This is a genomic window from Paludisphaera borealis, from assembly GCF_001956985.1.
GTDB lineage: Bacteria > Planctomycetota > Planctomycetia > Isosphaerales > Isosphaeraceae > Paludisphaera > Paludisphaera borealis.
In genome coordinates this window covers 2,533,883-2,649,225 of record NZ_CP019082.1, presented here as the reverse complement: position 1 = coordinate 2,649,225, position 115,343 = coordinate 2,533,883, and the positions used below count along the sequence as shown (strand labels likewise).

General features: G+C 65.6%; 79 protein-coding genes, 1 tRNA gene and 7 pseudogenes (2 of these 87 running past the window's edge). 49 read left to right on the top strand and 38 right to left on the bottom strand.

Going from position 1 to position 115,343, the window contains the following annotated elements; translation table 11 throughout:
• A protein-coding gene (locus BSF38_RS10315; RefSeq protein ID WP_076350737.1) for an SRPBCC family protein crosses the window boundary here: on the bottom strand, positions 1-348 show its 5' portion. Its footprint begins 129 nt before the window's first position; 348 of the gene's 477 nt are visible here — the first part of the coding sequence; its start codon is at positions 346-348; the stop codon falls past the left edge of the window.
• A 421-nt stretch (positions 349-769) separates the two neighbouring features.
• Between BSF38_RS10315 and BSF38_RS10310 the strand changes: the two genes are divergently transcribed.
• Entirely contained in the window at positions 770-2,284 is a 1,515-nt protein-coding gene (locus BSF38_RS10310; RefSeq protein WP_076345337.1) for a Gfo/Idh/MocA family protein, read from the top strand.
• Positions 2,285-2,491: 207 nt separating this feature from the next.
• On the opposite strand, the gene BSF38_RS10305 is transcribed toward BSF38_RS10310, so the two are convergent.
• Positions 2,492-3,640: an N-acetylglucosamine-6-phosphate deacetylase gene (locus BSF38_RS10305; RefSeq protein WP_076345335.1), complete on the bottom strand. Its 1,149-nt coding sequence runs from the start codon at positions 3,638-3,640 to the stop codon at positions 2,492-2,494.
• A gap of 11 nt (positions 3,641-3,651) precedes the next feature.
• Positions 3,652-5,307, bottom strand: a complete 1,656-nt coding sequence (locus tag BSF38_RS10300; RefSeq protein WP_076345333.1) for a CTP synthase — start codon at positions 5,305-5,307, stop codon at positions 3,652-3,654.
• A 764-nt stretch (positions 5,308-6,071) separates the two neighbouring features.
• On the opposite strand from BSF38_RS10300, the gene BSF38_RS10295 reads away from it, so the two are divergent.
• The 3 genes from BSF38_RS10295 to BSF38_RS10285 all read left to right on the top strand — a co-directional run bounded on the left by BSF38_RS10295 (position 6,072) and on the right by BSF38_RS10285 (position 12,497).
• On the top strand, positions 6,072-10,181 hold the full coding sequence (locus tag BSF38_RS10295) for a DUF1592 domain-containing protein (protein ID WP_076350736.1): 4,110 nt from the start codon (positions 6,072-6,074) through the stop codon (positions 10,179-10,181).
• A gap of 61 nt (positions 10,182-10,242) precedes the next feature.
• Complete coding sequence (locus BSF38_RS10290) at positions 10,243-11,547, top strand: DUF1552 domain-containing protein (RefSeq protein ID WP_076345331.1); 1,305 nt, start codon at positions 10,243-10,245, stop codon at positions 11,545-11,547.
• 149 nt (positions 11,548-11,696) lie between these two features.
• Complete coding sequence (locus BSF38_RS10285) at positions 11,697-12,497, top strand: hypothetical protein (protein WP_076345329.1); 801 nt, start codon at positions 11,697-11,699, stop codon at positions 12,495-12,497.
• A gap of 140 nt (positions 12,498-12,637) precedes the next feature.
• Here the strand turns inward: BSF38_RS10285 and BSF38_RS10280 are convergent, their stop codons facing one another.
• The 8 genes from BSF38_RS10280 to BSF38_RS10245 form a co-directional block, all read right to left on the bottom strand.
• Complete coding sequence (locus tag BSF38_RS10280; RefSeq protein WP_076350735.1) at positions 12,638-13,420, bottom strand: succinate dehydrogenase/fumarate reductase iron-sulfur subunit; 783 nt, start codon at positions 13,418-13,420, stop codon at positions 12,638-12,640.
• A 97-nt stretch (positions 13,421-13,517) separates the two neighbouring features.
• The gene (locus BSF38_RS10275) at positions 13,518-15,431 is read right to left on the bottom strand and encodes a fumarate reductase/succinate dehydrogenase flavoprotein subunit (protein WP_076345327.1); all 1,914 of its coding nucleotides are present in this window, start codon (positions 15,429-15,431) and stop codon (positions 13,518-13,520) included.
• 13 nt (positions 15,432-15,444) lie between these two features.
• Entirely contained in the window at positions 15,445-16,077 is a 633-nt protein-coding gene (locus tag BSF38_RS10270; protein ID WP_076345325.1) for a succinate dehydrogenase cytochrome b subunit, read from the bottom strand.
• Between the two features lie 229 nt (positions 16,078-16,306).
• Positions 16,307-16,726: a methylmalonyl-CoA epimerase gene (gene mce, locus BSF38_RS10265; RefSeq protein WP_076345323.1), complete on the bottom strand. Its 420-nt coding sequence runs from the start codon at positions 16,724-16,726 to the stop codon at positions 16,307-16,309.
• Between the two features lie 28 nt (positions 16,727-16,754).
• Positions 16,755-17,141 (bottom strand): biotin/lipoyl-containing protein, encoded by a 387-nt coding sequence (locus BSF38_RS10260; RefSeq protein WP_076345321.1) that lies wholly within the window; start codon positions 17,139-17,141, stop codon positions 16,755-16,757.
• A gap of 2 nt (positions 17,142-17,143) precedes the next feature.
• A complete protein-coding gene (locus BSF38_RS10255) occupies positions 17,144-17,479 on the bottom strand; it encodes a hypothetical protein (protein WP_076345319.1) in 336 nt (111 codons plus the stop codon).
• Positions 17,480-17,493: 14 nt separating this feature from the next.
• The gene (locus BSF38_RS10250) at positions 17,494-19,053 is read right to left on the bottom strand and encodes an acyl-CoA carboxylase subunit beta (RefSeq protein WP_076345317.1); all 1,560 of its coding nucleotides are present in this window, start codon (positions 19,051-19,053) and stop codon (positions 17,494-17,496) included.
• A 22-nt stretch (positions 19,054-19,075) separates the two neighbouring features.
• Complete coding sequence (locus BSF38_RS10245; protein ID WP_076350734.1) at positions 19,076-20,587, bottom strand: methylmalonyl-CoA carboxytransferase subunit 5S; 1,512 nt, start codon at positions 20,585-20,587, stop codon at positions 19,076-19,078.
• 322 nt (positions 20,588-20,909) lie between these two features.
• Between BSF38_RS10245 and BSF38_RS10240 the strand changes: the two genes are divergently transcribed.
• Positions 20,910-21,308 carry an acyl-CoA thioesterase gene (locus BSF38_RS10240; protein WP_076345315.1) on the top strand — a complete coding sequence of 133 codons (399 nt, stop codon included), beginning with the start codon at positions 20,910-20,912 and terminating at the stop codon, positions 21,306-21,308.
• Positions 21,309-21,335: 27 nt separating this feature from the next.
• Here the strand turns inward: BSF38_RS10240 and glpX are convergent, their stop codons facing one another.
• Both glpX and BSF38_RS10230 read right to left on the bottom strand, forming a co-directional pair.
• Entirely contained in the window at positions 21,336-22,409 is a 1,074-nt protein-coding gene (gene glpX / locus BSF38_RS10235) for a class II fructose-bisphosphatase (RefSeq protein WP_083712850.1), read from the bottom strand.
• A 26-nt stretch (positions 22,410-22,435) separates the two neighbouring features.
• Positions 22,436-23,251 (bottom strand): SDR family oxidoreductase, encoded by an 816-nt coding sequence (locus BSF38_RS10230; RefSeq protein WP_076345311.1) that lies wholly within the window; start codon positions 23,249-23,251, stop codon positions 22,436-22,438.
• A gap of 562 nt (positions 23,252-23,813) precedes the next feature.
• Between BSF38_RS10230 and scpA the strand changes: the two genes are divergently transcribed.
• Positions 23,814-25,970 (top strand): methylmalonyl-CoA mutase, encoded by a 2,157-nt coding sequence (scpA, locus tag BSF38_RS10225; RefSeq protein ID WP_237170826.1) that lies wholly within the window; start codon positions 23,814-23,816, stop codon positions 25,968-25,970.
• A gap of 484 nt (positions 25,971-26,454) precedes the next feature.
• Here scpA and BSF38_RS10220 read toward each other — a convergent pair whose 3' ends face one another.
• The gene (locus BSF38_RS10220; protein ID WP_076345307.1) at positions 26,455-31,662 is read right to left on the bottom strand and encodes a N,N-dimethylformamidase beta subunit family domain-containing protein; all 5,208 of its coding nucleotides are present in this window, start codon (positions 31,660-31,662) and stop codon (positions 26,455-26,457) included.
• 559 nt (positions 31,663-32,221) lie between these two features.
• Here BSF38_RS10220 and meaB point away from each other — a divergent pair.
• From meaB to BSF38_RS10205, 3 genes are read left to right on the top strand one after another with little or no spacing between them, the layout of a single operon-like run.
• Positions 32,222-33,238, top strand: coding sequence for a methylmalonyl Co-A mutase-associated GTPase MeaB (gene meaB, locus BSF38_RS10215; protein WP_076345305.1), 1,017 nt, complete (start codon positions 32,222-32,224; stop codon positions 33,236-33,238).
• A 14-nt stretch (positions 33,239-33,252) separates the two neighbouring features.
• Entirely contained in the window at positions 33,253-34,785 is a 1,533-nt protein-coding gene (locus tag BSF38_RS10210; protein WP_076345303.1) for an acyl-CoA carboxylase subunit beta, read from the top strand.
• Positions 34,786-34,799: 14 nt separating this feature from the next.
• Positions 34,800-36,788: an acetyl-CoA carboxylase biotin carboxylase subunit gene (locus BSF38_RS10205; protein WP_076350733.1), complete on the top strand. Its 1,989-nt coding sequence runs from the start codon at positions 34,800-34,802 to the stop codon at positions 36,786-36,788.
• A 29-nt stretch (positions 36,789-36,817) separates the two neighbouring features.
• Here BSF38_RS10205 and BSF38_RS10200 read toward each other — a convergent pair whose 3' ends face one another.
• A complete protein-coding gene (locus tag BSF38_RS10200; RefSeq protein ID WP_076350732.1) occupies positions 36,818-38,002 on the bottom strand; it encodes a thiolase family protein in 1,185 nt (394 codons plus the stop codon).
• 899 nt (positions 38,003-38,901) lie between these two features.
• Between BSF38_RS10200 and BSF38_RS31315 the strand changes: the two genes are divergently transcribed.
• The 3 genes from BSF38_RS31315 to BSF38_RS10185 all read left to right on the top strand — a co-directional run bounded on the left by BSF38_RS31315 (position 38,902) and on the right by BSF38_RS10185 (position 40,437).
• Entirely contained in the window at positions 38,902-39,045 is a 144-nt protein-coding gene (locus tag BSF38_RS31315) for a hypothetical protein (RefSeq protein ID WP_168189359.1), read from the top strand.
• Between the two features lie 141 nt (positions 39,046-39,186).
• Positions 39,187-39,474 (top strand): hypothetical protein, encoded by a 288-nt coding sequence (locus tag BSF38_RS10190; protein WP_076345299.1) that lies wholly within the window; start codon positions 39,187-39,189, stop codon positions 39,472-39,474.
• Positions 39,475-39,498: 24 nt separating this feature from the next.
• The gene (locus tag BSF38_RS10185; RefSeq protein WP_076345297.1) at positions 39,499-40,437 is read left to right on the top strand and encodes a hypothetical protein; all 939 of its coding nucleotides are present in this window, start codon (positions 39,499-39,501) and stop codon (positions 40,435-40,437) included.
• 33 nt (positions 40,438-40,470) lie between these two features.
• Here BSF38_RS10185 and BSF38_RS10180 read toward each other — a convergent pair whose 3' ends face one another.
• A complete protein-coding gene (locus BSF38_RS10180; RefSeq protein ID WP_076345295.1) occupies positions 40,471-42,165 on the bottom strand; it encodes a hypothetical protein in 1,695 nt (564 codons plus the stop codon).
• A gap of 1,086 nt (positions 42,166-43,251) precedes the next feature.
• On the opposite strand from BSF38_RS10180, the gene BSF38_RS10175 reads away from it, so the two are divergent.
• On the top strand, positions 43,252-43,617 hold the full coding sequence (locus BSF38_RS10175; RefSeq protein WP_076345293.1) for a DnaJ domain-containing protein: 366 nt from the start codon (positions 43,252-43,254) through the stop codon (positions 43,615-43,617).
• A gap of 1,290 nt (positions 43,618-44,907) precedes the next feature.
• On the opposite strand, the gene BSF38_RS10170 is transcribed toward BSF38_RS10175, so the two are convergent.
• From BSF38_RS10170 to BSF38_RS10160, 3 genes are all read right to left on the bottom strand, one after another.
• Complete coding sequence (locus BSF38_RS10170; RefSeq protein ID WP_168189358.1) at positions 44,908-46,275, bottom strand: universal stress protein; 1,368 nt, start codon at positions 46,273-46,275, stop codon at positions 44,908-44,910.
• Positions 46,276-46,436: 161 nt separating this feature from the next.
• Positions 46,437-46,643 (bottom strand): hypothetical protein, encoded by a 207-nt coding sequence (locus BSF38_RS10165; RefSeq protein ID WP_076345289.1) that lies wholly within the window; start codon positions 46,641-46,643, stop codon positions 46,437-46,439.
• Positions 46,644-46,647: 4 nt separating this feature from the next.
• Positions 46,648-46,962: a BON domain-containing protein gene (locus BSF38_RS10160; protein ID WP_076345287.1), complete on the bottom strand. Its 315-nt coding sequence runs from the start codon at positions 46,960-46,962 to the stop codon at positions 46,648-46,650.
• 1,020 nt (positions 46,963-47,982) lie between these two features.
• Between BSF38_RS10160 and BSF38_RS29925 the strand changes: the two genes are divergently transcribed.
• The 20 genes and pseudogenes from BSF38_RS29925 to BSF38_RS10065 all read left to right on the top strand — a co-directional run bounded on the left by BSF38_RS29925 (position 47,983) and on the right by BSF38_RS10065 (position 70,237).
• A complete protein-coding gene (locus BSF38_RS29925; protein WP_099091967.1) occupies positions 47,983-48,729 on the top strand; it encodes an RNA polymerase sigma factor in 747 nt (248 codons plus the stop codon).
• Positions 48,730-48,946: 217 nt separating this feature from the next.
• Positions 48,947-49,192, top strand: a complete 246-nt coding sequence (locus BSF38_RS10150; RefSeq protein WP_076345285.1) for a hypothetical protein — start codon at positions 48,947-48,949, stop codon at positions 49,190-49,192.
• Positions 49,193-49,194: 2 nt separating this feature from the next.
• Entirely contained in the window at positions 49,195-50,223 is a 1,029-nt protein-coding gene (locus BSF38_RS10145; protein WP_076345283.1) for a zinc-dependent alcohol dehydrogenase family protein, read from the top strand.
• A gap of 367 nt (positions 50,224-50,590) precedes the next feature.
• Positions 50,591-53,107 (top strand): magnesium-translocating P-type ATPase, encoded by a 2,517-nt coding sequence (gene mgtA / locus BSF38_RS10140; RefSeq protein ID WP_076350730.1) that lies wholly within the window; start codon positions 50,591-50,593, stop codon positions 53,105-53,107.
• 233 nt (positions 53,108-53,340) lie between these two features.
• A pseudogene (locus BSF38_RS32645) lies at positions 53,341-53,540 on the top strand (2Fe-2S iron-sulfur cluster-binding protein); the annotation flags it as partial.
• A 96-nt stretch (positions 53,541-53,636) separates the two neighbouring features.
• On the top strand, positions 53,637-54,053 hold the full coding sequence (locus BSF38_RS31685) for a 4Fe-4S binding protein (protein WP_210405738.1): 417 nt from the start codon (positions 53,637-53,639) through the stop codon (positions 54,051-54,053).
• Between the two features lie 19 nt (positions 54,054-54,072).
• Positions 54,073-54,604, top strand: a pseudogene (locus BSF38_RS10130) (NADH-quinone oxidoreductase subunit B family protein).
• Positions 54,605-54,713: 109 nt separating this feature from the next.
• Positions 54,714-55,757: pseudogene (locus tag BSF38_RS32640) on the top strand (Ni/Fe hydrogenase subunit alpha).
• Positions 55,758-55,781: 24 nt separating this feature from the next.
• The gene (locus BSF38_RS10120; protein WP_076345281.1) at positions 55,782-56,198 is read left to right on the top strand and encodes a hydrogenase maturation protease; all 417 of its coding nucleotides are present in this window, start codon (positions 55,782-55,784) and stop codon (positions 56,196-56,198) included.
• Between the two features lie 370 nt (positions 56,199-56,568).
• Positions 56,569-59,316: pseudogene (locus BSF38_RS32635) on the top strand (bifunctional acetate--CoA ligase family protein/GNAT family N-acetyltransferase).
• Positions 59,317-59,371: 55 nt separating this feature from the next.
• Positions 59,372-60,961, top strand: coding sequence for a bifunctional aminoglycoside phosphotransferase/ATP-binding protein (locus BSF38_RS10110; RefSeq protein ID WP_076345279.1), 1,590 nt, complete (start codon positions 59,372-59,374; stop codon positions 60,959-60,961).
• Positions 60,962-61,159: 198 nt separating this feature from the next.
• Positions 61,160-61,765, top strand: a complete 606-nt coding sequence (locus BSF38_RS31655) for a P-type ATPase actuator domain-containing protein (protein ID WP_210405701.1) — start codon at positions 61,160-61,162, stop codon at positions 61,763-61,765.
• A 341-nt stretch (positions 61,766-62,106) separates the two neighbouring features.
• Positions 62,107-62,733 carry an Hsp20/alpha crystallin family protein gene (locus BSF38_RS10100; RefSeq protein ID WP_168189357.1) on the top strand — a complete coding sequence of 209 codons (627 nt, stop codon included), beginning with the start codon at positions 62,107-62,109 and terminating at the stop codon, positions 62,731-62,733.
• A 99-nt stretch (positions 62,734-62,832) separates the two neighbouring features.
• A complete protein-coding gene (locus tag BSF38_RS10095) occupies positions 62,833-63,486 on the top strand; it encodes a BON domain-containing protein (protein ID WP_076345274.1) in 654 nt (217 codons plus the stop codon).
• A gap of 138 nt (positions 63,487-63,624) precedes the next feature.
• Positions 63,625-64,602, top strand: a complete 978-nt coding sequence (locus BSF38_RS10090; protein ID WP_076345272.1) for a ribose-phosphate diphosphokinase — start codon at positions 63,625-63,627, stop codon at positions 64,600-64,602.
• Between the two features lie 17 nt (positions 64,603-64,619).
• The gene (locus BSF38_RS10085; RefSeq protein ID WP_076345270.1) at positions 64,620-65,306 is read left to right on the top strand and encodes a phosphoribosyltransferase; all 687 of its coding nucleotides are present in this window, start codon (positions 64,620-64,622) and stop codon (positions 65,304-65,306) included.
• A complete protein-coding gene (locus tag BSF38_RS10080) occupies positions 65,303-66,661 on the top strand; it encodes an erythromycin esterase family protein (RefSeq protein WP_076345268.1) in 1,359 nt (452 codons plus the stop codon). The genes BSF38_RS10085 and BSF38_RS10080 overlap by 4 nt, the downstream gene beginning before the upstream one ends.
• 71 nt (positions 66,662-66,732) lie before the next feature.
• Positions 66,733-67,434, top strand: coding sequence for a dienelactone hydrolase family protein (locus BSF38_RS10075; protein ID WP_237170824.1), 702 nt, complete (start codon positions 66,733-66,735; stop codon positions 67,432-67,434).
• A gap of 58 nt (positions 67,435-67,492) precedes the next feature.
• Positions 67,493-69,913, top strand: a complete 2,421-nt coding sequence (gene ppsA, locus BSF38_RS10070) for a phosphoenolpyruvate synthase (protein ID WP_076345264.1) — start codon at positions 67,493-67,495, stop codon at positions 69,911-69,913.
• A gap of 93 nt (positions 69,914-70,006) precedes the next feature.
• Positions 70,007-70,237, top strand: coding sequence for a hypothetical protein (locus BSF38_RS10065; protein ID WP_076345262.1), 231 nt, complete (start codon positions 70,007-70,009; stop codon positions 70,235-70,237).
• A gap of 45 nt (positions 70,238-70,282) precedes the next feature.
• Here the strand turns inward: BSF38_RS10065 and BSF38_RS10060 are convergent, their stop codons facing one another.
• On the bottom strand, positions 70,283-70,546 hold the full coding sequence (locus tag BSF38_RS10060; RefSeq protein ID WP_076345260.1) for an IS4 family transposase: 264 nt from the start codon (positions 70,544-70,546) through the stop codon (positions 70,283-70,285).
• Between the two features lie 351 nt (positions 70,547-70,897).
• On the opposite strand from BSF38_RS10060, the gene BSF38_RS32630 reads away from it, so the two are divergent.
• Positions 70,898-71,452, top strand: a complete 555-nt coding sequence (locus BSF38_RS32630) for an ISAzo13-like element transposase-related protein (RefSeq protein WP_420819237.1) — start codon at positions 70,898-70,900, stop codon at positions 71,450-71,452.
• Positions 71,407-71,568, top strand: a pseudogene (locus BSF38_RS32625) (hypothetical protein); the annotation flags it as partial. The gene BSF38_RS32630 and the pseudogene BSF38_RS32625, both read left to right, overlap by 46 nt.
• Before the next feature lie 15 nt (positions 71,569-71,583).
• Here the strand turns inward: BSF38_RS32625 and BSF38_RS31305 are convergent.
• Positions 71,584-72,069 carry a hypothetical protein gene (locus BSF38_RS31305; protein ID WP_168189274.1) on the bottom strand — a complete coding sequence of 162 codons (486 nt, stop codon included), beginning with the start codon at positions 72,067-72,069 and terminating at the stop codon, positions 71,584-71,586.
• Here BSF38_RS31305 and BSF38_RS31300 point away from each other — a divergent pair.
• A complete protein-coding gene (locus BSF38_RS31300) occupies positions 71,974-72,918 on the top strand; it encodes an IS1380 family transposase (RefSeq protein ID WP_168189356.1) in 945 nt (314 codons plus the stop codon). The genes BSF38_RS31305 and BSF38_RS31300 overlap by 96 nt on opposite strands.
• 1,549 nt (positions 72,919-74,467) lie before the next feature.
• Here BSF38_RS31300 and BSF38_RS10040 read toward each other — a convergent pair.
• Positions 74,468-75,085, bottom strand: a pseudogene (locus tag BSF38_RS10040) (hypothetical protein); the annotation flags it as partial.
• Here BSF38_RS10040 and BSF38_RS30660 point away from each other — a divergent pair.
• Both BSF38_RS30660 and BSF38_RS10035 read left to right on the top strand, forming a co-directional pair.
• Entirely contained in the window at positions 75,074-75,412 is a 339-nt protein-coding gene (locus tag BSF38_RS30660; RefSeq protein ID WP_145952055.1) for a hypothetical protein, read from the top strand. The pseudogene BSF38_RS10040 and the gene BSF38_RS30660 sit on opposite strands and share 12 nt — an antisense overlap.
• Before the next feature lie 1,023 nt (positions 75,413-76,435).
• Complete coding sequence (locus BSF38_RS10035; protein WP_076345252.1) at positions 76,436-77,281, top strand: IS5 family transposase; 846 nt, start codon at positions 76,436-76,438, stop codon at positions 77,279-77,281.
• 87 nt (positions 77,282-77,368) lie between these two features.
• Here the strand turns inward: BSF38_RS10035 and BSF38_RS30655 are convergent, their stop codons facing one another.
• A complete protein-coding gene (locus BSF38_RS30655) occupies positions 77,369-77,641 on the bottom strand; it encodes a hypothetical protein (RefSeq protein WP_145952054.1) in 273 nt (90 codons plus the stop codon).
• 2,003 nt (positions 77,642-79,644) lie between these two features.
• On the opposite strand from BSF38_RS30655, the gene BSF38_RS10020 reads away from it, so the two are divergent.
• From BSF38_RS10020 to BSF38_RS32620, 9 genes and pseudogenes are all read left to right on the top strand, one after another.
• A complete protein-coding gene (locus BSF38_RS10020) occupies positions 79,645-80,145 on the top strand; it encodes an RAD52 family DNA repair protein (RefSeq protein WP_145952053.1) in 501 nt (166 codons plus the stop codon).
• Positions 80,146-80,469: 324 nt separating this feature from the next.
• A complete protein-coding gene (locus BSF38_RS10010) occupies positions 80,470-81,675 on the top strand; it encodes a ParB N-terminal domain-containing protein (RefSeq protein ID WP_083712842.1) in 1,206 nt (401 codons plus the stop codon).
• A gap of 457 nt (positions 81,676-82,132) precedes the next feature.
• Positions 82,133-85,621 (top strand): helicase-related protein, encoded by a 3,489-nt coding sequence (locus tag BSF38_RS10005; protein WP_076345240.1) that lies wholly within the window; start codon positions 82,133-82,135, stop codon positions 85,619-85,621.
• Positions 85,618-88,602 (top strand): DUF1156 domain-containing protein, encoded by a 2,985-nt coding sequence (locus tag BSF38_RS10000; RefSeq protein WP_083712841.1) that lies wholly within the window; start codon positions 85,618-85,620, stop codon positions 88,600-88,602. Before BSF38_RS10005 ends, BSF38_RS10000 begins: the two co-directional genes overlap by 4 nt.
• The gene (locus tag BSF38_RS09995) at positions 88,602-89,651 is read left to right on the top strand and encodes an AAA family ATPase (RefSeq protein ID WP_076345238.1); all 1,050 of its coding nucleotides are present in this window, start codon (positions 88,602-88,604) and stop codon (positions 89,649-89,651) included. Before BSF38_RS10000 ends, BSF38_RS09995 begins: the two co-directional genes overlap by 1 nt.
• Positions 89,651-90,157, top strand: a complete 507-nt coding sequence (locus BSF38_RS09990; protein WP_076345236.1) for a cysteine--tRNA ligase — start codon at positions 89,651-89,653, stop codon at positions 90,155-90,157. Before BSF38_RS09995 ends, BSF38_RS09990 begins: the two co-directional genes overlap by 1 nt.
• 16 nt (positions 90,158-90,173) lie before the next feature.
• Positions 90,174-92,999, top strand: coding sequence for an ATP-binding protein (locus tag BSF38_RS09985; protein WP_076345234.1), 2,826 nt, complete (start codon positions 90,174-90,176; stop codon positions 92,997-92,999).
• A gap of 1,446 nt (positions 93,000-94,445) precedes the next feature.
• Positions 94,446-94,691 (top strand): helix-turn-helix transcriptional regulator, encoded by a 246-nt coding sequence (locus BSF38_RS09980; RefSeq protein ID WP_076345232.1) that lies wholly within the window; start codon positions 94,446-94,448, stop codon positions 94,689-94,691.
• A gap of 636 nt (positions 94,692-95,327) precedes the next feature.
• Positions 95,328-96,443, top strand: a pseudogene (locus BSF38_RS32620) (tyrosine-type recombinase/integrase); the annotation flags it as partial.
• Between the two features lie 294 nt (positions 96,444-96,737).
• Here BSF38_RS32620 and BSF38_RS31115 read toward each other — a convergent pair.
• From BSF38_RS31115 to BSF38_RS09915, 13 genes are all read right to left on the bottom strand, one after another.
• Positions 96,738-96,832 (bottom strand) — tRNA-Ser (locus tag BSF38_RS31115).
• Between the two features lie 96 nt (positions 96,833-96,928).
• Positions 96,929-99,154 carry a xanthine dehydrogenase family protein molybdopterin-binding subunit gene (locus BSF38_RS09970; protein WP_076345228.1) on the bottom strand — a complete coding sequence of 742 codons (2,226 nt, stop codon included), beginning with the start codon at positions 99,152-99,154 and terminating at the stop codon, positions 96,929-96,931.
• Positions 99,151-100,134, bottom strand: a complete 984-nt coding sequence (locus BSF38_RS09965) for an FAD binding domain-containing protein (RefSeq protein WP_076345226.1) — start codon at positions 100,132-100,134, stop codon at positions 99,151-99,153. The genes BSF38_RS09970 and BSF38_RS09965 overlap by 4 nt, the downstream gene beginning before the upstream one ends.
• Entirely contained in the window at positions 100,131-100,652 is a 522-nt protein-coding gene (locus tag BSF38_RS09960) for a (2Fe-2S)-binding protein (RefSeq protein WP_076345224.1), read from the bottom strand. The genes BSF38_RS09965 and BSF38_RS09960 overlap by 4 nt, the downstream gene beginning before the upstream one ends.
• 63 nt (positions 100,653-100,715) lie before the next feature.
• Positions 100,716-101,465 carry a glucose 1-dehydrogenase gene (locus tag BSF38_RS09955; protein ID WP_076345222.1) on the bottom strand — a complete coding sequence of 250 codons (750 nt, stop codon included), beginning with the start codon at positions 101,463-101,465 and terminating at the stop codon, positions 100,716-100,718.
• A 44-nt stretch (positions 101,466-101,509) separates the two neighbouring features.
• On the bottom strand, positions 101,510-102,457 hold the full coding sequence (locus BSF38_RS09950) for a ring-cleaving dioxygenase (RefSeq protein ID WP_076345220.1): 948 nt from the start codon (positions 102,455-102,457) through the stop codon (positions 101,510-101,512).
• The gene (locus BSF38_RS09945; protein WP_076345218.1) at positions 102,454-102,849 is read right to left on the bottom strand and encodes a cupin domain-containing protein; all 396 of its coding nucleotides are present in this window, start codon (positions 102,847-102,849) and stop codon (positions 102,454-102,456) included. Before BSF38_RS09945 ends, BSF38_RS09950 begins: the two co-directional genes overlap by 4 nt.
• Positions 102,846-103,526 carry an alpha/beta hydrolase gene (locus tag BSF38_RS09940; protein WP_076345216.1) on the bottom strand — a complete coding sequence of 227 codons (681 nt, stop codon included), beginning with the start codon at positions 103,524-103,526 and terminating at the stop codon, positions 102,846-102,848. Before BSF38_RS09940 ends, BSF38_RS09945 begins: the two co-directional genes overlap by 4 nt.
• A 55-nt stretch (positions 103,527-103,581) precedes the next feature.
• Positions 103,582-104,322: a M17 family peptidase N-terminal domain-containing protein gene (locus BSF38_RS09935; protein WP_237170823.1), complete on the bottom strand. Its 741-nt coding sequence runs from the start codon at positions 104,320-104,322 to the stop codon at positions 103,582-103,584.
• 23 nt (positions 104,323-104,345) lie between these two features.
• Positions 104,346-105,947 (bottom strand): alginate export family protein, encoded by a 1,602-nt coding sequence (locus BSF38_RS09930; RefSeq protein WP_237170822.1) that lies wholly within the window; start codon positions 105,945-105,947, stop codon positions 104,346-104,348.
• Positions 105,932-107,788: an amidohydrolase gene (locus tag BSF38_RS09925; protein WP_076345214.1), complete on the bottom strand. Its 1,857-nt coding sequence runs from the start codon at positions 107,786-107,788 to the stop codon at positions 105,932-105,934. Before BSF38_RS09925 ends, BSF38_RS09930 begins: the two co-directional genes overlap by 16 nt.
• Positions 107,788-108,393 (bottom strand): antibiotic biosynthesis monooxygenase, encoded by a 606-nt coding sequence (locus BSF38_RS09920; protein ID WP_076345212.1) that lies wholly within the window; start codon positions 108,391-108,393, stop codon positions 107,788-107,790. Before BSF38_RS09920 ends, BSF38_RS09925 begins: the two co-directional genes overlap by 1 nt.
• Positions 108,390-109,055 (bottom strand): hydrolase, encoded by a 666-nt coding sequence (locus BSF38_RS09915; RefSeq protein WP_076345210.1) that lies wholly within the window; start codon positions 109,053-109,055, stop codon positions 108,390-108,392. The genes BSF38_RS09920 and BSF38_RS09915 overlap by 4 nt, the downstream gene beginning before the upstream one ends.
• Before the next feature lie 114 nt (positions 109,056-109,169).
• Here BSF38_RS09915 and BSF38_RS09910 point away from each other — a divergent pair, with 114 nt between their 5' ends.
• A complete protein-coding gene (locus tag BSF38_RS09910) occupies positions 109,170-109,832 on the top strand; it encodes a sigma-70 family RNA polymerase sigma factor (protein ID WP_338044261.1) in 663 nt (220 codons plus the stop codon).
• 32 nt (positions 109,833-109,864) lie between these two features.
• Positions 109,865-112,768 carry a protein kinase domain-containing protein gene (locus tag BSF38_RS09905; protein ID WP_076350725.1) on the top strand — a complete coding sequence of 968 codons (2,904 nt, stop codon included), beginning with the start codon at positions 109,865-109,867 and terminating at the stop codon, positions 112,766-112,768.
• A gap of 1,050 nt (positions 112,769-113,818) precedes the next feature.
• Here BSF38_RS09905 and BSF38_RS09895 read toward each other — a convergent pair.
• Positions 113,819-114,979, bottom strand: a complete 1,161-nt coding sequence (locus BSF38_RS09895) for an acetyl-CoA C-acyltransferase (RefSeq protein ID WP_076345204.1) — start codon at positions 114,977-114,979, stop codon at positions 113,819-113,821.
• A gap of 25 nt (positions 114,980-115,004) precedes the next feature.
• Positions 115,005-115,343 carry the 3' portion of a 3-hydroxyacyl-CoA dehydrogenase NAD-binding domain-containing protein gene (locus BSF38_RS09890; RefSeq protein WP_076345202.1) on the bottom strand. The gene runs 1,827 nt beyond the window's last position, so only the last 339 of its 2,166 coding nucleotides appear in the window; its start codon lies off the right edge, out of view — the gene reads right to left on this strand; the stop codon is at positions 115,005-115,007.

The following is a 115,343-nucleotide window of genomic DNA, read 5'->3' as shown; positions in this document are numbered from 1 at the left end:
GAACGGGAGGCGGTACTCGACCTCGTCGCGGAGGATGGTTCGGCCCTCGCCGTCGTCCTCGAAACAATGGCGGTGGCGCCAGAACGAAAACGGCCCCTTCACCTGGCGATCGACGAACAGGCGGTCACGCGCGTACTCGGTATGTTCGGCGATCCAGTCGAGGCGGAACGGGCCGAGCTTCGTGCGCAGCACCGCCCGCGCGCCCGGACGGAGCGACCGCGGGGCCTCGACGACCTCCACCTGCTCCCAGGGGGGGATCAGGCGTTCGAGCGCGCCGGGGCTTTCGTGGAACTCGAACACAGTGGACGGCGGCGATGCGATCCGCGACTCCTTGATGAAGTGCTGCATCCGACCCTCACCTTCGTCCCCGTCGTCGTAGGCGGTATCGACGTCGGTTGATTTGCGATATGCGTGTCGAGTGTAAAGAGGTCGATCCATCGTTTTTGTTGAATCGTAGTTTGTCCGGCTCCATTGTGACGTCGCCTTGCGGGCGCGTCAAACGGTTGCGGCGAGTCGGAGGGTCGCCGGGAAACCGCCGGCGCGTCGTCGCGCCAGCGAGCGGCGGAGTGTGGCGACTCCTTGACTGACCCGCGCCGTCAGGGGTAGCTTTAGAGTCGGAACCACTGGCCGAGAGGCTCGAATTCTTGCCGAGCCGTCGCCGTCTCTCCTGACGGCCTCGTTCCGCCGCTTCGACTCCGCCCGCTCGCGACGGCCGCCGTCTCGCGGTCGTCGACTCCGATCTCTGTTCCATGGCCCGGAGATTTCCAAAATGCAGAACAAACCCGTCGTGAACCGTCGCACATTCCTCGAGACAGCGGGTGCTGCGACCGGGGCCGCGATGGCCGCCGGCGCGATCGCCCACCCCGCCATCGGCGCGGTCAAGGGAGCGAACGAGAAGCTCAGGGTCGGCATTCTCGGCCCCGGCGGCCGCGCCCAGGAACACATCCGCATCCTCAACCACCTCAAGGACGAGACCAAGGGCGCGGTCGAGATCGTCGGCCTCTGCGACGTCTGGGACGGCAACGACGCGATCAAGCGCGGGCTCTACTACTCGGCCAAGAAGTGCGGGCTCGACGCCGAGGGCAAGGACAAAGAGCGGATCACCAAGGACTACCGCCGCCTGCTCGACAACAAGGACATCGACCTCTTCCTGATCGCGACGCCCGACCACTGGCACGCCAAGATGTCCATCGACGCGATGGAAGCCGGTAAGGACGTCTACTGCGAAAAGCCGATGACCCACACCATCGACGAGGCCCGCAGGGTCTCGGAGACGGCGAAGCGGACCAAGCAGGTCTTCACGGTCGGCGTCCAGTCCACCGCCGACCCCCGCTGGCGGCTGGCCAACCAGATGATCACCGACGGCAAGATCGGCCACGTGATGCAGGGCCAGACGTCGTACTACCGCAACAGCAACCAGGGCCAGTGGCGGTACTACGGCCTGACCAAGGACATGACCCCCAAGACGGTCGACTGGAAGATGTTCCTGGGGACCGAGTTCGGCCTCGCCCCGGACCAGCCCTTCGACCGCGCCCGGTACGCCCAGTGGCGTTGTTACTGGGACTTCGGCGGCGGCATGTACACCGACCTGTTCGTCCACCAGCTCACCCACCTGATCCTCGCGATGGGCGTCCGCCTGCCCCGGCGGGTCGTGGGCGGCGGCGGTCTCTACCTCGAATACGACGGCCGTGACGTGCCCGACGTCGCCACCGTGGTCGCCGACTACGACGAGGGCTGCCAGGTCCTGATCTCGGCCACCATGTGCAACGACGTCCAGCTTCCCGAGGTCATCCGCGGCCACACCGCGACCATCAAGTTTGACCCCCGTCCCAACGAGGGCTTCTCGGTCGTCCAGCAGAAGCTCGAAGGCCGTCCGGCCCCTCCGGGAACCAACCAGGGCGAAGGCGGCAACAGCTTCCGACCCGACCAGCCCCGCGAAGACACCCGGGCTCTCTGGGAGCACTACCTTGAGTGCGTCCGCTCGCGCAACCCGGAAACCCTCTGCCCGGCCGACCTCGGCTACGCGGCCATCGCCACGGTCAACCTCGGCGTCAAGTCGTACCGCGAAGGCAAGGCCTTCTACCTGAACAAGGAAGACGGCTCGGTCTCCGACGCCGACACCGGCTGGGCGGCTCGTTGGGAAGAGCGGAGCAAGCTCCGCGGCAAGCCCAATCAGGTCGCTGGCTGGAAGGCCGGTGACACCGGTTCGCTCCTCGAATCCCCCGACTACCAGAAGCTCGAAGGCCCCTGGATCAACGGGAAGGACCCGGCCGAAAACGCCTGACCCTGACCCCGTGCGAGGCGCCACCCGCCTCGCACCCTCCAGGTGCCGCTTGAATCTCAACAGCGAGCCGTCCCGCGAACCGCGCCCCAGGCCGGTCCGCGAGGCGGCTCGCCTTTTTGTTCCACGGTCGCAACTCCCGCCTGAGGTCATGATCGCGGTCCGGGAGGGGATGGGAGAGGAATCGCCCGCCTGTGGACAGATCAATCGTTATGGATTCGATGAGTTCTCGACCCACACCCCGTCGACGCAGGTCCGTTCGAGTGTGAAGGCGCCGGGCTCGGGGCGGCGGACGACCACCAGGTTCGCGGGTTCGCCGGGGGCGATCCGGGGCGCGGGGCGGTTCAGCAGCGCGGCCGGGTTGGTCGTAACCGTGTCGAGCAGCGGCCGGGGGAAGCACGGAACGACCCGGTCGAGGTTCCTCAGGCCGGTTTCGAGCCCCTGGTTCGAGCCGGCGAGGTACGGCGTGCCGGCGACGACGATCTTGCCCGAGGGGTCGACGGCCCAGTCGCCGTAGGTCCCGACTGGCAAGCCTGAAAGCCAGCCGGCGTCGCTGACCAGGACGACGCGGTCCAGTCCCTTGGCCCGGACCAGGACGCGGAGGACGTCGGGGTCGAGGTGCCAGCCGTCGGCGATCAGCGAGGCCCAGAGCCGGTCCTCGGCCGCCTGCCGCCAGATCGGGTTGGGGTGACGAGGGAGTTCGGCGACGATGCCATTGCCGAGATGGGTGCTCAGCCTCGCCCCGGCGTCGACCGCCGCCCGCAGGGTCGGCCCGTCGGCGGCCGTATGGCCGAGTGCGATGGTCAGGCCGGCTCGCGCGGCTCTGTCGATGAACGCGATCGCACCGGTTCGTTCGGGGGCGAGGGTCATGAGGATCACCCGGTCGCCTGACGCTTGCTGAAGCCGCTCGAACTCGTTCCAATCGGGGTCGTGCATGGCCTCCGGGGGATGGGCCCCCCGGTATCCCGGCAGGTCCGAGAGGTACGGCCCTTCCAGATGAATTCCGACGACCATGCGGGCGACGTCGGGGTGGGTTTCGCAGGCCGAGGCGATCGTCCGGAGCCCGTGGATCATGTGGTCGATCGGGGCCGTCACGAGGGTCGGGCAGAGCCGGGCCGTTCCCAGTTCGCGCTGAGCCCGGACGATGGCAACCACCTGATCGGCCGTCAGCTCGGGACTCGAGAACGAATGGCCCCATCGCCCGTTGGTCTGCACGTCCCAGAACGCCGGCGCGACGAACGGGTCGTCAGCACCGACTGGCGCCGGGTCGTCGAGACGGTCGACCGACTCGACGACCCCGTCGCGAACCGCGATCTCGATCCAGCTCGACGTCTCCCAGTCTCGGGCGATGAGGTTCATGGGTTCCTTTGTTAAGACGCCGTGACCTTCGCTTCGCGGTCGGCGCCGGCGGCGGTCCGGCCGGCCTCGCGGCGCTTCAGGGCGGCGGCGACGAATTCGCGGAACAGCGGGTGGGCCTCGGTCGGCTTCGACTTGAACTCCGGATGGAACTGGACTGCCAGGAACCACGGGTGGTCGGCCAGCTCGACGATCTCGACGATCTGACCGTCGGGACTCTTCCCCGAGGCGATCAAGCCGGCTTGCTCGAAGGCGTCGCGGTACTTGTTGTTGAACTCGTAGCGGTGGCGGTGGCGTTCCGAGATCTGGTCGACCCCATAGGCCGCGCGGGCCAAGCTGCCCGGTTCCAGGGAGCAAGGCCATGCGCCGAGGCGCATCGTACCGCCTCGCTCGGTGACTCCTTGCTGCTCCTCCATCAAGGCGATGACCGGGTGCTCGCAGTCTTTCTCGAACTCGGTGCTGTTGGCGTCTTCGAGCCCGAGCACGCTGCGGGCGAATTCGACCACGGCGGTCTGCATCCCCAGGCAGATTCCGAAATACGGGATCCCGTTGGTCCTGGCGTACCGGATCGCCTCGATCTTCCCTTCGATCCCTCGCATGCCGAAGCCGCCGGGGACGAGAATGCCGTCGACTCCGCCGAGGAGCGCGTCGGCCCCCCGGGTGCTGACTTCCTCGGCCTCGACCCGGACCACAGACACCCGCGCCCGGTGCGCGATCCCCGCGTGGTCGAGGGCCTCGTAGACCGATTTGTAGGAGTCGCGATGCTTCATGTACTTGCCGACTACAGCGATCCGAACCTCTTGCTTGGGGTTCACGATCCGGTCGACCATCTCGGTCCAGGCCGTGAGGTCGAGCGGGCCGGCCTTCAAGCCCAGCCGTTTCACCAGCAGGTTGTCGAGCCCGTTCTTGACGAGGCTGACGGGGACTTCATAGATGCTGTACTGGCGGTCGCGCTCCTCGATGACGGCCTTCTTCTCAAGGTTGCAGAAGAGGGCGATCTTGTCCTTGTCGTCCTCGGAGATCGAGTGCTCGGTCCGGCAGATCAGGACGTCGGGCTGGATGCCGATCTGTCGCAGTGCGCCGACCGAGTGCTGCGTCGGCTTGGTCTTCAACTCGCCCGCCGCCTTCAGGTAAGGCACGAGGGTCAGGTGGATGTAGAGGCAGTTCTCGCGGCCGACGTCGAGGGCGAACTGGCGGATCGCCTCCAAGAACGGCAGGCTCTCGATGTCGCCGACCGTGCCGCCGATCTCGGTGATGACGACGTCGACGTCGTCGGTCGCAAGCCGGTGAATGGCGCTCTTGATCTCGTCGGTGACATGGGGGATCACCTGGACGGTCTTGCCCTCGTAGAACCGTCCCTCGCGCTCTTTCTGGATGACCGACAGGTAGATCTTGCCCGTCGTGAAGTTGCAATCCTTGGTGAGCGGCGCGTGGGTGAACCGCTCATAGTGGCCGAGGTCGAGGTCGGTTTCCGAGCCGTCGTCGAGGACGTAGACCTCGCCGTGCTGGTACGGGCTCATCGTCCCCGGGTCGACGTTGATGTACGGGTCGAACTTCTGGAGCCGGACCCGCAGACCGCGCTGTTCGAGGATCATGCCGATTGAAGCGCAGGTGAGACCTTTGCCGAGCGAACTGACCACGCCGCCCGTAACGAAGATATGCTTGGCCATCGCCTAACCTTTAGGTGAGCTGTTAGCCGTTGGTAAAAGCCAAGTATACAAGAATCCCCCCGCCCCCGCGAGAGCGGCCGGCGCGTTGGGTTCGTTCGCGCCGAAATCAACGGGTTTCGCCGCGTCATCGCCCTCGTCCCTATCCGCGGCGGATTGGGTCCGTTCGTCCAGAAATCACTCTCGCCGACGATGCCTGCGACCTGCTTCGCCACGCGGGTCGATTGGGTTCGTTCGCGCCGGACGAAGGAAGCCATTGTGCTTCATAAGTCCTTTATTTAAAGCGGGTAACAGCGTTCAGCGAAGTGGCTTCGTTCGCGCGGAAAAGACGGAGTGTTCTCGCTTCTCCCCCTGCGGGGCACCTTCTCCCGCGAGGGGAGAAGGCACGTTCGCGAAGGCTTCGTTCGCGCCTCCTCGGCCGATCCGGCCGGGAAGATTTGGCTTCGTTCGCGCCGATTTCACGTAGGGCGGGGCCGGTTTTCCCGTTTCAGGCGTATTGTCAAGGAGCCGGCGGTGGGACCACCTATCCTTAATATGTGTCGAGACGCCGACTTCCGAAGGAGATTCCTGGGGTTTTAGCGGGTCGACAGAGGGGATGTGAGGGGGTATGTTGGTGGCGTCCCGCAATCCATGACGTTTCGCCGCTCCGTCGAAGGGGTCGGCGTCCCTCCTTCCGTCGTACGGGCCATCGCGAGCAATCGATTTTCGAGGCGCAGCCCGAAATGCGAACCCACCGACTCTCCTCGAAACGCATCGGAGACGACGCCATGAGCCAGTCCGCAGGCCGCCGTCGCAAAAGCTTCCGCCTCTTGCTGGTCTTGATCCCGACGGCCCTGGTCCTGGCGCAGGTCGGCGCGAGCGCGGCGGTCGATTCGTTCGAGACGCTGACGACCGAGTACGGGCGCGACGTCCAGCCGTTGATGAAGCAATTTTGCATCAAATGCCATTCGACCGAGGAGCAGCAGGGGGACCTCGACCTCGAACGGTTCGCGAAATTCGACGACGTCCGCCGGAACGAGCGCGTCTGGAAGAAAGTCGTGGAGATGCTCGACGAGGGGGAGATGCCCCCGAAGAAGGCGAAGCCGCAGCCGACGGCCGATGAGCGAGCGAAGCTGCGCGGTTGGGCCGCTCGCTATCTGAAGGCAGAGGCCTACGCGATCGCCGGTGATCCGGGCCCGGTCGTCCTGCGCCGCCTGAATAACGTGCAATACACGTACACCCTGCGCGACCTGACCGGCTTCGACTTCCAGCCGGCCCGCGAGTTCCCCATCGACTCCGCCGCCGGCGAGGGGTTCACGAACACCGGGAACGCGCTGGTGATGTCGCCGTCGCTGCTCGGCAAGTACCTGGAATCGGCCAAGCGGATCGCCTCCCACGCCGTGCTGCTGCCCGACGGAATGCGGTTTGCTGCCGGCGCGACCCGGCGCGACTGGACCGACGAACTGCTGACCGAGATCCGAGGTCTCTACGCGCGGCACGCCGACGCCGAGGGCCACATCGCGCTCGAGAAATACTTCGCCGCCGCCATCGAGGATCGCGAGTCGCTCGCCAAGGGGACCGAGACGCCCGCCTCGGTCGCAGCGCGTCGCGGCTTGAACGCTCGCTATTTCAACGCGCTCTGGATGCTGTTGAACGCCGACGACCACTCGCTCGTGCTCGATGAAGTTCGAGCCCGCTGGCGCGCCGCCAAGCCGGCCGACGCCCCGGCGATCGCCGCCGACGTCCGCCAGTGGCAGAACGCGCTCGCGAGGTTCCAGACCGTCGGCCACATGAAGCCCTGGGTCGTGCCGGTCAACCCGGCGTCGACGCGGAGCGACCTGCGGTTCAAGTTCCCGGCAGCGCCCACCGGCCGGGATTTCGTCGTTTACCTCGCGGCCCAAGGCGCTGGGGCTGAGACGTCGGTCGTCTGGGAACGCCTGCGGCTGGTGAAGCCCGGCCGTCCCGAGCTTCCCCTCCGCGACCTCCGCGCCGTTTGCGATGACCTGTTCGCCCGCCGCGCCCTCGTCGTCGCGACCGCGGCGAACTGCCTGAAGGCCGCCGCCGAAGCCGCCGCGGCCGGCGACAAAGCCGACCGCGTCGCCCTGGCCAGGAAGCACGACGTCGATCCCGAGATCCTCGGCCTTTGGCTGGAATACCTGGGGCTGACGCCGAGGACGACGATTCTCCTCGACCATTTCACGGAACGGATGGAGAGGGTCGGCGGCTATGACTTCGTGAAGGGCTGGGGCACGGGTGAGACCCCGCTGGCCATCGCCAACTCGTCCGACGGCCAGGTCCGCGTGCCGGGCGTGATGAAGCCGCACGGCGTCGCGGTCCATCCCTCGCCGACCCTCCGCGCGGGGGCGGGCTGGCTGAGCCCGATCACGGGCGCCGTTCAGATCGAGGGGGTCGTCCAGCCCGCTCATCCGGAATGCGGCAACGGCGTGACCTGGCTGCTGGAGCTGCGCCGGGGGGCGATCCGCCAGCGACTCGGGGGCGGGGCCACTGCGGGGCCGGCGGCCGTCAAGGTTGGGCCGGTCGGCCCCGTCGACGTTCGCGAGGGGGACCTCGTCTCGCTCCTGATCGGTCCCCGAGACGGAAATCACTCGTGCGACCTGACGGCCGTCGACTTGACCATCAAGGAGCCAGGGAACGAGAAAGGCGTCTGGGATCTCGCCCGCGACGTTTCCGGCGACATCCACGCGGGCAACCCGCACGCCGACGGTTTCGGCCACGCCGGGGTCTGGCATCTCTATAAGGAAGCCGAGCAGGGGGACGACGGCGGGCAGGGCGTCCCGGCCGGTTCGCTGCTCGCCCGCTGGATCGCCTCGCGCGACCCGGCTGAGAAGCAGACGCTCGCCGATCAAATCCAGCGGCTGGTGGCCGGCGGCCCTCCCGACGCCAAGGACGAAGGCCCCGACGCCGTGCTCCAGCGCCGGCTGACCTCGCTGGGCGGACCGCTGCTCTCGGCCGGATTGATGAGCGTGAAGGCCGATCGGCCCGTTTCGCCGTCGTCGACGTGGGGGCTTGATCCGGCTGCGTTCGGTCCTCGTCCGTCCGGCGGTCCGATCGCCGCCGACAGCCTGGCCGTGAAGACGCCGACGGTCGTCGAGGTCCGCCTGCCGGCCGAACTGGTCGCCGGGGCCGAACTGGTGGGCTCGGGTGTGCTCGGGGCCGGCGCGGGGGCGGAGGGGCTCGCGCAGCTCCGGATCGTCGCCGCGAAGCCGAACCCCGGTGTGGGGTTGCAAGCCGACGCGCCGCTGCTGGTGGCCGAAGGGAGCGACGCGACGGCCAGGGCCGCGCGGGCGTTCGACGACTTCCGCCGCTGGTTCCCGCCCGCGTTGTGCTACACGAAAATCGTGCCGGTCGACGAGGTGGTGACGCTCACACTGTTCCACCGCGAAGACGAGCCGTTGAGTCGGCTGATGCTCGACCCCGCCGAGTCGGCCCGGCTCGACCGGATGTGGCAAGAGCTTCGGTTCATCAGCCAGGAAGCCTTGATCCAGGTGGACGCTTTCAACCAACTGATGGAGTACGCCACCCAGGACAGCGACCCGCGGCTGTTCGAGCCGTACCGCAAACCGATTCACGAGCATGCCGCGCAGTTTCGCAAGGCGCTCGTCGACGCCGAGCCCGCCCAGGTCGACGGCCTGATCCGGTTCGCGGCCCAGGCCTATCGCCGGCCGCTGTCGGCTGAGGAAGCGCAGGGCCTTCGCGACCTTTACGCCAAGCTGCGGAAGGAAGAGATCCCCCACGACGAGGCGCTTCGGCTGGCGCTCGCCCGCGTGCTGGTGTCGCCGTCGTTCCTCTATCGTCTGGAGAAGGCCGCCGCCGGGGCGAAGTCGGCGACGGTCTCCGACTGGGAGCTTGCCAGCCGGCTGAGCTACTTCCTGCGGTCGTCGGCGCCCGACGCCGAGCTGCGCGAGGCCGCCGCCAGCGGTCGCCTGAGCGACCCGAACGTGATCGCGGCCCAGGCGCGCCGGCTGTTGCAGGCGCCCGAAGCGCGCCGGCTGGCGGCGGAGTTCGCCTGCCAGTGGCTCGACGTCTACGGGTTCGACGCCCTCGATGAGAAGAGCGAGCGGCACTTTCCGACGTTCAACGCTCTTCGCGGGGCGATGTACGAGGAGACGATCCTGTTCTTCACCGACGTGTTCCGGTCCGACGCGTCGGTGCTCTCGATCTTCGACGCCGACCACGCGTTCCTGAACGAGGCGCTCGCCAAGCACTACGGAATCCCCGGCGTGAGCGGTCCCGAATGGCGGCGCGTGGACGGGGTGCGAAAGTTCGGCCGGGGCGGGATTCTCGGTCTGTCGACGACTCTCGCGAAGCACTCGGGGGCGTCGCGGACCAGTCCGATTTTGCGAGGGACCTGGGTGACGGAGTCGTTGCTCGGCGAGGGGACGCCCAAGCCGCCGCCGGACGTGCCGATCCTGGCCGACGAGGACGCCTCGGCCGGCGGATTGTCGGTCCGGCAGATCGTCGAGAAGCACACCAGCGACGTCCGTTGCATGGGGTGCCACGCGCGGATCGACCCGTTCGGCTTCTCGCTGGAAGCGTACGATGCGATCGGCCGGTTCCGCGAGCGCGACGCCTCGGGCCAGCCGGTCGACGCGCACGCCAAGCTCCGCGACGGCGTCGAGTTCGACGGCTACGACGGGCTTCGCCATTACCTCTCGACCACGAGGCGCGACACGGTCGTCCGCCAGTTCTCCAAGAAGCTGCTCGGCTTCGCCCTCGGCCGCGAGGTGCTGCTCTCGGACGAGCCGCTGCTCGACGAGATCCTCCAGAAGCTTCGAGCGAACGATTACCGCATCTCGGCGGCCGTCGAGGCGATCGTCCGCAGCCGCCAGTTCCGAGAGATCCGGGGCGACGCCCCGGCCGTCGCCCAGACTCCGTGATCCGTCCATCCGGTCCGAATGACGTCGATCCTTCAACCGTTTTTCCGTCGCGAGGCAGCCGATGCAGAATTCCGAGCTTTCCCGGCGTACGTTCCTCCGAGGCGTCGGCGTCACGATGGCCCTGCCGTGGCTCGAATCGCGCAACGTCTGGGGGGCCGAGTCGCCCTCGACCCGACCGGCCAGCGAGCCTCCGGTGCGGCTCGGCGTGCTGTTCGCCGGCAACGGGTTCCATGGCAAGGAGTGGTGGGCGCGCGGCGAAGGCAAGTCGATGGAGCTGGGCAAGGTGCTCGCCCCGCTGCACGACTTCCGCGAGAAGATGCTGTTCATCCGCGGCCTCTACAATGAAGAGGCGCTGAAGGGGAACATCCACAGCTCGCAGACCGGCAACCTGCTCTCGGGCGCGCCCCTGGCCTCGGGCGGCGACATCCGGTCGGGCACGAGCTTCGACCAGCTTCTCGCCCAGAGCTACGGCGGCTCGACCAAGGTGCCCAGCCTGGTGCTCGGCTGCGAGCAGGCCAACCCGGCGGTCCACAAGAATTACTCGATGCTTTATAGCTCGCACATCTCGTGGACGTCGCCGACGAGCCCGACGCCGCTGGAGCTGTACCCGTCGCTCGCCTTCGACCGGCTGTTCAAGGACGAGGTCCTCAAGGGCGATCAGAGCGTGCTCGACGCCGTCATCGCCGACGCCCGCGACTTCCGCCGCGACGTCAGCCTCGCCGACCAGCGCAAGCTCGACGAGTACCTCGAATCGGTCCGCGAGGTCGAGCAGCGGATCGACCGCGCCGGCAAGCGCGGCGAGCTTCAGGGCTGGAAGCCGACGATCGACAAGCCGAACCTGCCGCGCCCCGCCGACGGCATCCCCCAGGACATCGCCGAGCACATGCGGCTGATGTGCGACATCGTCGTCCTCGGCTTCCAGACCGACGCCACCCGCGTGACGACCCTGAAGCTGAACAACGACCACAGCTCGCTGCGGTTCCCCCAGCTCGGCGTCGACTACATGATCCACCACCTGCTTTCGCACTCCGACACCGCCGACTGGCTGAAGGTCAACCAGCTGTTCACCAGCCAGCTGGCCTACATCGCGCGGAAGCTCGACGCGATCCAGGAAGGCGAACGTACGGCCCTCGACAACTCGATGCTCATGTTCTGCTCGAGCATGATGAGTGGCGCGCACGACGCCACCCAGCTTCCCGTGGTGGTCGTCGGCGGCGGCGGCGGCAAGATCCGCGGTGGGCGCGTGCTCGACTACTTGAAGTCGCCCAACCGCAGGATGTGCAGCCTGTACCTCTCGATGCTCGACAAGGCGGGCCTCCACCGCGACGAGTTCGGCGACTCCAAGGAGCCGCTCTCGGACGTCTGAGTCCGGGATTTCGAGGGAGGCCGATCTGGGCGAGAGCCTCGGGAGGTCGTACGCTGGGGTCGTCCTGGAACCGTTCAGGACTGCGGAGCCGCGCGGGCTCCGCTCGCCCTTGTACGTCCCGATGCCACGTTGATCCGGGAGATATCATCATGTCGTCTCTTGACGATGCTCCGTCCTCCGATCTGACTCAGCCCGACCCCGCCGCCGCCCCCTTCGCAGTCGAACTGGCGAGCGAGGGCGACCCCGTCCGGCGGCCGGCCGCGTTCTGGTTCTGGTCGCTGACTCTGGCGGCGGGCCTGGTCGCGGGGATCTTCTCCTGGTTCCTGACCGAACCGTTGTACGGCCGCTTCCGGCCGACGCCCGTGGCGGCGGCTGGTCTCCCGACGATCGAGGAATCGAATGCGAACGAGCTGAAGTCGAGGAAAGGGGCGATGATCGAGACGAGCCTCACCTTCGGGATGCTGGGGGCGATTCTCGGCTTGACGCTCGGTCTGATCGGGGGCGTCGTCCGGGGCTCGATCCGGGCGGGCCTGGCCGCCGGGGCGCTCGGATTGGTCCTCGGCGCGATCGGCGGTTGTCTGGCGAACAGGATTATCATGCCGCTTCACCATGGGCTCTACAGGCCCGACGGCAGTGATCTCGGCCTGGCGATCCTGGTCCAGGGGAGCATCTGCGCCGTTGTGGGCGCCATTGCGGGGGGGGCGTTCGGCCTCGGTCTGGGAGACCGCGGCCGGCGTCTGGATTTCCGGTTCATCACGGGCGGCCTGCTCGGGGCCCTCGTGGGCGTGGTGGTCTTTCAGATGGCCGGCGCGATCGCGTTTCCGTTCGACGACGTCACCCTGCCGCTTTCGGCCACGCGGGCCACGCGGTTCTTCGCCCAGGAATCGGTCGCGATCTTTGTCGCTCTCGGCGTCGTGCTCGCGCGAGGGCCCGAAGCGCGGGGGAAATAGCGAAGCGAAAAGGTTATCAATCGCCGTAGCAAGCATGCCTTCTCCCGTTGCGGGAGAAGGGAGCTTGGCACCGACTTGTGCGTAAAGCCGACTGTAAGCCGCGACAGCAGCCCCATCGGCGTTGCGCGCCGTTTCGCCTCTCAGCCGGATCCTCCGGAGGCGCCGACGGTACGGGGGCGTTTGACGAGGGCGCGGCGGTAGTCGCCGTTGAGCCGGGCGATGAAGCCCAGGCTGATTTCCTTGGGGCAGGCGGCCTCGCACTCGCCGTGGTTGGAGCAGTTGCCGAAGCCCTCGGCGTCGGCCTGATCGATCATGGCCACGACCCGGCGGTCTTTCTCGGGGTGGCCCTGGGGGAGCAGGTTGAGGTGCTCGGCCTTGGCGGCCACGAACAGCATGGCCGACGCGTTGGGGCAGGCGGCGACGCAGGCGCCACAGCCGATGCAGGCGGCGGCGTCCATCGCCAGGTCGGCGTCTTGCTTGGGGACGGCGACGTCGTTCGCCTCGGGCGCGTTGCCGGTCCGCACCGAGATGAAACCGCCGGCGGCGATCACCCGGTCGAAGGCGCTGCGGTCGACCATCAGGTCCTTGACCACGGGGAACGCCCCCGCGCGCCAGGGTTCGATGGTCAGCACGTCGCCGTCGCGGAAGCTCCGCATGTGGAGCTGGCAAGTGGTGGTCGCCCGGCGGGGGCCGTGAGTTTCGCCGTTGACGACGACGCCGCACTGGCCGCAGATCCCCTCGCGACAGTCGTGGTCGAAGGCGATCGGCTCTTGCCCCTTGTGGATCAGCCGCTCGTTGACGACGTCGAGCATCTCCAGGAACGACATGTCGGTGCTGATGCCGCGCGCTTCCTCGGTATAGGATACGAACGCGCCCGGGGCCGTTCGATTCTTCTGCCGCCAGACGTGAAGGGTTAGATTCAGGAGCTGTTCTTCCGCGTGTCCGGACATCTCGGATCCTCTCGGATTGATCAATAGATCGATCGCTTGTTGGGTTGGAAACCGCCGGGGAACGGGGCTCCTACTTGTAGCTTCGCGTCTGAAGGTGGACGTTCTCGAAGTCGAGGTTTTCGACGTGGCGGACCGGCGGGGCGTCGTCGCCCTTGTACTCCCAGGCGGCGACGTGGCAGAAATGCTCGTCGTCGCGGAGCGCCTCGCCGTCGGGCGTCTGATACTCTTCGCGGAAGTGGCCGCCGCACGACTCGCGGCGTTCGAGGGCGTCGCGGCACATCAGCTCGCCGAGTTCGATCAGGTCGGCGACGCGGCCGGCCTTTTCGAGCGACTGGTTGACCTGCTCTTCACCGCCGAGGACCCGGACCTTTTTCCAGAACCGTTCGCGGAGCGCCGGCAGCTCGGCGAGGGCCGTTTGCAGGCTTTGCTCGGTGCGGGCCATGCCGCAGTGGGTCCACATGATCGTGCCCAGCTCTCGATGGAACTCGTCGGGCGTCGTGTCGCCCTTGATCCCCAGCAGCCGCTTGGAGCGGTCGGCGACTTCGGCTTCGGCTTGCTTGAAGGCCGGGTGGTCGACGCCGACCTTCTCGAACTTGTTCGAGCCGAAGTAGTTGCCGACGGTGTACGGCGCGACGAAGTAGCCGTCGGCCAGCCCTTGCATGAGCGCGCTCGCGCCCAGGCGGTTGGCGCCGTGGTCGGAGAAGTTGGCTTCGCCCAGCACGAACATGCCGTTGATGGTGCTCATCAGGTTATAGTCGACCCAGAGCCCCCCCATCGTGTAGTGCGAGGCGGGATAGATCCGCATCGGCGACTTGTAGGGGTTCTCGTCGGTGATCCGCTCGTACATGTCGAACAGATTGCCGTAGCGCTCGCGGATCGTGTCGACGCCCAGGCGGCCGATGGCCTCGGCGAAGTCGAGGTAGACCCCCTTGCCGGTCTTGCCCACGCCGCGGCCTTCGTCGCAAACCTGCTTGGCGGCGCGCGACGCGATGTCGCGGGGCGAGAGGTTGCCGAAGCTCGGGTATTTGCGTTCGAGGTAGTAGTCGCGTTCGCCCTCGGGGATTTCGGAGGCCGGGCGGTGGTCGCCTTGCGCCTTGGGCACCCAGATGCGGCCGTCGTTGCGGAGCGACTCCGACATCAACGTCAGCTTGCTCTGGTGGTCGCCGGTGACGGGGATGCAGGTCGGGTGGATCTGGGTGTAGCAGGGGTTGGCGAACGCCGCGCCCTTCTTGTAGGCCCGCCAGATCGCCGTGGCGTTGCAGCCCTTCGCGTAGGTCGCCAGGTAGAAGACCGTGCCGTAGCCCCCCGTGGCCAGGATGACGGCGTCGGCCGAGTGCGATTCCACCTCGCCGGTGATCAGGTCGCGGGTCACGATGCCGCGCGCCTTGCCGTCGATCACGACGAGCTGCTGCATCTCGTGGCGGGTGTGCATCTTGACCGCGCCCAGCCCGACCTGCCGCTCCAGCGCCTGGTAGGCGCCCAGGAGAAGCTGCTGGCCGGTCTGACCCCGCGCGTAGAACGTCCGCGACACCTGGGCGCCGCCGAACGATCGGTTGGCGAGCAGGCCGCTGTACTCGCGGGCGAACGGGACGCCCTGCGCGACGCACTGGTCGATGATGTTGACCGACACCTCGGCGAGCCGGTGGACGTTGGCCTCGCGGGAGCGGAAGTCGCCCCCCTTGATCGTGTCGTAGAAGAGTCGGTGGACGCTGTCGCCGTCGTTCTGATAGTTCTTGGCGGCGTTGATGCCCCCCTGAGCGGCGATCGAGTGCGCGCGGCGGGGACTGTCTTGAAAGCAGAAGCACGAGACCTGGTAGCCCAGCTCGGCGAGCGACGCGGCGGCCGATCCGCCGGCCAGGCCGGTCCCCACGACGATCACGGAGTACTTCCGCTTGTTCGCCGGGTTCACCAGCTTCATGTTGAACTTGTGCTCGGTCCACTTCTGGTCGAGCGGGCCGGGAGGGACGTTCGATTTCAGTTCCACGGAAGGCTCCTGATCACTTGATGACGCCGGTCAACACGGCCAGAGGGATGGACACGAACCCCAGCGTGACCAGGACGGTGAAAATCGTTGCAAAGCGGCGTCCCAGCGAGCCGTATCGGCCTTCGGGAAGCCCGAGGGTCAAGAGCAAGCTCCAGACGCCGTGCCAGAGATGGAACGACAGCATCACCATGGCGATGATGTAGATCAAGCCGACCAGGCCCGTCAGGCCCGTCACCAGGTTGTGGTGGACCGCGCCTTCCTCGAACGACGAATGCACGGTGCCGGTCGTCATGTGAAGGATGTGGAAGATGATGAACGCGAGGATCAGCGGCCCGGTGATCGTCATCGACCGCGACGCGAACGACGCCTCGCGAAGCTTCTTCTCCCGATATCCCTGGGGTCGGGCCTGGGCGTTCTTCTTCATCAAGGCGATATACGCGTAGATGTGGAGGCCTACGGCCCCGAGCAGCCCCAGTCGGGCCGTCCAGAGCAGGGCGGGCTCCTTGCGGAGCAGCGCGCCGTATTCGTCGATCGCCTTGGCGCCCTGGAAGACCTGGAGGTTGCCGAGCATGTGGCCCAGCACGAAAAGGGAGAGGATCACCCCGGTCAGGGCCATGACCAGCTTGAGACCGATCGACGAGGTCATGAACCTCTGGAGGCGGGATCGGGACGCCGGCCTCGTTCCGACCGGAGGACTCGAAGCAACCGCGCTCATGTCGTTTTCCTGTTCAAACAAGGAAGTGGGCCGACGGCCCTTGGAAACCAGGCCGCGGGGCTCCGGAAACGAAGCCGTCGCTTGCGATGCGACGACTTCCACGATGCCATTCTAGTCGGATGGGTCGAATGGGGGGAGACGGACGTCGATTTCGTCGCGTTCAAGAGTCGCCTCGCGCGGGCTCGCAAAGCTCGGTGAGCACGCCGAAGGTGCTCTTGGGATGCACGAAGGCGATCTGCATGTGGTGCGCCCCGGCGCGGGGGGCCTCGTCGATCATACGCAAGCCTGCCTGCTTGATTTCGTCGATTCGCGATGCGATGTCGGCGACCTCGAAGGCGACGTGGTGCAGGCCCTCGCCCTTCTTCTCGATGAAGGCGGCGACGGTGCTCGACGGGTCGGACGGTTCGAGCAGCTCCAGGCGGACGGCGCCGATCCTGAAGAAGCCGACGTTCACCTTCTGGTCGGCGACGTGCTCGACGCCTTCGAACACCGCGCCGAGGACGTTCTGGTAGTAGTCTTTCTGGGCGTCGATCGATCGGACGGCGATCCCGATGTGATTGACGGCTTTGACGGGCGTCATCGCTGGGCTCCTTGGGAGGTTGCGAAGGTCATTCGAATTCGATCAAGACCCGCCCCTGCTGGACGGCGTCGCCCACGCCGACGTTGACCTTGGCGATCTTGCCGGCGACGGGGGCCGTGATGATCGTTTCCATCTTCATCGCTTCGAGGACGATCAGGACCTCGTTGGGCGCGATCTGCCGCCCGACCTCGACCTCGACCCGCGACACGGTGCCGGAGAATGGGCTGCGGCAGACTTTGGATTCGTCGGCGACCGTCTCGCCGCCGGTCGGAGGTGCGGCGGGCGCGGCGATGGGCGCCGCGGGGACGCGGACATGGCCGATCGGGGCCACGAAGCCGGGACGGGCGCGTTCCGGCTCGGAGACCTCGACGTCGACCTCGTAGAGTTTGCCGTCAACAGTGATCTTGAGTTTCAAGGCTAGCTCCTCGCCGTGTTCAGGGCGTGCGACGCCTGGATGGTGACCCGGCCTTGCTGGGCCCAGGCGGTGGAGCCGAGCACTTGAATCCGCCGGATGTGGGCTTTCTTGCCGAGGAACGCCGCGACCGCCGCGCCGAGGATCAGCACCAACTCGTCGCTCAGCGACTCGTCGGCGTAGGCCTTCGTCGTCGTCATCACTGCGGCTGGAGCATTTGCGGTCTTGGCGTGGGCGGAGGATTCGAGCGCGGCGACCCGTTCCCCCAGCTTCACCAGCTCGCTCTGGATCGAGGCCAGGGCCTTCAGGACGTCGGCCAGGCCGTTCGTCTCCGGTTTCATGGGTTTCGTCACCGTTAAAGGGGGATGAGGCCGTGCTTCTTGGGGGGCCGCTGCTCGCGCTTGGCGTGCAGGTATTCGAGCGCCTGCGCCAGGTGCTTGCGGGTGTCGGCCGGCTCGATGACGTCGTCGACCAGACGTCGGCCGGCGGCCGCGTACGGAGTTGAGAACGTCGACTTGTATTCTTGGATCAACTCGGCGCGTTTGGCGGCCTTGTCCGTCGCGGTCTCGACTTCCTTGCGGAAGACGATCTCGACGGCACCTTCGGCCCCCATCACGGCGACCTCGGCGGTCGGCCAGGCGAAGACGCGGTCGGCGCCCAGGTCTTTCGAGCCCATCGCCAGGTGCGCTCCGCCGTACGACTTGCGGAGGATCACCTGGATCTTGGGGACGGTGGTCGCCGAGTAGGCGAACAGCATCTTGGCCCCGTGGCGGATGATGCCGCCGTACTCCTGCTGGACGCCAGGAAGGAACCCGGGGACGTCCACGAAGGTGACGAGCGGGATGTTGAAGGCGTTGCAGAACCGGATGAACCGGCTCGCCTTGGTCGCGGCGTTGATGTCGATCGCGCCGGAGAGCACCTGGGGCTGGTTGGCGACGAACCCGACCGAGCGTCCCAGGATGCGTCCGAAGCCGACGACCATGTTCATGGCGTAGCCGGACTGGACTTCGAGGAAGTCGCCCTGGTCGACGACGGCGGCGATCACGTCGCGGACGTCGTAGCCCCGCTTGGGCTCGACCGGCACGATCGTGTTCAATTCGGGGTTGGGGTCGACGTCGCCGTCATTCTCGATCCGGGGCGCGTCTTCGAGGTTGTTCGACGGCAGGAAGCTGAGCAGGCGGCGGCAGGTGTGGACGGCGTCCTGATCGTCCTCGGCGATGAAGTGGGCGACGCCCGAGTGCGCCATGTGGGTCTCGGCCCCGCCGAGCGCCTCGGCGGTGATCTGCTCGCCGGTGACCTGCTTGATGACTTGCGGGCCGGTGATGAACATCTGGGCCTTGCGGGTCATGATCACGAAGTCGGTCAGGGCCGGCGAGTACGCGGCGCCCCCGGCGCACGGGCCGCAGATCAGCGAGATTTGCGGCACGGCCCCGGACAGCGAGACGTTCGTGAAAAACACCTTGCCGTAGCCCGAGAGCGAGTCGATCCCTTCCTGCACGCGGGCGCCGCCGGAGTCGTTGATGAAGACGAACGGCGTGCCGGTGTGCAGCGACAGCTCCATCGCCTCGGCGACCTTGAGCGAGTGAACCTCGCCGGCCGATCCTCCGAGCACGGTGAAATCCTGGCTGGCCAGGTGGACGAGCCGGCCGTCGACCGTCGCCGCGCCGGTGACGACGCCGTCGGCGGGGACCTCCTTGCCGAGCATGCCGAACTCGGTCTGGCGGTGGCGGGCGAACAAGCCGATCTCCTCGAAGCTGTCGGGGTCGACGAGGTCGTCGACTCGTTCGCGGGCGGTCCGCTTGCCGTCCTTCGTCTGCTTGGCGAGGCGGTCGGCGCCGCCCCCCGCCTTGAGCTGCTCGCGGCGGGCGCGAAGCTCGGCGACGAGTTGCTCCATCGTTTTGACTTCCGCGCTCATGATCTCATCATCCTCTCTTGGTTCAGGCCGGTTGGACGGTCACCTTGTGCGTCTTGTCTCCGAGTCGCACGTCGTAGGTGACGGGCCCCGTGATCGGACCTTTGCCGTCGTCGGCCGGCTTCGAGCCCGGGTTCTCCGGCGCGGTCGAGGCCGGCGCCGCGCCCTTGCAGGGGTCCTTGGGCCCCTCGGCCCGTTGCGCGAAGAACTTGGGGGCCACGTTAGGGAACATGGCGTACGTGAGCGTGTCTTCGTCCGCCCCCTCGTTGCCGGGGAGCGCCTTGGCCGCCTTGTCGAGCGCTTCCCATTCCGGCTTCAGCAGGTCTGCGGGCCGGATGGTGATCGACGGTTTCTTGGCGTGGTTCTCGGCGGCTGCGATGACGTCTGGGTTCCGTTCGGCGATCGTCTCGCCGTAGTAGCCGAGCATCAGGTCGGCGAACTCGCCGGTGAGGGTCTTGTACCGGCCCATCAAGACGTTGAACACGGCCTGGGTGCCGACGATCTGGCTCGACGGGGTCACGAGCGGCGGATAGCCGGCGTCCTTGCGGACCTTGGGAACCTCGGCGAGAACCTCCTTGAGCCGGTCGGCGGCTCCTTGCTGCTTGAGCTGGCTCTCCATGTTCGAGATCATTCCGCCGGGAATCTGGCTGTCGAAGATCTCGGTCTCGACGCCGACGATCTTCGACTCGAAATCCGCGTACCGAGGGCGGACCTGGGCGAAGTGGTCCTTGATCTTGAGCAGGCGGCTCTTGTCGAGCTTCGTGGTGTAGCCGGTCCCTTCGAGCATCTCGACGAGGGCCTCGGTGGGGTTCTGGCCGGGGCCCAGGCTGAGGGACGAGATCGACGTATCCACGATGTCGGCGCCGGCTTCGATGGCCTTCATCAGGCTCACGAGAGTCACGCCGGTGGTCGAGTGAACGTGGACGTGGACGATCGTATCTTCACCGCATTTCTCCTTGATGCCGCGGACGATGTCGAACGCGGGCTGGGGACGGAGCAGGGCGGCCATGTCCTTGATGCAGATCGAGGCCGAGCCCATCTCCTTGAGCCGCTGCGCCAGCTCGACGAACTTGTCGACGGTGTGCAGCGGCGAGGTCGTGTAGCAGATCGTCCCCTCGGCCCACTTGCCGGTGCGGCGGACGGCTTCCATGGCCCGCTTGAGGTTGCGCGGGTCGTTGAGCGCGTCGAAGACGCGGAAGACGTCCATGCCGTTCTCGGCCGACTTGTCGACGAAGCGGTCGACCACCGTGTCTTCATAATGGCGGTAGCCGAGCAGGTTCTGGCCCCGCAGCAGCATCTGGAGCCGCGAGTTGGGCATCAGCTTGCGAAACGTCCGCAGCCGTTCCCATGGGTCTTCGTTGAGGAACCGGATGCACGAATCATACGTGGCGCCCCCCCAGCACTCGACGCTCCAGTAGCCGGCCTGGTCGATGTCCTCGCAGGCGGGAATCATGTCTTCCATCGTCATGCGGGTCGCGAGCAGACTTTGATGGGCGTCGCGAAGGGCGAGCTCCGTGACTTCAACCAGGCGTGACATCGTGAGAAACTCCTTCGCGGGTGGATCGGTCGGCTCGGGGAAAGCCCTGGAATCCGTTTCGGGCCGAAGATTCGACGCGCCGGCGACGAACAGACCCTCCGCAAGCGTTCGGGCCTCGAACGTGACGCAACGTGTTGTCGAACGGCTGAAAGCTCGGTGAGAGGTGCGAGAGGCCGAGCCCAGGGCGACCATCATAGTCGAACGGTTCGATCTTGGCCAATCGCCCTTTCCCGCCGACTTTCGGGAAACTCGTGGTAGACTGCGACGGTCCGCTTCTCCCATCGGTTTTCTTCATCGTTTCGACCCGGAGCAACGGCCTATCATGGAGACGGTTCTCGAGGTCATCGTGCGTCCCACCGAGATCGACGTCAACGGACACGTGAACAACGCGAAGTTCGTTGAATATCTCGAATGGGGACGCGAGGAATGGTACGAGCGCAACGGCCTTCCTTACGACCGCCTGCAAGCGATGGGGGCGGCGACCGTGACGGTCAACGTCAACCTGAACTACCGCCGCGAGTGTCGCCAGGGCGAGCGACTGACGATCGTCACCCGTCCTGTGCGCCTGGGCCGGACGAGCTTCACGCTCGCTCAAGAAATCCGCAAGCCCGACGGCGCGGTCGCGGCCGACGCGACGGTCGTCCTGGTAACGATCGACCCGACGACCCGCAAGCCATGCGTCGTGCCCCCCGAGCTGGCCCGGGCGGTCGAGGCGTCGTGATGTCGGTTGATGAGCATTCATCGTGGTTCAGGTGTTCGACGCCTCGTTCAGGTCTTCGTCCAGGCGGAGGAGCGGCGGGACGAGGTGCGCGGGGCGGTCGCCCGACCAGCGGCCGCCGGTTGCTTCGGACGGAGCTTCCCAGCGGTGCTGGGCGGCGATCGTCCGGATCGTGCCCGACCGGGACCGCATGACGATCGATTCGGTCGTCGCCCCCTCGGCGCTGTAGCGGACGCCGCGAAGCAGCGAGCCGTCGGTGATCCCCGTGGCGGCGAAGAAGACGTTGTCCCCCTTGACCAGGTCGTCGGTGTGGAGGACCCGGTCGAGGTCGTAGCCGGCGTCGATCGCCGCTTGCCGCTCGGCCGCGTTGCGGGGATGGAGCCGGCCCTGGATCACCCCTCCCAGGCACTTGAGGGCCGCCGCGGCGATCACCCCCTCGGGGGTGCCGCCGATTCCGTACAGTAGGTCGACGCCGGTGCCGCGGCGGGCGGCCGTGATCGCGCCGGCGACGTCGCCGTCGGTGATGAGGTGGACGCGAGCGCCCATGCCGCGCACCCGTTCAATGAACTCGTGATGACGTTCGCGATCGAGGATCATGACGGTCATGTCCCCGACATGCATGTTCCGCGCTTTCGCGAGGTTGCGGACGTTGTCCTCGATCGGCGCGGTGACGTCGAGGACGTGGCCGCCGTCGTGGCCGGCGATGAGCTTCTCCATGTAGAAGCACGGGCCGGGGTTGAACATGCTCCCCCGCTCGGCGACGGCGACGACCGCCACGGCGTTGGCCTCGCCGCGCGCGACGAGCCGGGTGCCGTCGATCGGATCGACGGCGACGTCGGTGCGGGGCTCGACTCCCGTGCCGAGGCGTTCGCCGTTGAACAGCATCGGCGCTTCGTCCTTCTCGCCCTCGCCGATCACCACGATCCCGTCGAACGGCATGCTGTTGAACAGCAGCCTCATGGCGTCGACGGCCGCCTTGTCGGCGGCGTTCTTATCGCCCCGGCCGACCCATCGGGCCGCCGCCAGCGCGGCGGCTTCGGTCGTCCGCACGAGGTCGAGCGCGAGGTTGTGGTCGGGGGTCACCTGGAGTCGTGGTCGCGACATCGTCGTTGTCCTTGATGGCTCGAAAGTCAAGCGGTCGGGTGCCAGCCGGCGTCGGCCCAGAGCTGGCCGCTGACAGCCGAGTTGCAGATCAGGAAGTAGATCGCGTCGGCGATCTCTTCCGGAGCGATCAGGCGTCGAAGCTGCGTGTAGGGAAGGATGTTCTTCTTGATGTACTCGTCGCCCAGGGCGCGAACCATCGGGGTGTCGGTGTAGCCGGGGTGGATCACCGCGCACCGGACGCCGTAGTAGATGGCTTCCTTGGCGAGCGTGGCCGCGACCCCTTCAAGCCCCGCCTTGGCGCCGGAGTAGGCGACCTGCCCGGTGTTGCCGTGCGACGAGACCGATCCGAGGAAGATGATCGTCCCCTGGATTCCTTCGTCCGGATTCCAGCTCGTCAGGCCGCGGCGGTGGCGGTCCTCGGCGATCCGGGCGATGGTCTCGAGCGCCCAGTACGACGGGGCGATCAGGTTGACCTCGGCGACCTCGCGGAACTTCTCGATCGGGTAGACGAGCGCCTTTCCGGTCGGCTTGTCCACCTTGACCGCGAGCTGGTCGCGACTGATCCCGGCGGCGGGGATGCAGATGCTCGGCACGCCGAACTTGTTGGCGATCAAATCGAAGGCGTGGGTGCGGAACGCCGCGTCGGTCACGTCGCCGATGACGGCCTCAGCGATCGGCCGCCCGAGGCGGTCGTTGATCGCCCGAGCCACGTTGATGACGCTGTCGCTGCTGTCGATCAATCCCAGGCCGCCGACGCCGCGCTGGGCCAGTTCGATCGCCACCGCCTGCCCGATGCCGCTGCCGGCGCCCGTGAGGACCGCCGTCTTATCCTTGATGATCATGACGAAACTCCCAATGGTCGCGAAGACCTCGGAACTCGATCCATGCAGTATCGCTGGACCGGGCGCGGGCCGAAAGAGGCTGGATTCCCCTCGCCTCGTGAAGGGCTCCGCCGCGCGTCCCGCTTGTGAAAATCCCTGGAAGAGTCTTTGAAGATCCGGCGCGGATTCCCCCGCGCCGTTCCACGCTCCGTCTCCTCAAACAGGATGAGGACGCCGCCTTGACGGCGGGCCGCGACATTCGACGTCGCTCGGAGGGCGCCGTCGGTCGGGCGACGGCGCGTCAGGGGAGAGTCGAAGACGGGCCGGCCGAAAATCGCCTGACCCAACGTCGTTTCCCTTCACTCATAGTGCCACACTCCCGGCCGGCGTCAAGAGCGCTGTGATTCAAATAATAATTGCATTATTTGATTCAAAAACTCGGGTGCCGGCCGGCCCCGCAAGGCGGCTTTCCTCGATGGTCGGCGGCCGGCGACTTAGGTATCGTGGGACTGGTGCAGGGGGATGATTCGGACGCACGACGCGTGTGACGCTCCGACGTCGACGCTAGGATGGGAGGATGACCATGAGCGAGTCATTGCCGAATTCTTCGAACCTGAGCGGCTGGGACAAGGCCGCGTCGAAGTTCGCGCCCGGAGGCAAGGTCGAGGGGCTGAACTGGAAGACGCCCGAGGGCGTCGACGTCAAGCCGCTGTACACGAAACGCGACCTGGAGGGGCTTGAATACGCCGACACGCTGCCGGGTTTCGAGCCTTTCCTTCGCGGGCCGCAGGCCACCATGTACGCGGTCCGCCCCTGGACGATCCGCCAGTACGCCGGGTTTTCGACCGCTGAGGAGTCGAACGCCTTCTACAAGCGGGCGCTGGCCGGCGGGGGGCAGGGCATCTCGGTGGCCTTCGACCTGGCCACGCACCGCGGCTACGATTCCGACCACCCCCGCGTTCAGGGCGACGTCGGCAAGGCGGGCGTGGCGATCGATTCGGTTGAGGATATGAAGATCCTCTTCGACGGCATCCCGCTCGACCGAGTGTCGGTGTCGATGACCATGAACGGCGCGGTGCTGCCGATCCTCGCCGGTTACATCGTCGCCGCCGAGGAGCAAGGGGTGACTCTGGACCAACTCTCCGGGACGATCCAGAACGACATCCTCAAGGAATTCATGGTCCGCAACACGTACATCTATCCGCCCGGGCCGTCGATGCGGATCGTCGCCGACATCATCGAGTACACGGCCCATCATATGCCGAAGTTCAACTCGATCTCGATCTCGGGCTACCACATGCAGGAGGCCGGCGCGACCCAGGCGCTGGAGCTGGCTCTGACCCTCGGCGACGGCAAGGAGTACGTGAAGACGGCGATCGAGAAGGGCCTCGACGTCGATGCGTTCGCCGGCCGCCTGAGCTTCTTCTTCGCCGTCGGCATGAACTTCTACCTCGAAGTCGCCAAGCTTCGCGCGGCGCGGCTGCTCTGGTGGCGGATCATGAAGGGATTCAACCCCAAGAATCCCAAGTCGATGATGCTGCGAACCCACTGCCAGACGTCTGGATGGTCGCTCACCGAGCAGGACCCGTACAACAACATCGTGCGGACGACCATCGAGGCGATGGCGGCGGTCTTCGGCGGCACGCAGTCGCTGCACACCAACGCCTTCGACGAGGCCATCGCGCTGCCGACCGACTTTTCGGCCCGGATCGCTCGCAATACCCAGATCCTCATTCAAGAAGAGACGCATATTTGCAACGTCGTCGACCCCTGGGCCGGCTCGTACATGATGGAGAAGCTCACTCAGGACCTCGCCGACAAGGCCTGGACAATCATCGAGGAAGTCGAGCAGCTCGGCGGCATGACTCGGGCCGTCGAATCGGGCTGGGCCAAGCTCAAGATCGAGGAGTGCGCCGCCGAGAAGCAGGCGCGGATCGACTCGAACCTGGACGTCATCGTCGGCGTCAACAAGTACCGGCTCGACCACGAGGACCCGATCGAGTTCCGCGACATCGACAACTCGGCGGTTCGCGACTCGCAGATCGCGCGGCTCAAGCAAGTACGCGAAAGCCGCGACGCCGGAGCGGTGCGGAAGGCTCTCGACGACCTGGCCGAAGTCGCCCACAAGGGGGAGGGCAACCTGCTCGACGCGGCGATCAAGGCGGTCCGGCTGCGGGCCACCGTGGGCGAGGTCTCCGACGCACTCGAAACGATGTGGGGGCGGTTTCGGGCGACCAACCAGGTGATCTCGGGCGTGTACGGAGCGGCGTTCGGCAAGGACCAGGAATGGCACGACTTGAAGCACGAGGTCGAGACGTTCGCCGAGGAGGAGGGCCGCCGCCCGCGCGTGATGATCGCCAAGCTCGGCCAGGACGGCCACGATCGCGGCGCGAAGGTCGTCGCGTCGGCCCTCGCAGATCTGGGCTTCGACATCGACGTCGGGCCGCTCTTTCAGACGCCCGAGGAGGCCGCCCGCCAGGCGATCGAGAACGACTGCCACGCGGTCGGCGTCTCGACCCTCGCCGCCGGCCACAAGACTCTGGTCCCCGCGCTCGTCAAGGCGCTCCGCGATCAGGGGGCCGACGACGTCGTCGTCTTCGTCGGCGGCGTGATCCCGGCCCAGGATTACGACTTCCTCTACGACGCTGGCGCCGTGGGGATCTTCGGGCCGGGCACGCCGATCCCCACGTGCGCCCACAAGATTCTCGAAGCCATCCGCAAGCACCGCGATTCCGCGTGATCAAGCGTCTTCCGTGAAACCGGTGGAATCCGGAAAAACCTCTCCGATCCTCCTTTCGAGCTCTCGATCCGCTGGTCGAGCAATTGGGTCCGTTCGCCCCAAGAACTACTCGGTCCACCGTTCGAGAGCGCTTCGCCCCGTTCCCCCCTGAACGACCGGACTCCTGCCCTCATTCCCCTTGGACCAAGAAATGGGGAGCAGGTCAATTCGCCGTATTTTGCATTACAATGTTAGGAGTGACCCTTCCCCCTGTCTTGTAAGGGGACAAGGGGATCTTCGCTGCCAGGGCGATCAGGACCGTCGCCATGCTCGTACTGACCTTGGAGGAACGGCCTGGAGCGAGAACGAAACTGGAACTCCCCGCCGAGGTGCCGATTGACACAGGTCCCGGAGCCACGATGAGGGTGGGGATGGGAGCCTGGGCTGCGAGGTTCCCTGGGCTTTGCTCCACCACCGGCACACGTCGTACCCCGACCGGCAGGGCCTAGGCCATCACATCCTCGCCTTCGTCGTCCTCCAATCCGAGTTTGTGCTCCAGCTCCTGGGCGACGACCGACAGGAGATCGACGCGATCGCGGGCGGGGCCTTGCGCGACGGTCCTAAATTCCGAGTCGTCGGCCGGGGCGGTATCGATGAACCAGCCGTAACCGGCCGCATCTTGATCGATTGTGACGACGCCCTGGCCGGCCATCCCCAGGAGGGGCCCGGCGAGGTCGGCGATCCGAACGTCGGCATGGAGCAGAGCGGCGAGGCTCTGGGGGGCGATGCCAGCCTCCCGCCATTGCGCAATGGCTTCGTCGACGATGGGGGCCAGTAACGGCTGTGTCAGCGGATCAGGACTCTGAACGGCACCGGCCGGGCCGCCGGCGACCACGAGGGCCTTGTTGCTGACTGCCGTGGCGATCGGGGCTGACATCGGCTGTGTGAGCGGTGCGGAACTCTGAACGATACTGGCCGAATCGTTGGCGGCCACGACGGCCGTGCTGACCTTCTGTTTCAGGACCGCGGAGGTGCTCGTCTTGAACGAGGCGTCGCCGCTGTAGACGGCCTTGATCGAGTGGGAGCCGACGGCGAGCGCGGCGGTTGCGAAGGTCGCCACCCCGCTGGCGTTGAGCGCGCCGACGCCCAGCGTCGTCGTGCCGTCCTTAAACGTCACGGTGCCGGTTGGCGAGCCGGCCCCCGGGGCATCGACCGCCACCGTCGCCGTGAACGTCACCGACTGGCCGGAAGTCGACGGGTTGGCCGAGGAGGCGAGCGTGGTCGTGGTCGCCGCCTTATTGACCACCTGCTTCAAGGCCGCGGAGGTGCTCGTCTTGAACGAGGCGTCGCCGCCGTAGACGGCCTTGATCGAGTGGGAGCCGACGGCGAGCGCGGCGGTTGCGAAGGTCGCCACCCCGCTGGCGTTGAGCGCGCCGACGCCCAGCGTCGTCGCGCCGTCCAGGAAGGTGACCTGGCCGGTGGGGACGCCGCCCCCCGACGTCGGTGCCACCGTCGCCGTGAGCATCACCGACTGGCCGAACGTCGACGGGGTGACCGAGGAGGCGAGCGTGGTCTTGGTCGCCGCCGTCGCCGCCTGGTTGACCACCTGGCTGAGGGCGGCCGAAGTGCTCGTCTGGAACGAGGCGTCGCCGCCGTAGACGGCGGTGATCGAGTGGGAGCCGGCGGCGAGCGCGGCGCTCGCGAAGGTCGCCACTCCGCTGGCGTTGAGCGTGCCGGCGCCCAGCGTCGTCGTGCCGTCCTTGAACGTCACGGTGCCGGTTGGCGAGCCGGCCCCCGGGGCGTTGACCGCCACCGTCGCCGTGAACGTCACCGACTGGCCGGAAGTCGACGGGTTGGCCGAGGAGGCGAGCGTGGTCGTGGTCGCCGCCTGGTTGACCACCTGGCTGAGGGCGGCCGAAGTGCTCGTCTGGAACGAGGCGTCGCCGCCGTAGACGGCGGTGATCGAGTGGGAGCCGGCGGCGAGCGCGGCGCTCGCGAAGGTCGCCACTCCGCTGGCGTTGAGCGTGCCGGCGCCCAGCGTCGTCGCGCCGTCCATGAAGGTGACCTGGCCGGTGGGGACGCCGCCCCCCGACGCGGGCGCCACCGTCGCCGTGAACGTCACCGACTGGCCGAACGTCGACGGGTTGGCCGAGGTGGCGAGCGTGGTCGTGGTCGCTGTCGTCGCCGCCTGGTTGACCACCTGGCTAAGTACGGTGGAAGTGCTCGTCAGGAACGAGGCGTCGCCGCCGTAGACCGCGGTGATCGAGTGGGAGCCGACAGCGAGCGCGGCAGTTGCGAAGGTCGCCACTCCGCTGGCGTTGAGCGTGCCGGCGCCCAACGTCGTCGCGCCGTCCATGAAGGTGACCTGGCCGGTGGGGACGCCGCCCCCCGACGTCGGCGCCACCGTCGCCGTGAACGTCACCGACTGGCCGGAAGTCGACGGGTTGGCCGAGGAGGCGAGCGTGGTCGTGGTCGCCGTCTGGGGCAGCGTCTGGCTGAAGACGACGTCGACCCAGTAGTTGTTCGAATTGAAGCTGCTCGTCGGGAAGGCGGCGGCTCCCGGAGAATAGACGCCATTGCCGCCGGCGACCCCGTTGGCGAGCGCGACGAGCGGCCCGTTGCTTACGCCGGCGCTGGCGAAGTAGTTGACGTCGACGGCATAGTCACCGGCGTCGGTGTGATACGACGCCACATAGGTGGTGTTGGCGGTGATCGCCACCGGCGAGCTGAAGTTGACCTGCTGCCAGCCCGTGGCCGTCTCGTTAACGAAGGTGGCCGTGGCCAGCAGCGTGCCAGTGCTGCTCCAGAGGTGGCCGACGTGCGTGCCGGTGTTGCCGCTCCCCTTATAGTACCGAATCCCGGTGATGTAGCCGCTGACGTTCGATTGGAACTTGACCCCCAGCTCGTAGGGGTTGGGGTCGGGGTACGACGCTACGGCGGGGGTCGTCGAGCTATTCCAGATGGAAACGTTGTTATACGACGTGGTGCCCGTGGACGTGGTGAACGACCAGGAGACCGGGGTCATGACGTCGCTGGAGGCGTCCGTGGCGCCGCTGACGGCCGCCGTGTAGGTGGTCGAGGCGGACAATGGACTACTGGGGGTCAGCGTGGCCGTCAGCGAGGCCGAGTTGTAGGAGAGGCTGGCCGGCACGGCGCCCCCCGGCCCGGTCAGCGTGAACACGATCGAACCGGCCGTCACCGGCTCGCTGAAGGTCGCCGTCACCGCGGATGCCAGGTCCACCCCGGTGGCGCCCGACGCGGGTGTTTGGCTCGTGACCGTGGGCGCGGCGCCGTTCACGATGCTGGTGGCGAAGACGACGTCGACGTAGTAGTTTTCCGAACGGTAGGAGTTCACGGGAAAAGTGCTCGTCGAGCTGTATTCATACAGTCCGTTGCCGCCGTCGGTCCCATCGGCGAGCGCATGAAGCGGGCCGTTCGAGGTTCCACCCTTGGCGAAGTAGAGGTCGTCCGAGGAATACTCGCCGACATTAGCGTGGTAGGACGCGACGTAGGTCGTATTGGCGGAGATACTCACCGGAGTGGAGAAGAGAACCTGCTGCCAGCCCGTTGACGACTCGTTGGTGAACGTGGCCTGGGCCAGCAGCGTCCCGGTCGACGTCCAAAGGCTGCCGACGTGCGTTCCGGTGTTGCCAGCTCCCTTGTAGAACCGCAACCCCTCAATGTAACCGTTGACGTCCGAGCGGAACTTGACTCCAAGTTCGACTGAGTTGGTGTCGGCTGTCGTGATGATGCCGGGGACGATCGAGTTGCTCCAGAGGGAAATCGGCCCCTGGACCGAGACGGTCGTCCCCGGCGCCGGCGTCTCGATGTTACCGCTGTCGTCGACCGCGCGGCTCTCGATCGTCGCATTGCCGTTCTGGTCCGGCGACCACGTGTAGGTCCAGCTCGATCGGCCGACGGCCGGGTGCCAGGTGGCTCCGCCATCGACCGAGACCTCGACCCCGGCCACCACCCCCCCTCCCGCGTCGGTCGCCGTACCCGTGATCGTCACGGTCGTCCCGCTCACGATGTTCGCGCCGCCGACCGGCGAAGTGATGATCGAGGTCGGGGGAGTGGCGTCGGTCGATTTCGACGCCGGGACCAGCCCGGGCTGGAGGGTCCCCGGCTGTACTCCCATGTCGGCCAGCAGGTTGACCGTCGCCTGTCGCATGCTCGGGTCGGGCGCGACGTCGCCAATGTTGTTATCGCCGTCGAGGCCCCACGACCACTGGATCGTCCCCGCGCTGAAGACCAGCGCCCCGCTCGGGGCGCGGTAGAGCGTGATGCTGTGGGTCGCGTCGCCAGGGCTGACCACGGTCCCCCAGGGAACCGAGACGTGGTATTGAGTGCTGAAGGACGTCGAGGACATGTCGATCAGACCTGCCGGGCGGAAGCCGTTGTCCACGTCCTCATCGACCTCGTAGCCCACCACGTACTGGCCCAGCGTGGCGACCTGACCCGGCGCGAGATTGGCGACGCTCGTGTTCCGCCAGAATCTCAGATTCCCGTCCGCCGCCGGGACGTTCAGGCTGACGCCGAGGTCGTTGGACGTGCGATCGTCCATATAGATCGTTCCGCTCATCGCGTTCTCGGGCTGGCCGCCGTCAGCCGGGGGACTGAAGCGATTGTCCCGCCACGTCCCGGTCCAGGTCCATGTGGGTGAGCTGTCCAGCGGGTCGAGCGGCGCGTTGTTTTGGGATTCCTTGTAGGTGACGAGCGTGCGGTACGGCGTCCCCGAGCCATCGATGCTGGTTTCCCACCGCGTCTTCCAGAAGGACTCGTTGCCGCTGAAAAAGGCCAGGTTGACCCCCGCGTCCCTCGCCGCTTCCACGTTGTCCCGCTGCGCGGCCGACCAGTACTCGTCATGGCCCACTGACATAAACACCTTGTGGGTCTGAATCAGGCTGCCGTAGCGGTCGCTGTCGACGTCGGTGAAGTAGCTGACGTCGTAGCCGTTGGCCTCCAGCCAGCGCACCATCGGGTACTCGGCATGGAGCGGCGAATTGTAATTGCCGTATCCGCCGGTGGTCGCGTCGATGGTCAAGGGACGGTTGTAACTGACCTTCACGGCGCGGTCGCTGGCCACCCCCGAACTCCCCTGGTACAGGCTGTTCCCTCCCCAGGTGTTGTAGGCCTGCCATGTGCTGTCGGACGTTTGGAACAGGATGTCCGAGCCCCCGGTATCGTCGCGGACGACGAAATAAATCATGCTCCCGTCACCCGTGTCGTCACGAGTCAACCGCGCCATGTAGATCCCCGAAGTCGCGTTCGCCGGGACCGCCCACGAGGCCGAAACGCTCCAGTTTCCGGCGTCGACGAGTCCAGTCGTGGGATCCGAGAGAGGCGCGGGTTGGACTTGCTCCACGATCTGCGACGCGGGGATGGTCGTCACCAATCGGGCGCCGTCCCCGGCGTAGTACCCCATCCGGTAGACGTCGATGTGATACGACGCCCCGGAGGAGTCGTTGATCTTGAAGGACTCCGTCTGGCCGTGATTGACGCTGATGTCGGTGGCGAAACCCTGCAACGACGTATCACCGGCGCCTTGGATCATCCAGACGCTCTCGGGGGTCCCGGGCAACTGGTTCTCGGCGACGATCGGGTTGACGGCCAGAAGGATCCGATCTTCCAGGAACTCCAGCCGAGGGTGGTTGGCACGGCCCTTGGGCCGAGACCGGGAATGCTTTCCAGGGGATCTGTCGAAGCGAGTCATGCCAGTATGTCCTTTGCGAAAAGATTGGCCCGAGGTCGGCCCCGACATGGAAGTCTGGGAAGTGGAGCCGACGTTTTCTCGCGAAGCGGATTCCCGAGTGGCAGAGTCCGCGAACCGTCCGGAGAGAGGTGCGTTCGTTCGTACGTCGGGGACGAGCCCGGACGCTCTCGACTCAGGTCGTCTTCCAGTCGTCGAATCCAGACAGGATTGGCTGCTTCGTCCCTCCGCATGATTGAGGGGAGAGCGATCGGTTTAGCTATCGCATCAGTGGATGCAAAGCATGATGATTGACTTGTTGGCCCCATAGTGACGCGCGAGTCGTCCAAAAAGCAAGGTGATTTTCTCAACAAAGCGGGGTTAATCTGAATGGACGAAATGACGAGAGAGGAAAGGGGGACGTGGGAAATGGGGAAAGGGGAATATAGGGGGACGGTGCTGACTGAAGTCGTGCTGACTGAGACACAAGGATTTTCTTCGACACGTCTCGAAAGTTTCCCGGGGGCGGGCTTTGTGACGCCCCCTGGCGTTTCCTCGCCTCACTGACCGATAATCCTTGACCATGGATCACGAACCCAAGACAAGCACAGTCGCCCTGGACCCGATTGACCAGGCGCTGGTGGACGGCGTACTGGACCGTCGGCCGCGCGCGTTGGCCAAGGCAATCACGCTGGTCGAGTCGACGCGGGCCGATCACGCGCGGCGGGCGTCGGGCGTGCTCGACGCGCTCTTACCGCACACGGGGCGATCGATCCGGCTGGGGATCAGCGGATCGCCGGGGGCGGGCAAGTCGACGTTCATCGAGGCGCTCGGCCTGGAGCTGATCCGCCAGGGAAGGCGCGTCGCCGTGCTGGCCGTCGATCCGTCCAGCACGATCTCGGGAGGCTCGATCCTGGGGGACAAGACCCGTATGGAGCGGCTGTCGGTCAGTCCCGACGCCTTCATCCGCCCCTCGCCGTCGCGCGGCTCGCTCGGGGGCGTCGGCGACAAGACGCGCGAGGCGATGCTGATCTGCGAGGCGTCGGGCTTCGACGTGGTGATCGTCGAGACGGTCGGCGTGGGGCAGTCGGAAACGACCGTCGCCGGCATGGTCGACGCCTTCGTGCTGATCCAGCTTCCCAACGCCGGCGATGACCTTCAGGCGATGAAGAAGGGGATCGTCGAGCTGGCCGATGTGATCGTCGTCAACAAGGCCGACATCGACCCGGCCGCCGCCGAGATCGGCCGCCGCCAGCTCGCCGGCGCGCTGTCGCTGCTTCACTCGTCGTCATCTCCCTGGAAGCCCGTCGTCGTGACGGCGAGCGCCTCCAAGGGCGACGGGATCGCCAAGTTCTGGACCGAGATTGAGCGGCACCACAAGCTGTTGACCGACACGGGCGAGCTGGCCGAGAAGCGACGTCGGCAGGCGGTCGAGTGGATGTGGAGCCTGATCGACGCCGGCCTTCGGTCGCGGTTCCGCAGCAACCCGCGCGTCCGCCGCGATCTCGATGCGCTCAGCCGGTCGGTCGCCCAGGGCGAGACCACGCCGAGCGCGGCGGCCTATCGACTTCTTGACCACGTCGAGTCGGCGAACCTCTGAGGGGTTTTGTTTCCATGCACGAGATCATTCGCCGGCTCGACGAGAAACGAGCGGCCGCGCGACTGGGCGGAGGACCGAGACGGATCGCCGCCCAGCACGCCAAGGGCAAGCTGACGGCTCGCGAGCGGCTTGAACTGCTGCTCGATCCCGGCTCGTTCGAAGAGTGGGATATGTTCAAGGAGCACCGCTGCGTCGACTTCGGGATGGGGGAACAGCTCATACCGGGCGATGGCGTGGTAACGGGCTACGGGACCATCAACGGCCGCTTGACGTTCGTCTTCAGCCAGGACTTCACCGTCTTCGGCGGGTCGCTCTCCGAGTCGCACGCCGAGAAGATCTGCAAGGTCATGGACCAGGCGATGAAGGTCGGTGCTCCGATCATCGGGCTCAACGATTCGGGAGGCGCGCGGATCCAGGAAGGGGTCGCGTCGCTGGGGGGCTATGCCGACGTCTTTCAGCGCAACGTAATCGCCTCGGGCGTGGTGCCGCAGATCTCGGTCGTGATGGGGCCGTGCGCGGGGGGCGCGGTGTACTCGCCGGCGATGACCGACTTCATCTTCATGGTCAAAGACTCGTCGTACATGTTCGTGACCGGCCCGGAGGTCGTGAAGACGGTCACGCACGAGGAGGTGACCGCCGAGGAGCTTGGCGGCGCTTCGACGCATACGATCCGCTCGGGCGTGGCCGACTTGGCGTTCGAGAACGACGTCGAGGCGCTGTTGATGACGCGCCGGCTTTTTATGTTCATCCCTTCGAGCAACCGGGAGAAGCCTCCCGTCGTGCCGACGGAAGACCCGGTCGACCGCGTCGAACCCTCGCTCGACTCGCTCGCGCCCAACGATCCGAATACGCCGTACGACGTCAAGGAGCTGCTCGTCAAGGTCGTCGACGAGTCGGACTTCTTCGAGCTGATGCCCGACCACGCCCGCAACATCGTGATCGGCTTCGGCCGGATCGGCGGCCGGAGCGTGGGGTTCGTGGCCAATCAACCGCTCGTGCTGGCCGGCTGCCTCGACATCAAGAGCGCGATCAAGGCCGCGCGGTTCGTCCGCTTCTGCGACGCCTTCGGCATCCCCGTCGTCACGTTCGTCGACGTCCCCGGGTTCCTGCCGGGAGTCGCCCAGGAGTACGGGGGGATCATCAAGCACGGGGCCAAGCTGCTTTATGCGTACGCGGAATGCACCGTCCCCAAGGTCACGGTCATCACCCGCAAGGCGTACGGCGGCGCGTACGACGTGATGGCGTCGAAGCACCTGCGCGGCGACGTAAACTTCGCCTGGCCCTCGGCCGAGATCGCCGTGATGGGGCCGAAGGGCGCCGTCGAGATCATCTTCCGCGACGAGAAGGGGGACCCGGCCAAGCTCATCGAGCGCGAGCGCGCGTATCGCGAGAAGTTCGCCAACCCGTTCATTGCAGGGCATCGCGGCTTCATCGACGATGTGATCATGCCGAGCGAGACTCGCAGGAGGATTGCGCGGTCGCTGGAGATGCTTCGCAATAAGAAGCTGGAGAATCCCTGGCGCAAGCACGGCAACATCCCCTTATGAGCGCCGAGACCCGCTTGTTTCAGAAAATCCTGATCGCGAATCGCGGCGAGATCGCCTGCCGGATCGTGCGGACCGTGCGCGCGATGGGCATCAAGACCGTCGCCGTGTACTCCGAGGCCGACAAGGACGCGCTCCACGTCGATCTTGCCGACGAGGCCGTTGCGATCGGTCCCGCACCGGCCCGGCAGTCGTATCTGAACATCGACGCCGTGATCGCCGCCTGCAAGCTTACCGGGGCCGAGGCCGTCCACCCCGGCTACGGCTTCCTGTCGGAGAACGAGGCGTTCGCCCGGCGGCTCGCGGCCGAGGGGATCGTCTTCATCGGCCCGCAGCCCGACGCGATCGCGGCGATGGGCGACAAGATCGCCTCGAAGCGACTGGCGCGCGAGGCCGGCGTCAACGTGATTCCCGGTCATGACGAGCCGATCGCCTCGGCCCGCCAGGCGGTCGACATTGCGCGCGAAGTCGGCTATCCGGTGATGATCAAGGCGTCGGCCGGCGGCGGCGGCAAGGGGCTGCGCGTGGCGCATAACGACGCCGAGGCCGCCGAGGGGTTCGACTCCTGCCGGGCCGAAGCCGCTTCCGCCTTCGGCGACGATCGCGTTTTCCTCGAAAAGTACATCGCGAGCCCGCGCCATATCGAGATCCAGGTCCTTGGCGACGCGCACGGCCACGTCGTCTCGCTCTGGGAGCGCGAGTGCTCGTTGCAGCGGAGGCATCAAAAGGTCGTCGAGGAATCCCCCTCGCCGTTCCTCGACGAACCCACGCGGCAGGCGATGAGCGAGCAGGCCGTCGCGCTGGCGAAAGCCGTCGCGTACCAGTCGGCCGGGACCGTCGAGTTCGTCGTCGGCGCGGATCGGAGCTTCTATTTTCTGGAGATGAACACGAGGCTTCAGGTCGAACATCCGGTCACCGAGATGATCACCGGGCTCGACCTGGTCGAGCAGATGATCCGCGTCGCGGCGGGCGAGAAGCTCGGGTTTACGCAGGAACAAGTGCGCCGCGATGGATGGGCGATCGAGTGCCGGATCAACGCCGAGAACCCGTTCCGCAACTTCCTGCCGTCGACCGGCCGGCTGGTGCGGTATCGTCCGCCTGACGCCGAGCCCGGCGCGGTGCGTATCGACACGGGCGTGGTGGAGGGGGACGAGATCTCGATCCACTACGACTCGATGATCGCCAAGCTGATCACCCACGGCCGGACCCGGAACGAGGCGATCGGCCGGATGCACGAGGCTCTCGACGCGTTCGTGATCCGGGGCGTCGTCTCGAACCTCGCGTTCCAGGCGGCCCTGACGCGCAACCCTCGGTTCGTCGCCGGCGAGATCGACACCGGGCTGATCGCCGAGGACTACTCTGACGGCTTCCGACCGTCGAGCCTTATCCATGACGATCCGCTTTTGCTGGCGGCCGTCGCCGCCTACGCCCGGCGACGTTATATCGAGCGTGCCTCGGCCGTGAGCGGTCAGCTCGAAGGCCACTCGCGAAAGGTCGACGATGACTGGGTCGTCCTCACGGACGACGCTCGATACAAACTTGTCGTCGTCCTCGAAGCCGGCGGCTGCGCGATCGTCCACGGCGGCTCGCGTCATCAGTTGCGAACCGACTGGAAGCTCGGCGACTTGCTCCTTCGCGGCGTCTGGAACGGCCGCGAGATCTGCGTGCAGGTCGAGCGGATCGGTCTGAAGTACCGCGTCCTCCACCGGGGAACGCAGTTCGACGCGTTCGTCATGACGACCCGAGCGGCCGAGCTGCTGGCCCTGATGCCCCGGAAGCCCGCGCCGGATCTCTCCAAATTCCTTCTTTCCCCTATGCCTGGCCTGCTGGCCGAACTGAGCGTCCAGGTCGGCAAGGAAGTCCACACCGGCGAAACGCTCGCGGTCATTGAGGCCATGAAGATGCGGAACATCCTCAAAGCCGACCACGACCGCATCGTCGCCGAACTCCTCGCCGAGCCCGGCGCCAGCCTCGCCGTCGACCAGCCGATCCTGCGGTTCGAGTGAAGGAGCTTGCAGTCAATGGGTAGTTCGGCTTAAACGATCCGCTCGACGGCCATAGCGATTCCCTCGCCGCCGCCGACGCACAGGGCGGCGACGCCGCGACGGCCGCCGGTTCGTTCGAGGCCGTGGATCAAGGTGACGAGCAGCCGCGCGCCGCTGCTGCCGATCGGGTGGCCCAGCGCGATGGCGCCGCCGAAGACGTTCGTCCGGTCGGAGGGCAGGCCGGTCTGGTCGGCCACGGCTAGGGCGACGACGGCGAACGCCTCATTGACTTCAAAGAGGTCGACGTCATCGACCTTCCAGCCGATCCTTTCGAGCAGCTTTTTGAGGGCGCCGACGGGCGCGGTGGTGAACCGCTCGGGCTCCTGGCTGTGGATCGCCGCGCCGACGATCCGGGCGACGGGTTTCAGGCCGAACGCGTTACAGGTCTCCATCGTCGAGACCATGAGCGCCGCGGCGCCGTCGTTGAGGCTTGATGCGTTGCCGGCCGTGACCGTGCCGTCGTCGCCGAACGCGGGACGGAGGCTGAGCAGCTTGGCCTCGTTGAACTTGCCCGGTCCTTCGTCCTCGCCGACGATCGTCGTCTTGCCCCGGACGGTGACCGACACGGGGACGATTTCGTTGGCGAACGCCTTCTCGGCGAGAGCCTTGCGGGCGCGAGTGTGGCTCAGGACGGCGTAAGCGTCTTGCCGCTCGCGGTCGAGGCCGCATTCGCGGGCGCATGCGTCGGCGAAATGGCCCATCGGCTTGTTGGCGTAGGCGTCGGTCAGGCCGTCGAACATCATCGAGTCGACGATCTCGCCGTTCCCCAGTCGGAAGCCTTCGCGAGCCTTGGGCAGAAGGTAGGGCGCCCGGCTCATGCTCTCCATCCCGCCGGCGATGATCAGCCGGGCGTCGCCCGCCCGGAGGATCTGGTCGGCCAGCATCACCGCGCGCATCCCCGAGGCGCAGGCTTCGTTGATCGTCGCCGCGTGGACGCTCGTCGGCAAGCCGCTGAGGATCGCCGCCTGCCGCGCGGGGTTCATCCCCTGGCCGGCCGCGATGCAGCTTCCCATGAGCACCTCGTCGATCCGTTCCGGCGGCGCTCCCGTCCGCTCGACCAGCGCCCGCACGCAGGCGGCCCCCAGTTGCGGCGCGGGGACGGCCGACAGCCCTCCCAGAAAAGCACCGATCGGCGTCCGGACGCCCGCCACGATCACCGACTGATCGTTCGCCATCATCGTGATCCTCAATCCCATCGCGATCGTCCCGCGCGGCGTCGACCGTCGCACGATCGACCGACGCATCATCTCAATTATACTCGGGTTGAGACGATGATCCGCATTCTCACGGCGCGCGGGCCAGCCGGGATTCACGGAATCTTAGCCCGATCTACTCGATCGAAGGCCCGTTCTTCGTTAACTAAGATTCCATTTGAAAGATTGGTGAACCCTGTGCATTCCGGTCCACTATGTCGTATATTACTCGGAGATCGGCCAGGGGGGTGGATGAGATGCTTAATTAGGATATGGACGTCGAGCGTTCGCACGGCACGGGAGCCCGTCATGATTCTCTATAAGGTGGGATTGCACTCAGGCGGTGCCGCGGTGACGAGCAAGGTTGACAACGTCCGAACATTTCTCAATTGCGAGCCGGCGGGTCGTTACGAGATTGAGGCCTTGACCCGTCGATCGCTGTGGTTGGCCTCTCGGTCCTCGCGGCAGTGGGGATTCGCGATCAAGAACGACGACGGCAGCGTCGAGCTTCAGCTCGCCGACGGGTCGAGGCACCCCGGCTCCCGCTTGCCGAACTGAGCCGAGGATTCCTCGCCGCGCAGGGTAGGGAATCGAGTCTCCGCATTGACACGCACACCGACTCACTTCGTCCGCTGGTTGGGTGCTTGCGATCGACCTCGCTCTCGATTAAGTTCGGCTCATTAACGCTTCCGCGCTGGTTGGCCTTGAATCGCGACGATTCCAGGCGCAATTCCCGCTGGAGGATGAGCACATGACGCCGGACGATTCGAATCGGCGAGTCCATCCCTGTCAGGTCGAAAGCACTGCCCGACCTGCCGGCGGCCGTCCGCGCGAAGCTCGGCGGCCGGTCGATGAACCAGGGACGATCGAAGCGATGACCGATGCGGGGCAAGGCGGGCGTCGACGCGGGCGAGCCGTCCTGGGGCGTCCTGACCCATCTGGCCCGCGAAGCCCGCTTCATCCATGTCTGGCGAAGGTTGCTCTTCATGGCCTACAAATGGGCTGTGGCCGTCGATGAATCCTGAGAGCAGGCCCAACCCTGGGTCGCTCATCATCGCTTTCGCCCGTATCTCGACAGCGTCGCCGAGCCGCGAAACGGACTCCAACTGTTCGTCGGGTTCGCCGAGCATCTCGACCTTAACGATATCGAACTCAGCCAGCGCGCCATGACCGACGCTGTCAGGGCGCTCGGGTGCCCGCGCGCGGACGCCGGCAGGCATGCAAGCGTCCAGCACACCACCAAAACCGTCCGCGACTTCAGCGCGATCCTCTCGGGGGTGGGCTCCAACCATCTGAAGTACGCCCGCGTCCTTCACCAAATCAGCCCGAGCTCGCCGTTCGCGATGGCGGGCCTCTTGGAGTATGATTGGGACAGGTCGAAGGGGGACGCCGCGTCGTGGCGAGAGAAGTCCAAGGATGCTCCCGCCGTCCTCGGCGCGCTGGGGAAGAGGTAAAGTGAGATTAAGCAGTACAAGAAAGTGGAAGACTGCCTGACCCGCTACATCGCGGCTTCCCCCGACCGCTGGGCGTACCAATGGCTCGCCGGCTGCTACCACGCGGAAGGGGACGAAGTCCGCTGGAAGTCGACGCTCGACGAATTCCTCACCAAGACTGAGGACGCCGGTCTCGACCACGCCAGGGTCCGTGTCCAACTCGCGAATGCGTTCATCGCGAAGGAACAATGGGCCGAAGCGAAGGCGTACGCCGAAGCCGCCGCCCAAACCTGGGCGGGCTGGTCGATGCTCTGCGCCGCGAAGGCCAACGAGGGGCTTCACGACTGGGACCGGGCCGAGTACTGGTACACTCAGGCCGCCGAACGCTATCCCTCCTCCGCGTGGCAGGATCTGTTCCTGTTCCGCCAGAGGATTCAGTGCGTCAGGCCCGGTTCGGAGCCTGACGACGCCAAGGCCCGGCTCAACGCCCTCGCCGCTGCGCCGGCGTCGATCCAGTCCGGGGAATCCGGCTACATCTACTGGCTGAACGACTCGCCGCGGAAGGCGCTTGAGGCCCTGGAAGCCGCGTACCAGGCCGCCCCTCGGGTGAATCTCGCGACGGCTATCATGCTCGTCGCCGACGAACTGGGCGACGCCGCGCGTCGGGATTCGGCCCGGGAGGACCTCTGCTCCAAACTCAAGGATCAGGCCCCCAAGACCTGCGCTATTTGCCAGTTGATCTGCGACTCGCTCGCCGCCGAAACGAGGACGCCGCTCGACCTCGCGCCCGTGGACAAGATCCTGGATACGATCCAAGCGGACGCCCGGGGGAACGCCGAGTTCATCGTCGGCAGGTTCCTGCTCAACCGCGGCCGGACCGACGACGCGCGGAAATACCTTCAGCGCTGCGCCGACTCGGCGAATGGGTCTCGATGGACCCGAACTATGGCCGCGAAGCTGGTCCGCGCGCCCGACAAAAGGTGAAACCGTCGGCTTACGAACCGTCCGGTCGCCGATTCACTTCGCGTCGCCGCGCGGCTCCAGCAGGCCGGAGAGCCAGTGCATGATGTTGAGGGCCAGTTGGCGATTGTCCAGGCCCTTCACGTTCATCCCGAACCGCTCGTTTCCGATGAGCTGCGCCGACATCTCGGCCGCCTCGCCCAGGACGACGACTCGGCCCTTGCCGAAGGCGAACGCCACGCCTTGCGCCCGGCCGGCCGCGGATTTCGGCTTCTCATCGACGCCTTCGTCGACCGCAGTATCGGCGAGCTTGAGGATGGCGACGCTCCCAACCGGTCCCTTCAGCGACTGACCGGTGAACGTCTGGACGCGGTTGATCCGCTCGGAATCGTCCCGTCCCCTCGTGATCGGGTGATCGCCCAGGAGGTTGTTCTTGCGGGTGAAGACCAGACTCGTCTCGCCCCCTTCCGAGTTCTCGGGGTCGGATGTGAAACCCTTGCTCATATCGACCTCGAAGCGCTTGGCGAGCGACTCGGCCGCCGAGCCGAACGGAGCGTGATCGGTGATCAAGAGCAACGAGCCGCCGGCCTGGACCCAATCGTGGACGACGTCGATTTCGGCCTTGGTAAAAGCCGAGTCCGACGCGCCGGGACTTCCCATGCCGGCAGCCCCCAGGGCGTTGGCGATGATCAGAACGTTCCCCGTCGAGAGCCGCTCCGCAGTGAACTTGTCCTTGCTGGGTGTAATCTTGTAACCGTCGTTGGCGACGAGCTCCGCGAACGGCTTGTATCGTCCGCCGGCTGCATGGAAATTGTTGTGGGCCTCGTCGAACAGAACGCGAGGATGCTTCGACGTGTAAGCCGGCCGGGCGACCTTGGTGTCGAAGTCCGGGTCGGCGCGCTGGCCGCCGCCGCTATTGCCATCGTCGCCGCCGCCGACGTTCAGGGTGCTGACCACGATCTCGGCGTCCTCCGCCGTTGCGTCCTCATGTGAACGCAGCTTGGACAGGTCGAACGGCGCGCCGACCATCTCGTGGTAGGCCTTGCGCTGGGATTCGGTCAGAACGTCCTCGATCCGCCGCACGACGTTGGTCCAGGCATTTCGGGCGGCTTCGCGCGTCGTGCGTTTGGTCGCCTTGAATTCCGGGCTCTCGACGAACCGACGGATCGACTCGCGCGTCGGCGCGCTCGCCTTGGAATCGATGAGGATGGGGACGGCGGCCGCCTTCTTGATCTCCCTGGTCCCCTCTTCGGCGATCGTTTGCGTCCGACGGATCTGGTCGTCGGTCAGCTTGAGGCGCTTCGCCAGATCGGGGTCGACCAGAGCCATCTGAGCAGACCCGGCCCCGTTGAAGGCCAGCGGACCCTGCGCTTGGAGCTGAATTTGATCCAGGCGCTCGCGCTGGCTCGGCTCCAAGTTTTCGCGGAGCGCCGCCTCGAGCTCCTTCATGAGCGCCTCGCGAAACTCCATGCTCTTTCGCCGCGACGTGAGCTCGCGTCTTGCCGTTTGCATCTTCTTGAGACGCTGATTCACCGTGGTTTCCACCTCCTTCTTCTGGGAGTCGGTCAGCTTCAACTCTTCCTGGACGGCCGGTAGGGTGAGGAGGACCTGGCGGAACGCAGGCCTCGGCATGACCCCGAAGTCTGTCAACTGATACGAGGAGGGTGGGGGAGCGTCTGGTGGCTTCTGAGCCCGAACCGCCGGAGCGACGACCGAACCGACGACGAATGTGATCGCGATCAAGATTCTCATGTGACGCCCCTTCGAACCAGGGATCGGACGACCTTCGAGTAACCGTTGACACGCTCCCGTCTATGACGAGTGTCTGAATTGTGTTCTCGCTTCGCAAGAGGTGACTTGTGAGACGAGGAACCGGGCCGATCGTCGACGGTCGATCAGGCGGCCTTCTGCCAGAAAGGACGACGTGACGCGAAGAGCACTGTTACGATGTCGAATTGCATGCTGTGAATTTGATGTGGGTTGCGCACAAGTACGGACGACATGTCATTACGACAAGGGCTTCCGCTCCCGCCGGGAATCCCGCGAGGGGCCGCCATCGATCGTGTCATCGCATGTGCCGCCCGCCCAGTCGACCGTAGGGGTTCCGAGCTCGTCTTCGCGCCTCTTCCTCGATCCGCTTCGGAGCTCGTCCGCCCGTATCTCCGCGCCGTCGCGGCCAGGGAGAGGCAGATCTGGATGATCGATTGGATTCGCACTCATGTGTTCAACGAGGCGGAATCTCTCGCTGAGCGGGGGACCGAATCCAATTTGGAGCCGGGGTCTGTGACCCCGTGGCTCTAGACTTGGGACCTCCCTCACTGAGGCCGGGCGCAAGCCTCTTGCAGCTGGGGGCCCCATCCCAGCACTCCGAAACCCATCCTGAGCGTAGCAAAATAGGCCCCGCGGAAGATCGTCGCGGAACTCGTTGACGAGACATCGCGTCGACCGCCGATGCATGACGTCGGATGGGCTGGACCACCTTTCGTGACGGCTTTCTTGGTCGGCTCGGCATGAGTTTTCTCACCGTCCACGAGGTCGCCGGGCGACTGAGCGTGTCGAACGACGACATCTATCGGCTATGCTCTCTAAATAGAGGGCGGCCTTGCCGTTCCACAAGTTCGGCGTCGGACGAGGGACCATCCGGCTCCCCGAAGAAGCCCTCGACGAGTCTCGCGGCAGGTCGGTGGTCGAGTCGTTCGTGTTAGCCTAGAAGGTCGACGGGAAGCCGCCGTCCATGCAAGCTTTGAAGTACCGCAAGAAGACGTGGTGACGGTCGGGCCGCCGGGGGGCGTTTCGCCGGCGGGGCGGCCTGTCGTGTCAAGGTGGGAGGGGGCAGGGATGTTCCTGCGGTTCAGGAAGATGCGGGGAAAGACCTACTGGCAGGTGATCGAGTCGTATCGCGACGGGAAGCGACTTCGGCATCGGACCGTCTTCCGTCTCGGCGCGTATGAGACCCGCGAAGCGGCCCAGCTCGCCTGGGATGAAGCAGTGGCGAAGCAGGAAGAGTCTCGCTCGGGGGCTGAAGGAGATCGCGAGGCCTGCCTCGCCGCGCTCGGCCTGACCTTTCCGACGACGCTGGAGCAAGTCCGGGCCGCCTATCGCCGCAAGGCCGTGGAGATCCACCCGGACCGAGGCGGAACCCATGAGGCGATGGTCGAGTTGAACCAAGCCTACCAAGCGGCACGGGAGATGGTGGAAGCCTGACCGCCGCCACGAGACGCCGACCACAAAACTCCTGACTCAAACAGGGCGCGTTTGTAGGGAGGGCGCTGCCCCCCCCCAAGATGCAAACGTGCGTTGCCACCAATGGGCTCCATGAGCCGAGCCAAGTTTGGTGCTGTACGGGCCGATGTGCACGTCCTGGTCGATCGGCTTGAGGTGCCGATATGACCGTGGGGAGGTGAGTAAGCTCGAATTTGAGCTTTCGGGGAGAGGTACGGAGTGGGCAGCGGGAGAGCGATGACGTTGCCCCTCGCCAAGGATCTCGTCGCCGACCTGCGTGTCGATCTGGACCCAAGCCTCTTCCGTGACCGTCCTCCTAACTCAACTGTAACGGATAATCCGTGTCTGCGGCGTCGCGCACGTATATCCTGAAGGGGCCGGGGGATGCGAGCTCGGCGAAAGGGGGGGCCATGTCGATCCTGGATCATCCGAAGTCGCGGACTCTGCTGGCCGACGCGTCGTGACGACCGAGGCCGTCGGCGAGCGGCTCGGGCGGTTGGAAGAGTTCCTGCGGTGCTATATGCCGCGGTTTTTTCCGCGTCGAGCAGCGGCGGACCGCCGCGCTGGTCCTCCGCGGCCGGCTGGGGGGGGGAACGCAAGACCTGCGAGCTGATCGCAATCCGCAGCGTCGGCGAAACCCGGGTCGACTTAGGCCCTGACCAACGCCGGCCCCGACGTCCCACTGGACCAGGCGGCTCGAGCCCAGCGGAAACGCCATCGCTCGAGGAGGTGTTCGAGGCGGCCAAGGGGGAGGTCGGACTGGCCCACCACGAGGTCCGGAGCTGGGTAGGCTGGCATTCCCATATGACCCTGTCGTTCGTCGCGTTGTGGTTCCTCCTCCTGGAGCGGCGGAGGATCGGGGGAGAACCCCGGCGGCGATCTCGCCCAGAGTGCGCCAGATCATGACGCGACTGCTGCGGCTCGACGGGCGGCGACGGCCGAGGAAACGATCCGCGTCGTCAACCGAGTCCTGCGGCGCAACAAGGAGGCGCGCATCTACCACTGGCGCAAATCCGCCAACCGACTCCCTCCCCGCCGCTCCCCGCCAGCCGCGCGATTCGACCCGGGGTGAGCAATCAAGCATCCGCTTGAACGGTTACAGTAGAGCTCTGGGGCATAGCGGCTATCCGGAAATCCCAGCCGCCTGAGCCCTGGGAAGCTTAAGTAGGAATGTCCTTGATAACTGGAAGGAAGAGATGGTTTGCTGCGTCAGGCGATGCGACGGCTTCTTTCGGAATGATGGAATCTCGGGTTGCAAACCGGTGCGGTCGTTCATGGGACGTCTCTTCGGGGTAGGACGGCGACCCTCCCGTGCGCATCGCCCTCCATGGACGCTTCGTCCTCGAACGCCAGGAACTTGTGGAAGTCTGGGTCGGGCGGGAGTGACCTGCCGAATTCCGCCGCATCCTCGACGGCCCGATCGATCGCATCCCTCCGCCAGTCGCCGCCGGCGTTGTCGCGGGCCCGGCCGAGCAGGAGCGTCAGGTGATTCACGCCTTCGGCGTCCGTGTCACCCTCGCCGACGACCTCGGGGAACTCGTGATGGTGGACGTAGGAGACGGGGTGCCCCGTGCAGGGGCAGAGGCCGTGCAGGACGACGATCTTGTCAGCGTCGGCCTTCGGGGGGGTGGTGTGCTGTTCAATCGTCGGGACGAGGCTCGACTCTTTCTCGCTACGGGGCGGCCCCACCTTGGTGAAGGCCGGGTCCATCGGGTCGTGCGAGGCGACGGTGCGGACCGGAGTCTTCACGACGAGGAGCGGGCACTTCGTCCGCCGCAGCACCTCCTCGGCGACGCTGCCGAACAGCAGCCGATCCAGCCCTCTGGATCCGTGTGTGCTCATGATGATGAGGTCGCAATGGGACTCGTCCGCGACGCGGAGGATCTCTTCGGCCGGGCGGCCCGAGGTCGATCTCCACTCCACGGCGACGCCCGTCACCGCATCGCAGCAGGTTCTCAGCCGCTTGCGTGCGTGCTTCCTTAATACCACCTCGGCGTCGTACGCCGCGGGCAGCTCGCCCGACCATATCGGCTCTTCCAATTCCTCGACGTGAAGCAAGATGACCCGCGCGCCGGAATCGCGAGCCAAGGAGATGGCCGTGTCGAAGGCGTAGTTCGCGTTCTTGGAGAAATCCATCGGGACCAAGATAGTGCGGACCGGAGACCCCCCCGCCTCTTGGAGCGTCTCCGCCTCGTCGCCGGATTCGGACTCGGCGTCATCGGCAGGTACGCGGATGGCGAGCATGGAGACCTTCGCACGGCGCATAACCTGCTCGGTTACGCTGCCAAGTAGCAAGCGGCCCAGGCCCGTGCGTCCGTGGGTGCCCATGACGATGAGGTCGCAATCGGAAGCCTCGGCGACGCGGAGGATTTCCTCGGCGGGCGCGCCGCGCGTCAGCCTCTTTTCGAGAGTCACTCCTCGCGCAGGCTTGCAAAAGCGATCGAGCCGTTCCTCGCACGCCCGTCGGAAGGACTCCTCGGCGTGCGAACTCGGGGGCGGGTCGTCGGAACACAGCAGCTCGACGTTCACCACCACCAGGCGCGCCCCATGCTCGCGGGCCAGGGCGGCGGCGGTGCTGAGGGCGTGATTCGACTGCGGCGAGAAATCGGTTGGAACCAGGATGGTGCGGATCGGGGTCATCTGTCGGCTCCTCAGGAATGCCGGACGGTCCGTGCGGGCAAGCGCTTCCGGCGGGGGCATCGATTCAGAGTGGGCGATGAATTTGTCGGGACGGCCCTCTATTTTCAAGGGTCCGGGAGAGCGGTCGTTCGGCACCTTCCATGAAATCCGCTGCACAGTTTTCATCTGCCTGGCGGTGCTGCCGCCAATCGGAGATCGGCGGAAACGCCGGCGGAGGACGGCAGCAGCTCGGCGCGGTGAACCCGGCCGCCGCGGATCTCGAGAAGCGGGATGCCGATCGTCCAGCCGACGGCCAGCGACTCGTTCGTGCCGGGCTTGGGGCCTGCAGGGTTCGGGCTCCTTAATTGCGTGCGACGGATCGCCTTCATCAGATCAGTCGATGAGCCGAACACTTGAGGATCCGGCTCGTGCGTTGCTTGATGTGACGACGTCGATCCTGTTGACGACCGAATGAACGCCCGCAGCGTCCATGGCTGCCATCTGGGCGACCTGTTTCAGGTAGTATGAGGGCACGCGTCCTCGGAGCAGCGCCACGCCATCCGTCACGTCGCACGCCACATCCTTTAGCGCCGAGTAGCCACAGCGTCCGAGGGCGGACCTGATCGCCTCGGCGAGTTTGGCGGGGCCGTCTGCGACGGTCGGGTCTTGCGGAGAGAGCGTTGAAGATGGATGTCGGGGCGTCAGCACGGTGCCGTCTCCTTTGGGCCGGCGACGAAAACACGTCGCCGAGGCCGAAGAAGCGGCAGCCATTACCGCGAAATCAAGTCAAACCCAGCGTGCGACCGCCCGGGTAGGGTCGTCCGGTCGTGGGACGGGAAGCAAGGCGCAAGAAAAGAGCCCCGTCCTTGCGCTATTCCGCATGGAGGGGCCGCCATAGCCGAGCGTCGAATACCCATCTTGAGCCTCGACACCCTGAGCATAATCCGCGTATTGGGTCTGTCAAGATGCAGCTGGGGAAAAATCGACATATCCCGGAGCGGACGACGCAGGCCGCGTCGCATCGGCTTCCCCGGAACATTCGGTGGCCGCATTCGAGCGAGAGATGCTTGCGAAGAACGGATCATGATGTGGTCGTTTTCATGGCGTAAGAGCCTTTTGCCAGGCCCCACTGCAACAGTTTTCTAAAGTTTGCAGATTGTCATGAATACGCAACAAGCTACATTAAGCATGCCGTTGGGATTTCGTCTCAACGTGGACTGAGGCGAGGCTGACGCACCACGGCTTCTATAGGCGGATAGAGGCTGTGGAAAACAACCTGCCCGACGGTCCCGACATCGGTGCCGGCCAGAAGCCCGAAGCGGGGCATCTCCGGGTTGATCATCATTGAAGCCCGAGGCGGAGGAACGAGGAACCTATTACCGGTTCGCCCGACACTCCACATTCGGAGCCGCTCGCTCGGTCGCCCTCGGCCCGGCGTGAGCCAAGGGCGCGGCCGGGGTCGACCGGATCGGTCCGGCGAGAATGCAGGTTGACTCCGGACGGCCCGCGTTCTAGAATCCTCACAATCATCGCTCGTGACGGGCGATGCAACTCGGCCATGGCGGCCCCCCTGTGCGATCCATCACAGAGGCGGGCTTTTATTGTGCGCCCTCCGACTCGACGATCGGATTCAAGGGCCGCCTCCCGCTCTCGCCCTCCGGCTACGATGGCCTCCGCAGTCTTTATGCGGTCCCGGGCCCACCGCCCAGGACCCCGGGAGGTGGACCCATGTCCTTGTCCGCGACGCTTTATTCACCAACCCGGAGCGATCGGCTCCGTGTTGGATCCGGACGTCGATCGCCTCGCCGGCCCACCGCGCCAGGAGGGGAAGCGACATCCCAAACTCGCCGACCGAGCCCCGCGGCAGAGGCGACGGACGACCTCGAGTCGTCGAGCGACGAGGACCTGCTCGGCCACTATCGGGAAGACCGAGAGCCCGAGAGCCTGGCCGAACTCTTACGCCGCTACTCCGGTGAGCTGCACCGTTACCTCGCACGATACCTCGGCGACGCGATCCTGGCCGAGGACGTGCTCCAGGACGTATTCCTCCTGGTTCACGCCAAGTGCAGCCTGTACAGGGACGGGTGGCCGGCCCGGCCGTGGCTGTACGCAGTCGCTCGCCATCGCGCGATCGACGTCCTGCGGCGGGCCCGGCATCGGCCTGCGCTCCGGCTCGACTCGCCGCAAGTGGGGGATGATCCCGGTCCCCTCGCCGAACTGTTGGCCAGCACTGAGCCGGGGCCGCTCGAGGAGTTGCAAGAACGGGAGCGTCAGCGGTGGGTCTGCGAGAGCTTGGCCCGGCTGCCGGAGTTGCAGCGCCAGACGCTGGAGCTGTCCTACTACCAGGGTCTTCCGGACGCCGAGATCGCCTGCCTTTTGGGGATTCCCCTCGGCACGGTCAAGTCGCGGCTGCATTGCGCAATCGCCCGACTGCGCGTTCTGGCCGAGCGGTACAATCGGGCGGGGGAGCCATGAGGCCATGAAGCCCACGAACCTGCTGGATTACGCCCTCGGCCGGCTCGAAGGCATCGACTCGCCAGGCCTCGGCCCCACAAGCACAATCCGAGGATCACAGCGATCACCCGGACGCGGATCCGTAGTGCGCGTGTAACGGACCGAGGCCGACGTCCAAGTCCTTAGCGATTCCCCTTGCCTGTTCCGAGTCTTCCATCTCACTGAGGAGAGATGCGCGATGTTGATCCCGATGGCGAGGACGGGCCCGGACCTGGGGAGCGAACCCGGTGCGAGTTCGGTGGCTTTGATCTGGCTCATCCGGGCCCATGTCCGGGTCTGCTTCGACATGCTGCTGACACTCGAAATCCGGATCCGCGGCTGGGCCGGCATTCCCCTTTGCTCGGCACGTGGGGGTCGGAAACCCGGCGAGGGTGAGGTTATGCCGGTCAAGGTTGAGGCCGGCAACGATTCGGGGGTGTTCTGACGATGCGGGCAATGCTGCTGAAGGCCGTAGGCCCCCTATGGGCCAACCCGACGCCGCTCGAGTCGGTCGACTGGCCCGATCCGGTGCCGGGGCCGGGCGAGATCCTGATCCGGGTGAACGCCTGCGGGGTCTGCCACACCGAGCTCGACGAGATCGAGGGGCGGTCGCCGCCGCCACGACTACCGATCATCCCGGGCCATCAGGTCGTGGGCCGGGTCGAAGACCTGGGCCCAAGCGCGGAGGGCTTCCGGGTCGGCGATCGAGTCGGAGTCGCCTGGATTTTCTCTGCTTGCGGGCGATGCGCCTATTGCCGCCGGGGCCTGGAGAACCTATGCAGCCAGTTCCGTGCGACCGGCCGCGATGCGAGCGGCGGATACGCTGAGCGGATGACTGCGCCTGCGGCCTTCGCCCACGCGATCCCGGACGTGTTCGACGACGAGGAGGCCGCGCCCCTCCTTTGCGCCGGGGCCATCGGCTTCCGATCGCTCCGTCTGACCGGCATGGAAGACGGCCAAAGCCTGGGCCTGACCGGCTTTGGCGCGTCGGCGCATCTCGTGCTGAAGCTGGTCCGCCACAGGTTTCCCGGCACCCGGGTCTTCGTCTTCGCCCGCACCGAGTCGGAGCGAGTCTTCGCTCGGGAGCTCGGCGCCACCTGGGCGGGCGACACCGCCGAGCGTTCCCCGGAGGCGCTACACGCCATCATCGACACGACCCCCGCCTGGACGACGGTCGTCGAGGCACTCGGGAATCTCGAGCGTGGCGGGCGGCTGGTCGTCAACGCGATCCGCAAGGAGGAAGCCGACAAGGAGGCGCTGCTGGGGCTCGACTACCCGAAGCACCTCTGGCTCGAGAAGGAGATCAAGAGCGTCGCCAACGTCACCCGCGCCGACGTGCGCGAGTTCCTCCGGCTGGCGGCCGAGATCCCACTCAAGGCCGAGGTGCAGGAGTATCCCCTGGAGGAGGCGAACCGCGCCCTGACCGAGATGAAGGCGGGGATCGTTCGCGGGGCCAAGGTCCTGCGGGTGGCCTGAAACTTTGCAAAGCTGCGATCGCCGCTGGTGAATCCCAAAGGTCGACGAAAAACACCCGCCCGTCGGGAATCCCGTGAACTTCTCAGCCACGAGTCGCGTTCTGGGCTCTTGAGGCTGACGGCCGCTCATGCCGCGCGATCAAGACCCGGCTGAAGCGGCCACGCCATGCGAGACCTCGGTTGGTCGTTTTTTTGGCAATTGGCCTTCGCTCGACGAACAAACCCGTGGAGTGATCGCGATGGGCGCGAGCCGAGGTCGACATCCCGAGGTTTCCTTTCCGGGGAAGCCGGTCCGCGCGGCTCGGCGTGCGAGGAGCATCTCGGGCACCGAGTCCGCTAAGTCCTCTATGGTCGTCGACGAACGAGGGATGGCGGACTTCTGGAGCCTCGACGCCGCGGATGTGCTCCGACGAACCGGTTCCGACCGGCGGGGGCTGACGGGTGAAGAGGCGAGACGGAGGCTCGCGCTCCGGGGCGGACGGGCGATCCGGCGGAGCGGGCAAGGCCGGCTGGGCCTGCTTTTCTCCCAGTTCAAGAGCCCGATCATCCTGATCCTGGCCGTAGCGGCCTGCATGTCGGCCTCGCTCGGGCAGCTCACCGACGCCCTCATCATCCTGACGATCGTCCTGGGGAGCGGCTTGCTCGGCTTCTGGCAGGAGCGCGGGGCCGCCGACGCCGTCGAGACGCTGCTGGCCCGAGTCAGGATCAAGGCCGCGGTCTTACGGGACGGCTCGGAGGCCGAGATCCCGGCCGAGGAGGTCGTGACGGGGGATCTCGTCGTGCTCAACGCCGGCGACGTCGTCCCGGCCGATTGCCTCGTCCTTGAGTCCACCGACCTCCATCTCGACGAGGCGACCTTGACGGGGGAAACCTTCCCGGTGGAAAAGGCCACGGGGCGGCTCCCCGAGGGGACGGCGCTCGGACGGCGGAGCAACTGCCTCTTCATGGGCACCCACGTGGTCAGCGGCTGTGCCAAGGCCCTTGCCGTCCACATCGGCGCGGAGACTGAGTTCGGCCGCGTCTCTGGCCGGATGGGTCGGGAGCGGCCCGAGGCCGAATTCGAGCGCGGTGTCCGACGGTTCGGCTACTTCCTCATGCAACTAACGCTCATCCTGGTCCTGGTCATCTTCGCCGTCAACGTCGCCCTGGGGCGCCCGGCCCTCGACGCCCTCCTGTTCTCTACGGCGCTGGCCGTCGGGCTGACCCCCCAACTACTGCCGGCGATCGTCGGCGTCAACCTTGCGCACGGTGCTCGCGAGATGGCGAAGCAGAAGGTGATCGTCAAGCGGCTCGCCTCGATCGAGAGCTTCGGCAGCATGAACGTCCTCTGCTCCGACAAGACGGGCACGCTGACCGAGGGGGTCGTCCGGCTGCAGGGGGCCCTGGACTTCGCGGGCCGCCCCAGCCAGAAGGTCCTGTTACACGCCTTCATCAACGCCTCGTTCGAGGCCGGGTTCTCCAACCCGATCGATGAAGCCGTCCGCGCCCACCGATCCTTCGACCTCACCGGCTTCCGCAAACTCGGCGAGGTCCCCTACGACTTCGTCCGCAAGCGACTCAGCGTGGCGGTAGAGCGGGACGGCCGCCGCTTCCTGGTCACTAAGGGGGCCCTTGCGAACGTTCTGGAGGCTTGCACGCGGGCCGAGGGGGTCGGGGGCGAAGTCGTCGAGCTCGCCTCCGTGCGTCCCGAGGTCGAGCGGCGTTACGCGGAGCTGGGCGGCGGCGGGTTTCGCGCACTGGGGGTGGCGTACCGTGACTTCGGGACCGAATCGCGCCCTACGAGGAGCCACGAGGCGGACATGACGTTCCTAGGGTTCCTAGTGCTCCACGATCCCCCGAAGACCGGGATCGACGCGACCATACGGGAGTTGGGGCGGCTCGGTATCGCCCTGAAGGTCATCACGGGTGATAACCGGCTCGTCGCCGCGACGGTGAGCAAGCTCGTGGGGCTCACCGGCCCAGGCATCCTCACAGGGCCAGAGATCGCCCGGATGAGCGACGCCGCCCTGACCCGGAGGGTCAGCGAGGTCGAGATCTTCGCTGAGATCGAGCCCAACCAGAAGGAGCGGATCCTCCTCGCCCTCAAAAAGGCCGGAAACGTGGTGGGTTATCTGGGCGATGGGATCAACGACGCCTCGGCCCTGCACGCCGCCGACGTCGGCATCTCGGTCGACTCGGCCGTGGACGTCGCCAAGGAAGCGGCCGACATCGTCCTCCTGGAGAAGGACCTTGGCGTCCTGGTCGAGGGCGTCCGGGAGGGGCGCGTCGCCTTCGCCAACACGCTGAAGTACGTCTACATGGCCACGAGCGCGAATTTCGGCAACATGCTCAGCATGGCGGGGCTCTCCCCACTCATCTCGTTCCTGCCACTTCTCCCCAAGCAGATCCTCTTCATGAACCTCCTGACCGACCTGCCCGAGATGGCCATTGCCACCGATGGCGTCGACCCCGAACTGACCGAACAGCCGCGGCGGTGGGATGTCGGCGACATCCGTGACTTCATGGTTGTCTTCGGGGCCTTGAGTTCGCTCTTCGATTTCGCCACATTCGGCGTTCTGCTTCTCGCCCTCCGCGCCGCGCCTGGGGAATTCCGGACGGGATGGTTCGTGGAGTCGGTGATCTCGGCTTCGTTGATCGTACTCGTGATCCGCACGCGGCGGCCGTTCTTTGCAAGCCGGCCCGGCCGGACACTCCTCGCAAGCACGGCCGTGGTCGGCCTCGTGACTCTGGCTCTTCCCTACACCTCGCCGGGGCGGGCACTGGGATTCCAGGCGCTGCCGGTTGGATTCCTGCTCGCAATGGGGGCGATTGTCGCCTCCTACGTTGCCGCGACGGAACTCGCCAAGAGGGCCTTCTACGGGCGGAGGAGGCCGCATGCGCCTTAAGCGATCGCCACTCGGCGCCGTACGCTATGATGACCGCAACTCGGGCGAGACCGAGGGCGTTGTCCGAGTACCTCAAGAATCCCCGCCGGTGCTCGAAACCGTGGCAGGGATTCTTCGTGCAGGCGCTACACCACGCCGTCCCGTATCGCGTCGCAGGTGGCGCGGTTCACGTCGCCACCTCGCCGTAAAGAAGGCTTCCCGATTGCTCCGAGGCAGAGTTCCGTTCCACCGAGATCCCCACAAGGAGAATTTACGACACGGCGTCGAAGACCCTCACCATCGACGGCAAAGCTGTCCGCGTCCCTGAGGACGCGACAGTCCTGGAAGCGGCCCGTGAGCCGGGATCGCGGCGCCGACGCTCTGTCACCTGGACGGGGTCGCCGATGTCGGCACTTGCCGGCTCTGCGTGGTCGAACTCGGGGACGACGGCGGGCCGGTCCCCCCGGCCTGCATGATGGAGGCCGCCGAGGGGATGCAGGTTCGGACCGAGTCCGATCGGCTTCGTGGCTATCGGCGGATTGTCATCGAGATGATGCTGACCGCACGGAACCAAGCCTGCGCGGTCTGTGGCGCCAACGGCCATTGCGAGCTTCAGGACCAGGCCGCGGCGCAGGGCGTCGACCACGTTCGCTTTGATTACTTCAATCCGGTCTGCGAGGTGGACCTCAGCCACGAGCGTTTCGGCATCGACCACAACCGCTGCATCCTCTGCACGCGCTGGGTGCGGGCATGCGCCGAGATCGAGGGGGCGCATGCCTGGCATCTCTCGGGCCGAGACACACTCGCCCGAATCGTCATCGACTCGGACCGGCCCTGGGGCGAGTCATCCACTTGCACCTCGTGCGGCAAGTGCGTCATGGCCTGCCCGACGGGCGCGTTGTTCCATCAAGGGGACACGGTGGGGGAGCTGGCGCCCGCGGCCGCGACCGCCTCCTTGGCCTGGTGAGTATGCGGGAGAAGGCGTCGTGAGACTGATGAGGCTGGCCACCGTCTCGCTCAGCGGCTGCTCCGGCTGCCACATGTCGTTCCTCGATATGGACGAGTTCCTCATCGACCTCGCCGGGCGTGCGGATCTCGTCTATTTCCCGTTCCTCGACGTGAAGGTGTACCCCGAGGGCCCTGGTCGAGGGGGCGGGTGCCAACGAGGACCATCTCGATCTGATCCGCCGGGTCCGAAAGCAGACCCGAACACTCGTTTCTTTCGGCGACTGCGTCGTGACGGGGAACGTGACCGTTTTACGCAACCCGTTTGGCGACGCCGGGGCCGTCCTGAGCCGCGTCTACCTCGACAACGGCGGCCTCGGCCCGCGGGTCCCCGAGGATCAAGGGATCATCCCGAGGTTGCTCGACCTCGTGACCCCGGTCCATGCGATCGTGCCGGTGGGCGTGTGTTTACCGGGCTGCCCGCCGCCCGCGACCCGGATACGCGATGTGCTAGAACAGCTCCTGGCAGGTAAATCGGTCCACCTGCCGGCGAGCGAGATCAGGTTCGGTTGAGTTGAATCGAATAGATGTCCATGGAATTGAATTGGATTATGCAAGTCGCAACCCCGGTCGATAGACGTCCGATTCGCCCCCCCAGGACGCTTAGGAAAGGGGACAGCCGATGGGTCAGAGGATTACTATCGACCCAGTCATGCGGATCGAAGGCCACGCCAAGATCACCGTCCAGCTCGACGTGGGGCAGGTCACGAATGCTCGATTCCACGTGACGGAATTCCGCTGTTTCGAGAAGTTCTGCGAGGGTCGGCCACTCTGGGAAATGCCGGGGATCATGGCGCGGGTCAGCGGGATCTGCCCCATCAGCCACCAGCTCGCCTCGTCCAAGGCCGGCGATGCGACCCTGGGGGTGGCTCAACCCGCCGGCCGCCGAGAAGCTCCGGAGGATGTTGAGTCTGGCGCAGATCGTTCAGTCGCACGCCCTGAGCGTCTTCCACCTGAGCGGGCCGGACCTTTTGCTCGGCCTGGACAGCGATACGGCCCGGCGCAATATTTTCGGCCTGATCGCGGCCGAGCCCGAAATCACTCGCAGCGGCATCCTCCTTCGCCAATTCGGCCAGCAGGTCATCGAGCACGTGGCCCGCAGGAAGATCCATCCGCCGTGGTCGGTGCCGGGAGGGGGCCGCGAGCCGCTCTCCTCGGCCCGTCGAGACGCCATTCGCACCGGCATTCCCGAGGCGGCTCAACTCGCGCGGGCGGCGCTCGACCTTCGGCGACTTCCCCTCCCTCGTTCTCGGCCTGGCGGCGATCGAGCGGATCGGACGCCTGCTCGACGACCCCGAGATCCTCTCCGACCATGTCCGCTCCCGCAGCGGAATCAATCGGACTGAGGGGTCGGGGTCAGCGAGGCACCCCGCGGAACACTGTCTCATCATGATCGCGTGGATGATCGATGGTGATGACTTATATCAATCTCATCATCGCCACAGGCCAGAACAATCTGGCGATGAACCAGGCGATGGGTTAGATAGCCCGGCACTTCATCTGCCGCCCCCAGATCTCGGAGGGCGTTTTGAACCGGCTGGAGGCGGGCGTCCGCGCCCTCGACCCGTGCCTGAGCTGCTCGACCCATGCGATGGGCATGATGCCGCTGCACGTCCAACTCCTCGGCCCGTACGGATCCATTTATGACGCTGTTTTGCGGAGCTGACCTCATGAATAGCCCCCCGAATCTGTGATCATCGGCTACGGCAATCTCCTGCGGGGCGAGGACGGCGTGGGCCCGCGGGTGGCCGAGGTCGTGTCGGGATGGAGGTTGCCGGCCGTGAGCATGCTGATCGTGCATCAATTGGCCCCCGAGCAGGCCGAGCCACTGGCGGCCGCCAACCTGGCCATCTTCGTCGATGCGGGCGTGGCTCGCTCTTGTGGAACGACCCGGGAGCGACCGTTGGAGCCAGCCGGTGTCGGGACCGCGATCGGCCACACCGGCGATCCACCGTCTTTGTTGACCTTGGCTCGAATCGCCTTCGGACGTCACCCTCGCGCCTGGTCGATCACGATACCGGCCATGAACTTCGCCATGAGCGAGGGGCTTTCGCCCACTGCCGAGTGCGGCATGGACGAGGCATCCAGCACATCGCGCTTCTGGTGAACCGAGAGGTGGAGAAGGAGCGATGGACTCGGTCGGAGTGACGCAATACAGCGGTGGAGATCACCTGGGATCCGGCCGCTCGGCAGGTGGTCGGCGGGATCCAACGTGCCGCCTCGAACGTATCGCGGCGTGCTCGGGCCGGCTGCTTCTGCGCGGACGGCCAGACCGTGCGGCTGGCCTTCGGATTTGAGTCACGATTTCCCTGGAACGGCACCCGCCTGTCGATCCGGAAGAAAACGGTCGGCCAGGGCAACGGACTAGCGGATCCTCATCCGCTGGCCAATCCGGATTGTGAGAGTCCTCGCCGAGCCGTGCGCTGCCCTACGCCCCCGGGACGGCCGTCGTCGTATACCGAAGAGGTTCAGTATGGATGACTCGAGCGCTTTGCTCCCCCGATCTCACGCGAGATGTGCCCCAGAGCGGGGCAGCCCGGCTGGACTCGATTTTCGTGCTCCGGACCGTCGCACTGATCGGTGTCACTGAGAGGGCTGGCAATATGGGACGCACGGTCATCGAGAGCCTCGCCGGCAGTCCACTCGGCGAATCCGTGTTCCCGGTCAACCTCAACCGGCCGAGCGTCCTGGGGCTCAAGTCGCACCCAAGCATCGGGGCCGTCCTCCGGTGGGTCGACCTGGCCGTCATCGCCACGCCGGCGCCGACGGTGCCGGACCTTGTCGGCGCGTGTGTCGAGTCCGTGGGCCGCGGGGTGGTCATCCTCTCGGCCGGCTTCGAGGAGAGCGGCCTCGAGGGGGCCGCGCTCGAGCGTCGGGTCGCCGAGCAGGCCCGGCGCGGGCGGATGCGGATCGTCGAGCCGAATTGCCTGGGCGTGATGAACCCGTGGAACGGTCTGGACGCCACGCTCGCCAGTGCCACGGCCCGGCCCGGCTCCATCGGATTCCTCAGCCAGAGCGGGACGCTGTGTACCGCCGTGCTCGACTGGAGCCTACGTGCCAACGTCGGATTCAGCGCCTTCGTCTCGGTCGGCTCGATGCTCGACGTGGGCTGGGGGGACCTGATCGACCACCTTGGCGACGACCCACGGACCGAGAGCATTCTTATCTACATGGAGTCGGTCGGCGACGCGCGGTCGTTCCTTTCGGCGGCGCGCGAGGTGGCGCTGGCCAAGCCGATCATCGTCCTCAAGGCCGGGCGGACCCAGGCCGCGGCCGCGGCGGCGGCGGCGCACACCTGGGGCCTCACAGGGAGCGACGAGGTGCTCGATGCCGCCTTCCGCCGTTGCACCGTCCTGCGGGTCGACCGCATCGCCGAGCTGTTCTCGATGGCTGGGGTTCTGGGGCTCCAACTGCGCCCGCGCGGGCCATGGCTGACGATCCTGACCAACGCCGGGGGGGGCCGACGTCCTGACCGCCGATTCAGTTATCGGTTGCGGAGGCGAGCTGAGCCCGCTTTCCTCCGAGACAAGGGCGGCACTCGGCCGGGTTCTGCCGCCCAATTGGAGTCGCGGCAACCCGATCGAAGTGCTCGGAGACGCCGGCCCCGACCGCTACGCCGCGGCGCTGAAGGTCGCCACGAAGGACCCTGACACCGACGGCCTGCTCGTGATCCTCACCCACCAGACGATGACCGACCCGACCCTGACAGCCGAGCGCCTAAAGGAGTACGCCCGGGTCGAGGGGAAGCCGGTCCTGGCCAACTGGATGGGGGGGGCCGGCGTCGCCGCCGGCGAGGCCATCCTCCAGGGTGCCGGCATCCCGACATTCCCCTACCCGGACACCGCCGCCCGCGCCTTCGACTACCTCTGGCACGACAGCTGCGACCTCCGCGTCCTGCACGAGCCCCCCACGATCGCGGACGACCCCGAGGCGGACCCGACCGCTAGGGCGCGGGCCGCGGGCCGGGCGATCCTGACCGAGGTCGAGTCGAAGCGTTTGCTCGCTATCTACGGCATTCCGACCGTCGCGACCGAGGTCGCACAGGCCGAGGAGCGGGCCGGCCGGCTCGGCTACCCGATCGTCCTGAAGCTCCACTCCGATCCGAGACCATCACGCACAGGTCCGACGTCGGCGGAGTGCAGTTGAGCCTCGCCGACGCCGTACGCCGGGCCTACCAGTCGATCGAAGCCGCAGTGCGCGAGCGCGTGAGGGCCAGGAACTTCCAGGGGGCGACCGTCCAGCCGATGATCAAGCTCGACGGCTACGAGCTGATCGTCGGAAGCAGCTGCGACCCGGCCCTCCACTTTGGCACGGGGGCCGAGCTCGTCGAGGTCTTCAAGGACCGCGCACTAGGCCTCCCTCCGCTCAATACGACGCTCGCGCGGCGGATGATGGAACGGACGCGGATCTACACCGCCCTGCAGGGGGGCCGGGGTCGCAAACCAGTCAACCTAGCCGGGCTGGAGCGGATCCTAGTGAAGTTCCGCCGGCTCGACATCGAACAGGACGGGATTCGGGAGATCGACATCAATCCTCTGCTCGCCTCCCCCAACGGCCTGCTCGCTCTTGATGTCCGGGTCGTCGACCAAGGGCCGGACGCCGCCGGGAACCGCCCTCCCGGGCCGGCCATCCGCCCGCATCCGAGCCGCTATGTGATCCATTGGTCCTCGGCCGACGGCACGTCGGCCGTCGTCTGTCCGATCTGGCCGGAGGACGAGCCTTTGGTGGTCGAGTTCCATCGGGCCCTGTCGTACCAGAGCGGCTACAGCCGCTATTTTCAGGTATTGAAGCTCGGCGGGCGCGTTACGCTCAAGCGGCTTTCGCGCATCTGCTTCATCGATTACGACCGCGACCTCGTCCTCGTGGCAGACCACAGGGACCCGGTGACCGGGGCGCATCAGATTGTGGGGGGAGGGCGACTGGGCAGGCGGCACGGCTCGGACGAGGCCGAGTTCGCCCTGATCATCCGCGACGAGTCCCAGGGCCGTGGTCTCGGCCCGGCACTCTTGCGAGAATTGATCGGAGTCGCCCGAGACGAGGGCCTGCGCCGCATCGCGGCGGATATCCTGGCGCAGAAACATGTTATGCAGCACGTCTGCTCGAAGCTCGGCTTCCGCTTCCGCCCTGGGCCGGATACCCTCGTCATCCGGGCCGAACTCGACCTGGCAGGCGAGCGGCCCGATCCGCCGGTAGGAAAGGGGAGCGGAATGAGGTCCGAGGTGTAGTCCGTTCGTATCCGAATCGCATTCGGCGCCGGGAGCGAGAAGGGATGTGCGGCCGATGGAACTTGCAGGCCTTATCGCGGCCCTCTCCGACCCGGCCGCCTATCCTCATCCGGTCGGCGCGGTGGAGGTCCGACAAACCCACATCTCGGTCGTCTTCCTCGCGGGACCCTTTGCTTACAAGGTGAAGAAGCCGCTCGATCTCGGCTTCCTCGACTACAGCACCCTGGCCCGCCGCCGCCACTTCTGCGAGCGGGAAGTCGCCCTGAACCGCCGCCTCGCGCCCGCGGTCTACCTCGGGGCCGTCCCCGTGGTCCGGGACGGCTCGTCCGTGAGGATGGACGGCCAAGGCGAGGCGATCGAGTGGGCGGTGAAGATGACGCGTCTGCCCGAGGAGGCCACGATGCAGGAGCGCCTTCGCCGCGAGGAGGTCGGCCTCGAACAAGTGGAGGCCCTGGCGGCCCGGGTCGCCGCCTTCCACGCCCACGCCGAAGCCGGCCCGCACATCTCGGCCGCCGGCCGGTATGAAGTGGTCGCCCGGAACGCGAGGGAGAATTTCGAGCAGTCGGAGGCGCACGTGGGCACGACGCTCAGCCGGGCTGTATTCGAGAGGCTGCGGTCGTTGACCGAGGAGGCCCTGGCCCATCTCCGGCCCACCATCGAGGGACGAGCCGCTCGGGGCGTGCCGCGCGACAGCCACGGCGACCTGCGGCTCGGCCACATCTATCTCTTCCCCGAACGAATCCCCCCGGACGACCTAGTCATCGTGGACTGCATCGAGTTCGGCGAGCGGTTTCGTCACGCCGATCCGGTGGCCGACATGGCCTTTCTCGTCATGGATTTCGCCCGCCACGGCCGGAGGGACTTGGGGAGTGCCTTCGCCGAGGCCTACTTCCGGGCTGCGGGCGACGGGGAGGGGCGGACGCTGCTCCCCTTCTACACCGCCTACCGCGCCGCCGTGCGGGGCAAGGTCGTGGGACTGATGCACGCGGAAGGCGAGGTTCCGGCGGCCGATCGGGCGGAAGCGCTCGACAAGGCCAGAGCCTGCTGGCTCTTGGCCCTCGGTGTGCTGGAGGTTCCGCGCCGGAGGCCCGGGCTCGTCCTGGTGGGAGGACTCCCCGGCACGGGAAAGTCTACGCTGGGCCGCTCCCTGGCCGTGTGGTCGGGCCTCGCCGTGATCCGCTCGGACGTGGTACGAAAGGAGCTCGCCGGCCTCGACGATGAAGAACCCGCGCCGTCTGAGTACCGGAAGGGGATCTACAGCCGCGAGTGGGACGAGCGGACCTACGCCGAGTGCTTGCGGCGAGCCGAGACGCTGCTTTTCGAGGGAAGTCGGGTCCTAGTAGATGCGAGCTTTGGCAGGGAGGCGGATCGTCGCCGGTTCCTCGACCTGGCGACGCGCTGCGGCGTGCCGAAGGTCTTCCTCCTCTGCCGGGCTGAGCCGGCCGTCGTCCGCGCTCGGCTCAAAGACCGCCGGCGTGACGCCTCCGACGCCGATCAGTCCATCTACATGCAGGCCGCCACGATCTGGGAGGATCCGGGCCCTGGCACAAGGCGCGCGACATGGGAGGTCGACGCCGATGGGGACCGAGCACGAGCGACGTCTCGGGCGGTCGAAGTTCTCAGAGAACTCGGACTCGAGGGCTGAACCATGCGGCGGCTATTGTCGGAACCGGATGCCATCGGCGGGGCCGCAAACAAGTGTCCATCGCGATCTTCACCGCGGCGGCGATCGCGATCCACCTCCTACTCCGCTTCGGAGTTCAGACGGCCGCCGAGATCCGAGGACTTCCCCTCGACCGCCTCCCCCTGGTCGTTCGGCGGCGGTGGCCTCGTCTTCGGCCTCTTGACCAAGTTGTTGCGGCGCGAGTTCGGTTCCGACCTCTTGGCCGGGATTTCCATCGTCGCCTCGGCTCTCCTCGGGGAGTACCTGGCCGGGGCATTCGTCGTCCTCATGCTCTCGGGAGGCGAAGCCCTCGAAGCCTACGCCGTGGGCCGTGCATCCTCCGTGCTGGAGGCCCTCGCCCGTCGCATGCCCTTGCGGGCCTATCGCAAACAGGACGGCGGCCTCTCCGACGTCCCGCTGGCCGGAGTCGCCGCTGGGGGCGAACTGGTGATCCTACACCACGAAATTTGCCCGGTCGACGGCACCGTCCTAGACGGCCGAGGAACGACGGACGAGTCCTTCCCCACCGGAGAACCCTATCAGATGTCCAAGGTGCCCGGTTCGCAGGTGAACTCCGGGGCGATCAACGGCGTGACAGTCCTCACCATCCGGGCCGAGAAGCGCGCGGGGGACTCCCGCTACGCGAGGATCATGCGAGCGATGAGGGCGACGGAGCAACACCGGCCGCGGTTGCGTCGGCTCGGCGATCACATGGGTGCAATCTACACGCCCCTAGACGTCGCCCTCGCCGCTTGGGCGGCGAGCCGATCCGCTTCCAGTCCGTGATGGTGGTCGCGAAGCCCTGTCCGCTGCTCACCGCCATCCCACCGGCGGAGTTCTCTATTCGTCACCCCTGTATGCCTCGACCTCGTGGGCGGCGACCGAGGAAAAATCTCCGGCTCACAAGAATCTCGTGAACTTTCTCCCCCAAGCTGCGTTTCGAACTCTCGAAGTGATTGATCGCTCGCGACGGGCGATCAAGTCCTGGCCAAGGCGGCCCCGCCGTGCGAAACCTCGAACGGTCGGGGTCTTTCTTTTTGGCCGCATAGCAGCGGATGCCGGGGCTTCCTTCGACTCGGTCGTCGGGAGCATCGTTTCCAAGGTCAATCAACAACGAGGAGCAAGCCATGTTGGAAGTGAAAGAGCCCCCCAAGGCGAAGGCGGAAGTGCCTCAGGGGGAGGCGAAGGTCGCGACGAGCCTCTCCGTGGCTGACGCGCGAAGTGGAGAGAAGCTCGCACGACGCAACTCGCCCCTGGCGTTGCGAGCGGGCAGCCCGTTCGCCTTCATCCGGCGGTTCGCCGAGGAGATGGACAGGCTGTTCGAAGACTTCGGCGTCGAGCGCGGCCTGCACGTGCCGTCCTTCATCACCCGCGGGCACGAGCTGCTACGGCGCGAGGCCGGACTCGTCGAGGCCGACTGGTCACCGCAAGTCGACGTCAAGGAGCAGGACGGCCGGCTTCTCGTTCGCGCTGACTTGCCCGGGCTGACCAAGAACGACGTCAAGGTCGAGCTCACCGACGACACCCTCACGATCCGAGGCGAGCGGAAGGAGGAGAAGAAGGAAAAGCGTGAGGGCTACTCCTACAGCGAGTGCAGCTACGGCAGCTTCTACCGCGCCATCCCATTGCCCGAGGGGGTAGACGCCTCCAAGGCGACCGCGGAATTCCGCAACGGTGTGCTCGAAATCGCCCTGCCCTCGACTCGGCGGCCGGAACCGCAGGCCCGCCGCCTGGAGATCCAGGAGAAGAAGTAGGCCGGCCGCAACCGTCGTCGCGGGCGGCGAGCCTCGGAACGGGGGGGCGTCCGCTTTCTCGAGCTTGAGCTTGAACGACCCTAGATCAGGAGACTTGAGATGAAGGACGACAAGGAATTGCAGCGTGACGTCCTCGATGAGCTCCAGTGGGAGCCGAGCGTCGACGCGGCCGAGATCGGCGTCACGGCCCGCGACGGTGTCGTGACGTTCACCGGCTGCGTGCCGACTTACGCTGAGAAGGTAGCGGCCGAGCGGGTGGCCAAGCGGATCCACGGAGTCAAGGCGGTCGCCAACGACATCGAGGTTCGACCGATCGGCACCGGCGAGCGCACCGACACGGAAATCGCCCAGGCGGCGGTCAACGCCCTGCGGTGGACGTCCACGGTACCGGGCGAGCGCGTCAAAGTCGCGGTAAGCAAGGGTTGGATCACCCTCGACGGCGACGTCGATTGGTGCTACCAAAAGGAGGCCGCCGAAAAGGCTGTGCACAGCCAGATTGGTGTGCGGGGGGTGATCAACCAGATCACGATCAAGCCGAGGGCGTCAGCGTCCGACGTCAAATCCCGGATCGAGGCGGCCTTCCGGCGCAGCGCCGAACTGGACGCGATGAAGGTCCAAGTGGAGACCCATGACGGCAAGGTGACCCTGCGCGGCGACGTCCGCTCCTGGGCGGAGCGGCAGGAGGCCGAGAGGACGGCCTGGTCGGCGCCGGGCGTCGTCCAGGTCGAGGATCTGATCACGGTCTCGCCCTGAGCAAACCACGAGGCGCGCCGGAGGGACGGCCCCGCGCCGTCGAGCGGGCCCGTCGCGGAGGTCGGTCAGGTCCCGAGACGATCGCGTCATCCCGAATGGACTGGTTCCCCGGACGGCGAATTACAGGACGCCCCACCGATGACCCCGGACTGTCTCCTCTTCGCCGGCACGGCCAACCCCGCCCTGGCAGCGGCAATCGCGGCCGAGCTCGGCGTGCGGACCGCCGCTTGCGCCATCGAGAGATTCCCCGACGGTGAGGTCTCGGTGCGCCTCGACGAGTCCGTACGCGACCGCGAGGTCTACCTCGTGCAGCCGACGGCGCCGCCGGTCAACGACCACCTGGTTGAGCTGCTGGCCTTCGCCGACGCCTGTCGACGCTCGGCCGCCGGGCGGATCACGGCCATCGTGCCGTATTTCGGCTACGCCCGATCCGATAAGCGGCACGGCCGGCGCGAGCCGATCGCGGCGAGCCTCGTGGCCCGGCTGATGCAAGCGGTCGGCGTCGGCCACGTCGTCACCGTCGACCTGCACGCGGCCCAGATCGAGGGCTTCTTCCATATCCCCGTCGACAGCCTGACGGCCGTACCGACCCTCTGCCGGCCCCTGAAAGATTGGCTGCCAACCGGAGCGGTCGTCGTCTCGCCGGACGTCGGCCGGGTGCAGATGGCCACTGACTACGCGCATCGCCTTGGGATACAGGTCGTCGTCCTGCACAAACGCCGCTCCAGCGGGACGGAGACCGAGGTGACCCACGTTGTCGGCGACGTGCGCGGCCGGCCCTGCCTGATCATCGACGACATGATCTCCACCGGGGGCACGATCGCGCGGGCCGTCGAGGCCCTACTGGCGGCCGGCGCCCGCCCCGAGATCACCGTCGCCGCCACCCACGGACTCTTCGTGGGGGAGGCCCGGCGCAGGCTCGGCCACGAGGCCGTCCTCCGGGTGCTCGTCACCGACTCTGTTGTAGCGGCCGATCCGGCGTGGCCGTCGCTCCAGATCGTCTCGGTCGCCCCGCTGCTGGCGGCGGCGATCCGCAGGATCCAGTCCGGCGGGTCGCTCGGCGATCTGTTCCAAGACGCTCCATGCTCGGTCCAGGTCGCACCGATGATCCCTTGAGATCGCGAGGAAACACCATGCCGACCGCATTCCGAGACCGGACCGAGGCTGGCCGTCTGCTGGCCGAGAAGCTCACCACCTTTTCCGGCCGTCCCGACGTGCTCGTCCTGGCCCTGCCGCGCGGCGGTGTCCCGGTTGCTTACGAAGTGGCGCGGGCGTTGGACGCCCCACTCGACGTCTTCGTCGTCCGCAAGCTCGGCGTCCCGGGTCATGAGGAGCTGGCCATGGGTGCAATCGCTTCGGGCGGCGTCTGTGTCCTTAACGACGATGTGGTGCAGGCGCTACGCATCCCCGACCGGCTGATCGAGGCCGTCGCCGCCCGAGAGCTCCGGGAACTCGAGCGGCGGGAGCGGGTCTACCGCAACGGCCGCCCGATGCCTGGCGTGCGTGGCCGCACGGTGATACTGGTGGACGACGGCCTAGCGACCGGCTCGACGATGCGCGCCGCCGTCGCGGCGCTCCGCCGCCTCGGGCCGGCTCGCATCGTCGTGGCCGTCCCGACCGCGGCGCCCTCGACGTGCGAGGAGCTCCGCCACGAGGCAGACGAGTGCGTCTGCGAAATCACCCCCGACCCGTTCTACGCCGTCGGCCTGTGGTACGAGGATTTCTCCCAGACGACCGATGACGAGGTCCGCGACCACCTCGAGCGGTCCGCGGCCACGGTCGCGGCCGCGACGGCAACCGCTGAGGAGCCAGTACAATGACGACCATGGCGAGGAGCGATCTGACAGACGATCTCACGATCCGGGCCCTGCGCGAGGCCGCGCACCCCCTCGTCGGCGAGGCCGATGACTATGACCCGCTGCTGAATCTGATCGGCGAGGCGCGGTTCGTCCTCCTGGGCGAGGCGTCGCACGGGACGCACGAGTTCTACCGCGAGCGCGCCCAGATCACCAAGCGTCTAATCCTCGAGAAGGGGTTCACCGCCGTGGCCGTCGAGGCCGACTGGCCGGACGCGTATCGCGTCAACCGCTACGTCCGCGACCGAAGTGACGACGCCGAGGCCGTCGATGCGCTGGCGGGCTTTCGGCGGTTCCCGGCCTGGATGTGGCGCAACGCTGACGTGCTCGACTTCGTCGGCTGGCTCCGCGCCAACAACGATGAGGCCGGCCCCGGCCGAACCAAGGTGGGCTTTTACGGTCTGGATCTCTATAGTCTCCACGCCTCGATCGAGGCAGTGCTCGCCTACCTGGACAAGGTCGACCCCGGGGCGGCCGAGCGGGCCAGGGCGCTCTACGCCTGCTTCGACTACTACCGCGAGGACGCCCAGGCCTACGGCTTCGCCTCTGGGCTCGGGCTCGGCCCGTCCTGTGAGCGCGAGGTCGTCACCCAGCTCGTCGACCTGCGCCGGTCCGCCGCCGAATACGCGCTGCACGACGGCCGGATCGCCGAGGACGATTACTTCTACGCCGAGCAGAACGCCCGGCTGGTGCGAGACGCCGAGCAGTACTACCGCACGATGTACCGCGGCGAGGTCTCCTCCTGGAACCTGCGAGACAGTCACATGGCCGAGACGCTCGACGCGTTGGTCGAATACCAGGGGAAGCAGGGCGGCCTCTCTAAGGTCGTGGTGTGGGCCCACAACTCGCACCTCGGCGATGCGCGGGCGACGCAGATGGGGGCCAGGGGCGAGTGGAACGTCGGCCAGCTCGTTCGCGAGCGGCACGGCCGCGAGGCGGTCTCGGTCGGCTTCACTACCTACGACGGCACTGTGACGGCGGCCTCGAACTGGGACGCGCCGGCGGAGCGGAAGCAGGTCCGACCGGCCCTAGCGGGGAGTTACGAGGCGCTATTCCACGACGTCCGACCAGGCCGATATCTGCTCTGCCTCCGCGGCGACGACCGGGTAGCGGGCCTGCGAGGGCCGCGACTCGAGCGGGCCATCGGCGTGATCTATCGACCGGAGACGGAGAGGGCCAGCCACTACTTCCCCGCGAGTCTTCCGGCTCAGTTCGACGCCGTGATTCACTTCGATCGGACGCGGGCAGTCGAGCCTCTCGAGCGATCGACGGAATGGGAGGCGGGCGAGGTCCCAGAGACCTTCCCCTCGGGCGTTTGATCGCCGGCCATCCCTGTGGAAACGCAAGGTCTGCGAGATGACACCGATCTGCACGGAAGGATGGGCGAGCCATGTCGCCGGGAATGAACGCGGAGCGAGCGGGACAGGAAGTGCGGATCCCGACCTTCGAGATGCTCATGAGCGGGACGTTAGTCTTGCCGCGTGGCGCTTCGAGGGTGATCCTCTTCGCTCATGGCAGCGGCAGCGGGCGGTTCAGCTCTCGCAACCAGTTCGTCGCGGCATCGCTGCAGAGAGCCAGGCTGGGGACGCTATTGATCGACCTACTGGCAGAGGACGAGGCCAAGGACCTACGCAAAGTGTTCGACATCGAGCTGCTGGCGGCGCGGCTTCTAACCGCAGCCCAATGGCTGGCTCGCGAGCCCGCGACGCGGGGCCTGCGCCTTGGCTTCTTAGGTGCCAGTACCGGTGCCGCGGCGGCCTTGATAGCCGCGGCCCGCCGCCCCGAGCTGGCCGGCGCGGTCGTCTCTCGCGGCGGCCGGCCCGACCTGGCACGCGGCGACCTACCGGACGTCACGGTGCCCACGCTGCTGATCGTCGGCAGTCTCGACGAGGACGTTCTCGAGCTGAACCGGCAGGCGCCGGCATTGCTGCGCAGTCCGCGGGAACTCGTCGTCGTCCCCGGCGCGACGCACCTCTTCCCCGAGCCGGGGACCTTGGAGGAAGTCGCCCGCCTCGCGGAGCGGTGGTTCCTCCAGCACCTCGAGCGTGATTCACAACTCTCCCGCGATCGACCGGCCACAGCCGCCGAGTGAGTCTTCTTATTTAACGCCGAGTGAGTTTCCTTAGAGGGATCATCTTGGGAGCATCACGATGGCCTACGACACGGCCGAGAGCCGGTTCATCCGCCGTTTCGATCAGATCGGCATCGAGGACGTCCCGCTGGTGGGGGGCAAGAACGCCTCGCTCGGCGAGATGTACCGCGAGTTGACGCCCAAGGGGGTGAGGGTCCCGGACGGTTTCGCGGTGACGGCCGAGGCGTACCATCACTTCCTCAGAGAGGCGGGACTCGAGAAACAACTTCGCGAGATCCTGGGGGGGTTGGAAACTCGGGATCTCGATGATCTGGCCCGACGCGGCCAGCGGGCTCGACAGGCGATCCTCTCGGCCGGCCTGCCAGGCGACCTGGGCCGCGAGATCGTCGCCGCCTACGCACGGCTCTCCGAGGACAAGTCCGTTCCTCTCGACGTCGCCGTTCGGAGCAGCGCCACGGCCGAGGACCTGCCCGACGCCAGCTTCGCCGGCCAGCAGGAGACCTATCTCAACGTCCAGGGGACGCAGGCGCTCCTAGACGCGTGCCGCCGCTGCTTTGCCTCGCTCTACACGGACCGGGCCATCTCATATCGCACGAACAAGGGCTTCGACCACTTCACGGTCGGTCTTTCGATCGGGGTTCAGCGGATGATACGCTCCGACCTGGCGAGCTCGGGGGTCATGTTCTCGCTCGACACCGAGACCGGCTTCCGCGATGTCGTGCTGATCAACGCCTCCTACGGCTTGGGCGAGAACATAGTCCAGGGCTCGGTGAATCCGGACGAGTACTACGTCTTCAAGCCCACCCTCCGGCAGGGGCACCGCCCGATTCTCCAGAAGCGCGTCGGGACCAAGGAATTCAAGTTGGTCTACGACCAGGGCGGAGGCCGGATGACGAAGAACGTCCCTGTCCCGCCTGAGGACCGGTCCCGCTTCGCGATAGGCGACGACGACGTTCTGGCCCTGGCCCTCTGGGCGTGCCTCATTGAGGACCACTACAGCGCCCGGAGAGGCCGGCCGACCCCGATGGATATTGAATGGGCCAAAGACGGCCGCACGGGCGAGCTCTTCATCGTCCAGGCGCGACCCGAGACCGTCCAGTCGCTAAGCCGGCCCGAGGCGTTCGAGGTCTACAGCCTGAAGTCGCGAGGGCCCTTGCTGGTGAGCGGCCGGAGCGTCGGCGAGAAGATCGGCCGGGGGCCGGTCCGGGTGGTTAAGAGCATCCACGACCTCCACGAGTTCCGGGACGGCGAGGTCCTCGTCACTGACAAGACCGACCCCGACTGGGAACCGATGATGAAGAAGGCCGCCGCCATCGTCACCGACCGGGGCGGCCGCACTTGCCACGCCGCCATCGTCAGCAGGGAACTGGGGTTGCCCGCCGTCGTCGGCACTCTGAGAGGGACCGAGCTACTCCACGACGGGCAGGCCGTCACCGTATCTTGCGCCGAGGGGGAAACCGGCTTTGTGTACGAGGGGCTGCTCGACATCGAGGTCCATCGCATGGACGTTCGCGACCTTCGCCGACCGCAGACGAAGATCATGTTGAACATCGCCAACCCCGAGGAGGCCTTCCGGCAGTCGTTCATCCCTAACGACGGCGTTGGGCTAGCGCGCGAGGAATTCATCATCTCGACTTACATCAAGGTCCATCCTATGGCGCTGGTCGACTACGAACGCCTCGATGACCCGGCGGTCCGGTCGGAGATCGATCGCCTGGCGGCCGGCTACGACGACAAGGCTCAGTTCTTCGTCGATAAGCTGGCCCAAGGGGTCGCAACGATCGCTGCGGCGTTCTACCCCAAGGACGTCATAGTCCGGCTCAGCGACTTCAAGACCAACGAGTATGCCAACCTCATCGGAGGCGCGGCTTACGAGCCAAGCGAGGAGAACCCGATGCTTGGCTTCCGCGGCGCCTCGCGGTATTACAGCCCGCGCTACCGGGCGGGATTCGCTCTTGAGTGCCGGGCGATGAAAAGAGTTCGCGAAGAAATGGGCCTGACGAACCTCAAGCTGATGGTCCCTTTCTGCCGGACCGTCGACGAAGGGCGCCTCGTACTCGCCGAGATGGCGGCGAACGGCCTGCGTCGCGGCGAAGGGGGACTGGAGGTTTATGTCATGTGCGAGATACCCAGCAACGTCATTCTGGCCGAACAGTTCGCCGAGGTGTTCGACGGCTTCTCGATCGGCTCCAACGACCTGACCCAACTCGTTCTGGGCGTGGACCGCGACTCCGAGATCGTCGCCCCCATCTTCAACGAGCGCGATCCGGCTGTGACGGCGATGATCGCAGACGCGATCGCCAGGGCCAAGGCCGCGGGCCGCAAGATCGGCATCTGCGGCCAGGCTCCGAGCGATTACCTCGAATTCGCGAGATTCCTGGTCGAGCGGCGGATCGACAGCATCTCGCTCAATCCCGACACCGTGCTGCGCACGACCCTAAGCATCCTGCAGTTTGAGGCCGCACTTCAGCCACCTTGAGAATAGCCCGGTTCGAGATTCTGCAAATGTACATAGAAGATTCTAGATATAGAATATTGAGTTGAATCGACAATTGCAGCGGGAGGCTTCACCATGAACGACGAACTCTACATCAGCGACGACGGGCGTTTCCAGATGCCCTCCGAGGCTCTGATCGGTTTCATCGCGTACTTACGCGAGAACGAGGTGCCATGCAACTTGGAGGAATCAGCGGCCTTCCTGTCGGAAGGACGGCCCCACGGCTTCGGACTCCTCCGTCATAAGTACGACATCGAGGCGGCCCGGCGTCTCTACTCCACCTGGCAGCCAGGGGTGGAAGCGTAGGAGGGCTCCGCTGCTGCAGGCCGAGGCGACCTTCCTCACAGATCGCTAGCCATTACCCACAAGTTGAGGGCTGGCCCGCAACGCTTGCTCGGCGAGGTTCCTGCTGAGGGCCGAATCGTTTAGCCGGCGGAGGCCGCGCCAAAGCGTCGTCACGCCGGGCTCGCCGTCGCGGGTGCGCCTCAGGAAGCCGCCCAGCCTGGCCGGTTGGCGAACCGCCACTCTCAGCCCGGGGGCCGTTTCCGGCGGCTCCGACCGCTCGACGGCCCGGTGCAAGATCCGCCACGACGGCCCGGCATTGCAGCGTCGCACGCGCCCCGGGATCTCGTCGCGCCGGTTATGTCAGCCATAGCAGCCGCCAGGCGGCCACGGCGTAGGTGGCCAGGGCGCGGCGAAGGCGCGAGACGCGTCCTCCAAGGCAATCGGTGCCTGGAAATCCACCTGCGGACCGGGTTAAGCCCCCCTGAGGCCGCGAGGGCCACTTCAAAGCATAAGTGCGACTCCATCACGGACGTTCAACAAGGGACGACGCAAGAGACCGATTCGACGCCTTGCGGAGTTCTGGGGCTCGACGACTGACCGAGCCTCGGCGACGGCTGTTTCAGGCCGAGGTGGCCGCGGAACTCTGCGCCGGCAGCGCCGGGCGGCCGAACGCCGCTTCGGGTGGGGGCGCGAGACCGTCGAGACGGGGTTGTGCGAAGCTCGACGCGGGCTCCGCTGCGTGGAGGACTTCGCCGCCCGGGGACGACTGCGGAGCGAAGACGAGGACCGGGGATTGGCGGCCGACATCCGCGCGATCGTGGAGCCCTGTTCGTACGCCGACCCGGCACTCCAGTCGGCGCGGCGGTGCACCAAGCTGTCGTCGCGGGAAGTCCGGGAGGTCCTGATCAAGAAGGGCCGCCCAGCGAGCGGACGATCCGAGACGTCCTCAACCGGATGAACTGCCGCCTCAAGCGAATCCAGAAAGGCAAGCCCCTGAAGGAGACCGACGCGATCTTCGCGAACGTGAAGCGGGTCGACGAGGAGGCGAGGGACGACCCCGGAACCCTGGAAATCTCGATGGACACGAAGTCGAAAGTAAGCCTGGGCGACTACTCGAGTGGGGGGGGACCCGAACCGAGTCGGCCGGTGAAGCGCCCAAGGGGTGGGGCCACGACCCGCCCGCGAAGGAGAAACTGGTCCCGTTCGGGGTCCTCACGGCCGCGACCGGGGCGTTGACGCTTTTGTTCGGCCGGCGCGAGACCAGCGACGCCTGGGTGGACGCCCCGCGGGCGTGGCGGCTGAAGTCGCGGCGGACCCACCGACACGTCCAACGGCTGGTCGTCCACCTCGACAACGGCCCCAAAAACTCAGGCCGGCGGACGCAGTTCCTCAAGCGGATGGTGCAGTTCGCGGTCATCGAGATGGGCCAGGAACAGCGTCTCGTCCCGCTTCTGCTTCGGCCGGCCTTCGATGAGGAAGACGCGGCCGCTCCGCCAGTGGATCGATCCAGCGAGGTATCGCTTTTCGTTATTGCCGGGGGGCTCGACCTCGGCCTGTTGACCGCGGCGCATCCACATCGAGCCGATCTTGGGGTTGGTGTTGACGTCCACCCCATCCTGGAAGACGGCCGTCTCGTCCTTGGGCAGGGTCGCCAGCAGGGACCGCAATTCGGCCAGCTTCCCTTGGCGCTCCACGGGGTCGTTGTCATTCGATTTCTTGCCGTCCCGGCCGGTGGAGATCGAGATTTCGGCGACCCCTTGACCAGCGACGCCGGGCTTCTGCCGGTTCGGCGGTTCGACCAAGCCATTCGACTCACCGAGCAGTTCGCCGCCGCCTTGGCGGATCGACGCCATCCCCTCTTCATCCAGCAGTCCCTCCTCTCGATGGTTCGTCAGCGGATCTACGGCGTCCTCGCCGATTACGAGGACCAGAACGACCACGACGCCATCCGCTCGGCCCCCGTCTTCAAACTGATCGCCGACCGACTCCCCGACGGCCCCGACCTCGCCAGCCAGCCCACGCTCTCGCGGTTCGAGAACGCCGTGTCGATCCAGGACCTCCGGCGGCTCAGAGACGTCATGGTCGACCTGTTCATCCAGTCGTTCGACGAGCCTCCGCGACGCATCACCCTCGACGTCGACCCGTTCGACGACCCCCCGTACGGTCAGCATCAGCTAACTATGTTCCACGGCCACTACGACCAATATCAAGACATGCCGATCATATTCACCTGCGCCGAGAACGATATGGCCTTGCTCGTCGGGCTCCGCCACGGAACCTGCGAAGTCGCGCTCGGCGTCGACGACGCCCTGCGTTATTTGATAGGGAGGCTGCGGGCCGTATGGCCCGACGTGCAAGTCCAAGTCCGCAGCGACAGTCGCCGGGGCGTGCCCAAGATGTACGACGTCTGCCGGGAGCTGAGGCTTTCCTACACGTTCGGGATCGGCGTGAACCCGCGGCTTCGCGCGCTCAGCGACGATCTCGAGAAGCAGGCCCTCGACGCCTACCGGCAGATTGGGAATGTTCAATGGATGTTCATGATGGTCGATTATCAGGCGAGAATTTGGTCGGGGCCGCGGCCAGTTGTCGTCAAGGTCGAGGCGAACGCCCAACGACTCAACCGACGCGCCGTGGTCACCAGCCGGCCGGGCTGCAGGCTCCTCCCGCCGCGATCTACGACGAATACGCGATGCGCGGCGTGAGCGAGAATCGGAACAAGGAGCCGAAGGTCGAACTGCACGCCGGCCTGCTCAGCGACCACCGGTTCATGGCAAAACTTCTTCCGGCTCCATCTCCACGCGGCGGCGCTGAACCTGCCGGCGTGGCTCCGGCGCGCGGTCGTCAAGACCGCGCCGACGGCCGCCGAACTGGGCCTCCCGCCCGAGCTGCCGACCGCAGCGCTCGACGAACCGGCCCGCAGGAAGTTCTTCAGTCGACGTCGGCGCCGCGATCCGCTGGGCGAAGGCTTCGCCTGCACTTGACGGAGCCGGTTGATCAAAGTGGCCGCCGAGGCGATCACCCGGTCGCGCCGCGTGATCGTGCGGCTGTCGGCCAGTTGTTTGTGCCTCGACCACTTCGAGCAAGTCGGCCGAGCCGTGAACTCGCTCCCGCCCCCCCGCCAATTCATCCGACTGAAAACCGCCCCGCAGGCTCGCGCAACGGCCGAATCACCGAATCGTCGATCCAGGGGTAGGGGAAGCTCCGCACCACCGACGCCAATCGGCCCAGACCGCGCCGCCGACTCGCTCAGAACCCCTCATCGAGTGAGTGTGAATAATCCGGACTAGCCGAGAGTGTCCGGAACTGGCGCAGTCTGACGCCTGCCATCAGGGACGCGATTCAGGACCTCGCCCGGTCCAACCTGGAGAAGTAGAGACGACTTGCATCCAACCCGGGCGGGGAGACCGATACGGAACGCGGTGAAGCCACTTGGCGCCATGGGTTCAGGGAGCAACTGGCCCCCGATGTTCCGTACCTCAGTCGACCACACCGAAGCACTATGCGCCGTGTCATGGCGGCCGTGAACGCTCGCCCGGTTCCGCGACGAACATCTGACCTTCCTGGCCGGGTAATGGTCGGTCGAACGCCGCAGACGCGATGGAAAGTGCCGGCGGCAGATCCGGCGCGCGTGCGGCGGGGCTGGGCCTGGTCCTCGGTCTGTTTCCCTTACTTTGAGGGTCCTTTATTGGTGTGTCAAGTCGTGGCGATCAGTCGCCCGGCTGTTATCGCTGGCGCCTCTTAAGTCATCCGGCGACACTCGCTTCATGTGGAGTAGCCGCCGTTGGCGCATAACCGTGACAACGCGGTTGCCAACAGCCCGAACCACCATGCACGGAACAAGGGCGAGCATCGTCGCTACGATCAGCGTCTCCACTGGATAAATCCACTGAAGAACGATGAGCTGGTAAGCTACGTCCAGGGCGACGGCGATGAGGAAAACCATGCCGACGGACCTCCACAGGTTCCTCAGCATGGTCCGCGCTTGAGCCGGCTCGCGCACCAGTGTCCGGAAGAACATCGGCCTGCCCACGCATCCGCCTATCCGGCCCGGATGGCGAGGATCGTAGCCACCAGGGGTGGAGGAACAGCCGAAAGTGCAAGGGTCCGCTGTCCCGGGCAAGGACGTTCCAGGCGCGAGTGATCGTTTCTTCCATGATTTTTTGGCATCTCCCAACCTTTGTCCGGCCGCAGGCCTGGATCAGGGCGTACCGCTGAGACCTGAGCCTCAGCTGGCCAAATAGTAACTCGATGCTAGACGCCGACGCGCAGGTTCGCCATGTTCCGCCAGAAGTGCCCAAGACTATCCGTGCCCCCAAACAGCGTGGTGAAGATGGTCGAATCGGCGAGCGGTATGTCGCCGCCCCGGCCGCCTTGCGGAGGTATCCAGAGGAACGAATTGAACTCTCGATTCCCCGCGGCGGTGAATGGATGCGGCCTGGACAGGTCGATCGGCTGCGTGGCCAAAACACGAACGGAATTCGTATCTTCTGTCGTCAGCGCGTAGTGCGGCAGATGCAGATGGAAGTTGAACGTAGTCACTCCATTCAGCAGACCCAGTTCGTCGAGATCCTTGTTGGTGGTGAGAGGCGCGATCTGATCGGTCCCCGGCACGAAGGCAAGGCGGAGCCCGAACTGATTGAGTACGGGCACTCCGAGTCCTTGCATCAGCGAGCGAGTGTACTGGCCGAAGCGCTGCTGGCGCGGCACTAGCTCGTCGCCGTGATGCTTGTACTCCATCTGGCGCTGTTTCATGTCGTCGGTGAAGCCGACATCGTGATGCGGTGCCAGGAGCAGGCACGTGCCTTCTCGGTTGAGCCACGTTCGGATGGCGTCGATCTCCCCCTGCTCGGACACGAGGTGATCCAGACCGACGCGCGCAACAGCGACACCGGTTTTCGAGACCGGCCCGCGAAAACCCTAAACATCGCAAATGAAACGACTTACGCCCAAGCCAATAAGCCTCTTGTACTGTCACTTGCACAAGGCCAATCCGTCGCCGCTCCGGCCGAGGATCCGATGCCGCCCGACCTCGCGTTGATCGTCACGCATTGGGCGGAACTGCCGGATGCCCTACGAGCGGGGATTGTCGCAATGGTAAGGGCAAGTGTCGGCAATAGTGACTTGTCGAGGCTTCGCGAAGCTCAGACTCCAGATCGAGGCAGTCAAACCGCTGTTCGCAATCTTCAGGATGAGTGATCGGACGAGGAAGATAGACGCCAAGTCGGCTAAGACGCTGGGCCAGGGCTACCTCAAGGCTCACCGCTTAAGGGGGGGCGTGCTCGCCAGGCTTGAGGCCGTCGCAAGCGAGTCTCACTCATTGCATGGAGCTGACCGACCGCAAGTCTGTGAGTCTGGAGCGGGCGACGATGGATCGCCTAATCATCAAGGCCCTGACTGTCCGCCGGAGCGTACGCGAGAGTCGGACTAGGGCGAACGTCCGTCCCGAGGCTCGGGTCGAGCCTGCTCACCTAGGGTGGGAAAGGAGCATGATATACCAAAGAGTATGCTTTGACCGGCCTGCGGCTTGGCAAGCTCGAATCGCTCGAAACCCGGCATCTCAACTCGGATTGGAAACGACTCCGGCTGGCGCTCCCCTTCTTTGCTGAGCTGCGCCAAGGTCTCGCCTTGCGTCGTTCAAGAGTCCATGCGACACAGCTAAATCGAGTCGAGCATACAAACGCACATCGACGCTCGCTTCGTCTTGTGAAGCCGAAACGCTCGCCGCCCTGCCAGACATTCCTTTGACCGCTGACAAGACCGCCTTTGCCCTGGAGCAAAGAACAGAATCGGCATGACGACCGTTCTTAGTTTCCTTCCCCGGCGATTCGATTGAGGCCCTCAGAACCGAGGACGGCAGGAGCTTGGTCAGCCTCAAGCGAGTCTGCGTGTCGTTCGAAGTCGGCGCAGGCCACGAGCGGAAGTGGCTGACGAGTTGCGAAAGAGCACGAACGGCGATGATCATCGTACATGACACGCAAGGCAGTCCTCAACTGCACTTCCCATGTGGCTCGTGACGATCTCCCCAATCGTCTTTCTACTGAAGCCTTCGCAGTTCTAGCTTGCCTCGAAGCCGTCCTGCCCGTTTGCCTTCTCGGAAGGTTGTCCAACGCCCCTTCTCTTGGCTATCGGATTTAGAGGCTATCCCGTAATTCTAGAAGATCGTAAACTCTTGTCCTCCCAGGAGGTTCGCAGGATTCATCGCCGCAGGAGCACCGTTCGATGCGTAAGCCCTACCCGTCCGACCTGACCGACGAACAGTGGGCGATCGTCGAGCCCTTGATCCCCATTCCCCAGGTCGGACGGCCCCGGACCAACGACATGCGGGAGGTGCTCAATGCCATCCTCTACCTCAACCGCTCGGGGTGCCAGTGGGATATGCTGCCGCACGACCTGCCGGCCAAGAGCACCGTCTACAACCACTTCGCCCAGTGGCGGGACGACGGCACATGGCAACTCATCCTGGACGCCCTGCGCCGCCAGGTCCGCACGACGGCCGGGCGGGAGCCGTCCCCAAGCGCCGGGAGCATCGACAGCCAGACGGTCAAGGGGACCGAGACAGGGGGCGAACGGGGCTACGACGGCGGCAAGAAGCTGACCGGCGTGAAACGACATATCATCGTGGATACGCTGGGGTTGCTGCTGGTCGTGGCGGTCTCGGCGGCGTCCGCCGACGACGGGACGCACGCCCCCCAGGTGCTGGGGCGGCTGACGGCCGAGCATCGAAGCCGGTTGGCGTTGGTCTGGGGCGACGGCAAGTATCGCAACCACCACCTCGACGGATGGCTGGCGGAGGCCTCGGCCGGGTACAGGATCGAGGTCGTGGAGCGGCCGCCGGGAAGCCAAGGGTTTGTGAAGCTGCCGAGGCGCTGGGTGGTGGAGCGGACGTTCGCCTGGCTGGGGCGGCATCGGCGACACAGTCGGAGTTACGAGCACCACGCCGAGAGCAGCGAGTCGATGATCCGCATCAGCTCTATTCATCGCATGCTCAAGTTCTTGAAGCCCGATCGCTCAAGGCCGGCGATCCCGTTCAAGTACCATAAAAACCAGGACATCATTACGGGATAGCCTCTCAGAGGCCAGGGTAGGTATTGGAAGACGTGAATTTCGGATGCGGCCGTCGTTTGATGCGACCGCACCCGAGAGGTCAAACGATCAGTCGAAGTTAATCTCGCCGCATCGGCACGAAGCACGTTGGTCTTGCTCTCGGGTCGTCATGCTGTCTCGATCGCTTAACGAGGCCTCCCAGGCGTTGAGGCGGTCTTCGTGCTCGCTGGGCATCCTGGCTCCGGTCCAGCGGACGGCCGAGGCCAGTTGGTGCAGATGGCGCGCCAGGAAGTCTCCGACGACGGTGCCCTGGAGACGGTACAAGTCGGCTTCGTGTTTGATCCGGTCGACGAACTCGGCGTTGGTCCAGACGCCGGCCATTGGGTCGATCGGTCCGTCTTGAAGATCCGTCGTTTCCCCGGAGTCACCGAGAAGTGACCATTGCGAGGCCATCTCGCTGAGGGTGGCCATCGATGACGAGAGGTCTAAGGGGATGACGCAGAGCGAAGGGGGAATCTTCGTCTCGGCGGCTTGGAACCGGATCGACCGATCCTCGCTCGGGATGCGTCCGGGGAGTGGGAACAGTCGGCCGAGATCGCGGTGAGAATTCCGATCGGCGAGCTGTCGATAGGTCGTGTAGGCGCAACGGCAAAGGCGTTCTAAAGTAAGCACAGGCAGGCTCCAGAATGATTGGAGTTCTGTTCAGGGCCGGCGGAGTGTTACCAGCACTCTTCCGGCCCGCTTTCATCTCGCGTTCGCTGGTTCAGGGAATCCAGCCAGGGTCGAGACACGCCCTGTTCGAGCCCAGAGGCTTTTGGGTCGACCGCGTCCAGTCGGACGGCCGACACTCAAGCCTAGCGCCAGAATCAATTCTGTCAAACCGGATTTATGGTTATGTTGCGATATTTGCACGTCTCGTGATCGTTAGGACTCGCCCCGTGTACGCGGGCGCGAGGGCGGGCTACCGAGGCCGTTCGGCTGCCGCATGACGAGCGGACCTGGACGGGCGAGCGAGAGACGATCGGGCGTCAGGGAGAGGTTCGGGTGCTTGCGGAGCGAGCATGTGGCGATGACTCGGTCGATCGGTCGGCGTGTCGCATGCGTTGGGTCGTGAAACGGGCAGTGACCGGCGAACGGCATCGGCCCGACGGCGGAGCGCCCGGGACGGCCCCCCCATCGCGGACGAGCGAGGAGTAACCTTTGCATGCTGGAATTTTTGAGAGCCAGGGTATGCCGTTGGATCTGTTAAGGACGGCAACGCTTCTTCCAAAAGCTCAAATTGAGCTTTGGAGGGAGGGGAACTTATGGAAGGGAGAGACTCAGGACCGTAGGGGATGTATCCGACGAGATCAGGGAGGACTTGGCGTTGCGCGTCTTTCCGTCCACGTCGGTCTTCTCTCCTAGGGGTCCTGGCTCCCGGACCCGGGGCCTAACTCGCTGCTACCGGTTCCTCGAATCCGCTGCACTTTACGCTTCAGATCCGCTCCGGCTGCCACCAGCCTCCGCTCCACGCTAGATCCGCTGCTCTGCTCGTCTTCCACGTCGGCCTCCTGTTCCCGGCCTCCGCTCCAGACGATCTGCTCCGGCCTCCGTCTATCCGGCCTCCACTCCCAGGGACATCCTGTCTTCAGCATCCCCTCTTCCACGTCAGGGACAGTCTTCTAGGGCCACCGCCTACTGCTGCATCCTGGGGCCGGTCGTCACCAGCCCGCCTCTCGGCGATCTGGTTCCTCCCTACAGCAGACGGGGGGACCGTTCGCATCCTGCTCTCTCGCACCCACGAAAGGTAGGCGCGGGGGTAGGTGCGTGCGGTGGGTGAGCGCACGCGGGGATTAAAAAAGAGACTACCTGTGATATTCCAGCGGCTCGGGGTTCGGCCGCAGCCTCAGCGCCCCATAGCAACTACGGGCCTGCGATTCGTAGTCGTGGGCACCGCCCACGTTCGCCGCAACTACGGCGATCTACGCTCCGTTAGCTCCCGATCGCTTGCGTCAGACTGAACGGTTCTAGGGGGCGAAAGTCCAAGCGAAGACTCGTTTCGATCGCGGGTGTTCTCCGGCAATCGCTGCCCATACTTATATATACACAAGAAAAAAACAGGGATGGCCGATCTCGTTTTTTTTCGTCCCCGGCCCCCGGTAAGCAGGCGAGCCAAGAATTTTCACGGCCTCTAACTATAAAGATCACAACCAAAGACGGCGGTTTAACCCACTTTTTTATTTTTCACCGAAGTTTCCCGTCCAAAGCTCAAATTGAGCTATGGACCAAAATAGCAGGTTAAGCCAAGGCTGCGAGATGCGATTATATACATGTAAGGCATTCGTTTTGGCTAGGCTTCTCGTGTCCGAAACAGAAACCCAGAGGGGCATTAATTGGCCGTTAAGATGATCAAACAGCTACGCAACTTCTGGCGCGAACTCCTCGTCCCGTTCCACCCGCACGAATTCTCCGTGAAGAAAGTCGGCGGCCGGGGTCTCACCTACATCGACAAGCGGTCCTTAGCGAATCGTCTCGACAGCGTGGACGGCCCAGACGGCTGGTTCACGGAGCATCGCGACGAAGGCGGGCGTGGCCTCGTGTATGGGCTGCACCTCCGCATCCCGATGGACAATGGCTCATGGAGCTTCATGCACAAGGAAATGGGTGTGGCCCACGAGGGAATGGTGAAGAAGATCGGCGGCGATCGAGTTGAGGAGTTGGACAACGATTTCAAGCCCAGCCGTCTGAACCTCCATCTAATCCTCGTCACTGCCGTAGCACGCCATACAAAGGCGCAGTCCGACCGGCCGAAGCCGGCTCAAGATCCCAGGGTGGTTATCTCAAAAATCGAATTCTACAACCGAGACAAGGAGCTGGGTCATGGGCCGGGAAGTGAGCCGACCTAGGCTAGGCGATGGGGATGGCGGCCGAGTACGACCAGCCCGACACGGCCGGATGGGCTTCGTGTTGGGTCCCGGCCCGGGAAGTCCAGTCTCGATCACCCCGTCCAGTTCGCTCGGCTTCATCAACGGAACGCTCCAAGATCGCAAGGATCTCTCGACAATCAGCTTTCTTGATCTAGGAGTAGTGCTGGGTCATTACGCGAAGTGGCAAGACTGTCGAGACGATTTAGGGTACCGCTACATCGGCCGACGTGGCGAAACTGCCACATTCAAATATTCGTACTGAATGACAGGTTAAGTTTCCGCCTTTCGCTGTGATCTTTATCTATAGAGGGTGCAAGCACCCAATCATCACCAAAGGAGAAGAAAATAGAAGTCAAGCTCATCGAGACCAAGCTGATCGACTCGCCGAAGGCCGACAAGGAGCTTCGGCACTTCAACAAGGAATTCGCCTTCAACCTCGCCGCGTCTATCAAGATCGAGGGGATGCACAACCCGATCATGATTCGGCCCAACCCGGACGCAGCCGGCCGCTACCTGATCGTGCAGGGCCGCCACCGGCTCTACGCCAAGAAGACCGTGCTCAAGGAAGACGTGATCGAGGCCCGCGTCTCCGAGGACATGGACGAAACGGACGCCGAGATGGCCATGCTCTCTGAGAACCTCTGGCGGAATCCGCTCACCAGGGCTCAGCACTTTATCACCCTCCGAAAGTGGAGCGAGCATTATCAGGCCAAGCGCACCGGCAAGATCGGCCCAGGTGCCACCGGCTCCAAGGCTTCGGCCGAAAAGAAGGCCAAGGCGAAAGCCCAGGCTTCCGACTCCTTCACTTCCAATCGGGCTGCGGCCCCGGCCATTGTCGAGGAGCCTTCGTCCACCGGACTTGACGCGATGGTGGCCGCCTTGACAGGCAAGAGCCTGGCGTCTGCCAGGCGCGTCCTGCGTATCGCCCGGTCCTTCGATACGGAGCAACTGGAGGCCCTGGAGCAGATGCAGGTGACTCAAGGCGACATGACCCGGCTCGCCAAGATCAAGGATGAGCATAAGCGGGGCGAGGTGGTCAACCTGATCGCCGCCGGCATGGAAGTCGAAGACGCCCTTAAGCGGATCATGGGCGAAGCGGCCCCGACTCCCGCCGATGGCAAGTCGAGGGAAACCCGAGAGGCCGAGGCCGCGAAGGCCGACGCCGGGAAAGACAGCCTTGACGACGAGGCGTGGTTCACCGAGTTCTGCGGACAGAAGGCCGCGATGCTGAAGAATCCCGCCAAGTACAAGGCCGACGCCATCCTGTTTCGGAAACTCGCCCAGATTCGCCAAACGTTCCGAACCAACTCCAAGAAGCCACTGAAGGTTGCGAAGAAGGCGGGAGCTGCTGGCCCGTTCCTCGAACTTGCCAGCGGGGTGGCCAGCGTTTCACACCCTAAGGAGTGGCTCGTCTGCAAGAAGTGTAAGGGAGCGGGCATGACGAGGGGGAGCGAGTGTAAGAACTGTCAGGGCGGAGGCTACCTCGTGACACACCAGGAGAGGCACTGAACAGCGGACGAACTTGCGGGGAGGCACGCCCTCCCCGCTTCTCGGATCAAACTGGTCAATCGCTCCTTCGCTTGGATTAAAAAGCTGCCATCGGCTCCAATCGCGAGTATCGGTGTGCATCGGCCTGGTGATTCCGTCTCCAGGGGGCGGGCCGGGAACTCACCTCTCCGACTGCCCTCAATCCGCCGGCTGCGGAGGACCAGTACGGCGTCGCGACGTGTCCGCAAACGCAGCGGCCCGAGCCTGTGCGACCCCTGAAGCGTTTGGCAGGGTGCAGTCAATCAATTATCCAGGGGAGCCGACTGATGACGCAGCCGGATTAATGAATTAGCATTGCATAGGTCGCACATGCCGTGGGGCGTCGAATCGGGCGCGCGGATAGCCGGGAGGCCGTAAGACCGATCGGGCAGATGATTCAGCCGTTGACGCGCCGCCGATTTGACAAAAAGGATGGATGATGCAGCTCGCGGAAGTGAAACCCGGCGTCGCCCTCGTCGGTCTTGATCCGGACTTGGTCTGCACGGTCGTCGCCGTCAGCATTATCGCCGAAGGCGCGGTACAGGTGTTCTACAAGCTGCCGGACGGGACCCTCAAGGAGCGGCTGCTCGGAGCTGCCGATGAGGCGACGATTTCCCTCGCGACGACAGAACGCCCTTGGGCCTTCGACGGCGACTCCGCCGCGTTCCAACTGGCGTGCGAAGCAAAGCGAATCGACCTCGCGTTCCTGTTCGACCCGATGATGGCTGTCCACACCTCGAACGTCGAACCGCTGCCGCACCAGATTACGGCGGTCTACGAGTCGATGCTGCCACGCCAGCCTCTTCGGTTCGTCCTGGCCGACGACCCTGGGGCCGGCAAGACGATCATGGCCGGGCTCTACATTCGCGAACTCGTGATGAGGGCCGACGCTCGCCGCGTGCTCATCGTCGCGCCCGGCAGCCTCGTCGAGCAGTGGCGTGACGAACTCTTCGAGAAATTCGGGCTCGAATTCCGCGTCTTCACCTCCGCCCTGGAGGAGGAATCGCCGAGCGGCAATCCTTTTGATGATCATCAGCAGATCATCGTCCGGCTCGATCAGATGTCGCGGAACGAGGAACTTCAAGCCAAGCTCTGCGCAGCCGGGTGGGACTTGGTCGTTTTCGACGAAGCCCACAAGCTCGCCGCCCACTACTTCGGCTCCAAGTTGGAGAAGACCGGGCGCTATAGGTTCGCGGAAAATCTCGGCAAGGAAACCCGCCATCTGCTCCTCATGACCGCCACGCCGCACAACGGCAAGGAGGAAGACTTTCAGCTTTTCCTCTCGTTGCTCGACTCGGATCGCTTCTACGGCAAGTTCCGTGACGGAGCCCACAAGGTCGATGCGACCGATCTCATGCGGCGCATGGTCAAGGAGGAACTCGTCAAGTTCGACGGCACGCCGCTGTTCCCCGAACGCAAGGCGTACACCGTCAACTACAAACTCTCGGACCCCGAAAAGGAACTTTACGAAGACGTTACCAACTATGTAAATGCGGAGATGGGAAAGGCCGATCTCCTCGCCGGCTCCCGCAAGGGCTCGGTTGGGTTCGCCTTGACCACGCTCCAGCGGCGGCTCGCCTCCAGCCCTGAGGCCATCTACCAGTCGCTCCGCCGGCGCAAGGAACGCCTCTCCGAACGGCTTCGACTGGCGAAATTCGGCGACCGCGGCATGACCGTCCTGACCGAGAGTCTCGACGCCATCCCCGACGACGACGATGAGCTGAATGCCGACGAGCAGGAAACGCTTGAGGAAAAGCTTGTCGATCAGGCGACAGCCGCGAAGACCATCGCCGAACTCGAAACTGAAATCTGCATCCTCAAATCGCTTGAAGAGAAGGCGAAAGCAGTCGTCGTCTCGGGACAGGATCGGAAGTGGGAGGAACTCTCGACGCTACTCCAGAACAACCCCGAGATGCACGACGCGTCCGGCCGGCAGCGGAAGATCATCCTTTTCTCAGAGCACCGCGACACGCTGAACTATCTGCACGCGAAGATCGCCGGCGTGCTGGGGAATACCGAAGCCATCGTCGCGATTCACGGCGGCACGCACCGCGACGACCGGCGGAAGGCCCAGGCGCTCTTTCGGTCCGATCCCGAGGTCCGGGTGCTGATAGCGACCGACGCGGCCGGAGAAGGGGTGAACCTCCAGTGCGCTCACCTCATGGTCAACTACGACCTGCCCTGGAATCCCAACCGGCTCGAACAGCGCTTCGGTCGCATCCACCGGATCGGGCAGACGGAGGTCTGCCACCTCTGGAACCTCGTCGCCAAGGAAACCCGCGAAGGCGACGTATACCACCGACTCCTGGAGAAGCTCCAATTCGAGAGTGAGGCCCTGAAGGGACGCGTCTTCGATATTCTCGGCGACGTGCTCGACGGCGTCAGCCTCAAGGAGTTGCTCATGGAGGCCGTCCGCTACGGCGACCAGCCCGAGGTCCGTGCTAAGCTGACGCAGCGGATCGACCATGCGTTCGACCACGACCACATCAAGGGCTTGCTCGATCGTGGCGCATTGGCCCAGGAGACGATGACTCCGGATCGGCTCTTCAAGGTGAAGGAGGAGATGGAACGGACCGAGGCCCGGCGTCTTCAGCCGTTCTTCGTGCGGTCGTTCTTCCTCAAGGCCTTCGACCAGCTTGGCGGCACGACTCACCGCCGCGAGGCCGAACGATTCGAGATCACCCACGTTCCCGCCGCGATTCGTGAACGCGATCGCCGATTGATCGGCCGCAACCGCCGCGAGCAGGAGCCGATCGTCAAGCGGTATGAGCGCATTGCCTTCACACGCGACGCCCTCCAGCCGCTGGACAAGCCGGGCCACGTCCGCGCCGTGCTCATGCATCCCGGCCACCCGCTGATGATCGCCGTCACGGACATGATCCTGGAGCAAAACGCCAACCTGCTCCGACAGGGGACGGTGCTCGCCGATCCGGCCGACGAGACGGACCAGCCGTGGCTGCTGTTCCTGCTGACGCACGAGGTGAAGTCCGGCGACGGGGTCACGCTCTCCAAGCGAATCCAGTTCATCCGCGTGAACCCGGACGGGTCGGCCGTCTTCGCGGGCTGGGCACCTCACCTCGACCTTGAGCCCCTGGCCGCCGCGGATCGGCCGTTGCTTGAGGATCTCCTCACGTCGCCGTGGATTCATGCCGATCAAGAGCAGAAGGCCGTTGCTCTCGCCGCCGGATCGCTCGTGCCCGAGCACTTCAAGGAAGTCGCCGACCGTCGCATCGAGCACGTCGACAAGACCCTGGCCGCCGTTCACGAACGGCTGACCAAGGAGATCGCCTTTCGTACGAAGCAGGAAATTAAGCTCAAGGAGGATCTCGCGGCCGGCAAGGACGTGCGGCTGAACCTCGACAACGCCAAGAAGACGCTTGAAGAGCTGCAAAGCCGGCTCGAAGGTCGGAAGAAGGAGCTTCTGGCAATGCGGCAGGTGCAGAACGGCACCCCGGTCATCCTCGGGGAGGCGCTCGTTGTGCCGAGCGGATTGCTCCGTAGCCTCCGGGGTGAGGGCCCGGCGCTGAGCCCCGCCGATGCCGCCGCGCGCAAGCGGATCGAAACACTCGCCATGCGAGCGGTCGTTCAGGCCGAGGAAGCGAAGGGACATCGCGTCATCGATGTCACGAAGCAAAATTGCGGCTGGGACGTGTCGAGCTACCCACCGGAAGGCACGGAACCGATCCATATTGAGGTCAAGGGGCGTGTCGCGGGCTCGACCACGATCACCGTCTCCCGCAATGAGATCCTCTATGCGTTCAACCAGGGCGAAAAGTTCGTGCTGGCGATCGTCTTCGTGAACCCGGACGACACGTCCGACGGGCCGCACTATCTCGCCAATCCGTTCCGGCGCGAACCCGACTGGGGCGCGGCGAGCGTGAACTACTCGATCCGCGATCTGCTCAAGCAAGGCAAAGGAATGCCATGAGTACTGTCTCCCCGAACAGCCCCTTTACGGCCGCAAAGTTCCTGGATGCGTGGCCGGAGCAAGTAAGCCGTCGGGATGACGTTCGGATCGTGTCGCCCAAGAAGCTGATCGAAGTCGCCCTCCCCCTCGACGCCATCAATGCGGCGGCGGCTGCAGCGAAGAGAAAATCGCCGAAGGGTTATCCGACCACTCTTCATACATGGTGGGCGCAGCGGCCGATCTCTGCAGCACGTGCCGTCATCTTCGCGCAGCTCGTTCACGACCCCGAAGACCTCTGGCGGTGCCAGAACCCCGGTATCGAGCCCAACCAGCAGGTGCGGGGGCACTGGACGAAGGCGCGTGCCAAGCTATTCACGATCATCGAAGACCTTGTGAAGTGGGAGAACACCACCAACGAAGCGGTGTTGAAGCCGGCCCGCGAGGCGATCCTCCAGAGCTGGCGGGAGACGTGCGAGCTGAACAAGGACCACCCGCGAGCGAAGGAACTCTTCAACCCGGAGAAGATGCCAGGCCTGCACGACCCGTTCGCCGGCGGGGGCTCGATCCCGCTCGAAGCCCAGCGGCTCGGTCTCAAAGCCTTTGCCAGTGACCTCAACCCCGTCGCCGTGCTCATCAACAAGGCGATGATCGAGATTCCGCCCAGGTTCGCCGGCAAGCCGCCAGTCCACCCCGACGCCGACAACGCTTTGAAGACCTGGAGCAGTGCAGCCGGCCTGGCCGAGGACGTGCGCCGCTACGGGGCCTGGATGCGTGACGAGGCGTTCAAGCGGATCGGCCACCTCTACCCGCCGATCGAAGTCACCAAGGCGATGGTCAAGGACCGGCCCGACCTGGAACCATACGAAGGCCAGAAGCTCACTGTCACCGCCTGGCTCTGGGCGCGGACCGTCAAGAGCCCGAACCCGGCGTTTGCGCATATCGACGTGCCGCTCGCCAGCACGTTCGTTCTGAGCAGCAAGGAAGGCAAGGAATCCTACGTCGAGCCGGTGATAGGCAAGTCAGGCTATACGTTCACGGTGAAGGTCGGAAAGCCGCCGGCCGAGGCCAAAGCAGGGACATCGTTCGGAAAACAGAAGGGCTTCCGCTGCCTAATATCGCACACACCTGTAACTTTTGACTACATTCGTGTGGAGGCGATGGCCGGACGGACGGGGCAAAAATTGATGGCGATTGTCGCCGAAGGAACACGCGGCCGGATATACCTTGCACCGACGGCCGAGCACGAAGCAGTCTCGGCCAAAGCCAAGCCTGCGTGGAAGCCGGACCTCAAGCTGCCGGCACAAGCGCTGAGTTTTCGTGTGCAGCTTTACGGCATGCTCACCTACGGCGAACTCTTCACTCCACGGCAGTTGGTCGCGTTAACAACCCTCAGCGATCTGGTTGGCGAGGCGCGGGACCGAATTCGGAGGGACGCAATCGTGGCCGACCTGCCCGACGATGACCGGGGCGTCGAGCACGGCGGCACTGGAGCCAACGCCTATGCGGAAGCGATCGCGATCTTTCTCGCGTTCGCGATAAGCCGCAATGCCGATTACGGATGCACCATTTCAACATGGCGCACAAAAGACAACGCTATGCGGTCGATGTTCTCGAAGCAGGCGATACCGATGGTATGGGACTTTGCAGAAGGTTCCATTTTTGCCAAGTCGAGTTCGGGCTTCATCGAAGCCATCACGGTAGTCGCGAGCGTGTTGCCTGTCTTGCCGGCGAACGGATTCGGCTCGGCTCGACAAGCGGATGCGCAGAATCAAACCGAGAGTTTGGCCAAGTTCATCTCCACCGATCCGCCCTACTACGACAATATCGGTTACGCCGATTTGTCGGATTTCTTTTATGTCTGGTTACGCAAAACTCTCCGCGATCAGTACGCTTCGCTGCTTGCTACCATTGCAGTGCCGAAAGCCGAGGAATTGGTCGCTACGCCGTATCGCCACGGAACGAAGCAGAAAGCCGAGGCGTTCTTCCTCAATGGCATGAAGCAAGCGATGCACAACCTTGCTATTCAGGCCCACCCGGCGGCACCGATTACGATCTACTACGCTTTCAAACAGTCCGAGACAGCAACGAAGGAAGGCACTTCTTCAACTGGTTGGGAGACCTTTCTAGAAGCGGTTCTAGACTCCGGACTGTCCCTCGTCGGGACTTGGCCTATGCGGACTGAAGGAGATAATCGACAGATTGGGATTGGTTCCAATGCCCTTGCCTCGTCCATCATCCTCGTCTGCCGCCCACGGGCGAAGGACGCCGGCACCATCTCCCGTCGACAGTTCGTCCGTCAGCTCAACGAGGCTCTGCCCCTGGCTTTGGACTCCATGACGCGCGCAAGCGAAGGGCAGCACTCGCCTGTCGCGCCGGTGGACTTGTCGCAGGCGATCATCGGGCCGGGCATGGCGATCTTCAGCCGGTATGACGCTGTACTCGAAGCCGACGGCACGCCGATGAGCGTGAAGACCGCGCTGCAACTCATCAACCGCTTCCTGGCCGAGGACGACTTCGACGCCGATACGCAATTCTGCCTGCACTGGTTCGAGCAGTACGGCTGGGAGGCCGGCAAGTTTGGCGAGGCCGACACGCTGGCCCGCGCCAAGGGGACGAGCGTCGCCGGGGTGGAGCATTCCGGCGTGGTCGAGGCCGGCGGCGGCATCGTCCGGTTGCTCAAGTGGAAGGAATACCCCGCCGACTGGGACCCCGAGCGCGACGCCCGCCTCCCCGTCTGGGAAGCCCTCCACCAACTCATCCGAGCCTACAATGCCGACGGCGACAGCGGCGCAGCCAAGGTGCTCGCCGGTGCCTCCGCCAAGGCCGAAGCCGCCCGCCAGTTGGCCTACCGCCTTTACACCCTCTCCGAACGCGCCGGCCGCGCCGAGGACGCACGAGCCTACAATGAAGTGGTAACCGGCTGGAGCGGCATCGAAAGCGCCGCCGTCAAAGTATCGACGCCGCAGCAACGCACCCTGTTCGACCTGGAAGGAGCCCGCTGATGCTTTCCCGGCTGCTCCTGAAGAACCTGACGGTGTTCTCGGAGGCGGAATTCGACTTCGCGCCGGGCTTGAACGTCGTCGCGGGGGAGAACGGGGCGGGCAAGTCGCATGTCCTGAAGGCTGCCTACACGATCGCGGCCGTCCTGGCGCGCGGCGAAAAGGAATCGGGCTCGTCGACGCCTACCAAGAGCTACCTGGAGACCGCGATCGCCCGGAAGCTTCGCGGCGTGTTTCGGCCGGACGAGCTGGGACGATTGGCGCGTCGGCAGGCCGGCCGGGTCCGTTGCGAGGTGGGAGCGGAGTTCAGCGCGTCCGGCTTTCCCCTGGCTTTCTCGTTCAACACCACCAGCAAGACCGAAGTCGTCGTCGCTTACGTGCCGGACAAGTGGGAGAAAAAACCACCAGTCTTCCTGCCGACTCGGGAACTTCTGACGATCTATCCCGGCTTTGTTTCTCTCTACGATATGACCGACCTGTCGTTTGAGGAGACGTGGAGAGACACATGCATCCTTTTGGGCGCGCCTCTCGCCAAAGGCGCGAGGCTTTCTGAAATCAAGGAGTTGTTGGAACCACTAGAGAAACAACTCGGCGGGACAGTCGTAGTCGACCAAGAGCGATTCTATGTGAAGACGCGATCCGGCAACCTGGAAGCGCATCTAGTCGCCGAAGGATTGCGCAAGTTGGCGATGATCGCGCGGTTGATCGCCACGGGATCGCTCGTCGGCAAAGGGGCGCTCTTCTGGGACGAACCCGAGGCGAACCTGAACCCCAAAGTGATCAAGAAAGTCGCGCGGACGATCCTGCAACTCTGCAAGTCCGGCATCCAGGTGTTCGTCGCCAGCCACAGCCTGTTCCTGATGCGGGAGCTGGACATCCTGCTGAAGAATAACGAGTTCCGCGACGTGAAGACCAAGTTCTTTGGTCTGCACCCGAGCGCCGACGGCGTGACGGTCCAGCAAGGCGAGACGGTCGACGATGTCGGAACGATCGACGCTTTGCAGGAAGAATTGAGCCAGTCGGATCGATATCTCGGCGTGGAGACGAGCTGATGGCGACCCTCACTGAAGGGAAGCTACGCTTCACGTTCGCCGAAGATTGGACCGTCTCGCAATACGACGATTGGGGCCATTATCGCAACCAGTTCATCAAGGTTTGCGGGAGTATCAAGGCGGTCGATGTCGTGGCGATCGAGCCGAATGGGTGTTGCTGGCTGTTGGAAATCAAAGACTATCGGGAGCATGTGCGTACCAAGACCATCCACCTGGCGGACGAGATGGCCGAAAAGGTGCGGGACACCCTGGCGGGCCTGGTCGCGGCCCAGTTCCGCGCCGACGACGAAAGCGAGAAGATCGCGGCCAAGCAAGCCTTGCGAGCCACCAGTCTGAGGGTGGTGCTCCATCTTGAACAGCCGACGAAACCCTCGAAATTGTTCCCACGCGCCATCAATCCCGCGACCGTGCTCCAGCGGCTGAGACAGCTCATCAAAGCCATCGATCCGCATCCGCAAGTGGTTGAGACAGCCACCAGCCGCAACCTCCCCTGGACCATCCATTGAACAAGAGGCGACACCTGTGAAACCCTGGCGTGAGATCGCGATTCCCCATACCGACGTGCTGAAGGGGATATTCCTGCAAGCAGAGTTCGCGGCCGATATCACCGCCGTGCAATCCGGCAAGGCCGTGCATGAGTACCAGGACGCCAAGGCGTTCTTCGAGCGGACGTACATCACCGAGGGGATGCGGCTGCTCCTGACGCAGGTCGTCCAGCGGTTGAGCGGCAAGGGAGGCGAGCCGGTCATCCAGTTGCAGACGGCGTTCGGCGGCGGCAAGACGCACACGATGCTGGCCGTGTTGCACCTGGCCTCGCGAACCTGCCCGCTCTCCGATTTGCAAGGCGTTCCGACCCTCGTCGAGAAGGCCGGGCTGATGGACGTTCCCCAGGCCAAGGTCGCGGTGATCGACGGCACGGCCCATGCGCCAGGCCAGGCATGGAAGCGCGGCCGAACCACGATCAAGACCCTGTGGGGCGAGCTGGCGTGGCAACTCGGCGGCTCCGACGGCTTCGCCATGGTGAAGGAGTCCGACGCCAACGGCACCTCGCCCGGCAAGGACGTGCTCCGGCAACTCCTGGAAGCCCACGCCCCGTGCGTCGTCCTAATCGACGAACTCGCCAGATACATCGGGCAGTTCGAAGAGGGCAAGTCGTTCTCGGGAGGGACGTACGACAGCAATCTTTCGTTCGTCCAGTCTCTGACCGAAGCCGTGAAGCTCGTGCCGAGCGCGGTTCTGCTGGGAAGCCTCCCCGATTCCGCACCGCCATCAAGCGGGGATCGCGGCAAGCTGGCGATCAAGGCGCTGGAGCATCTCTTCGGTCGGGTTCAGGCACTCTGGAAGCCGGTGGCCACCGAGGAGGCCTTCGAGATCGTGCGTCGTCGGCTGTTCGAACCGATCAAGGACCTGACGGCCCGTGACGCGGTCTGCCGGGCCTTCGCTGACGCCTACGTCACAGAAGGCGCGAAGCTGCCGAGCGAGACCCAGGAGGGCCGGTACTTCGACCGTCTGACGCAAGCCTACCCAATCCACCCCGAGGTGTTCGACCGGCTTTACGAAGACTGGTCGACCATCGACGATTTCCAGCGCACCCGCGGCGTGCTCAAGCTGATGGCCAAGGTGATCGCCCGCCTGTGGAATTCGGACAACAAGGATCTCCTGATCCTGCCGGGAAGTCTGCCGTTGGCGTCTGGAGACGTGCGGAACGAGATGACCTACCTGCTCCCGCAAGGCTGGGAAGCTGTGATCGAGAAGGACATCGACGGCGACCGGGCCGAGACGACGGAACTCGAAGGCAAGGAACCCCGATTCGGGCAGGTGAACGCGGCCCGTCGAGTGGCCCGGACGCTGTTCCTCGGCACCGCCCCGTCGTGCGTTGCGACGAAGCCGGGCATTCGCGGCCTGGATCGCGGCCGGGTCTTGCTCGGCTGCCTGCAACCCGGCCAGACGACGGCAGTGTACGCCGACGCGCTCGGCCGATTGGCGGACCGCCTTCACTACCTAAACAGTTCCGGCGACAAGACCGTCGACACGACGCGGTTCTGGTTTGACACGCGGGCCAACCTGCGCCGGGAGATGGAAGACCGCAAGCGACGCTTCGATCTGAAGACGGACGTGAGGAAGAGGATCGAAGACGTGGTGAAGAAGCTGTTCGCGAGCGTGCCGCCGTTCGACGGCGTCCACGTCTTCACCCCTCACGCCGACGTGCCGGACGACAGCGCCCTACGGCTCGTCGTACTCGCGCCCGAGAATGCGTTCACGAAAGATGACCCGCGACCGGCGACCGATGCGGTTCTGGAGCACCTACGATCGCACGGCGGCCAACCCCGGCATCGAGCGAATCGGCTGATCTTCCTGGCGGCCGACAGGCAGGTATTGAGCCGGCTTCAGGACGCGACCCGGGTTGCGCTGGCCTGGGCGAGCATTGTGAAGGATGTGGCCGAGGGTGGCCTGAACATCGATCAAATTCAGCGGCGGCAAGCGGAGAAGGAGGCGGATGCGGCCAGCGCCGTGGTTCCCCGAGCGGCCCGAGAATGCTTCAAGTGGCTGCTCTGCCCGGTGCAGGACGACCCGACTGTGACGAAGCCGACAATCGAATCCTTTCCGCTGAACACGACCAGCGGCAACGCGCCGGGCGAGTTGGAGCGGGTCTGCCGCGAGAACGAGCTGGTCATCGAAACGTGGTCGCCGATCCACCTGAGGGTGAAGCTGAAAGAACTCTACTGGAAGGCCGACAAGCCCGCCGTAGGAGCGATGGCGTTCTGGGAGGACTCACTGCGGTATCTGTACCTGCCCCGTTTGAAGTCCCGCGAGGTTCTGGCTGCTGTCGTTCGAACCGGTGCTTCAAGCCGGGACTTCTTCGGCACCGCGTACGGGCAGACAGGTGGAAAGTTCGACGGCTTCCAGTTCGGCGAAGGAGCAGTATCGCTCGACGACACCCTCTTGCTCATCGAACCGGAAGCCGCCCGGCAGTACGTCGTTGGGCAGCAGAAGCTTATCGTGGAAACGCCACCCAAGACTGACGGTGACAACGGTAAGACCACGACGACGAGAGAAGAAACGGTTACGGGTGGTTCGGACAAGATTTTGAACGGAAACGCCGGAGTCTCGACCACCAAGGCGAAGTCATTTCGCGGCAGCGCCGAAGTGAGCGCCACATTGGCCAAATCGAAACTCAACACCATCGCCGACGAGGTGATCGCGTTGCTGGCTTCGGACCCGCACGCGACGATACGGATTACCCTGGAGATCGACGCCGAGTTCCCGAACGGGGCAAGCGACACCGTCAAACGCGGCGTGAGCGAGAACGCCACGAGTCTCGGGTTCAAGACGAAGGACTGGGAGTAAGCCCCCCAGGCCCGGCTCCGTCGGCTCAGCAGATCAGGGCAGTGTCGCCGGCGCGCGACTCAGCCTTGCGTGAGGACTCTCCGCTGCTGCGCGCTGCATCCCTCACTCTGGCAACGCGCCGGCGCGTACGTCGCTCATCGACTATCCACGTAGTCGGAGTGCTTGTCGAGAGTCACGCGGCCGTTCGCCCGGTCTATCAAGCTGTACTTTGTCAGGCCTTCGTCGTCACGGTTTCTTAGGGCACCGTTCGTTTGCCCGATGTTGCTGCTGGTCGTGCCGTTTCAGGCTCAGCCCGTGCTTGGCGACTGGAGCATATGGAGCCCTTGGCCTTGAACAGCCTCAAGCCTTCGCAGGAAGACGCGGCAGCGAGTGTGAATTCTGAGATGCACAATGGCAGCGGACCGCCGCACCAGTCCTTCAGCTCTCGCCTGAGAACACGCAGAGGATGATTTCTGCATAAGGAACCTGAGTGAGTGATTCAAGCATTTTCCCGTGAGTTGGATAGGTCGATCGGTCATTGCTCCTTGCCCTGCACAACTCCCGCCGCGCTGTCCTTTGGACCCGATTCCGATGGTTGAGCAGATTTGACGGCTTTCCGGATTTCGAGACTCAGCCGGCCGGTCGAATGGAATCGGATCTAGCTTGTTTTGCGATTTTACCCTGGGTCTCTCATCTCGTTCGATTGATATCTGGTGTAACGTGGCGGCAGGTGGTCGTCCTTGATCTGGGATCATGACTGGAGATGTGAGATGCCATCAAGTGAGATCGCCAGTCGGAACGACGAACGTTCCATCCTCACCGACGTGCGGGCTATAACCGGACTCCTGGACCGCTCGGAGTCATTGATCTTTCGAGAGGACGAGCGGGCCGCATCCTGAGGCCGGTGGGCAATGGGGATCGAAACAATGGCGTCGCCGCGAGATCTAGGTCAAGGTCGAATCGGGATGCCCGAACCGGACGGCTTGGGAGGCTCGCTTCCCGAGTCAAGTCGGGACCGTCGGCCCTAACGAGATGCCTCGGAAATGAGGTTCCGGGCCACTGATCCCGCTTGTTCGTCAGCCTGACGCAGGGAGGTGACGAGGCCGGGCAAGCGTTAGTGGCGTTACGCGGTCCAAAGCTCAATTTGAGCTTTGGATCTCGGCGGAGGGGCCCACGCGATCGGCTCGCCGAGCTTCGACGAAAGGCTCGCTTGAATTGCCGAGCGCTGCGGCGTTTCGCTCCTTGGTCGACCGGACTCGTTACACCGTCGAAGCTCGGCGGGGCGTGCCTGGCTCTCAACCTGGCAGACTCCGACTGACGGACCTACTTCCAAGAGAAGGCAGTAGGTTGTCCATCACGGCGAGTCTTGCCGACTTCGAGCGAATTGCCGGAGGGTCGCTGCGTGGTTGGGTATCTATAGGTTGAGGGCGCAGTCGATGCCCACCAGCGACAACTAGGAGCCGAAAGATGACCCGTATCGCCGAACAACCCAGCCCCGTCTCGTCGGGGACGCTTCTCATCGACGCCGAGGAGGTCGCCCGCCGTCTCGACGTTTCTTCGCGGACGGTCTGGCGATTGAACAGCGCGGGCAAATTGCCGAAGCCCGTCGCCGTGGGCGGGTCGAAGAAATGGCGATCCGACGAGATCCGTCGATGGGTCGAGGCCGGATGCCCGGGGCGTTCCGCGTGGGAGGCACGCAGCAAGCGGGCGTGACTTCGGGTAACGAGAGAATGTCAAGTAGACCGAAAGCAACGCGGAAGCCGTTTTGGCTTCCTGGCTGAATGAGGGTCGCCCGAGTGGCCAAAGAGCGGCTGACCCTTGCCTCGTCGATGCTGGGAGCGACGAGCGGGCGGGTCGTGAAAGTAGCCACCTAAATTCCGCGAGGTCCTCAAGCGACCGACCGGCCCGGTTCTTCGATGTGGTTCTTCCCGACACGAGGTCCTCGACCCGCACTCTCTTTGCTCCAAGCAACCGGACGCTGGGCCCGATACGCCTGGCGGTGATCTCCCCTGGGTCGGTAGCCAAACCGACCAAGACGGCCGCTTACTAGCGGCAGCGACGAACGGACAGGGTTCGCAGCCCTGGGGGACGAGACTGTACCAGCCCCACAATCAAATACCGGGTTCAGGTGTTCCCTTCCTTCCCGGTGGGTCGATGGCCGCAAGGCTGAGGAGAATGGGCTGGGCGATCTTCACCGGTGGTCGGGCAATCCTGGCCTGAGAGACCAGGAAGCCTCAAATGCCAGAGCCAGCCGGGAAGACCCTACATCGACCCGGAAAGGGCGGCGGTGTGCCTTGAATCAACGCCCGAGGCTTAAACGTGTTACTGCCGTTGTCCGGCGATAGACCAATGGTTAACTTCGACGCAGCACCAGGAGTTCAAGCTATGGCATCTCTCTTCAAGCCTACGTACTCAGCCCGCGACCCGAAGACGGGCGATCGAATCCAACGCAAGGCCAAGAAGTGGTACGGCCAGTACATCGACGGTGACGGCATCCTCCGCCGGGCCCCCCTGGCGACGGACAAGGCTGCGGCCCAAGCGTTGCTGGCCGAATTGGTCAAGCGTTCTGAGCAAAGGCGAGCCGGTCTATCCGATCCCTTCGAGGAACATCGGACGCGCCCGCTCACCGAGCACCTCAAGGACTTCGAGGCGTCTCTGCGTCACGGCGGGGCGACGGAACAGCACACCAAGCTCGTCTCTAGTCGAGTCCACAAGGTAATCCAGCAATGTGGTTTCGTGTTCATACCTGACATCTCGGCGTCCCGTGTGTCGGCTCACATCGCCGAGCTTCGTCGGGGAGGATTGTCGGCCCAGACTTGCAACTTCTACCTCCAGGCCGCCAAGCAGTTCGTCCGGTGGCTCGTCCGCGACCGTAGGACCAACGACAACCCGCTGGACCACCTGAAGGGCACTAACGTCAAGTTAGACCGCCGTCACGACCGCCGGGCACTGTCGGATGCCGAGTTCTCGGCGCTCATCAAGGCGGCTCGTAATGGTGGGACGTACAGAGGATTGAGCGGCCCGGATCGGGCCATGCTCTATCTGGTCTCGGCTGGCACGGGCTTACGGGCCTCGGAATTGGCGAGCATGACCCCCGCCAACTTCCACCTCGGCGAGGAATCTTCGTGGACCGTCGAGGCGGCCTATACGAAGAACCGGGAGACCGCCGTTCGGCCGCTCCACCCCGATCTCGTCGGCCCACTGAGAGAGTGGTTTCACGGCAAGGACTCTCGGACCCGGCTCTGGCCTGGGAAGTGGGCTGAGCATAAGCAGGCCGGTGCGATGATGAAGCGAGACTTGACGGCGGCCAGCATCACCTACAGAAACGAGAAGAAGCTCGTCGCCGATTTCCACAGCCTGCGTCACACATTCATCACGAACCTGCATCGGCTTGGGCTGTCGCCGAAAAACATCCAGTTCCTCGCCCGACACAGCACGATCACGCTGACGATGGACCGCTATACGCACGTCGATCAAAACGATGTCGCTGCGGCTCTGGCTGGCGTCTCCCTCCTCGTCCCGGGAAAGCCCGTGGTCGAGCCGTCGATTGATTTGCAGGCCGTCCTCTCGGAGAGCGGAGCGGGATCGACTTCTTGCACTGGCGCTTGCACAGAACTTGCACAAACGCCTGTCGCGACCCGTCCCGAGGCGTCGGAGATTGGCAACCCGGCTTTGAAGATCGGGGAAAAGACTCCTCGCCATAAAGCCAAAAAGGACAAGGGGTTTGACTCCCCTTGTCCCTCAGTGGCTTCAGATGTCAGCGGAGGAGGTGGGATTCGAACCCACGGTACCGCGGAGCGGTACACCGGTTTTCGAGACCGATTTCGGACCCGCGAGCGAAGAGGTCCGGCCGCTTCGTGACCGAGTTCGGATCGAATCAGCTCCCAACAGTCCTCTCGGGCCGGGGCAACGATCTTTCGCTGGCTGCGGCGAATTCACGGCGACGGGGCTCAAAGCAGCTTCTCGGGGATGATCGGGAGATCGCGGATTCGCTTCCCGGTCGCGTGATGGACGGCGTTGGCCAGCGCCGCCGCGACACCGGCGAGGGCCAGTTCGCCGACCCCCCGGGCCCCCAATGCGTTGATGTGCGGGTCGGGCTCGTCCAGGAGCGTGGCGTCGATCGCGGGGATGTCCGCATTGACAGGGATCGCGTATTCGGCCAGGTTGTCGTTCACGACGCGTCCGCACGGGTCATAGGCGGTTCGCTCCATGAATGCCATGCCGACCCCCATGACAATGCCCCCGACGAGCTGGCTGTGCGCGGACTTCGGGTTCAGCACCGCGCCAACATCGTACACGCCGACCAGCCTGGTCGCCCGCACCTGGCCGAGCGGATCGACCTTCACCTCGGCGAACAGGGCGCCGTATGATTCGAAGCTGAATTCGGACCGCTCGGCCCCCGGCCTGGACTCGCGCTCGACCTCGACCACCCGCCGCCCGGCACGCGTCATGATGTCCCCGAAGGACTCCCCTCTGGAGGGATCGATCCCGAGCGAGACACGGCCGTCGCGAGCGATGACGTCCCGGGGGGATGCGCCGTGAAGCGGCGAGTCGGGATGGGAAAGCGCCAGGCCGATCAGCGCGGCGCGGGCCTCCTCGGCCGCGGCCCGGACCGCGGACCCGACGCTGGCCGTGGTCCACGAGCCGGCAGTCGCCGGCGCTTGCGGAGAGGTCGAGTCGCCCAGGTCGACTCGCACGCGCTCAGTGGGCAAACCCAGGGCCTCGGCGGCGATCTGGGTCAGCACGGTGGCGGCACCGTTGCCCAGTTCGTGGGACGCCGTGGCGACGACGGCCGTATCGTCCGGGAGCAATGACACCTTCGCCGAGGCCGGGCGACGATTGCCCGGGTAGGCGGCGGTGGCCATCCCCCAACCGACGAGATGGTCGCCGTCGCGCATCGAACGGGGCTGGCCGGGTCGCTCCGACCAGCCGAAACGTTCGGCGCCGAGCCGGTAGCACTCCCTGAGGTGCTTGCTCGACCAGGGCCGCCCTTCGTGGAGATCGTGGTCGGCGTGGTTCCGCAGGCGAATCTCCAACGGGTCGAGGCCGATGATTTCGGCCAATTCGTCCATCGCGGACTCGAGCGCGAACAGGCCGGGCGCCTCGCCGGGGGCTCTCATCACGAGCGGCGGCGCGATGTTCACCGGCGCGACCCGGTGGGTGACCGCGAGGGACGAGCTCGCATACAGGCCCCGGGTGAGCAGGCCGCAGGGCTCGACGTAGCGGTTGACCGGCGAGGTCTCCGAAAGGGTGTCGTGCCGGATGGCGGTCAGGCGTCCCTCGCCCGTCGCGCCCAGGGCGACGCGTTGGACAGTCCTTGGCCGATGGCCGGTCGACGAGTACATGTCCGCCCGGGTCAGGACGAGTTTGACGGGTCGGGCGACGGACCGCGCGGCGACGGCCGCCAGGACGACGTGGTTCCAGAGGAAGCCCTTGGCCCCGAACGCCCCGCCGATGAACGGGCTGATGACGCGAACCGCCTCGGGGTCCAGTCCCAGGGCGTGGGCCGCGGCCCGCTGAAGGCCCTGGACCCAGCGGCAGGAGTCGTGCAGTGTGAGCTTTCCACCCTCCCACTCGGCGACCGTCGCCGAGGTCTCGATGGGGTTGTGGTGGTTGGTTGAGGTCCGATAGGTCCGCTCGACCCGATGCTCCGCCTCGTCAAACTCGCGATCCGGCTCGCCCCTGCGGACCTGCAGCTCCATGCCGGGGGTCCCGATGAACCGCTCCGGCCGCCAGCACTCCGGCCCGGGGACGGCCTCCAGGTCGAGCACCGGGGGCTCTCGATCGTAGGTGATCGTCACCAGCGAGGCCGCGTAGCGGGCTTGCTCGGCGGTCTCGGCGACGATCACGCCGAGGGGCTGGCCGGCGTAATGGATGACTTCGTCGCGGAGCGGCGGCCTGGTCTCGAAGAACTGGCCGGCGAACATCTCCAGGAGGTCATCCGGGGGGGGCTTTAATGGCGGCGCGTTCTCGTGCGTCAGGACGGCGAGGAAGCCCGGTGCTCGCTCCGCGTGGCCTGTGCCGATCCGCAGGGTTCGACCCCGGGCGATCGTGCTCCGGATCAGGCAGGAGTGCACCAGGCCAGGCGGTGCATAGTCGGCCGCAAAGGATGCTCCGCCGGTCACCTTGGCCGGGCCGTCCACGCGGTCGTGGGGGATTCCGAGGACTCGACTCATCTGGTACTCCCCTGGGTGGTCAGGGCGTGCACGACGACACGCCTCGCCAGCTCGACCTTGAAGGCGTTCTGCTCCCGTGGCCTGGCCTCGGCCACGGCGATCGAGGCGGCGGCCTCGTAGGTGCTCGCGGCGGCGGGCCGGCCCCGCGTGACCTGCTCCGCCTCGGGTATCCGCCAAGGCTTCGTACCGACGCCGCCCAGGGCGATCCGACAGTCGGCGATCACGCCGCCTTCGACCTTTAGGGCCACAGCCGCGGAGACGAGTGCGAACTCGTAACTGGCGCGGTCACGGACCTTCACGTAGCGCGAGTTGATCGCCACGTCCGAGGCGGGGACGTCTACGCCGGTGATCAACTCGCCCTGCTGCAACGCACACTCGACGTGCGGCGTATCGCCCGGGAGTCTGTGAAAGTCGCGGAGAGGAATCGAACGCTCGCCGGCCGGCCCTCGAACGCGAACGACCGCGTCCAAGGCCACCAACGCGACGGCCAAGTCCGAAGGGTGCGTCGCGAAGCAGTGATCGCTCGCGCCCAGGATGGCGTGGTTTCGATGCTCCCCTTGGGCCGCCGCGCACCCGGAGCCCGGCATTCTCTTGTTGCACGCCCAACCGTCGCCGCGGAAGTAGGGGCAGCGGGTCCGCTGCATGAGGTTGCCGCCGATCGTGGCCATGTTCCGCAATTGCGGGCTCGCGCTGGCCAGCAGAGCCTCGGCGATCACCGGGAACTCACGCGCGACGTCCGGATCGGCGGCGACGTCGCTCATCCGGGCCAGCGCCCCGATCCGCAGCCCGTCTCGACTGGCCTCGATCTTCGCGAGGGGGACGGCATTGACGTCGACGAGCCGGGACGGGGTCATGACGTGCAGCTTCATGAGGTCGACGAGGTTCGTCCCACCCGCCAGGAAGGCTGCGTGCTCGTCGCCCGCGACGGCAGCGATCGCGCCTGTCGCGTCGCTCGCCCGTTGGTACGTAAAGGGATTCAATGGACTCCCTCCGCGGCGACCTCGGCGATCGCCGCAACGATGTTGGGATAGGCGCCGCATCGGCAGAGGTTGCCGCTCATCCAGAGACGGATTTCCTCCGGAGTCGTGGCGACTCCCTCTCGAAGGAGGGCCGTCGCGGAGCAGAGTTGCCCCGGCGTGCAGTAGCCGCACTGGAACGCGTCGTGCCGGATGAAGGCCTCCTGCAAGGGGTTGAGATCATCACCGGCGGCGAGCCCCTCCACCGTCACGACCGATTTCCCATCGGCCGCGACGGCCAGCATGAGGCAGGAATTGACGCGCCGGCCATCCACGAGGACCGTGCATGCGCCGCACGCGCCGGCGTCGCATCCCATCTTCGGCCCGGTCACGCCGAGGTGCGTCCGGAGCGCATCCAGAAGGGTGACGCGGGGGTCGAGGGCCAGATCGTGCGGCTTGCCGTTCACGACGAGCCGAACGGCCACTGTGATGCTCGGCGGGAGACCGACCCCGCCGGCTGATCGTTCCGTCTCGTGATCCATGCGCTTCTTCCCCTTCGCGCGACATTTTGCCCCGGGGCTCCGCGGCGTCATTTCCGGCGCAATTCACTGGGCGCAGACGCCACCGTCGACGGGGAGCGTGTGGCCGGTCACGTATCGGGCCGCGTCGGAGAGCAGCCAGACCACGGCATCGGCAATCTCCTCGGGCTGGCCGATCCTTCCCATGGGGACGAAGGCCGAGTAGCTATTGGGGTCGCCGCCGGTCCCCTTCGCGAGTAGGGGCGTCTCAACTGGTCCGGGACCCACCGCGTTGACGCGGATGTTCCGCTTGGCGTAGTCCAAGGCGGCCGACTTCGTCATGCCGGTCACGGCGTGCTTCGAGGCCGCATAGAGCGACCAGCCGGGGTAGCCGTTGAGTCCGAAGATCGACGACGTGTTGACGATCGCCCCGCCGCCGGATCGGAGCATTTGTTCGATCTCGAACTTCATGCAGTAGAACACCCCCTTGAGGTTCACGTCGAACAGCGCGGACGCCTTGGCGATGTCCTGCTCGTGGAGCGGGACCTGCTCGCCGTCGATCCCCGCGTTGTTGAAGGCAAGATCCAGGCGTCCGAACTCCGAGACGGCGCGAGCAACCAGCGCCTTCGCGTCCTCCGGCTGGGCGACGTCGGTCTTCTGGAAGCAGGCTTTCCCCCCACGACCTCGGATGAGGTCCACTACCGCCTCGCCCTTGGAGGCGTCCCGATTGCCGATAACGACGGCTGCGCCCGCGTCGGCCATCGCGAGCGCCGTCGCCCGACCGATGCCTGAGCCTCCCCCCGTGATCAGCCCGACTTTTCCGACGAGATCCGCCATGTGATTCCCCTTCTCATGAGTGAATGAAACCGAGGTCTGCTCTGTCAGTTGGAATTGGGAACTCGGAGCGTGGGAAGGATTTGCTCCAGCTCCGGCCGACGCGGTTCGAGTTCAGCCGGGAGCATGAGCCGCGTCCCCAATCGGTCCGCGGCTTCATCGACGGCGAAGCCCGGCGGGTCCGTCGCGATCTCGAACAGCACTCCTCCGGGCTCCCGGAAGTAGATCGAGTGGAAGTAATTCCGGTCCATCACCGGCGAGACGTTGTATCCGAGCCGCGCGATCTTGGAACGCCACTCCTTCTGCTGCTCGTCCCCGGGCGTGCGGAACGCGACGTGGTGGACGATCCCCGCGCCGAGGCCTCCGTGACGGGCGTCCGGCATGCAAGTCAGGTCCACGATCGAGGCGAATCCTCCGGACTCCGACCGATACCGGAAGCGATTCCCTTCGTGGCCGTCGGCCCGAAATCCCATCACCTCGGTCAGCAGCTTGGCCGTCGCTTCGTAGCCCTCCTCGCTGATGGTCACGCCGTGGAATCCCCGGAGCACGGATTCCGCCTGAATGGCTCCCGTCGCCGGAGCCTGATCGCCTGGGGCCGAAGTGGCCACGATTTCCAAGGCCATGCCGTCCGGGTCGTCGAAGCCCAGGACGTCTTCGCCGAAGCGGGAGACGATCGGCCTCGTCGCGACCCCGCGCCGGGCGAGTCGCTCGGCCCAGAACGGCAGGGCCGCCGAGAGGACGGCGAAGCTCGTGGCCGTGACCTGCGGAGTGCCGACCCGTCCCCGTTGCGCGCCGTGCCAGGCGAAGAAGGTCATGATCGTGCCCGGAGTGCCGAGCTGGTCGCCATAGTAGAGGTGGTAGCTCGTCGGGTCGTCGAAGTTGACCGTGAGCTTGACGAGCCGCAGCCCGAGCACTCCGCAGTAGAAGTCGACGTTCTTCTGGGCGTCCGCCGTGATCGCGGTTACGTGGTGGAGTCCCGGCAATGTCGAACTCATGACTTCTCCGATCGATTGTCAAGCCATGGCATCAATTGGTTTTCATCGATCACGACGAAGGCCGACCGTCGCTCTCGTACTTCGAGGTTCCTGGTGCGATGGCCTCGCCCTGAGGTGTCTTCGAGGAGGAGGATCTCGCCGCTCTTTAGCCTCCGCGTCTCTCCATCGGACGTCTCGACCTCGATGCCGCCGTCGATCAGCAGCACGAACTGGCGGTGCGGAGCGACGTGCCAGTCGTAGTCGTAGCCCGAATCGTTCAATCGGAAGCGGATCGATCGGACGGGTAGCTCGTCGGACAGCCGCCCAATGGCGCCCCGGTCGTGCAGCGGGACCTCGAACTCGTCGAAATGGCTCTCTCCCTCCAGGTCCGAGAAAACGCGTGTGATCTTCATCGCCCACCTTCTTCGGGATGCGTCATCATGCCCCTCAGGAGACGGCGGCAGGCCTCCAACTCGTCCGCGTTGACCGCATGCGGCATCCCCGGATATCGCCGGAGCTCGACGGCCGAGCCCATGCGGGAGAGGACCGATTCCGTCTCCCGGACGCGTTCGAATGGTACGTGCGGGTCCGGGTCGTTCGCGCCCAGGAAGACCGGCGTCCCGCCGAGCGTGCCGGCATAGGCCCGAGGCGTGCCGGGAGGGCCGATCAGGCCGCCCGTCAATCCCATGACGGCCCCATAACGGCGAGGGTGTCTGGCGATGAATTCAAGCGTCAGGCACGCCCCCTGGGAAAACCCGAGCAAGGCGATCCGCTCGGGTGGGAGGCCGCCCGCGATCAGGGACGCAACGAGCGCTTCGATCAACGCCAGGGCCGAATCGAGATGCGGCTGGTTCTCTGGGATCGGCGCGAGGAACGAAAAGGGATACCACGAGCCTCCGTTCGCCTGCGGGGCGATCAGCCCGAGCCCATCGATCCGAAGTTCGCGCCCGAGCGAAAGGATGTCCTCGGCGGACGCCCCACGCCCGTGGAGGAGCACAACCGCGGATGTATCCGTGCGGCCGGATGTCAGGATCGTGCCGCCGCCGTGAGGATCGCCGGCTGCGCCGGGTAAATCTTGCTCGACGATCATATGGCGACTCCTGTCGTCCGATGTTTTTCGCCGAGGCGAGCGATGACGTCGACGCTCATCGGCTCTTGTTCGAGTACGGCGTCGAGTCCCGCTTGGAGGCCGCGACTCTCGCCTCGCCGACGGCCTTCCTCACGCCCGCGACCGTCTCGTCATAATACTTGGGACCGGCCTCGACGACCCACTCCTCCAAGGTATAGGGCCTGGCGAACCCTTGCTTCTGGAGCCGCTTCTCGGTGTCGTAGGCCAGCAGAACGCCGCGGGTCACGGCATTCTCCACGTCCCCGGTAGGGATCTGCGTATTCCCCTGGTCGCGGATCAGGGGCGCGAAAGCCACCTTCGTCGCGCCGACCTTGACGGCCTCGCGGAGTGCGACCCGGCCGACCCGCTCCATCCTCTCAAGCGACAGAGACGACTCGTCGCCCAGCCCGATGAGCAGGAGCCGCTTGGGCTTGATCGCCCCTTCGGGAACGTCGAACAGGATGGTCTCCAGCTCTTCGCCGTCGAATTCCCCGCGAGAGCGGAGCGAGGCGATGAGGCCGCCGAGATGCCTGTCGAGCTCGACCGGAGCGCCGGCCATCCGCGAGTCGGAGCTTGGCGTCCTCTTGAAATAGCTGACCACCTGGAGAGGGACTTCTGCATCGTAGGGACCCTGCATCCGTACGATTTCGGTCGACCCCTCCAGCCCGTCGATCCGCGTCTCGGCCGGGGGATTCGGCGCGTCCTGGGCCCCGGAACGATTGACCGACGACGTCAGGAAGACGAGTGCGATTGCTGCCATGGCGAGGTGTTTGTTCATGGACTTTCCTCCGAAGATGGTTCTCAGAATTTCAAGGTCAGCCAGGTCGTGAAGTAGTCGACGCTCTTGCCGGGCGTGGTCTCCTTGAGGAATTCGCCGGGGAAGATGTGGACGTAGCTCGCGAGCAGAGTCACATGAGGATTGATGGTCCACACCGCGGTCAACGCCGGGCTCGAGCCGACGTAAGGGGCTCGGCTGTCCCTCCCGCTCGCGATCAGCGATCCCGAGAGCCTGTACACCCCGTCGTCCAGGCTCTCGCGCCAGAAGAAGGTCCAGTCGGCGGTCAGGGTCAGGTCGTCTCGGAGGTGCAGGTCCAGGGTCGGGTGAAGGTCGATAAGGTTCTGCGGCCCGAATGGGCCGGTCAGGTTGAAGTAGGCCCCGGAAGGGAAGAGCGGGTTGAACGTCTGGAGGTTGGCGGAGTCGGCGTTCCGGTCCCCGCTCGCGACGTCGAATCGCACGCCCAAGGCCGGCTTGAACGCGAGCAGATCGAAGTTGTAGCGGACCGCGTTCGCCGCGGTCCATGCGTTGATCCTGCCAGTCCCGAAGTCGCCGAACTGATAGACGTACTCGAGGTTGTATTCCCAGGGCAGTGGCCGGCCCCAGACTCTCGTCCCGACTGAGTGCCTTAGCTCGCGTCCCGAGTTCTGGTCGAACTGCGCATTGAGGTTCTGAAACCCGAGGTAATAGAGATCGACGTTCGCGACCAAGCCGTCGCCGATCGGTCGGACGCCGTAGAGCCCCCAGAACGAGACGTCGGAATTCGGATCGTCGTCGAAAACACCTGGGTTATTCAGGACCGGCTTGGCCCACCAGCCGTCGACCGACCATACTCCGATCTTCGCGAGCGCCCGCGCCGCGTCGAACGAACGGCGCAGGTTCGGCCCCTCCCGGACGTCGATCAGCCGTCCGCTCCCGTATCGGAATTCCTGCCGGCCGAGCCGCCATGTCACCGACGAGCCCGATTCATCCGCGCGCCATGTCCAGTCGACGAAGCCTTGATGCAGGTCGAAGCGGTTGACGTCGATGTCCGGCCGGGGACCGCCGATCCGACCGTCCTCGAACCCGTTGATCGATTGGAGGAAGAACCGCCAATTCCCCCCGATATGGAGGTCGGCGTGGAGCATGTAGCGCTGGAGGAAGTAGGTGTTGTACCCCTGGGCATTGCCGGGGCCCTTCCCAAAGGAGTCGTTGTGATACGACTCGAACCACTCGCGAACATCGCCGCCAAAGGTCAGGTAACAATCCTTCCGGCCGAAAAGCGGCACGTATTTGATCGGGTCGAAGAAATCGTTCCGCCTCGCGGGGTCGGCGAGGTAGCTGAAGTCCTCCTCGTAGCGGAGCAGTTTATAAGGAGACCCCGAGCCCGTCAGGCCCGGGACCGACGCGGAGATCGCCGCCTGACCAGGACCGAGGCGAGGCACCTCGCTGGTGCCCGATAATGGCCGGCTCGCCGACTGGGCGCCGTCGTCAGGCACGGGCGCCGCGACATTCGCGCCGCCCCGATCCTGGGCGAGGGCCGTCGATTCGACGAAGACCAGGGCGAGCACGAGGAGGAAGCCGCGACGGCTTCGCTTGATAATGGTCCGGCTCCTCCCTGTACGTCTCCCGTTCAGAATGCCCAGCATGCGCACCCCTCGCCCCAGAAGGGGTCTCGCGCCTTGGCCTCCAACGGGCCGACGAGCTTGTGCAGCAGCGAATGGACCGCCCCCCCGTGGCCGCACCGCGGGGCGTGGGCCAGCTTCGCGGACGAGGCCCGCCTCGCCGGATCGTGGTAGCCGCCATAGAATCCAACCGGCGACCAGTCGGGCGTGACCGGGAGCGGCTTCGGCCCGACCGCCCCGAACGGCCCGCCGCCGAAGACGACCTTGCCGCCGACCACGGTCAACACCGACTGGATTCCCTGGATCTCGTGCTCCGGCACCGCGAAGTAATCGGCCGACAGCACCGCGAGATCGGCGAGTTGCCCGACGGCGATCGCTCCCTTGGCGGCTTCCTCCCCCGACATCCAGGCTGAGCCCTGCGTGTACAGTCGAAGCGCGGTGGAGCGGTCGAGCCGATTCGCCTCGGGATAGAGCGCCAGCCCGCCCACGGTCCGGCCGCTCACCAGCCAGGAAAGCGAGACCCAGGGGTTGAAGCTCGCCACCCGGGTCGCGTCCGTCCCAGCGCCGACGTGGATGCCCACCGAAAGCATCTTCGCGACCGGTGGCGTGTGCTCGGCCGCCGTCGCCCCGTAGCGATCGACGAAGTATTCGCCCTGGAACGCCATACGATGCTGGATCGCGATCCCACCGCCGAGGGCTTTGATCCGCTCCAGGTTCCGCTCGGTGACGGTCTCGGCGTGGTCGAAGAACCATCGGAGCCCGGCGAATGGAACGTCCCTATCGACGGATTCGAACACGTCCAGGAATCGGCCGATCGACTCGTCGTATGTGGCATGCAGGCGGAACGGCCAGCGGTGCTCGGCCAGGAGCTTGACCACACGGTGGAGCTCCCCCTCCATGCTGGGGTCGAGGTCGGGCCGCGGCTCCAGGAAGTCCTCAAAGTCGGCGGCGGAGAAGACGAGCATCTCGCCTGCGCCGTTCATCCGGTAGAAATCGCTTCCGGCCCCCGGCTTCGTCATCCCGATCCATTTCGAGAAGTCGTCGAATTCCCCCTTGGGCTTCTGCGTGAAGAGGTTGTAGGCGACCCGGACCGTCATTTCCCCTCGACGGTGCAAATCTTCGATGATCGCGTAATCGTCGGGATAATTCTGGTAGCCGCCCCCGGCGTCGATCACGCTCGTCACGCCGAGGCGATTCAACTCGCGCATAAAGTGCCGGGTCGAGTTCGCCTGATACTCGACCGGCAACTTCGGCCCCTTGGCGAGTGTGGAATAGAGAATCATCGCGTTCGGTCGTGCGATCAGAGCCCCGGTCGGGTTGCCCTGTTTGTCGCGCTGGATCTCACCGCCAGGCGGGTTAGGCGTGTCCTTCGAGTAGCCGACCGACCGCAGCGCCGCCGCGTTCAGGAGGGCGCGATCATAGAGGTGGAGGATGAAGACCGGGGTGTCGGGGGCTGCCGCATTGATCTCGGCCAGGGTCGGCATCCGCCGCTCGGCGAATTGGAATTCGCTCCAGCCTCCCACCACCCGCACCCACTGCGGGGCGGGGGTCCGGACGGCCTGCTCCCGGAGCATCCGGAGCGCGTCGGCCAGGGACGGCACGCCGTCCCAGCGGAGTTCGAGGTTGTAATTCAGCCCGCCCCGGATCAGGTGGAGGTGCGAATCGTTGAGGCCCGGGATGACACGTCGGCCGCCGAGATCGATGACCTGCGTGGACGGCCCACGTGCCGCCATCACCTCGGCGTCTGTACCGACGATTAGGATCTTGCCCTCGCGGATCGCGACGGCGGCCGCCTCGGGGTTCGCCTGGTCGAGGGTAGCTATCGCCCCGTTGTGCAGGATGAGATCGGCCGATTGAGATGACATCAAACCTCCTTGAGCGTAGGGCGGCGAAGCCAAACTCGCGCCGACCGCGACAGCAACGGCATCACGACCCATGTGAGGGACGCCACGACGACCGCGTTGAACCCCAGCAGATTCGCCCACCAGGGCCAGTCGGCGATGCAAGGCCGCAGGACGGCGTTGAGGAGCCCGACGGACAGGCAAACGCCGACCCACGTCACGACCGCCATCTTCCACCGCGGCGGCGGCACCATGACATGCTCTCCCGGCATGCGGAACCACGTCTCCAGGCCGGTCACCTCCTCGATCGCGGGATCGTCGGCCAAAAGTGGGCGGACCCCCTCGGCCCAGGAGCGATAACGATCCCATTGCAGAAACTCTCGCCACGCCAGCTCAGAGGCGAAGGACAGGATGACGACGTATTCCCGGTCCCCGGCCGGCGGCGGGACGACGTGGACGCCGAGGTGGCCGGGGAACGTGAGCGACACGGGCGAGAAGGCGCGCACCGCCGCCTCGAACTCGGCCTGGCGGCCCGACCGGACGACCCGGTGGATGATGATGCTGACGGCCCTCTCGAGCGCGGAAGCGGTAGGGGCCTCGGCCGGGACTTCCGCCGTGGTCTCGATCACTTGCCCCCCTTGTGGCGGGCGTTGAGGGGCGGCTGCTTGTGGACCATCGTGTAGGCGTACTCGACCCCCTGGCCGTAGGCCCCGCAATGCTCCAGCACGAGGTCCATCACCGCGTCGTACGTCCCTCGCCGAGCCCAGTCGCGCTGCAGTTCGAGCAGCACCTGGATCGACGTCACCGGGACGGCGCCCGCCTGAACGACCCGATCCATCGCCGCCCGATGCGCGACTTCGCTGGTCCCACCGCTCGCGTCATCGACCGCGTAGACTTCGAATCCGGCCTCCATCGCTTGAATCGCCGGGAAGGCCAGGCAGACCTCGGTCCAGAGCGCGGCGATGACGAGCTTCTTCCGGCCGGTCGCTTTGACCGCCGCGACGAACCCCTCATCCTCCCACGAGTTCATGCTCGTGCGTTCGATCGGCGTGTTGCCTGGGAAAACCTCCAGGAGTTGGGGCCACATATAGCCCGAGAAGCTCGCCGTCTCGACCGTGGTGAGAATGGTCGGGACGTTGAATATCTTCGCCGCCTTGGCCAGGACGAGGACGTTGTTGACCAGCGTCTGGCGGTCGATGCTGGTCACGCCGAAGGTCATCTGCGGCTGGTGGTCAATGAAGATGACCGTGCAGTTCTCGGGGGTGAGCAGGCTACGGATCACGTGAGACAATTGCAGGGCTCCGGAGAAGAAGTCGGCATCGATCGGGTCGCTATTTCGCAAAGCGTGGCGGGGGTTCACGAGGCCTGATATAATACTCCGTCACGCCGCAAGCCATGGCCGGGAATGATCATGGACCACGATCCCACCACTGTCATCGTACAGCGTTACCTCGACGAGCTAGCCGGGGGGGCCCCCTCCGAGCCCGTCGTCCGAGCCCTGCTGGACCGGTCGGCCTGCCGCCTGCGACGCCTTTGCGTCCTGCTCCTGACGCGGAGCTACCCCCGACTCACAAAGCCGCCCCTGAACCTGGAGGCCGAGGAGTTGCTCGGCTCCGTGGTGGAGCGACTGATAAAGGCCCTTCGCGAGGCCCGCCCAGCGAGCATGCGCCAGTATTTCGCATTGGCGGGGCAGCACATGCGCTGGGAGTTGAATGACCTGGCCCGACGCTTGGATGAACGGCCGGCGGCGGTCGAACTTCAAGACGACCTGGCCATCGCACCGGCAGGGAGCGATTCCGGGCTGACGATGGACGGCCGACGGATGCTCGAGGCGATCGACGACCTACCTGAGGACGAACGCGAAGTGTTCGACCTGATCCGGATCCAGGGGATGACGACGCCGGAAGCCGCCGAGGTGCTCGGGGTCTCGGAATCGACGGTGAAGCGGCGACTGCGCAAGGGATTGGCTACGCTCTCGGAGACGCTGGACGACCTGCGGCCGCACGAGATAGCGCCCGACGCGCTCGGAGTTGATGCAACGGTTGCGGGCAATCCGCCGCCATCGTGACTACGATCCGGACGGAACGGGGGGACGGCGTCGTGGCGATCGACATGCGGGTGAGCGAGCTGCTCGAGGAGTTGCACGACTCTGGCCGGACTCCGGAGGAAGTCTGCGGCGATTTCCCGGAATTGCTGCCGGAGCTGCGCGTGCGGTGGCGGCGGGTCTGTCGCCTCGAGGCCGAACTCGACTCCATCTTTCCCCCGGAACGGGAGGAGCCGGAGTGTCTGTCGGCATCGTCCCCAGGGGCTGCGAACCTTCCAAGAATCCCCGGATATGAGGTGGAAAGCCTGCTCGGTCGTGGAGGGATGGGCGTTGTCTTTCGGGCCCGCCACGTGCGGCTGAATCGAATCGTCGCGATCAAGCTGGCCATCGCCGGGGCCTATGCGGCACCGCGCGAGCGCGAGCGATTCCAGCGGGAGGCGGAGGCGGTGGCGGCCCTTCGCCACGCCAACGTGGTGCAGATCTACGACGTCGGCGACTCCGAGGGGCGACCCTACTTCACGATGGAGTTCATCGCTGGCGGCAGTCTCGCCGAAGCAGCGAAGCCCACCACGCCCCGCCAGGCCGCATCGATCCTCCTGGCTCTGTCCGGGGCCCTCCATGCGGCCCACATCGCCGGGATCATCCACCGCGACCTGAAGCCGGCGAACATCCTGATCGACGAAGACGGCACTCCCAAAATCAGCGACTTCGGCCTCTCCCGCCGGATCGACGACGCGGCGAGCCTCACCTTGAACGGGGCCGTGATCGGAACCCCCAGCTACATGGCCCCCGAGCAGGCCGCGGGGGACCGGACCGCCGTGGGGGCGGCCGTCGACATCTATGCCCTGGGCGCGATCCTCTACGAACTCCTGACGGGCCGACCGCCGGTCCGCGGCGAGACCTCGCCCGAGACGATCCGGCAGACCATCCATTCGGACCCACCGCCGCCGTCGCGGTTGAACTCCAAGATCCCTCGCGACCTCGAGATCATCTGCCTGAAATGCCTGAGTAAGGACCCGTCGCGGCGCTATGCCTCGGCAGTGTCTCTGGGCGCGGACCTGCAACGCTTTCTGGACGGCGAGGCCATCGAAGCGAAGCCGGAAGGCCGGATCGAGCGGCTCTGGCGAAGGGGTCGGCGAAATCCGGGATACTCGATGCTCCTCGCCTGCGTCGTCCTGCTAGCGGCCACACTGGCCTGCGTCGGCCTGTGGCTGGCGGCCGAGCGGGCCGAGATGGGTCGGCGAGCCGCGACGGAGAGAGCGGCCGACGAACGAGCGGCGGAAGCCGACTTGCACGACATGGCTCGGGCGATGTCCCGGGGAGCTTTGGCGGAGGCGAGAACGGCGTTCGATCGGGCGCAGGGGCGGCTCGGCAGGCGCGGATCGACCGACTTGCGCGAGGCCCTCGTTCGCGGCCGTCGCGACCTCGATATGGCGGCCCGACTCGAAGCCATCCGCATGGGTCGAGCCCGGACGGTCGGCGGCGTGGTCGATGATGCGGGGACGGACGAAGCCTACGTGCAGGCATTCCGCGGCTTCGGGCTGGGAGGCCCTGACGAGGCTCCGGAAGCTGTAGCGGCGCGGATCAGGGCGTCGAACGCTCGCAGGGCGGTGGTGGACGCCCTCGACGACTGGCCGATCAGCTCGGCCGATATCAGACGCAAGGAGTGGGTGCTCCAGGTGGCGAGGCTCTCGGCCGGAGAGGAAGCGGGCTGGATCAGAAACGCCCGCGACCCGGAGGTGCGGCGGAGCAGGCAGGCCCTCGAACGGCTGATCGAGAAGACTCCGGCGGCCGCGGAGCCCGTGACTCTCCTGCTAGCGCTCGCCGAGGACTTCAGGGCGACCGGCGGCGACCCGATCTCTCTTCTGACGCGGGTCCAGCGGGCCCGGCCGGGAGACTTCTGGGCGAACCTGACGCTCGGCTCGGCCTTGGGGCGCGCGGGGCGGCATGCGGATGCGATCCGCTACCAGCAGGCCGCCCTGTCGATCCGGCCCGACGCAGCTATCAGCTACAACAACCTGGGCCACTGCCTGGCGGACTCCGGCAGGCCGGAAGACGCCGTGGAGTACTTCCGATCGGCTTTGCGGCTCGACCCGACGGCCGCCGTGTCGAGCTACAACCTGGGATTTGTGCTGAGGATCACCGGAAAGCCAAACGAGGCCATCGAGGTGGTCCGTTCCGGGTTGCGAGCCAATCCGAGCGATGCCTTGCTCCACGCCGGACTCGGCGACTCCCTCGCGGCCGCGGCAAGGCACGTCGAGGCGTTCCCCGAATACCGGCAGGCCGTGTCGATCGACCCAAGACTCGCCGTCGCCCAGGCGGGCCTGAGAACGACGCTCATTCGCCTCGGCCGCTCCGAAGAGGCGCAAGCGGCCTGGCGACTGGCGATCGAGGCGGATCCTCGGAGCATCCAGGCACGGGACGGCTACGCCGAATTCTGCCTCTTCCTGGGCCACGAGGACGACTACCGCCAGGAGAGGCGAATCCTGCTGGAGCGATTCGACGGGGTCAGCGAGGCTCAACCCGCCGAGCGGATCGGCCGCGCCTGCCTTCTCCTCCCCGCCTCGCGAGAGGAGACGGAGAGGGCCGCCATCCTGATCGATCGCGCCCTCGCCGACAGGTCGCCTCCCCCTCCGGCATGGACCCGGCCCTACTTCCTGCTCGCCAAGGGGCTGGCGGAATATCGCCTCGACCGGCTCGACGACTCGATCTCGATCCTGCAAGGAGAGGCGGCCGCGGTGATGGGGCCCTGTCCACGGATGATCGTCGCCATGGCGAAGCACCGCCTGGGACGCAAGGGAGCGGCCGCCGCGTCGCTCTCGTCGGCTATCCAGTCACACGACTGGGTGTCATTCGCCCCAGATAGCCGGGAGGCCTGGATCTACCATGCCCTCCGCCGGGAGGCTGAGAACTTGATCGGGCCGGTGACGGCCGCGAAGCAGGAGAAAGGGCGGGATTGATCGATTTCGGCCTCCGTGACCGTTCACGGCTGTATCGGGCTGTGACGGCGCCGGCTGTCACGATCAAGCCAACAGTTGAGAGGGTGAGCGTCCCGTCGAGCCTGGACCGGCTGCAGCCGGTGAGGAAGTCGAGCGCGCCGCGGCCCCGCTGCCTGCAAGTGGCCATCGTCAGCATCCGCTTGACGAACCGGCTGCCTGCCTGCCCATCCGCGCCGTAGCTGGCCTTTCGCCAGATCATCCCAAGGCCACCGCGCCCGCTCGGTGGAGTTGTTGTGAGGCGGCACGCCCGCGACGGCGGCGAACATCCCACAGCGCCGCCTCGGTCGACCGCAGTTCTCGGCTGACGTTGGCCGTCCAGTCGCAGGGGCAAGCCTCCCCGTCCGTCAACTGCGACCGCACCACAGGCTTGAGCACCGCGACGTATGGATCGTAGTTTCGCCCTGCCTCCCGATTGAGCCGAGTCAGTCCTGAGGAATGCGAGTCGACACATCGATTCTCAATTGGTCTCGGTTCTCGGGCCGGTCTGGATGAGCGACGGTCGTGTTGCGCGCTTCGGTCCGCCAACCCGTGTCGACGTGCGACTCTCCGCGACCGAAAAAGTCGGAAGACGCACATCCTGCCTGCCCCAAATCCCCTGAGCGCCTGGGGCAGGCTCCGTTCGATTTCTTACTTCTGGACTCGAACCGCCATTGGCCCAGCCGTGACCTGGCGCGATAGGCCATCGCCGACGGCGTCGTACCGGCGATCAGCGATCGTTAAGTCCGCCGGAACTTGAGCCGCGTGAACCTCCTGCCGCACCGGACGTGGCACTTGGAAGACGGCCCGCCTGATCGACGCGTTCGAGGAACAGAGCGACAAGGTCCTTTGGTGGTACGCCGACCGGCTGGCGCGAATTTGCAGCAATCTGGGCGGTATCCGGATCAGCCCCCTGGGCACGCTCCACGACGGGGCGATACTGATCGCGTCCGGCGGACGTCTGCAGGTCATGCATTCACATGGCCCAACGAATTGCATGAGAGTGCTCGGACATCGATCGTCGGGTCGCCGGACCTACTCGACGCTTTCGAAGATGGTCGCGACCCCTTGGCCTTGGCCGACGCAGAGCGTCGCCAGGCCGAACCGTGCCCCCTGGTCGCGCATGCGATGCAACAGCGTGCCCGCGATGCGGGCCCCGGTGGCGCCAAGGGGATGCCCCAGGGCGATCGCCCCGCCCCTGGTGTTGACCATTTCCTCGCTGATGCCGAGCAACTGTAAGACGGCGAGCACCTGCACGGCGAACGCCTCGTTCAGCTCGATGCAATCGACCTGGTCCAGGGTCAGCCCGGCCCTCGTCAACGCCTTGCGGACGGCGGGCACCGGGCCGATGCCCATCTCCGACGGATCGACGCCGGCGACGGCCATGGCTCGAATGCGGGCCATCGGCGCCAGGCCCAGTTCGGCTGCCTTCTCCTCCGACATGACGAGCAACGCGGCTGCCCCCACGCTGACCTGCGAGCTGTTGCCGGCCGTCACCGAACCCCCGGCGGGGTTGAAGGCTGGCGGCAAGGAGGCGAGAGCCTCGGGCGAGGAGTCGCGGCGGATGCACTGATCCTTGTTCATGAGCACCTTCCGGCCCGCCTCGTCGCGTCCCCAGGTCGGGATGATTTCGGCGCGGAACTCGCCCCGGTCGGTGGCCTCGGCGGCGAGCCGGTGGCTCCGCAGGGCGTAGACGTCCTGCCGATCACGTGGGATGCGATACTTCGCCGCCAGGTACTCGGCGGTCAGGCCCATGTGCATGATCGCCTCGCTGTGGCGGCGGAAGAGGCTGGGGCAGGGGTCGTAGCCCTTGTCGATCGGCACGTGGTCCATGTGCTCGACGCCGCCGACGACCTGGATGTCCTCGCAACCGGCGGCGATGCTCATGGCCGCGTCGTTGATCGCCTGGAGGCTCGAAGCGCAGTTGCGGTTGACCGTCACGCCTCCCGTCTCGACGGGCAGGTCGGCCACCAGCGCCGCGATCCGGGCGATATCGAAGCCCTGCTCCCCCTGCTGCTGGACGCAGCCCCAGCGGACGTCCTCGACCTGATGCGGATCGATCCCCGTCCGCTCGATGAGCGCCCGGATGACGTGCGCCGAGAGGTCCTCGGCGCGGACGTCGTGATAGCACCCTCGATCCGCCGACGCTCGCCCGATCGGCGTGCGAACGGCGTCGATCACCACGGCGTTCCTCATCGGATTGATCCTCCGGCAGTGTGCCTCACGCCCCCCGGACCGGCGAGGCGACCTTGGGACCTGGATAAAACGCCTCGCCGCGCGACGCCAGCCGCGTCAGCAGCGCGGTGGGCGCAAACCGCTCCCCCAGTGATCGGTAGCGTTCCAGCCGATCGAGGATCGCGCCCGCCCCCTCACCGTCGGCCCAGCGCAGCAGGCCCCCTCGGAACGGCGGGAAGCCGGTGCCGAGGATCAGGCCCATGTCGACGTCCGCCGGCTCGCCCACGATCCCCTCCTCCAACACCCGGGTCGCCTCCAGCAGCATTGGCAGGAACAGGCGGTCGGTGATCTCCTCGTCGGTCGGCGGCCGATCGCCGGTGCGGTG

Coding starts and splice junctions, on each gene's coding strand:
- BSF38_RS10310 (WP_076345337.1), top strand. CDS start 770: ATGCAGAACAAACCCGTCGTGAACCGTCGCACATTCCTCGAGACAGCG.
- BSF38_RS10305 (WP_076345335.1), bottom strand. CDS start 3,640: ATGAACCTCATCGCCCGAGACTGGGAGACGTCGAGCTGGATCGAGATC.
- BSF38_RS10300 (WP_076345333.1), bottom strand. CDS start 5,307: ATGGCCAAGCATATCTTCGTTACGGGCGGCGTGGTCAGTTCGCTCGGC.
- BSF38_RS10295 (WP_076350736.1), top strand. CDS start 6,072: ATGAGCCAGTCCGCAGGCCGCCGTCGCAAAAGCTTCCGCCTCTTGCTG.
- BSF38_RS10290 (WP_076345331.1), top strand. CDS start 10,243: ATGCAGAATTCCGAGCTTTCCCGGCGTACGTTCCTCCGAGGCGTCGGC.
- BSF38_RS10285 (WP_076345329.1), top strand. CDS start 11,697: ATGTCGTCTCTTGACGATGCTCCGTCCTCCGATCTGACTCAGCCCGAC.
- BSF38_RS10270 (WP_076345325.1), bottom strand. CDS start 16,077: ATGACCTCGTCGATCGGTCTCAAGCTGGTCATGGCCCTGACCGGGGTG.
- mce (WP_076345323.1), bottom strand. CDS start 16,726: ATGACGCCCGTCAAAGCCGTCAATCACATCGGGATCGCCGTCCGATCG.
- BSF38_RS10255 (WP_076345319.1), bottom strand. CDS start 17,479: ATGAAACCGGAGACGAACGGCCTGGCCGACGTCCTGAAGGCCCTGGCC.
- BSF38_RS10250 (WP_076345317.1), bottom strand. CDS start 19,053: ATGAGCGCGGAAGTCAAAACGATGGAGCAACTCGTCGCCGAGCTTCGC.
- BSF38_RS10245 (WP_076350734.1), bottom strand. CDS start 20,587: ATGTCACGCCTGGTTGAAGTCACGGAGCTCGCCCTTCGCGACGCCCAT.
- BSF38_RS10240 (WP_076345315.1), top strand. CDS start 20,910: ATGGAGACGGTTCTCGAGGTCATCGTGCGTCCCACCGAGATCGACGTC.
- glpX (WP_083712850.1), bottom strand. CDS start 22,409: ATGTCGCGACCACGACTCCAGGTGACCCCCGACCACAACCTCGCGCTC.
- BSF38_RS10230 (WP_076345311.1), bottom strand. CDS start 23,251: ATGATCATCAAGGATAAGACGGCGGTCCTCACGGGCGCCGGCAGCGGC.
- scpA (WP_237170826.1), top strand. CDS start 23,814: ATGAGCGAGTCATTGCCGAATTCTTCGAACCTGAGCGGCTGGGACAAG.
- BSF38_RS10220 (WP_076345307.1), bottom strand. CDS start 31,662: ATGACTCGCTTCGACAGATCCCCTGGAAAGCATTCCCGGTCTCGGCCC.
- meaB (WP_076345305.1), top strand. CDS start 32,222: ATGGATCACGAACCCAAGACAAGCACAGTCGCCCTGGACCCGATTGAC.
- BSF38_RS10210 (WP_076345303.1), top strand. CDS start 33,253: ATGCACGAGATCATTCGCCGGCTCGACGAGAAACGAGCGGCCGCGCGA.
- BSF38_RS10200 (WP_076350732.1), bottom strand. CDS start 38,002: ATGGCGAACGATCAGTCGGTGATCGTGGCGGGCGTCCGGACGCCGATC.
- BSF38_RS31315 (WP_168189359.1), top strand. CDS start 38,902: ATGCGGGGCAAGGCGGGCGTCGACGCGGGCGAGCCGTCCTGGGGCGTC.
- BSF38_RS10190 (WP_076345299.1), top strand. CDS start 39,187: ATGACCGACGCTGTCAGGGCGCTCGGGTGCCCGCGCGCGGACGCCGGC.
- BSF38_RS10180 (WP_076345295.1), bottom strand. CDS start 42,165: ATGAGAATCTTGATCGCGATCACATTCGTCGTCGGTTCGGTCGTCGCT.
- BSF38_RS10175 (WP_076345293.1), top strand. CDS start 43,252: ATGTTCCTGCGGTTCAGGAAGATGCGGGGAAAGACCTACTGGCAGGTG.
- BSF38_RS10170 (WP_168189358.1), bottom strand. CDS start 46,275: ATGACCCCGATCCGCACCATCCTGGTTCCAACCGATTTCTCGCCGCAG.
- BSF38_RS10165 (WP_076345289.1), bottom strand. CDS start 46,643: ATGAAGGCGATCCGTCGCACGCAATTAAGGAGCCCGAACCCTGCAGGC.
- BSF38_RS29925 (WP_099091967.1), top strand. CDS start 47,983: ATGTCCTTGTCCGCGACGCTTTATTCACCAACCCGGAGCGATCGGCTC.
- BSF38_RS10150 (WP_076345285.1), top strand. CDS start 48,947: ATGTTGATCCCGATGGCGAGGACGGGCCCGGACCTGGGGAGCGAACCC.
- BSF38_RS10145 (WP_076345283.1), top strand. CDS start 49,195: ATGCGGGCAATGCTGCTGAAGGCCGTAGGCCCCCTATGGGCCAACCCG.
- mgtA (WP_076350730.1), top strand. CDS start 50,591: ATGGCGGACTTCTGGAGCCTCGACGCCGCGGATGTGCTCCGACGAACC.
- BSF38_RS31685 (WP_210405738.1), top strand. CDS start 53,637: ATGATGCTGACCGCACGGAACCAAGCCTGCGCGGTCTGTGGCGCCAAC.
- BSF38_RS10110 (WP_076345279.1), top strand. CDS start 59,372: ATGGAACTTGCAGGCCTTATCGCGGCCCTCTCCGACCCGGCCGCCTAT.
- BSF38_RS10100 (WP_168189357.1), top strand. CDS start 62,107: ATGTTGGAAGTGAAAGAGCCCCCCAAGGCGAAGGCGGAAGTGCCTCAG.
- BSF38_RS10095 (WP_076345274.1), top strand. CDS start 62,833: ATGAAGGACGACAAGGAATTGCAGCGTGACGTCCTCGATGAGCTCCAG.
- BSF38_RS10090 (WP_076345272.1), top strand. CDS start 63,625: ATGACCCCGGACTGTCTCCTCTTCGCCGGCACGGCCAACCCCGCCCTG.
- BSF38_RS10085 (WP_076345270.1), top strand. CDS start 64,620: ATGCCGACCGCATTCCGAGACCGGACCGAGGCTGGCCGTCTGCTGGCC.
- BSF38_RS10080 (WP_076345268.1), top strand. CDS start 65,303: ATGACGACCATGGCGAGGAGCGATCTGACAGACGATCTCACGATCCGG.
- BSF38_RS10075 (WP_237170824.1), top strand. CDS start 66,733: ATGTCGCCGGGAATGAACGCGGAGCGAGCGGGACAGGAAGTGCGGATC.
- ppsA (WP_076345264.1), top strand. CDS start 67,493: ATGGCCTACGACACGGCCGAGAGCCGGTTCATCCGCCGTTTCGATCAG.
- BSF38_RS10065 (WP_076345262.1), top strand. CDS start 70,007: ATGAACGACGAACTCTACATCAGCGACGACGGGCGTTTCCAGATGCCC.
- BSF38_RS31305 (WP_168189274.1), bottom strand. CDS start 72,069: ATGGCGTCGATCCGCCAAGGCGGCGGCGAACTGCTCGGTGAGTCGAAT.
- BSF38_RS10035 (WP_076345252.1), top strand. CDS start 76,436: ATGCGTAAGCCCTACCCGTCCGACCTGACCGACGAACAGTGGGCGATC.
- BSF38_RS30655 (WP_145952054.1), bottom strand. CDS start 77,641: ATGGCCGGCGTCTGGACCAACGCCGAGTTCGTCGACCGGATCAAACAC.
- BSF38_RS10020 (WP_145952053.1), top strand. CDS start 79,645: ATGATCAAACAGCTACGCAACTTCTGGCGCGAACTCCTCGTCCCGTTC.
- BSF38_RS10005 (WP_076345240.1), top strand. CDS start 82,133: ATGCAGCTCGCGGAAGTGAAACCCGGCGTCGCCCTCGTCGGTCTTGAT.
- BSF38_RS10000 (WP_083712841.1), top strand. CDS start 85,618: ATGAGTACTGTCTCCCCGAACAGCCCCTTTACGGCCGCAAAGTTCCTG.
- BSF38_RS09995 (WP_076345238.1), top strand. CDS start 88,602: ATGCTTTCCCGGCTGCTCCTGAAGAACCTGACGGTGTTCTCGGAGGCG.
- BSF38_RS09990 (WP_076345236.1), top strand. CDS start 89,651: ATGGCGACCCTCACTGAAGGGAAGCTACGCTTCACGTTCGCCGAAGAT.
- BSF38_RS09980 (WP_076345232.1), top strand. CDS start 94,446: ATGACCCGTATCGCCGAACAACCCAGCCCCGTCTCGTCGGGGACGCTT.
- BSF38_RS09970 (WP_076345228.1), bottom strand. CDS start 99,154: ATGAGTCGAGTCCTCGGAATCCCCCACGACCGCGTGGACGGCCCGGCC.
- BSF38_RS09960 (WP_076345224.1), bottom strand. CDS start 100,652: ATGGATCACGAGACGGAACGATCAGCCGGCGGGGTCGGTCTCCCGCCG.
- BSF38_RS09955 (WP_076345222.1), bottom strand. CDS start 101,465: ATGGCGGATCTCGTCGGAAAAGTCGGGCTGATCACGGGGGGAGGCTCA.
- BSF38_RS09950 (WP_076345220.1), bottom strand. CDS start 102,457: ATGAGTTCGACATTGCCGGGACTCCACCACGTAACCGCGATCACGGCG.
- BSF38_RS09945 (WP_076345218.1), bottom strand. CDS start 102,849: ATGAAGATCACACGCGTTTTCTCGGACCTGGAGGGAGAGAGCCATTTC.
- BSF38_RS09940 (WP_076345216.1), bottom strand. CDS start 103,526: ATGATCGTCGAGCAAGATTTACCCGGCGCAGCCGGCGATCCTCACGGC.
- BSF38_RS09935 (WP_237170823.1), bottom strand. CDS start 104,322: ATGAACAAACACCTCGCCATGGCAGCAATCGCACTCGTCTTCCTGACG.
- BSF38_RS09930 (WP_237170822.1), bottom strand. CDS start 105,947: ATGCTGGGCATTCTGAACGGGAGACGTACAGGGAGGAGCCGGACCATT.
- BSF38_RS09925 (WP_076345214.1), bottom strand. CDS start 107,788: ATGTCATCTCAATCGGCCGATCTCATCCTGCACAACGGGGCGATAGCT.
- BSF38_RS09910 (WP_338044261.1), top strand. CDS start 109,170: ATGATCATGGACCACGATCCCACCACTGTCATCGTACAGCGTTACCTC.
- BSF38_RS09895 (WP_076345204.1), bottom strand. CDS start 114,979: ATGAGGAACGCCGTGGTGATCGACGCCGTTCGCACGCCGATCGGGCGA.